Genomic DNA, 93162 nt, shown 5'->3' with positions numbered 1-93162 from the left:
TAACGCTGAATACAGACGGAACAGTTTCAGTAGCTCCAAATACACCGGCAGGCGATTATAACCTGACATACAGAATCTGCGAAGTAACCAATCCAAGTAATTGTGATGAAGTAACATCAATCATTGTAGTAGGTCAGCCAACAATCGATGCCGTAACAGAGAAAACAGCCGAGATCAATGGTAACACAGGTGGAAAAACTCCAGCATTAACATTGAACGATAAATTGAATGGAGTTGATGTAGTAATTGGAACAAACCCTGGAGACGTAAAATTAACTCCGGTAACTGTGCCAACAGGCTTAACGCTGAATACAGACGGAACAGTTTCAGTAGCTCCAAATACACCGGCAGGCGATTATAACCTGACATACAGAATCTGCGAAGTAACCAATCCAAGTAATTGTGATGAAGTAACATCAATCATTGTGGTAGGTCAGCCAACAATCGATGCCGTAACAGAGAAAACAGCTGAGATCAATGGTAACACAGGCGGAAAAACTCCAGCATTAACATTGAACGATAAATTGAATGGAGTTGATGTAGTAATTGGAACAAACCCTGGAGACGTAAAATTAACTCCGGTAACCGTGCCAGCAGGCTTAACGCTGAATACAGACGGAACAGTTTCAGTAGCTCCAAATACACCGGCAGGCGACTATAACCTGACATACAGAATCTGCGAAGTAACCAATCCAAGTAATTGTGATGAAGTAACTTCAGTTATTGTAGTAGGTAAATCAAATATCGATGCATTGACTGAAACTACAGATCCAATCAATGGAAGTATTGGAGGAACTACATTCTCATTAGTGAAAAATGATATATTGAACGGAATTCCGGTTGTTATCAAAAATAGTAATGGGGGAGTTATCTTGACAAATGTAAATGTTCCAATAGGCTTAACGTTAAATGCAGACGGAACTGTAAAAGTAAATGCAGGAACGCCAATAGGAATTTATGAGATTGAATATCGCATTTGCGAATTCTTAAACCCATCAAATTGTGTGACTGTAAAAAGTTATGTTCCTGTAACTGGTGCGGTTTTAATTGCAAATAATGACAATGCCGGAACAATAGATACTAGTAAAGGACATAGTTCAACAACAAGTATCTTTGATAATGATAGTTTGAATGGACAAAAAGTTAAACCTACAGATGTCGTTTTAACCACTACTGTTCCAAACCCTAATTTGATTTTAAAAGCTGATGGTACAATCGAAGTAAAACAAGGAACGCCATCTGGAAATTATCAGTTGACTTATAGAATTTGTGATGCTTTAAACGGATCTAATTGTAGTGAAGCTGTTGCAATGATTTCGGTAGTTAACGCTCCAGATCCTGATCCGCCAATAACACCATTAATAAAAATCGTTCTTAACAACGACGGTATAGTAAATGTTGATGGTATAAATGGTTCACTTGAATTTATAAATGTTTTAGATAATGATTTATTAAAAGGATTGCCAATTAATCCTCTTGATATTATCCTTACAAATACACCAAAAAATTCTTATTTCGAGTTTAACTCAGACGGAACTGTAAATGTGAAACCAAATACGCCTGGAGGTAGTTATACATTAACGTATCAAGTTTGCGAGAAAGCAAATCAAACGAATTGTAGCACTGCAACTTTAAGTGTTTTTGTTGAAGTTCCAGCTATTGCGGTAATCAAAACAGCTGTCTTTAATGATGAAAATGGTAGCGGAGTTGCAAATGCAGGCGAAACTATCACTTACAAATTTAAAGTGACAAACACAGGTAATGTTCCGTTAACAGGAGTTATGATTTCTGATCCTTTACCGGGTGTGGTAGTTTCTGGACAGCCAATTGATTTAGATGTAAATGAATCTGATGAACATAGTTTTACAGCTACTTATAAAATTACACAAACGGATATTAACAGAGGAAGTGTTAGTAACCAAGCAAGTGTAAGAGGAAACAGTAAAAAAGGAGTTGTTGTTGAAGATAAATCAGATGACGAGAACAACATGGAGGATAAACCTACAGTTCTGCCTTTAAATGGTTGTGTAATAAAAGTCTTTAATGCATTCTCACCAAATGGAGATGAGAAAAACAGTAGATTCTATATACAAGGTCTGGAATGTTATCCTGATAATACTGTAGAAATCTATAATCGATGGGGAGTTTTAGTGTACGATATTGATCACTATAATAATGAAGATCGTGCTTTCATAGGTTTCTCAGCAGGACGTACAACTATTAAACAATCCGAAGGATTGCCGGTAGGAACCTATTTTTATATTTTAAAATATAAAGACAGTGAGTCAAATCCACATGAACAATCTGGTTATTTATATATAAACAAGTAAAACTGACAGAGCGACTTGGTTTACGCCAAGTCGCTTTTTAAAAGCCTTTAAAATGAAAAAGATAATTTTAATATTCATGTTTTTTTCGGTTGTGTGTTCGGCGCAGCAAGATGCACAATACACGCAATACATGTATAATACCATTGCGATAAATCCCGCTTATGCAGGTTCTCGAGGTGCATTAAGTGTTTTTGGGTTATATCGTACGCAATGGGTCGGACTTGATGGAGCACCTAAAACAAGTACTTTTTCGATAAATACACCATTAAATAACAGCAATTTAGGATTAGGAGTTTCTTTGATAAATGATAAAATTGGACCAACAAATGAAAACACTTTATCTGCTGATTTATCATATACCATTCCAACTTCAGATACATACAAGCTTTCTTTTGGAATAAAAGCAACAGCAAATATGTTTAATTTAGATATAAATAAATTGAATCCGGAAGATCAGGGAGATCCGCAATTTCAAGATTTAAATAATAAAATAACACCAAATATTGGTGCAGGAGTTTACTGGCATTCTGATAAAGCATATTTAGGATTGTCAATTCCAAATTTTATCGAAACAAATAGATTCGATGATAATGATACCGCTATTTTTAAAGATAAAATAAATTACTATTTCATGGCGGGTTACGTCTTTAATTTAGACCATTTAGAGTACATAAAATTCAAGCCTGCTCTATTAACCAAAATGGTAGAAGGAGCACCCTTGCAAGTTGATGTTTCAGGAAACTTCATGTTCAACGATAAGTTTGTGGTAGGTTTAGCATATCGCTGGAGTGCCTCGTTAAGTGCAATGGCAGGATTTCAGGTAACAGACGGTTTATATATAGGGTATGGTTATGATCATGAAACAACAAACTTAAGAAGATACAATTCTGGTTCGCATGAAATTTTCTTGCGTTTTGAGTTTTTTAATAATTATAACAGAATTACATCACCAAGATTCTTCTAAAAGCCGCCCCATGACAATCAAAAAAATAAATTATACAGCCTTATTTCTATTATTCTTTTTAAATGCCATTGCACAAACTACAAGTATAAATTATGCAAATGATAAATACGATAAATATGCTTATGTAGACGCCATAAAAGTATACGAAAGTGTAGCAAACAAAGGGTACAAAGACGAAAAAATGTTTCAGCGCCTTGGTAATTCCTATTATTTTAATGGAGAATTAGTCAAAGCTTTAAAATGGTACGATGAATTGTTTGCGATGAACGAAAAGCAAGAACCGGAATATTTATACAGATATGCACAATGTCTAAAATCGGCTGGGAATTATGCTAAAGCAGATTCGATTCTGGAAAAATTCAATCAACAAGTAACTACAGATAAAAGAGGTGTTTTATTCGAAAGTAATAAAAATTACTTAGAAGAAATAAAGGCTAATTCAGGACGATTTGAAATTGCCGATGCCGGTATTAATTCTAATTACTCTGATTACGGAAGTGCCATTTTTGATAATAAATTGGTTTTTACATCAGCGCGCGATACAGGCGGAATTGCCAAGAAAAATTTTAAATGGACAAATCGTTCTTTTACAAATTTATATACTGCCGAATTAAAATCGGATGGAAGTGTGGGAAATCCGCAGCGCTTTCAGAAAAAAGTAAACACAAAATTCAATGAGTCAACGCCTGTTTTTACAAAAGATGGACGAACAATGTATTTTACCAGAAACAATTTTCTAAACGGAAAAAGAGGCCGAGACGAAAAGAAAGTCACTTTATTAAAATTGTACAAAGCAAACCTGGTCGATGGCGTATGGAAGAATATTGAAGAACTTCCGTTTAATAGCGATCAATATAGTGTTGCACATCCAACATTAAGTGTTGACGAAAAAACATTATATTTTGCATCAGATATGCCTGGAACTTTAGGACAATCTGATTTGTTTAAAGTAAGTATAAACGATAATGGAACTTTTGGAACTCCGCAAAACTTAGGCGCAAAAATTAATACCGAAGGGAGAGAAACGTTTCCTTTTATATCAAGTGACAACGAACTTTACTTCGCAACAGATGGTAGACCCGGATTAGGCGGGCTTGATGTTTTTGTTTCAAAAATAAATGATAATGGTACTTTTGATGATATTCAAAATGTTGGAGAACCAATAAATAGTAAACAAGACGATTTTGCTTTTATAATTAACAGTAAAAATCGAAATGGTTTTTTCTCTTCTAATAGGGACAACGGACATGGATTTGATGATATTTATCGATTTACAGAAAAGCGAAAACTTACTTGCGAACAAGAATTAATAGGTACAATTACAGATTTTGACACAAAGGCAATAATTGCAAATGCAACCGTTGCTTTGTTTGATGAAACTTTTCAACCCGTTGCAAACGTAGTTTCTGATGAAAAAGGAAATTACATTTTTACCAACGTAAAATGTGGCAAAAACTATTTCGTTCGAGCAGCAAAAGTTGATTACGAAAGCAAAGAAGTTCCGGTAGCAATACAAAAAACATCAGGAAAAACTACTCTGTTAATTCAGTTAGAAAAAAGAGTTAAAGAAATAACCGTAGGAACAGATTTGGCTAAAACGCTAGATATTCCTATTATTTATTTTGATTTAGATAAAGCTACTATTAAAAAAGAATCAGCTTATCAGTTAGAAAAAATTGTCGAAATATTAAGACAATATCCAACCTTAACACTCGATATTCGTTCACATACAGATAGCAGACAAACCGCTAAGTATAATCAAATATTATCAGACAAGAGAGCTAAATCGACAATGTCTTGGTTAATTCAAAAAGGAATCGACTCAAGCCGATTAACAGCAAAAGGATACGGAGAATCACAATTGGTAAACCAATGCTCAGATGGCGTAAAATGTACTGAAGAAGAACATCAGCTTAATAGAAGAAGTGAATTTGTAATCACACACTTGTAAAAAATATTTCAAATTTAAAGCCCTTTTCTAAATACTAGAAAAGGGCTTTTTGTTTTTTATAGAATACTTAAAAAGTTATGTGATTAATTTTAAAATCAAATTATTTATTCCCTGACAATTTGAGAATCTGCGACAAGCATCTCACTAATGTCACTTAAAAATTCGAGTTCATCCATAGGAATGAGCTGTACTACAGTTTCTAAAATTAGACTTACATTAATAGATTGATTTTTAATTGTTCCTGAAACTTTAGGACCTTCGTGATCCAGAGCCAAAATGCACAATTTTAGCATGTCGGTAATAATGCAACCCAACTCAAAATAATTGACAATCTTAAGTTGAGCCGTATAACTTTCTGTTTTGTTATCAGAAGGTTTTAAGGTTTGAAAATGTTGGGTAGTTAGTTTTTTTAAATATTCTAAATTTTTGATTTCATTTGTTTCCATAATAGGATATTTTTTTGTTTTTATTTTCAACATACTATAGTATAAATTATAGTGATTTTCTTGTGTTTATTTTTAATCAAATCTATTAAACAGTAGGGAATAATAACACGACATATATTTCGTGTTAATAAAATTATGACGGTAAAAGCAATCGAACCTAAACCCGACAGGTTTTTAAAACCTGTCGGGTTTGCCATTCGGTAGAGTTGTGTAGTATTTTTTACAAATGTAAGATTATATTTTGCAACGGGACATATATGTCTATTCTTTTTTTCTGATAGTTTGATAGATTTGATTTGTGGAAAATAATAGATATAAGTTAGAGATAGTCAGATTAGGTTTACTGATTAAGGAGCTCAGAATAAAGGAAAAAATAGCCCAACAACAATTGGCAATATTGTGCAATGTTGATAGAAAAACTATTTATCGGATTGAAAAAGGAGAACAAAACATTACCATTAGTTTACTATTTTCAATAGCTGATGCATTGAAAATAGAACCAAGTATTTTAATACATAAAATATTTTCTGAAAATTTATAAATCATCCCTAAACCCGACAGGTTTTAAAAATCTGTCGGGTTTTTTGTTATCCATCATTTTATCGAAATCATACCACAATCTTGTCATTTCGACGAAGGAGAAATCACACGCGTTGATTGACAAATATTGGTGATTTTCTTCGTAGATTTTCTAGTGTGATTTCTCCTTCGTCGAAATGACAAACTACACGAAAATACTGTTACGTAAAAGATTGAAACAAATAGCGGGATTAGCTCCTGATTAAAATTAATTTATAATAAATCTAAAACCATCAAAAACCCTGCGCTTTTCGCAAAAAAGTCTTAAAATTCGTTCGCCTTTTTAAACTAATATTTTTAAAATTTAGAATATTGGTTATTTTGTTTAAAATGAATATGTTACATTTTAAAAAATCGATTTCGTTGTTGTGTGTGTTCATTTTTTTTTAACTTTATAGTATTAAAATTTTTCAGATATGACTGTAGATCAAATATTAAACGCAAAAGGAAAAAATGTTTATTCAGTTCTTTCAACAACTACGGTTTATGAAGCCTTAAAAGTGATGGGAGAAAAAAACATAGGTGCTATCCTTGTTATTGATGACAATGATTTAAAAGGGATATTGTCTGAAAGGGATTATGCTCGAAAAATTGTTTTAAAAGATAAATCTTCAAAAGAAACTTTTGTTCATGAGATTATGGAAAACAACGTTTTTTCGGTAAAACTTTCAAACAATATCGAAGATTGTATGGAATTGATGAGTACTAAAAGAATTAGACATTTACCCGTTTTAGAAGGCGAAACTGTAGTAGGAATAATTTCTATAAGTGATGTAGTTAAAGCGATTATTGAAATTCAAAAAGACACAATACATCATCTAAACTCTTATATATCGCAGTAAAATAAACTTAAATAATATGGTTTACTAAATAGTCTAAATTTACTTAGACTATTTTTTTTGGACCGTCTGAATTTTATTTTTAAGAAAAGAAAACCATAAAAAGACTCCATTTTAAAACAAGACTTATATCTTTGTAAGCTAGAATAAAAGCTAAAATAAATGAACAAAGAGAGTAAAAGAAGAGAAGCGTTACTGTACCATTCAGAACCAACTCCAGGAAAAATTCAGGTAGTTCCAACAAAAAAATATGCAACCCAAAGAGACTTATCTTTGGCTTATTCGCCAGGTGTTGCAGAGCCATGTTTAGAAATTGCAGCAAACGTAGATGACGTTTATAAATATACAGCAAAAGGAAATTTAGTTGCCGTAATCTCAAACGGTACTGCTGTTTTAGGATTAGGAAATATTGGTCCGGAAGCTTCTAAACCAGTAATGGAAGGAAAAGGATTGTTGTTTAAAATATTCTCTGATATCGACGTTTTTGATATTGAAGTTAATACAGAAAATATTGAAGAATTTATTCAGACCGTAAAAAATATTGCTCCAACTTTTGGAGGAATCAATCTTGAAGATATTAAAGCGCCTGAGTCTTTTGAAATAGAAAGAAGATTGGTAGAAGAATTAGATATTCCTGTAATGCACGATGATCAGCATGGAACAGCAATTATCTCTTCGGCAGCTTTAATCAACGCACTGGAATTAGCAGGAAAAAAAGCAGAAGATGTAAAAGTAGTAGTTTCTGGTGCAGGATCTGCAGCAATCGCTTGTACAGATTTATATGTTTTGTTAGGAGTACAAGTCAAAAATATTTTAATGTTTAATAGTAAAGGACTTTTAACAAAAGACAATCCTTCATTATCAGAATTACAATTAAAATATGCTGTTGATGGTGCTAAAATTGAATTGGCAGAAGCTGTAAACGGAGCAGATGTTTTCATCGGATTATCTTCAGGAGATATTCTTTCGCCAGAAATGTTACTGACAATGAAAGAAAACCCGATTGTTTTTGCAATGGCAAATCCAAATCCGGAAATCGATTATAATTTAGCTGTAGAAACTCGTAAAGATGTTATTATGGCTACAGGACGTTCAGACTTTCCTAACCAGGTAAATAATGTTTTAGGTTTTCCATATATTTTTAGAGGAGCACTAGATGTAAGAGCTACCAAAATTAACGAAGCAATGAAAATGGCTGCTGTAAAAGCTTTAGCTATTTTGGCAAAAGAGCCAGTTCCAGAGCAAGTAAATGTAGCTTACGGTGCAATGAAGTTAGGTTTTGGTCAGGAGTATATTATTCCTAAGCCATTCGATCCTAGATTGATTACTGTTGTAGCGCCTGCAGTTGCAAGAGCAGCGATGGAATCTGGAGTTGCAAAAAATCCTATTACAGATTGGGCAGCTTACGAAGATGCACTGCGTGAACGTATGGGGAACGATAATAAAATGGTGCGTTTAATTACAAACCGTGCTAAAGTAGATCCTAAAAGAATTGTTTTTGCTGAAGCGGATCAATTAAACGTATTAAAAGCAGCACAAATTGTTCACGAGGACGGAATTGGTTTTCCAATTTTATTAGGAAATAAAGAGGTAATTTTAGAATTAAAAGCTGAATTAGGTTTTGATGCTGAACTTGAAATTATCGATCCTAAAACGGATGAGGAAGCGCCAAGACGTAATAAATTTGCAAATTCATACTGGGAAACAAGAGAAAGAAGAGGAGTTACATTACTTGATTCTCAAAAATTCATGCGCGAGAGAAATTATTTCGCAGCAATGATGGTGAATGAAGGCGAAGCAGATGCTTTGGTAACTGGACATACAAGAAGTTACCCAACAGTTGTAAAACCAATGTTGCAATTGATCGAAAAAGCACCGGGAGCTTCATTAATTGCTACAGCAAATATGATGTTGACTTCACGTGGGCCAATGTTCTTGTCAGATACAGCAATTAATATAAATCCTTCTGCTGAAGATTTAATTAATATTGCAATTATGACTGCTAAAACAGCAAAAATGTTTGGTGTTGAGCCAGTTATTGCAATGGTTTCATTCTCAAACTTTGGATCATCGACAAGCGCAAGTGCTTCAAAAGTAAGAGAAGCGGTTGCATATTTGCACAAAAATCATCCTGAAATGATTGTTGACGGAGAGATTCAGGCAGATTTTGCTTTGAATTCAGAACTTCTTAAAGAAAAATTTCCTTTCTCTAAATTAGCAGGTAAAAAGGTTAATACTTTAATTTTTCCTAACTTAGAGTCAGCAAATATTACTTATAAATTATTAAAAGAATTATATAAAGTAAATTCTATTGGTCCAATTATGATGGGAATGGGTAAACCGGTTCACATTTTTCAATTAGGAGCAAGTGTTGAAGAAATGGTTAATATGGCTGCAATTGCAGTTATTGATGCTCAGGAAAAAGCAAACAAAAAAAATAAATTAGCACAATAGTAGGTCTAAGAAGGATCGAATAATAATGTCTTATTTTTATTGCATTTTTATTATATTTGACCCTAATAAATTATACTATGATAGCACATTTGCAAGGGAAATTAGTTGAGAAAAACCCCACTGAAGTTGTAATTGATTGTGGAGGGGTTGGTTATCAGGTAAATATATCTTTACACACCTTCTCGTTAATTCCAAATGCTGAAAATATAAAACTGTATACGCATCTTCAAATCAAAGAAGATGCGCATACATTATTTGGTTTTGTAGAAAAATCAGAACGTGAAATATTCAGAATGTTATTGTCTGTGTCAGGAATTGGAGCAAATATTGCAAGAACAATGTTGTCTTCAATAGAGCCAAAACAAATTATTAACGCAATTGCATCAGGAGATGTAGGTGTTATACAGTCAATCAAAGGGATAGGAAACAAAACAGCACAAAGAGTTATACTTGATTTAAAAGAAAAAGTGTTAAAATTGTACGATTTGGATGAAGTTTCGGTAGTCCAAAACAATACAAATAGAGATGAAGCGTTATCTGCTTTGGAAGTTTTAGGTTTTATTCGTAAAACTTCTGAAAAAGTAGTAGAAAAGATCGTAAAAGAAGATCCGGAAGCTACTGTAGAGACCATTATCAAGAAGGCTTTAAAAAGCTTATAAACTCAATTTATATAAACGAATTGTATGCGTAAAATTTGTATTTTTTTGCTGTTCTTATTTTGCGGTAATGTTTTGCGTGCGCAAGTAAATCCAGCGGTTAAAGATACAACCAAGACTCAATTTTCAGTTGGGAAAGTAGAAATACAAAATCCGCCAAGCATAGTCTCAGCTTACAAGTATGATCCCATAACAGATCGATATATCTACACCAATTCGGTTGATGGTTTTTCAATCAATTACCCTATTATATTAACTCCTAAAGAATACGAAGATTTAGTTTTAAAAGAATCCAGAAGAGATTATTTCAGAAAAAAATCGGATGCTATTGATGGTAAAAAATTAGGTAGTGAAGCGGCTAAAAAAGATTTATTGCCTCGTTATTATATAAATTCAAGCCTTTTTGAAAGTATTTTTGGAAGCAATACAATCGATGTAAAGCCCACAGGATCAGTTGAAATGGATTTGGGTGTTCGATACACTAAACAAGATAATCCCTCTTTTTCGCCAAGAAACAGATCAAGTCTTACTTTTGACTTTGATCAGCGAATCAGTATGAGTTTAATGGGGAAAGTAGGAACTCGATTAGATGTAAATGCAAATTATGATACCCAATCTACATTTGCTTTTCAAAACCTTTTTAAGCTGGCTTACACTCCTTCCGAAGATGATATCGTTCAAAAGGTAGAAGTTGGTAATGTTAGTATGCCTCTTAATAGTACGCTTATTCGTGGTGCTCAGAGCTTGTTTGGAGTTAAAACAGTTTTGCAATTTGGTAAGACAACGGTAACGGGAGTTTTCTCTGAACAGAAGTCGCAAACGAAGAGTATAGTTGCAGAAGGTGGCGGAACGGTTCAAAACTTTGATTTGTACGCTTTAGATTATGATAATGACAGACACTTTTTCTTATCACAATATTTTAGAAACAAATATGACGCTTCTTTAAAAAAGTATCCACTTATTGATAGCCGTGTTCAGGTGACAAGAATTGAGGTTTGGGTTACTAATAAACAGAACAGGGTAACGACAAATAATAACAACCTTCGTAATATTATTGCACTTCAGGATTTAGGAGAAGGACAGGTTAGTGGTGTACCGGATAATCAAGTGGTAGTAATAAGCAACTCCGCCGGATTTTTTAATAATCCTATCGATTCGCCAACAAACAATAATAATAATAAATATGATCCGGCTACCATTGGGCAGGCGGGAGCTTATTTAAATTCGAATATTAGAGAAATCGTTACTGCAAAATCGGGATTCAATAATGCAAACACAAGCGAGGGAACTGATTATTCTGTTCTTGAGAATGCTAGAAAATTGACAGCTGCCGAATTTACCTTTAATGCACAATTAGGATATATCTCTTTGCAGCAACGTTTGGCAAATGACGAAATCTTGGCTGTAGCATTTGAATATACAGTTGGAGGTAAAGTGTATCAGGTTGGAGAATTTGGAAGTGATGGTGTTGATGGAACAGTGGTTACAGGAAATAACAATGCTAATCAGGCAATTATTACACAAAGTTTGGTTTTAAAAATGCTGAAAAGTAATTTGACCAATGTTCAAAATCCAGTTTGGAATTTGATGATGAAAAACGTGTATCAAATACCTCAGGCGTACCAAATTAAACAAGACGATTTTAGATTAAATATACTTTATACAGATCCGTCGCCAATAAATTATATTTCGCCGGTTGTAGGAACCACTTTTCCTACGAACCCGGCTCCGGAAGATAAAGTAGATCAAACTCCTTTATTGAATGTATTTAATTTAGATCGATTAAATTATAACAATGATCCACAAACAGGCGGAGATGGTTTCTTTGATTATATTCCGGGTGTAACAGTTGACGTTCAAAACGGTCGAATTATTTTTACTACAAAAGAGCCTTTTGGAGAACTTTTATTTAGAAAGTTACAGAATTCAGGTTCGGGAGAAAATTATGATGATCCAAACACATACAATGCAAATCAACAGAAATACGTATTTAGAAATATGTATCGAAATACACAATCCGGAGCTTTGCAGGACAGTGATAAAAACAAATTTTTATTAAGAGGAAAATATAAGTCATCAGGAAGTAATGGTATTCCAATTGGAGCATTTAATGTTCCGCAAGGATCTGTTGTTGTTATGGCTGCCGGAAGAAGATTAGTAGAAGGTATTGACTATAGTGTCGATTATCAGTTAGGCCGAGTTCAAATTTTAGATCCTTCACTTCAGGCGTCAAATACTCCAATTGAAGTTTCGTTAGAAAATAATTCTATTTTCGGACAACAAACCCGAAGATTTATAGGATTCAATGTAGAGCATAAAATTTCAGATAATTTTGTTGTTGGCGGAACCTATTTAAAAATGACGGAAAAGCCTTTTACTCAAAAGTCGAGTTATGGACAAGAATCTGTAAACAACGCCATTTTTGGGTTTAATGGAAATTACTCCACCGAAGTTCCTTTTCTTACCAGATTGGCGAATAAATTACCAAATATCGATACTGATGTTCCGTCAAATCTTTCGATACGCGGAGAAGTAGCTTTCTTAAAACCAGATGCTCCAAAAGCAAGTGATTTTGAAGGTGAAGCAACAATATATGTTGATGATTTTGAAGGTTCGCAATCAACAATCGATATGCGCTCTGCATACGCATGGAGTTTAGCTTCAACCCCATTTTTAAATTCTATAAATGACAATACTTTTAATGCGAATTCAAACACATTAGAGTATGGATATAAGCGTGCAAAATTATCATGGTACACCATTGATCCTATTTTTTACGCATCAAAACCGTCAGGTATTTCAAATGATGATTTATCGTTAAATACAACCAGACGTATTTACAGTAGAGAGTTATATCCAAATACAGATATTGCACAGGGACAAATACAGGTGATTAATACCTTAGATTTAAGTTATTATCCATCTGACAGAGGGCCATATAATAATAACCCAAATTTCAGTGCAAATCCAGCAAGTTCAAATTTTGGAGGAATTATGCGTGCTTTAAATTCGACCAATTTCGAACAAGGAAATGTTGAATATATCCAATTTTGGGTTCTGGATCCTTATGTTGGAACCGGAGAAGCACCAACGACTAACACAGGAAAAATATATTTTAACTTAGGTGAGATTTCTGAAGATGTTTTAAAAGATGGAAGAAAACAATACGAAAACGGATTAGGTCCTGATCAAATCGTAGTTAATCCACAGCCACTTTGGGGAGATGTTCCTGCATCGCAATCGTTAATTTATGCTTTTGATACAAATGCTAATAATCGTAAAAATCAAGATATTGGTTTAGATGGTTTACCAAACTCTAAAGAAGGTGCTATTTATAATAATTATGCTGGAGAAGCTGATCCTGCAGCAGACGATTACACTTATTATTTAAATACAGATGGAGGAGTTTTAGACCGCTATAAAAATTATAATGGTACAGAAGGAAACTCTGCAGTAAGTGTAGACGATCCTAATCGTGGTTCTACAACATTGCCGGATGTTGAAGATATTAATCGCGATAATACTATGAGTACAATCAATGCCTATTATGAATATAGCGTTGATGTTAAACCAGGAATGCAAGTTGGGCAAAACTATATTACTGATATTCGTGAAGTAAGTAATGTTGAATTGCCAAACGGATCAACAACAACTGCAAGATGGATTCAGTTTAAAATTCCGGTTTCTCAACCACAAAATACAATTGGTAATATCACAGATTTTAGATCTATTCGATTCATGCGTATGTTCATGACTGGATTTAGCAATCAAATGACAGTTCGTTTTGGAGCCTTAGATTTAGTAAGAGGAGAGTGGAGAAGATATACAGGTACACTTGATGCAAACGATACAAATCCGGATGACGATGGAACTGAATTTGATGTTTCGGCAGTAAATATTCAGGAAAACAGTACAAAATGTCCTGTAAATTATGTTGTTCCGCCAGGTGTACAAAGAGAACAATTGTATAATAACAATACAATTATCAATCAAAACGAGCAAGCATTAGCGGTAAGAATTGGAGGATCTGGATTGCAATATCAAGATTCAAGAGCTGTTTTTAAAAGTGTAAGCGTTGATATGCGTCAGTACAAAAAATTAAAAATGTTTTTGCACGCAGAATCGTTACCTAATGAAAATACTTTGTTAGATGATGAAATGGTTGGTTTTATTCGTTTTGGAAATGATTATACACAAAACTTTTATCAAGTCGAAGTTCCATTAAAAGTAACCAGAACAGGAGGATCTTGTACAATAAGTCCGGATCAGGTTTGGCTTGAAGAAAACAATATCGATTTGGCACTTGAATTATTGACCCGAATGAAAATAAAAGCCATGCCGCTTGATATTAATTCTAATAAAAGAGATATCAATGGAGTTTATTATCCGGATGATGATATAAGTATTGAAGGAAGTCCGGATTTGAGAGATGGTGACAGTAAATTAAGATTAGGTATAAAAGGAAATCCTAACTTTGGTTTAGTTCGTAATTTAATGGTTGGGGTAAAAAGTAAGGCTGACCATAAAGTTATAAAAGGAGAGGTTTGGTTTAATGAACTTCGTATGGCAGATTTGGAGAATAAAGGCGGAATGGCAGCAATATTAAATGTTGATACCAATATGGCTGATTTTGCTACACTATCTGCTACCGGTAAAAAAAGTACAATTGGTTTTGGGTCTTTAGAGCAAGGTGCTAACGAAAGAGATCGTGAAGATATTCAGCAATATAATATCGTTGCAAATCTTAATTTGGGTAAATTATTACCGCCAAAATGGGGAATCAATTTGCCATTTAACTATGCGATTGGAGAAGAAGTAATAACTCCGGAGTATGATCCTTTTAATCAGGATATAAAATTAAATCAGTTGATTAGTGAAACTACTGATCCGGCAGAAAAAGATAATATCAGAACACGTGCGGTTGATTATACAAAACGCCGAAGCATCAATTTTATTGGAGTAAGAAAAGATAGAGCGCCAGAACAAAAACCACATGTTTACGATATTGAAAACTTTACATTTTCGCAATCGTACAATCAGGTTGAGAGACATGATTATGAAGTAGAGTCTTATGTAGATGAGCAATCAAATTCTGCAGTAAATTATGCATATACTTTTCAGCCAAAAGAAGTAGTTCCGTTCAAGCAGACTAAATTCATGAAAAAGAGCGACTATTGGAAATTGCTAAGTGATTTTAATTTTAATTACCTGCCATCTAATATCTCGTTTAATTCAAATATTTTAAGACAAAGCAACCGTCAGCAATATAGAGAAGTTGAAGTTCAGGGAATCGGGCTTGATCCTTTATACAGAAGAAACTTTGCTTTTAATTATCAATATGGATTTGGTTTTAATCTGACAAAATCGTTAAAATTAAATTATACAGCAGCATCAAATAACATTGTAAGAAATTTTTTAAACGATGATAATTCGCCAAAAGAAGATTTCAATATTTGGGATGATTATTTTGATATTGGAACTCCAAATCAGCACTTACAGCAATTGGTGTTGAATTACGACATTCCAATCAACAAAATTCCGGTTTTTAGTTTTGTAAAAGCGACTTATTCTTATACAGCTGATTATAGCTGGCAACGTTCTTCGACGGCTTTTTCTGAATATGAAAAAGAAAATCCGGATGGATCAACAACATTGTATGATTTAGGAAATACAATTCAGAACGCAAATTCAAACACGCTTACAACAACTTTTAATATGAATATGTTGTATAAGTATTTAGGATTGACGCCAGGAGGAAAGAAAACAACATCAAAACCTAAGCCAACCGCGCCGCCAAAACCAGGAGAAAAGATTGTTAATACGGCTAAGCCTGTAACAACGAGCAGTCCTTTTTATGATGGTATGATTGGAATTTTGACAAGTGTAAAAAATATTCAGGTTAACTATACTAAAAATAGCGGAACTGTTTTACCTGGATTTACGCCTGGTGTTGGCTTCTTTGGAACATCAAGACCAACTTTAGGATTTGTTTTTGGAAGTCAGGACGATATACGTTACGAGGCAGCAAAAAATGGTTGGTTAACATCTTATCAGGATTTCAACCAGAATTTTACTCAAGTAACAAACAAGCTTTTAAAAATTACAGCGAACATAGATTTATTACCTGATTTAAAAATTGATTTGGCAATGGATCGTGCTTATTCTGAAAACAGATCAGAGCAATACAGCGTTGATTTTACAAAGGAAAACCCTTATGTGGCTTTGTCACCGTATACTTATGGAATGTTCTCGATTTCGACAATTTTAATCAAAACGGCATTCTCAACAAGTAATGAAACTCAGTCGGCAGCGTTTGATGATTTTAGAAATAATCGTTTAATAATAGCAGATCGTTTGGCGACAGAACATTATGGAGCCGGAGCCGTTATTCCAAGATATGGAGATGCGAACAATCCAATTCCGGCAGAAACAGATCCTAATTATAAAGTTTATGTTGCCAATCAAGGGTATCCTATTGGTTATACAAAAAGCAATCAGGCTGTTTTATTGCCAGCCTTTTTAGCAGCTTATTCAGGAGGAGATGCTTCAAGTAGTTCGACAGATATTTTTAGAAGCTTTCCTATTCCAAACTGGAGTATAAAATACAATGGTTTAATGCGCTATAAGTTTTTCAAAGACAAATTTAAACGTTTCTCATTGCAAAATAATTACAGAGCATCTTATACAATAAATCAGTTTAGATCAAATTTCGATTATACTGAAAAACCAGGTGGTCAAGATGTAAATACCAATTTCTTTAATAAAACTATCATGTCAAACATCAATTTAGTAGAGCAGTTTAGTCCGCTTATTAGAATGGATTTTGAATTAAAAAGCTCTTTACGTGTGCTTACAGAGATTAAGAAAGACAGAGCGTTATCGATGAGTTTTGATAATAATTTATTGACAGAGGTAAAAGGAATGGAATATGTAGTTGGTTTAGGATACCGATTTAAAGATGTTATTTTTTCATCAAGACTTGCTGATAGTCCTACCGGAATTATTAAAAGTGATATTAATTTAAAGGCTGATTTCTCTTACAGAAACAATCAGACATTAGTACGTTATTTAGATTACGATAACAATCAATTGGCAGCGGGACAAAATATATGGTCATTAAAACTTACTGCCGATTATGCGTTTAGTAAAAACCTGACAGCGATATTCTATTATGATCATTCATTCTCGAAAGCTGTAATTTCGACATCATTTCCTTTGACTAACATTAGGTCAGGATTCACGCTTCGATATAATTTCGGAAATTAATTTTTAGTTTCTAAACTAGATTTCATTAGAAGATTATTACATTTGTGGCTTAAAATTTAAATTATCAATTTTCAAACATAGTATTATGAGCATACCAGCAAATTTAAAGTACACAAAAGATCACGAATGGGTTAGCATCGAAGGAGATGTTGCAACTGTAGGAATTACTCATTTTGCACAAAAAGAGTTAGGGGATATCGTGTATGTTGAAGTAGAAACTTTAGATCAAACACTTGATAAAGATGAAGTTTTTGGAACAGTTGAAGCCGTAAAAACAGTATCTGATTTATTCTTGCCATTGACAGGAGAAATTATTGCTTTTAATGACAGCTTGGAGAGTGCGCCTGAAACTGTAAATTCTGATCCTTATGGAGCTGGTTGGATGATTAAAATAAAAATTGCAGATGCATCAGAAGTAGATTCGTTATTATCTGACGAAGCTTATAAAGAACTTATCGGTGCCTAAACAACTGCTCTTAATCTGGGCAATACTTTGTTCAGGAGTTATTACTTATTTTTGTTTGACAGATTCCAGTAATATTCCTGCAGTGAATTTTCCGAGTATAGACAAAATTGTTCATTTTTGTTTTCATTTCGGATTCACGATTTCCTGGATTTTGTTTTTCAAAAAAGAGCTTAAAGGAAAAGCACCGGATGATTATAAAGCATATTTTATTTCATTTTTATTTTCAGTTTTTTTTGGTATTACAATCGAAATTTTACAAAGCGTTTTAACTACTACGCGAGCAGCAGATGTAACTGACGTTTTAGCAAATGCAATTGGAGCTCTGGTTGGAGTTTTTACTGCAATAGCTTTCAAAAAACAAATCGATAGAATATAAGAATTTAATTACCCACTTCGGTGGGTTTTTTATTGCCTAAAAATCAAGGTTTAAAAAGAATATTTTATTCTCAATTTATAATGTATTTTTGTCGCAATTCTAGAACTTTCACAAATCATGAATGTTAAGCAATATTTAGATTCAACTTACTTAAAAACTGCTTCTCAAGCCGGACTTTCGGAAGCAGAAAATACTCTTGTGGTTAAAAAAGCTATTAAAGAAGCCATTCAAGAGGGATTTAAATTGATTATGATTAGGCCTGAATATGTTGTTTTGGCCAAAGAAATGATTCTGAAATCTAATTCGACTTTACTAGTAGGTACTGTTATTGATTTTCATGAAGGGAAGTCAGATTTAGAAAGTAAAATCAAAGAAGCAAATAAAGCGATTGAAGACGGAGCAGACGATTTAGATTTTGTTTGCAATTATGAGGCTTTTAAAAATGGTGATATTAATCTTGTGAAACAAGAAGTTTTAATAGGAACACAAATTGGTTTAGCAAATAATAAAACAGTAAAGTGGATTATTGAAGTTGCGGCTTTAAATGATAAGCAAATAATTCAACTTTCGGCTTTAATCAAGAATGTGGTGATTTCTAATTTTAAAGAAGAAAATTATTCTTCTGTTTTTGTGAAATCATCTACAGGGTTTTATAAAACGGAAAACGATTTGCCAAACGGAGCAACCATTCCAACTATAATAATGATGTTAGAAAATGCATCGCCTCTGCCGGTTAAAGCTGCCGGAGGAGTTAGGTCTTATGAAGATGCTATAGAAATGATTCGTTTAGGTGTTAAGCGTATCGGAACCTCGGCTGCAAAAGCAATCGCAAGTGGAGGAAATACTCCAAATCAATATTAAATGAAAACCAAAATTTACGTGAATAAGTTTTTTCTGTCTTTTACTTTTACAATATCTGTTTTATTTGCCTTTTCTCAAGAAAATAATAACTCATCAGTTAAAGCTGGTTTTACATCAGAACAATTTCCTGTTTTTCCAAATTGCGAAAATTTACAATCTAAGAAGTTAGAGAATTGTTTTTACAAAGAAGTACAAGATTTTGTTTTTCAAAATTTTTTGGTACCTGAAAATTTAAAACAAGCAAATTACAAAGGTGAAGTAAAAGTGCTTTTTGAAGTAGATGCAAATGGTGCGTTTAAAGTGATCTATGTAAATGCTGCGAATGATGTATTATCAGAAGAAGCAAAACGTGTTTTTGGAAAATTTCAGAAAATAAAGCCCTCTACTTATAACGGAAAACCAACGTATTCAAAATATACCATTTCGATTGATATTCCTTTAAAAAATGCCGATCAAATTGCTGCAGAAGCATTGGCAGCAGCGCAGATTTTAAAGCCGATTGAAAAACCAATGACAGAATTGGATAGCATTGTGTATAAAAAATACAATAATCCTGAGTTTGAAAGTCATCTGAATATTCCGTTTTCCCATAGTTATTATGCTCAATTTGATGGAGCAATGAATCAAGTGGGAAGTAATAATCATACTGCTTCTAAACCTTATACATATGCCGAGGTTTCTAAATATTATAATTTAAAAGCCGTAAATGAGTCGCTTCAGAAAAATGTAGCGACCTGGTTAGGAAGAAAACTTTGGAATGAAAATCTTGTTCAGATTCAAGGAGAAGATTATTGGTTGGCTTTAAATCCTATTCTTGATCTGCAAATGGGTAAAGCTTCTGATTTGGATGCTTCTTATTCGTATGTAAATACACGTGCATTGAATTTTAGAGGAGGTTTAGGGAAGCAAATAAACTTTACAACTACTATTTTTGAAAGTCAAGGCCGATTTGCAGGTTATTACAATGATTATGCTGAAACTTTAAAGCCATCTGGTGGAAATCCGGCAATTATTCCGGGAATGGGAATTGCAAAACGATTTAAAACAGATGCTTACGATTTTCCGCTGGCTGAAGCTAATATTACGTACGCGCCAAGTAAAATTTTTGATCTGCAATTAGGTTATGGAAGAAATTTTATTGGCGACGGATATCGATCTTTGCTTGAAAGTGATGGAGCGAGTCCTTATCCGTATTTTAAGATCAATACAACATTTTGGAAAATAAAGTATACTAACACGTATATGTGGTTAAAAGATGTTCGTCCGGAAGTTACTTTAGAGAAAACTTATGCAACAAAATTCATGGCAAACCATTATTTGAGTTGGAATGTTTCGAACAAATTGAATTTAGGCTTTTTTGAATCGGTAGTTTGGACAGATACAAATAATAGAGGGTTTGATATTAATTTTGTCAATCCAATTATTTTTTATCGTTCAGTAGAATTTTCATCGTCATCTAAAAGTGGAAATGCGCTTTTGGGAATAACATCTAAATACAAATGGAATAACAATGTTAATTTGTATGCTCAGTTTTTGTTAGATGAATTTTCTATGGGAGATATGAAAAGCGGCGATAACAGCTGGAAGAACAAATTTGGATACCAATTAGGAGCCAAATATTATAATGCTTTTGAGGTTAAAGACTTGTTAGTGCAATTAGAGTATAATCATGTACGTCCTTATGTTTACTCACATAGCGCTGTAATTACCAATTATGGTCACAATAATCAAAGCATTGGACATCAATGGGGAGGTAATTTTGAAGAGCTTGTCGCGATAGGCCGCTACCATAAAGGTCGTTTGTTTGCAGATGCTAAGTTTACAGTGGGAAAAAGGGGTTTAGACTTTAATACCGCAGAAGATAGTTTTAATTACGGAGGTAATATTTATAAAAGTTACGATGAAAAACGTCCTTATGATAAAGGAGTGAAAGTTGGACAAGGAAATAAAACAAGTATTTTTATTGCCGATATACAAGGTGGATATTTGATAAATCCGATGACCAATTTAAAATTGTTTGGTAGTTTTATTTATCGAAATTTTGACCCGACTAAAGAAACAGCGACAACTTTTAAGCAAAGTACAACCTGGTTTACCATCGGATTACGTTCTGATATTTTCAATTGGTATTTTGATTACTAGGATTTTTAATAAGATTTTTCGAAATAATTGTGTTAAAGATTTGCAAGTCCTTATTTTGTAAAGGTTTTATTGAAAAAAATCTAAATTTATAGGTCACTATTCTACAATCTAATTTGTACATTTGCACCACTCAAAAAAAACATACAAATAATTACCGTATTGAACGCTACTAAAAATACATTTTCATTAAAATCAATATTTACCGATTTCAAAGAGATAACTAAGGCTGGTTTGGCGATCAGTGTATTGTTTTCTTCAATTGCAGGATATTTATTAGGAGTTAATGACGAGCACCCTTTTAAGTGGAGTACATTGGCAATCTTGGCAATTGGTGGATATTGTATGGTTGGAGCTTCGAATGCTTTTAATCAGGTTATAGAAAAAGATATTGATTCTTTAATGGATCGAACTAAAAATCGTCCTGTTCCCTCTGGGCGTATGTCACCAAAAATGGCTTTGTTTATTGCAAGTTTGCTTGCTATTGTTGGTATTGCATTGTTGTATACTATAAACGCAAAGTCAGCAATGTTTGCAGCAATCTCGATATTTTTATACACAAGTGTTTATACACCTTTAAAAACAGTAACTTCGTTATCGGTTTTTGTGGGTGCATTTCCTGGTGCAATTCCATTTATGTTAGGATGGGTTGCGGCAAGTGGAGAGTTTGGTATTGAAGCCGGAACGTTATTCCTGATTCAGTTTTTCTGGCAATTTCCACATTTTTGGTCAATTGGCTGGTTCTTGTATGAAGATTATGAAAAAGCCGGGATATTTATGTTGCCAACCGGCAAAAAAGACAGAAAGACTGCTTTGCAGATTATTTTATATACAGTTTGGTTGATTATAGCGTCATTATTGCCTGCTTTAGGGTTTACAGGTCAATTGTTTATTACGCCGATAGCCGCAATTTTAGTGTTTTTATTAGGATTATGGATGTTGTTTTACGCAGTGCGTTTGTATCAGTTACGAACTGCAAAAGCGGCAAGAACATTGATGCTGGTTAGTGTTTCGTATATATCGTTACTGCAAATTGTATTTATAGTAGATAAATTTTTAAGATAGTTATGGAAATGACAATGACAATGACAACAGAGGAAGATCAATTAAGGAAAGCAAAATCGGCAAAACTGATTTTGTTGTTCGCAATGGTAAGTATGACCATGATGTTTGCTGGACTTACGAGCGCATTCGTGGTAAGTAAATCCAGAGCCGATTGGTTGAAGAACTTCGAATTACCAATTGCATTTTTTTACAGTACAGCTGTAATTATTGGATGTAGTGTTACCTTTTATTTGGCTAAAAAAGCAATTCAGAAAGACAATAGAGGAGCAACTACAGCTTTTCTTTTAGGAACACTAGTATTGGGTGTTTTGTTTGTTGTTTTGCAATTTGTAGGCTTCGGACAAATCATGGAAAGTGGTTATTATATGACGGGTCAGGGGAGTTCAATTACTGCGACTTTTCTTTATATAATTGCTTTTGTACACTTATTACACTTGGCTGGCGGGTTAATTTCGCTTTTAATTGTAATTTATAATCATTTTAAACAAAAATACAATTCGACTCAAACTCTTGGTATAGAACTAGGTGCAATGTATTGGCACTTTCTAGACTTATTGTGGGTTTTATTATTTTTATTTTTATATTTCTTTAAATAAGAAAAAAACGTAAATTTGGGAACTTTTTAACGAATATCTTTTATGGAAGCGACAGTTACTACTGCAAACAACGAAAAAACTTGGGGAGGCGGGCATGAGATCCAGCCATTAGGAGCAAGTTATGGTAAAATGATGATGTGGTTTTTTATCGTATCAGATGCCTTGACATTCTCTGGATTTCTAGCAGCTTATGGTTTTTCTAGATTTAAATTTATCGAAACTTGGCCTTTGGCTGATGAAGTGTTTACTCACTTCCCATTTATGCACGGTGTTTCGGCTCCAATGTATTATGTAGCCTTAATGACTTTTATTTTGATCTTTTCATCTGTAACAATGGTTTTGGCTGTTGATGCAGGTCATCAATTGAAAAAAACAAAAGTTGCAATCTATATGTTCCTAACTATTATTGGAGGTATTATTTTCGTTGGTTCTCAAGCTTGGGAATGGAAAAACTTCATTAAAGGTGAGTATGGTGCTGTTGAAACTGTAGGTGGAAGCTTATTGCAGTTCGTTGATAAAGATGGTAAAAGAGTAGCTCTTGAAGAGTTTGCTGTAAAATTACCAAATCAGCCAGAAGAACTTACAAGATCAAAAGGGAAATGGTTTATGGAAAGCGCTGAGACAGTGCCTACGTATTCAGTTGCTGAAATTCAGGCAGGTTTTAAAGCACATCCTGAATTGTTAGTAAGAACAGAGCATCTTACAGCAGAAAAGAAAAAAACAGTTTTGACGAGAGAAGAGTCTGAAGCTCGTTTAAGTCAAGCTAAATATGTAGTAGAAGGAGCAAACTTAACAAGAAACGAATACGGAAGTAAATTGTTTGCTGATTTCTTTTTCTTTATCACTGGTTTCCACGGATTCCACGTATTTTCTGGAATCATCATTAACATTATTATTTTCTTTAATGTTTTAGTTGGAACTTACGAAAAAAGAAGAAGCTACGAAATGGTAGAGAAAGTTGGTTTATACTGGCACTTTGTCGATTTAGTATGGGTATTTGTATTTACAGTTTTCTACTTAGTTTAATTTTAGATTTTAATTATTATGTCACACGAACACGTATCAAACGCAAAAAGAATCTGGTTTGTTTTTGGATTACTATCTTTGATAACAACAGTAGAAGTTATTTTGGGTATTATTAAGCCAGGAGTTTTAGAATTTAATCACTTTGTAGGTTTGAATTTATTGAACTGGATATTTTATATCCTTACAATTGTCAAAGCATATTATATAGTATGGGCATTTATGCACATGGAAGGTGAAAAAAGCAGCCTTAGATGGTCTGTTGTTTCACCAGTTATTTTCCTAGTTTTATATTTATTGTTTATTCTACTTACAGAAGGACATTATATTTATGGGGTTTTTAAAGATTCTACTATTAAATGGAATTTTTAACATGATATTAATTCGAAAAGAGGCTCCGTTTAACGGAGCTTTTTTTATTTTTGTACCTCAATAATTTCCATTCATAACAATGAAAAAAAATATAGTTCTTTTTGTACTTTTTGTTTTGCCAATTGTAGCGTATTTGTTTTTTGCTTCGGGCGTAAACAGTTTTACTAAACTTCCAACAATAACTCCCAAAATTGCCGACTTAGGTAATTGGAAATCTCTTAAAGGTGAGAAAGTAACTTTAAATGATAAAATTACAATTCTCGGTTTTTCAGGTTCTGAGATTTTAAAAAATAGAGGAAACTTTTTCAATCTAAACGAGAAAATTTACCAACGTTATAATGGTTTTAAAGATTTGCAATTTGTAGTTGTTTGTCCTCTAGGAACTGAACAGGATGCTGAAAAAATTGTGGAGTCTTTAGGGGCTTTTACAGATGTTTCAGGATGGCATTTTGTTTTTGCTTCGCCAGAAGAAATAAAAAAGTTTTATGATCAATTACACTTGAAAGGAAAACTGGATCAAAATCTTGGAACTTCTAATGTTTATATTGTAGATAAAGAACGAAACCTTAGAGGGCGAAAGGATAAAGAAGAGTATAAAGAAGGATATAATACTTTTCATCCTTCGGAGTTGAGCAATGAAATGTTAGATGATTTTAAGATCATTTTGTATGAATATCGTGCAGCCCTAAAAAAGAATCACAACGCAACAAAAGAACTTTAATCTTTATATTATGTTTAAAAATAAATCATATATCGGAATTTCGTTTATTATTTTAATTTTCGGAATTTATGCTGTGCCTAAAATTGTAGATAGAATTAAAAATGGTGAAGTTGTTAAAGGAAATCGTTTAGATAATGTTGGATTGAAAACTTCTAAGTCTGATGGAAAATTAATTACAATTGGTCCGGCTCCTAAATTTGAATTGACAAATCAGGATGGTAAAAAAGTTTCAAATGAAACTTATAAAGGAAAAGTGTATGTGTTAGAGTTCTTTTTTACAACTTGTCCTTCAATTTGTCCAAAAATGAACTTAAGTATGTTGGAGATCGAAAAGACTTTTTTTGGTAATCCTAACTTCGGAATTGTATCCATTACAATTGACCCGGCTCATGATACACCTCAAGTTTTAAAAGATCATGCTAAATTATTGGGAGTAAAATCTTCTACCTGGAATTTTTTAACTGGTGATAAAGCGACTATAATGGATCTATCAAACAAAGGATTCAATTTGTATGCCGGTGAAAATTCTAAAGTGAGCGGTGGTTTCGAACATTCTGGTTTGTTTGCATTAATTGATAAAGATGGGAATATTCGTTGCAGAAAAGATGAATTCGGAAATCCAAATATCTATTATGATGGATTGGATAAAAAAGGAGTTAGAGAGATTCAGGAAGATATTAAAATATTACTAGAAGAATAAAAATGGAAGATAATACTTTAGAAAAAAAATACAGCAAGTTTATTGTTGCAGTTTCAATTATAATCCCGCTTGTTGTTGCGATTTTGTTTGGAGTTAAATTAAAAGATTTCGGAATCAATGTTGAGCCACTTTCGTTTTTACCTCCAATTTATGCGACAACCAATGGTGTTACAGCTATTGTTTTGGTTTTGGCAGTAATTGCTATTAAGAACGGTAAACGAAAACTACATGAACGTTTAATGACTTTTGCGATTGCTTTGTCTGTGGCTTTCTTGGTGATGTATGTAGCGTATCATATGACATCTGATTCTACTAAGTTTGGTGGAGAAGGCGCTATTAGATATGCTTATTTCTTTATTTTAATAACTCATATTTTATTATCTATCGCAATTATTCCTTTGGTTCTAATTACTTACGTTAGAGCTTTGGCACAACGATTTGATAGACATAAAAAAATAGCTAAAATTACCTTTCCGCTTTGGTTATACGTTGCGGTTACCGGTGTTGTAGTTTACTTAATGATTGCTCCATATTATGCTTAAAATAGATAATAGAATAAAGAATAAAGAATATAGTTTGAGAAATGTAGAAAATAATAGAGAAAGAGCTTCTTCAGCTAAATATCTCTATATTCTTTTCTCTATATTCTTTTCACTTGCAGCTAACGCTCAATGTGCAATGTGTCGAGCGGCACTTGCGGGAGAGTCTAATATAAAGAAAGCCGAAGCAGTAAATGACGGAATCGTTTTTTTAATGATCGTACCATATTTGCTTGTTACTATAATTGGGTATCTTATTTATAGGATGTATCAATCTAAAAAGAAAAAGGCAGAATAATTATTCTGCCTTTTTCTTTTTTATTTCAACCCATCAACTGAAACATTTACCGTTCCGTTAATTTTGATAAAAGCGATTATCGCTTGATTAGTCAGTTGAATTTTATCAAATTGAATGTCTTCCATTTTTCCATTGACAAAAACACCAGGCATAGGGGAATAGTTTTTAAGATATGAAGCCATACTTTTTTTACCTTCTTCTAAATTGGGTTGAATCGAGTAACGACAACTTTGCTCCATTTTTCTTAAAATAAAACCTTGACCCAACCAACTGGCAGTTCTCATAAGTTTACTTTTAGTATCTAAAACATAATCTAGTTTCTCAAAATAAATTTCTTTAGTTTGTGCATTATATTGAGGAAAACCATTCAAGTAAATAGTTCCGTTTATAGAGCCTAAAACATCTAGTGCGATCACCATTTTGCCATCTTTGTGCCAAATAGAAACATTTTTAACGGTCACTTTTTTACTTCCGGAACCAAACTCTTGCCCAGCAAAATTCTTGGTCATAATTTTTGAAGCATCAATATAAGTTGAAATCGCTGCGATGTTTGCTGAAATTTGATTTGGAATTTTGGCTACAGGTTTTAAAACAATTTTATTGGCATTAAATTTTGATTCTGGTTGTTTACCAACAATAGTTTCCATGTTGCATTTCATTCCCATATCCAATAAAAACAAATCGTTTTTAAGTTTTGCATTCGTTGAGTAAATCTCCACAGGTACAATTCTTAACCAGCTTTCATAAGTATCACTCATTTGAAAAGGCGTGCATATTTTTTCTAAAGCAGTTAAAACATTAGGCTTGAAATCCATTGATTTTTCGATTGCTTCATCTATTTTCTTTTCAATTTTCGATTTAAAAATAGAAATTGCCGGATTTACTAAGTAAGTGATCGGCATACTTTTTCCAAAAACTAGCATAGTAGGACTTTCATTCCAGTCTAAAGATTTGAATTCAGTTTTAGTGTTTAATTTCCAATTGGTCAAAGCAACTTCGCTTGATAAAGTAATCACGCCGTTTAGGTTAAACTCGCGAGTATCGTAAAGTTCAACTCCTAATTTTTTTGTACCAATTCTGTATTTAATAGTTGCTTTTAATGGCAGAATTGTTTTTATTTTTTTATTTGGATTTGCAGGATCGTTTTGAATTTTTATCGGAGCCTGTTTCCAGATTTTTATTTCAATATCATCATCTTCAATATTGTTGTCCTCATAGATCAATCCTGTTAGAAGAGTGTTTGTCTGGTTTTCAATATCAGTAAGTTTTACTGTAATGGGTAAGTTGATAAAAGAAGGATTTGCGTCATAAACTAACGGACTTGCATCATCTGGTTCAGGTTTTAACGTTTCTAGTTTTTGAGTTGTAGAACAACTAATGAATGTCGCAAGTACTATAAACAAAGAGATAGAGCAAAAAAATTTCATCATTAAGATTTTTTAAGTGAGACAAAATTAAGAAAACAATTATATTATCTTAAAAAAGTGTAACATTTGATAAGGAATTGAGTCTTATTCAAAGAACAAAACGTAATTATTAACGTTTTCTTATCATAAATTACTTAATAAAAATGTTATTATTGTTTTAAAATTTAACAATACCATGATCGAAATCAAAGATTTACACAAGTCCTATAAAATGGGAAGTTCACAGTTACATGTGTTAAAAGGAATTAATTTTAATATTGAAGAAGGTGAATTAGTTGCGATTATGGGATCGTCTGGTTCTGGAAAATCGACGCTTCTAAATATTTTAGGAATTCTAGATGAAGCAGATTCCGGTAGTTATATTTTAGACAAAACTCCAATTAAAAACTTAAACGAAACCATAGCTTCGAAGTATAGAAATAAGTTCTTAGGATTCGTATTTCAATCTTTTAATCTTATTAATTATAAGTCTGCTCTAGATAATGTTGCAATGCCGTTATATTATCAAGGAGTTAAGAGAAAAGAACGTTATGAGATTGCTATGAGATATTTAGAGAAAGTTGGTTTAGGCTCGCATTCTCACCATTTACCCAATGAACTTTCGGGAGGTCAAAAACAACGTGTTGCAATTGCCAGAGCATTAGCCTCAAATCCAAAAGTTTTGTTGGCAGATGAGCCAACAGGAGCATTAGATACTAAAACTTCATATGAAGTAATGGAGCTTATTCAAGGAATTAACGACGAAGGAAAAACTATTTTGATCGTTACACACGAACCTGATATTGCCGCTATGTGCAAAAGAAACGTAGTCCTGAAAGACGGATTAATTATCGATGATAAAAAGGTAGAACAAGTTAGAGCTTCATCTTATGTTTAATATTGAACGTTGGCAGGAAATTTTTGAAGCCATCTCTAAAAACCGACTAAGAACATTTCTTACGGGAGTTTCTGTGGCGTCTGGGATTTTTATTTTGGTGATTCTGTTAGGAGCTGGTAAAGGGCTTCAGAACGGAATTGAAAAACAATTTGAACGAGATGCTGCCGGTATTATTGAGGTTTGGTCCGGAACAACAGCAAAAGAGTATAAGGGATTAAATCCTGGTAGACAGATTCAGTTTCGAAATAGTGATTATTCGCAATCAGTTCAGAAATTTGAAGATAAATTAGATCTGCGATCTGCCTCATATAACTTTTGGGGTGGTACAATTACTTATGGTAAAGAATCTGGAAGTTATCAATTCAGGGGAATAGATCCTGATTATGGTGCAGTAGAAAATGTTACAATTATTCAAGGCCGATTTATCAACAGTAATGATTTGGCTAACAATGAAAAAGTGGCTGCGATTGGGGTGAAAATTAAAACAGATTTGTTTAAAGATAAAGAGGCTTTAGGTAAGGAGATTGCAATCAATAATGTTAATTTTAAAGTAGTAGGTGTTTTTACAGATCCGGGAGGAGAAAGAGAAGAAGCCCGAGCGTATCTACCTAGAACGACCGTACAAAGAGCTTTTGGTGGTGGAGATAAAATTAGTTATATGTCTTTTACCGTAAAGAAAACAAAGGATTATGATGAAGCTTTGGCGCTATCTGAAAAATTTACAACTGATTTAAAGGCTTTACTGAGAAGTAAAAATGTTGTTGCTCCTGACGATGACAGCGGTATAAATGCTTATAATTCTGTTAAGGATGCAAAACAATTTTATGATTTAAATCTTTATATAAGATTGTTTTTCTGGTGGGTTGGAATCTGTACCATTATTGCCGGAGTTGTTGGGGTAAGTAATATCATGCTTATTATTGTAAAAGAAAGAACAAAAGAAATAGGGATTAGAAAAGCGCTTGGTGCGTCGCCATTTTCAATTATTTCGATGATACTTCACGAATCTATTTTTATTACCACCATTGCTGGTTTTGTTGGCTTATTGGCTAGTTTGTTATTACTGGAATTAGTTGGGCCAATGGTGCAGAGCGAATATTTTAGAAATCCTCAGGTTGATTTTAGTGTGGCATTAACTACACTTGTATTACTTGTTTTTGCTGGAGCTTTGGCAGGTTTTTTTCCAGCATACAGAGCCGCCAAAATTAGACCTATTGTAGCACTTAGAGACGAATAATTATGTTTAAGAAAGATAATTGGGATGAAATTTTACAGGCTTTAACAGCCAACGTTTTTAGAACGGTGCTAACTGCATTTGGAGTATTCTGGGGTATATTTATTCTTGTAATATTACTAGCGGCTGGAAAAGGGCTGGAAAATGGTGTAAAAAAAGGTTTTGACGGAATTGCCACTAATACAATGTTTATGTGGAGTCAAACTACATCAAAAGCATACAAAGGATTACCCAAAACACGTCGTTACGATTTTAGAAATAGTGATGTTGCGGCTTTAAAAGCTGCCTTGCCAGATTTGTTATATGTTTCACCAAGAAATCAATTGGGAGATTTTAACGGATCAAATAACGTGGTTCGTGGTACAAAAACTGCTGCATTTACTATTTATGGTGATTATCCTGAGTTGATCAAACAACAGCCAATGGACATTATTAAAGGGCGTTTTGTTAATCAACAAGATATTCTGGAGAGACGAAAAGTCGCTGTGATTGGTAAAGGTGTTATCAGTGAGTTGTATGGTAAAGAAGAGGACGCAGTTGGTACGTATATAAAAATTAACGGAGTTAACTTTATGGTCATTGGACTTTATAAATCCAAGCAACAAGGAGGGAATGCAGAGCAAGAACAAAAAAATATATTTGTGCCTTTTACTACTTTTCAGCAAGCATTTAATTATGGAGATAAAGTAGGTTGGATGGCGCTTACTGCCAGAGACGAAGTTTCTATTACAGATTTGAAACCCAAAATTTTAGAGTTAATTAAAACGCTACATTCCATAAATCCGGCGGATGACAGAGCAGTGGGGAATTTTGATTTGTACGAACAATTTAATAAAGTGCAAAGTTTGTTTAATATCTTACAAGTTATTGCTTATTTTGTGGGAAGTTTAGTTTTAATTTCGGGTGTAATTGGTATTTCAAATATCATGCTTATTGTAGTTAAAGAACGTACAAAAGAAATTGGAATTCGCAGGGCATTAGGCGCAACTCCGGCAGCAATTCGAGGTCAGATTTTAGCAGAATCTATATTCTTGACTATTATCTCTGGAATGTTGGGTATTGCGGTCGCAACCGGAATTATTGCCATTTTAAATATGGTGCTGGCTTCGATGCCGGCAGATAGTAACACTATGTTTGCAAATCCAAGCGTAGATTTAGGAGTTGTATTTGTTGCATTATTAATATTAGTAGGATCTGGTTTATTAGCAGGATTTATTCCGGCACAAACCGCAATTAATGTAAAGCCAGTAGATGCTTTACGAGCAGAATAAATTATCAATCAAAATATAATCGATTAAACCAAAAACACAATGAAAAAAGGAGTAACCGTAACCATTTTAATCTTTATCGCTATAGTTTTCTTTGGCGCACTTTACTATTTGTACGCTAAGAATCAAGAGTCTCCGATTGTATTTAAAACGGAAAAGGCAGAGATTAAAACGATCGTAAAAAACACTATTGCTACTGGTAACATTCAGCCTGACGAAGAGGTGCTAATCAAACCAAATATTTCGGGTATTATTGAAGAAGTGTATATCAAAGCAGGACAAAAAATTAAAGCTGGAGATATGATTGCTAAAATTAGAGTTGTAGCAAACGTATCAAATGTAAGCAGCACTCAAAATCAAGTGCAGACCGCTAAAATTGCTTTAGACAATCAGGAAAAAATCTACAAAAGACAAAAAACTTTGTTTGAAAAAGATGTAATTTCTGCTAATGATTTTGACGCAGCACAATTGGCTTACAAACAAGCGAAACAAAATTATGTAGCTGCTAAACAAAGTTTAGATATCGTAAAAACCGGAACAACAACATCATTAGGTAATTATGCTAACACCTTAATTCGTTCTACGGTAAACGGAATGGTTTTGGCAGTTCCTGTAAAAGTTGGAAATCAGGTTATCGAAAGTAATAACTTCAATGAAGGAACTACAATTGCCAGTGTTGCTGATGTTGGAAGAATGATTTTTATTGGAAAAATCGACGAATCTGAGGTAGGGAAAATTAAAGTTCAAATGCCAATCGAAATCACAATTGGAGCTATTGAAAACAAAAAATTCGAAGCAGTTCTAACAGATATTGCGCCAAAAGGTGTGGTAGAGAATGGTGCAATTCAATTTGAAATTAAAGCTGCTTTGCAAAATAGAGACGAAACTTTTATTAGAGCCGGTTTAAGTGCAAATGCTTCTATTATTCTAGAAAAAGCAGATAAAGTTTTAGCGATCAAAGAATCATTAGTGCAGTTTGATAAAAAAACGCAAAAACCATATGTTGAGATTGAAACTACTCCTCAAAAATTCGAAAGAAGAGATTTAGTTTTAGGTGTTAGCGACGGGATTTATGTTCAAATTAAAAGCGGAATTAAATCTACTGATAAAATTAAAATCTGGAATCAAGGTTTGATAAACGAAGGTGAAAAGAAATAATTTGAAAGTATAAAAGAGTTTTTGGGTTTTAAAAAAAGTTAAATTTGCGTGGTGTTTTTTGCTGCGCTTTCATTCAAAATATATGAAAATAAATAGATATAATAGTCTTTTTTTTGCGATGTTATTTGGGTTTGCCTTTTCAGGACAGGCTCAGTCTAAAAAATGGACTTTAGAGGAGTGTGTGAGATATGCAATGGATAATAATATCACAATCAAATTATCAGAATTAGATATTAAGAACGCTGCAATTGATAAAAAATCTGCAATTGGTAATTATTTACCTTCCGTAAATGCGAATGCTTCACATTCATGGAACGTTGGTTTGAATCAAAATATTACAACAGGTTTGTTAGAAAATCAAACCACACAATATTCATCAGTAGGAGCAAGTGTTGGAGTTGATATTTATAAGGGTTTACAAAATCAAAATACACTTAGAAAATCAAATCTTGCTATAGTAGCATCAAAGTATCAATTACTAAAAATGCAGGAAGACATTGGTTTGAATGTGGCAAATGCTTTTTTGCAAATTCTTTTCAATAAAGAAAATTTAAAAGTAAAAACGGAGCAGCTTTCTATTGATGAAAAACGTTTGGCTCGCTCTGAAGAAATGGTTAACGCAGGAACAATTCCGCGAGGAGATTTATTTGATTTGAAAGCAACAGTTGCTACTGATAAACAAGGTATCATTGTTGCCGAAAATAATTTGTTGATCTCTAAATTAAGTTTGGCTCAGCTGCTACAATTAAAAGAATTTGCTGATTTTGATGTAATTGATGATACAAGCGCTAAAGATGAAAATAATATCATGGCACAAAGTCCGGTTGATATTTATAATAAAGCGAAAGAAACAAGAACAGAATTAAAATTAGCACAAACAAATCTTGAAATTGCGGAGAAAAATGTTGCTATTGCAAAAGGCGCTTATCAGCCAACTTTGAGTGCTTTTTATAACTTTAATACAAGAGCAAGTTATTCTGATATTGTTACTGGACAGATGTTAAATACGGCTAATCCGACCTCACAGATAGGTTATGTTCAAGGGACAAATCAACCGGTATTACGCGATAACTACTCATCAGTTTTAGGTAACGCTGCACCAATTTTAGATCAGTTTAGTGATAATAAAGGACAATCGTTTGGGCTTCAGCTTTCTGTTCCTATTTTTAATGGTTTCTCAGCTAGAAATAATGTAGAAAGAAGTAAAGTAAGTTTAGAGAAATCTAAAATAGATTTAGAGCAAAAAAGTTTAGATTTGCAACGTAACGTTTTTACAGCTTTTACAGATGCAAAAGGCGCTTTAAATACATACGAATCGTCAACAGTAACATTAGAAGCAAGACAACAAGCTTATAATTATGCCAAAGAAAAGTATGATGTAGGTTTAATGAATTCATTCGATTTTACTCAGGCGCAAACATTGTTGACTAATGCACAATCTGACGTTATCAGAACGAAATACGATTATATTTTTAAAATTAAAATACTTGAATTCTACTTTGGAATTCCAATTATTCCAATGATCACAAAATAATTTATTATGTCAAAAAAAACAATTTATTTCTTAGTAGGCGGTGCTATTGTTATTATTGTAGGCTTAATTGGTCTTTCAAAAGCGGGAGTAATAGGAAATAAGGATGAAGGAAAAGAAGTAGAGATTTCAAAAGTAATGGCATCAACAATTGTCGAAACAGTTTCGGCAACCGGAAAAATTCAACCGGAAATTGAAGTTAAGCTTTCGTCAATGGTTTCAGGTGAAATTATTGCACTAAATGTAAAAGAAGGTCAGGTTGTTAAAAAAGGAGACTTATTAGTAAAGATAAATCCCGATTTATATACGTCAGGATTAGATAGATCAGTTGCTAATTTATCTGGAACTAAAGCAGGTTTGACACAGTCTGAAGCTAGTTATAAAGAAGCGAAAGCAAATTATGAGCGCAACAAAACACTTTACGATAAAGGAGTAATTTCGAAATCGGATTGGGATAAAGCAGTTTCGTCTTATGAAGTAGCAAAAGCAACAAAACAAAATGCTTATTACAATGTTCAGAGTGCATCTGCATCTGTTACAGAAGCCAGAGATAATTTAGGGCGCACTTTAATTTATGCACCTGCAGATGGAACAATTTCAGTTCTAAATGTTGAGTTAGGTGAGCGTGTTTTAGGAACGCAGCAAATGGCAGGAACAGAGCTTTTGAGAGTTGCCAATCTTAACAATATGGAAGTTGAAGTTGATGTAAATGAAAATGATATTGTTAAAGTTAAAATAGGTGACGAAGCAAATGTTGAAGTTGATGCTTATTTAAAAAAGAAATTCAAAGGTGTTGTAACTAGTATTTCTAATTCGGCGAGCTCAACATTAACTTCAGATCAGGTAACTAATTTTAAAGTTAAAGTTCGTATTCTAAAAGAATCTTATCAAGATTTGTTAGAAGGTCAGCCAAGTACATATTCGCCTTTTAGACCAGGAATGACTGCAACAGTTGATATCATTACAAAAACTAAAAACAATGTTTTGGCAGTGCCAATTAGTTCGGTTGTTGTAAAATCAGATACAACTGCAGTAAAAGATTTTAAAATAGAAGATCCGAGTGAAGACAAAAAAGTAGCACCAAAAAGCGATAAGAAATTCGAATGTGTTTTTGTTAAAGTTGGTGATAAAGCTAAAATCAGAATCATTAAAACCGGAATTCAGGATGATACTAATATTGAAGTATTGACGGGTTTAAAACCTGGCGATGTTGTAATTACAGGTCCTTATACAACGGTTTCTAAAGAATTAAACTCAGGAGATAAAGTAAAGCTTAAAAAAGCAGATGCTCCAAAGAAATAAGTTACGTTAATATCAATTTTTAAAATTATAAACTTTGTCTTTTATTCTCAATATAGAAACAGCTACAAAAAATTGTTCAGTGTCCATTGCTAAAAATGGTGAAACAGTTATATGTAAAGAAATTGCCGAAGAAGGTTATTCGCATGCAGAGAAACTACATGTCTTTATTGAAGAAGTAATTGCAGAAGCCGGAGTTACGGTTCAGGATTTAGCGGCTGTTGCTGTTAGTCAGGGACCAGGTTCTTACACTGGTTTACGAATTGGAGTTTCATCTGCAAAAGGATTGTGTTTTGCATTAAATATACCGTTAATTGCCGTTGATACTTTGCAGACTTTAGCTTCACAAGCCCAAGTAGCTGACGGTAAAATTATTCCGATGTTAGATGCGAGAAGAATGGAAGTTTATAGTGAAGTGTTTAATGCTAATTTAGAAGTAGAAAGAGTTATTCAGGCCGAAATTATAACTGAAGATTCTTTTGCGGCTTATACAGATACTGTTTACTTCGTTGGTGATTGTGCTGATAAATGCAAAACAGTTTTGACAAAATCAAATTTTGTATTTTTAGAAGAAATTAAATATCCTTCGGCAGCAGCAATGAGTAAAATTAGTTATGATAAATATCAAAAAAGCGACATTGTAGATGTCGCTTATTTTGAACCTTATTATTTAAAAGATTTTATGATGGCACCTCCATCAAAAAAACAATAAAACCTTTTTTATTTTTGCAGTGTATACGGCTGGACTGAAATTCCGGCCTCATCTAAAGCTGTTTTACAGTTTTCTAAAGTATCAGAAAAAACAGCTCCGTAGTTGGCATTTTTTGCCCACGGGCGCACTGCAAATTCTACAGAACTTGCTGTTAAGTTTTTTACAAAAACCTCTGGAGCAGGTTTTTTAAGCACTTTAGGGTTTGTGTTTAAAACATTCAAAAGTATATCTTTTGTTTTTTTAATATCAGAATCGTAAGAGATAGCAAAAGTCAAATCAGCTCTTCTTTCTCCCTGCATAGAGTAATTAATAATCGTTCCGTTTGATAAAGCTCCATTTGGAACAAACACTGTTTGATTATTGCCGGTAAGCATTTTGGTAACAAAAATTTGAATTTCTAATACAGTTGCAATTACACCTTGTGCTTCAATTGTATCGCCCACTTTAAAAGGCTTAAACACAATAATTAGCATTCCTCCGGCAAAGTTAGAGAGAGAACCTTGTAATGACAAACCTACCGCAAGTCCCATTGCTCCCAAAATGGCAACAAATGATGAAGTTTCGATTCCTAATTTTGAAATAAAGGTTACAAATAATAAAATTCGCAATGCCCATATTAAGATGTCTGATAAGAATTTTGTTAATGTAGGATCTAAATTTCTTTGGACCATTACTTTGGTTATAATTCTATTTATTAATCTGATGGCATATATACCAACAAATAAAATTATAAATGCAGAGATTAATTTTGGAGAGTAATCAACTAAGACGTCAATAAACTTTGTGACGTAACCGCTAACTTGATCTGGATTGAGATTCATATTTTTTAGAATAAAAAAACCTTCTCAAAAGAGAAGGTGTATTAATTGTGCAAATATAAAGATATTTCTTTTTATAAGAAAAACGAGTTTACGATTCCTTATCAGAAACTTCGTCAATAATTTCATCCGTTTTAGTTTCTGTTTTTTCAGTAACATCTGCTACTGTTTCAGAAACAACTGTTTTGGTTTCGCTTACAACTTCAGTAGTTTTTTCTTTTACAGAATCGATTACATCACTTATTGAATCTGAAGCTTTTTCAACGTACTCGCTAACAATATCTTTTGCCTGATGTGCATATTGAGTTGCGCTGTCAATTATTGGTTCTGAAGCTTCTTTAGCTTTAGCAAAAGTTTCTTCTGCAAAAGTTTCTGCTTTATCTATATAAGGAGCAGCAGCTTCTTTAGCTTGTTCAAAAGTACTTTCGGCTTGATTGGCCAAATCAGTAGCAGAATCTTTGGCAGTGCCAAATAAATTCTTAAAAAACGAAGATAATCCCATAGTTTTAATATTGATTAGTTTATAATACAATATTAACCATTTTTACAGAATTATAGTGTTATTGCTTGAATAATTTATTGATTATTAACGAGATATGTGTTTATGAAAAAAGCGTCCCATTTCTGAGACGCTTTCTTTCTTATTTGGTAATTTTTTTATGCATTTATTGCTTCTACCTTAATTGCTTCATCATTCAGCATGCTTTTTAGCATATTTTCGATTCCGCTTTTTAAAGTAAAAGTAGATGACGGACATCCGCTGCAAGCACCTTGTAAAATTACTTTTACTGTTTTGTCCTCTTCATTATAAGAATCAAAAGCAATATTTCCACCGTCAGCCGCAACCGCTGGTTTTACATATTCTTCTAAAATGTTAATGATTTGTTGTGATGTCACATCTAATTTATCAAATGCTTCATCTTTAGTGATGTCATTTTTAGTCGCAACCTCAATTAAAGTTTCATCTAAAACTGTTCCACCATTTTCAATAAATTGTTTGATGAATGTTCTAACTTCTAAAGTGATTTCATTCCAATCGTTGATATCATATTTGGTTACTGAAATATAATTTTCATCAATAAAAACCTCTTTTACATAAGGAAATTTAAACAACTCTTTTGCCAATGGCGAAGAAGCAGTTTGATCTATGTTTTTGTATTCAACAGCATTTCTAGTCAGCATTCTGCTTACAACAAACTTCAAAGCTGCAGGATTTGGAGTTGTTTCTCCATAAACTGTAATTGGTTGTTTTTTGGTCTGATTTTCGTCAATTTTTATAATAACGCCACCTTTGTCAACAAATGAAGTAATTTGTTCAGCAACGGCATCTTTTACATCATCCCATTCTACAATACTATATCTTTCGATAGCAATGAAATTCCCTGAAATGTAAACTGTTTTTACAAACGGAAGATAGAATAATTGTTGTGCCAAAGGCGATGATTGTGCTTCATCGATATTTTTGAACTCAAAATTTTGGTTTTGAGTAATGAAATCTTCAAATTCGAACTTTAGGATAGTAGGATTTTGAGTTTCTTTTATGGTGATTTTTGTCATGATTTGTAATTTTTCACAAATTTAGTAAAGTTATTTTCTACTAATACCTATATTTGGTTTTTTAATAAAATAATTAAGACTCTTTTCAAATTAATCGTATTAAATTATGAGAGTCTAAAATATATTTAAATAAAATTGCCTTTATGAGATTTAAAATCAAGGTTTTATTTGTTTTTCTAATCGTGTCGATGTATTCTTATTCGCAAGAGGGAATCCCTGTTTATTCAGATTATTTATCAGATAATTATTACTTGATTCATCCATCAATGGCGGGTGCGGCGAATTGTGCCAAAATAAGACTGACTGCAAGAAAACAATGGTTTGGTCAGGAAGATGCACCTTCACTTCAAACTTTGACTTTTAATGGAAGAGTAGGAGAGCGCTCCGGTGCCGGAATTATTATTTTTAATGATAAAAACGGGTATCATTCTCAAAAAGGTGTAAAGCTTACTTATGCACATCATATCATGTTTTCAAGAGATGAAATAGATTTAAATCAACTTTCATTTGGTATAAGTGGTGGAGTGATTCAGAGTCAATTAGACGAAACTAAGTTTGGAACTACTTTTGATCCTATCGTTTTTGGTTCAATACAAAAAGATTCTTATTTTAATATGGATGTTGGAGCGTCGTACAATTACCTTGATTTTTATGCGCACGCAACCGTTCAGGGATTATTAGAGACCAGAAGAGAGTTATATACAGAGTATGAAAGTGATAATGTTAGAAAGTTTCTTTTAAGTGCCGGATATGTTTTTGGTAAAAGAGAAAATATTACTTGGGAGCCTTCAGTTTTGTTTCAATTGTTTGATAAAACGAAAGAGAAATCAATCGATTTAAACTTAAAAGCTTACAAAAACATGGACTTTGGAAGTATATGGGCTGCATTGTCTTACAGAAGAAGTTTTGATGGAACACAATACGGCACTACAAGTGGAGTTGCAACACAAAAACTACAATATATTACGCCTATAATTGGAATTAATTATAAGAATTTTATGTTTGCCTATACATATTCGCAAGTTACAGGTGATGTTAAATTTGATACCGGTGGATACCATCAAATTACTTTAGGAATTAATTTATTTTGTAAAAAGGAACGTTACGACTGTAATTGTCCGGCGATTAATTAAATTTTTATTATGCTTATTAAATCTGTAAACGGAAAAACACCTTTGATTCCAGAGGATTGTTATGTTGCCGAAAATGCTACAATTGTTGGCGATGTGTCTTTTGGAGATTCGTGCAGCGTTTGGTTTAATGCCGTTATTCGTGGCGATGTCAACTTCATTTCAATAGGTAATAAAGTTAATATTCAGGACGGAGCTATAATTCATTGTACGTATCAAAAACATCCTACTATTATCGGAAATAATGTTTCTATAGGACATAATGCAATTGTACACGGATGTACCGTTCGAGATAATGTCCTGATTGGAATGGGAGCTATTGTAATGGATAATTGTGTAATCGAAAGCAACTCAATTATTGCTGCGGGAGCTGTTGTAACTCAAAATACAATAGTAACTTCAGGGAGTATTTACGCGGGTGTTCCAGCGAAGAAAGTAAAAGATATTGACCAATCTGACTTTGCGGGAGAAATTGAGCGTATTTCAAATAATTATGTGATGTATTCAGGCTGGTTTAAGGACGAAGAATAAATTTTAAAAAATAAACTACAAATTGATTCTTTCGAAGAAAGCATTTTTATAACTTTCACTAATCGGAATTCGTTTATCGCTAATCAAAACTTTATTTTTTTGTATTGATTTTACATGTTTTATATTGATGATATAAGATCTGTGAATTCGTGAAAAACCTTTACTCGAAAGTAAATTTTCGAGCTTAATTAAGCTAATTAAAGTCAGAGTGAATTTATTATCTGTCGTGTAAATTTTTACATAATCTTTTAAGCCTTCAATAAATAAAATATCCGAAAAGTTCATTTTTACGTTTTCATATTCTGCCCTTACAAACATAAAATCCTGTTCTAATTCAGGTGCAGTAGTATTTTCAGAGATAGCCTGAATAGCCGTTGTAGGATTTAAAACTTGTTGTGCTCTTACAACCGATTTTAAAAAACGATGAAACGGAATTGGTTTTACCAAGTAATCGACAGCTCCAAGGTTGAATCCTTCTACAGCATAATCAGAAAAAGCGGTTGTAAAAATAACTAAAGGTTTTTTTTCGATTGTATTTAAAAAATCAATTCCAGAGAAATGTGGCATCTGAATGTCCAGAAAAATCAAATCAATATTATTTTGATTGATGAAAGAAACGGCATCAATTGCGTTGTTAAACGTATGCACTAATTCAAGTGAATCTACTTTTCGAACAAAATCTTCTAATAACTCAACCGCTAATGGTTCATCGTCTATAATTACACATTTCATCTGCTGAAGTTTAAAATTTAAATTTTGTTTTGGATCAAAAGTAGTTTTAAACCAGTGAATTAAGTTTTAAAATTATCATAAAATACTGGTTGGGTGCAAAATTATCCGTTTACTGTAATGGTTTTGCTTAATGTATAACCATCAGTTAAATTACCGGTTAACGTGGCTAATTCGTCTGATAAACTGTCTGAAAAAACATTGTCTTTTGTATTTGATGTATCGGCTTGACCGTGGGCACTATAATTTGTGCTTGAATAAACTGTACTTGAAACATTTTCCGGAAAAGCAATTTGGGTCACCAATAACGATGATCCGCTAGTGGTTAAAACTTCGACATGAACATGTGGTGCCCGGCCTTGGTACCAACCAGGAAAAATCGAAATAAATGATACTTCTCCTTTTGAATTGGTAGTTTGTCTTCCTCTTAAAAAATGGACTGAAGTATAATCAGTTTGTTGCATTGAAGTTCCACCATATTCAGAATAATTTCCGTCTTTATCACAGTGCCAAACATCGACCAGTACATTAGATAAAGGCTCGCAGTTATTATTTTTATTTTCAATCACCAAATTGATAAGTAAAGCGACGCCAATTCTATCTGATTTTATATTTTCTAAAACCAATTGACTTGGAGTTTTAATAGGGAATGGCCCTTTTGTTTCAGATGGTGAAACAGTGCAACTTCCGTCTCCAGAAGCGTTTGTTCCAGTGTCATCATTGTCATTTTTAGAACAAGATTCTAAAATTTTGGTAGCAGTTGCTAACGAAGCAATGCCTAAAATACCATTTCGGATGAATTTTTTTCTGTCCATAATCAGTTGTATTTATTTAATTGCAGTCTGAATTTTATCTAATTCTAAATTCAAATGAACACGAAAATATTGATTGTCTTGCGTTATGGTAAGTTTATGTGCATTTGGGTAGAGTAAATCCAAACGATTTTGAATATTTACTAATCCAATTCCAGAGTTATCTGGATCCTTTACATAATTTTCAATCGTATTTTCAATCCAAAAATCAAGACTATTGTCAAGAATGAAAATCTTAATTTTTACGTGAGCAGCACCTTTATAATCTGTTCCGTATTTAAAAGCATTTTCAACAAATGAGATCAATAATAATGGTTCTATAAATTTGTTTTTTGTATCGCCATGAACATTGATAACAATGTCTTCAATATTGTTTAAACGGAGTTTTTGTAACTCAATGTAATTCTGAATGTAATTGACTTCTTTTTCTAAAGCCACCGTTTTATTATCTGTTTCATACAGCATATACCGCATTAGTTCTGATAATGTTACGATGGCGTCAGGGACCAAATCAGATTTCTTGTGTGCCAGAGAATAAATACTGTTTAATGAATTGAATAAAAAATGCGGATTGGTTTGTTTTCGCAAATAAATTAATTCGGTATTTGTTCGATGTGATTCGGCAATTAATTTGTTTTGTTGGTTGTTATAAAATTCTGTTAGTGTTCTAATAATGGCACTAATGGTAATAATTAAAATATAGAAAAATGATGGTCCAATTTTAAAAAACAAAGGCTGTGCCGTTAACATCGAGGTTTTTCTAAATTTAGCGCCTTTATACATTAACTTAATATGTTCAGGAGGAGGCATCATTCGTCCTCTCGCGAGTTTAAAATCAGGAATGAAATAGTTAATCCTGATGATCATAAAAAGTAGGATAACAGCAAATACAAATACAAAATAAAGCCAGTATTTTTTTTCTAAAAGTAAGACAGGTACCAAATAAAAATAGTTCAGATAAAACAAAATAATTCCTGTAGTCCATTGTACATAAAAGTCAGCGTTGATTTTAAACGGACTTTCATAAAACTGAATTAATGAAGTCAGAATAAAGAAAATCCATATGATGCAATGGAATAAAATTTTATTTGAACTTGTATTTTTAATGGCGTCTAGTTTCATTTATAATTTTATTTTTAATAAAATTATATCATTTTTCGTTACCGTTGGTGATATGTTTTGATTGAGTTTTTTTACAACTAAATCAGCGACTTTTAATGCATCACTTTCTGACGAAAAGCTTTTGTTGTCGTTTATAACTGGAATAATAGCCTGCTTGATGATGATTTTGTTCTTTAAAGCAATCGAATAACCCCAACCTGACGTAGTTTTGAAGGCTTCGATTTTAAGAGGTTCATTTTTCGCACAGGCTAAAAATTGTAAAATAAGTATTGTAAGCAATACAGTCTTCTGGATTTTACACCAGAAGAATTGTCTTTTTGTATTAATTATCATCGTCACTTTGTTCGTCTAACGGTTTAAATTCCCAAGCATCATCAAAGTAAGTAGAGCCTACTCTTCCCAACATGTAGAAACCACGATTATTGATTGCAAATCCAACAGCATCAGTTCTGCTTGCACCTTCCATAGGAGTTCTCTCTACCCATAAATCAGTACTTGGATTGTATTCCCAGATAGTTTTGATGCTTTCACCTCCAACAACATATCCTAATCCATTCATCGTAAAACTAGAGGCATTCGAACGCACCACTGCGTATTCGTCATTATAAGTGTAATCGTCGTCAGTGTCTTTGTCAATATCACGTTTTCTAGTCCAGACATCAGTAGAAGGATTAAATTCCCAAAAATCTTCCTGATAAACACCATTGTTAATTCCAGTTCCAAAGTACGCTTTGTCGCCAATTACAAAAACAGTTGCATTACGTCTTTTGTTTCCGCTAAATCCGTTTACAAGTGTCCATGTATTTGCCTGATCATCATATTGATAAAAGTCTTTCAAATAATTTCCGTCATAACCTGTTCCAAAATATGCTTTTCCACCCACCTGAAAACCTACAGCGGCATAACGGCCAGTTCCTGCAAAGTCAGTTTTTTGCGTCCAACTATTACTAGATGGGTCATACTGGTAAAAATCTTTTAGTTTATTAGTTCCGTCGTAACCAAGTCCAATATATCCTTTTTCGTTAAGAGTAAAGCTTGATGCAGAGCTTCTTCCAACACCTGTAAAATCAGCTTTTTGTTCCCAATAATCTCCGTTTGAATTGTATGCCCATAAATCTTTCAAATAAACATCTCCGGTATAACCCGTTGCGACATACGCATAATCGCCAATAACAAAGCTGGTTGCACTAGATCTTGCTGGCCCATCAAATGCTGATTTTTTAACCCAGTTTCCTACCAAATCATCATCATCGTCATCGTTGCTGCAGCCTATAAAAACAAGAGCCGAAAACAGTGTCGCGAATAATATTCCTTTTTTTAAATTATTCATAGTGTATTAAATTTATTTATTGTTTGTATTTGATGCCAATTCCTAAAACATATCCATTGCCGATATTAAAATCATGTACTTTATGATCGTCACTGTCTATCAGGTTATATTTTTTGTCAAAATCATATCCGGCTTTAAAATTTAGAAACCAGTTTTTGTCGACATTCCGTTCATATTCAAATGCTGAGGTCATTTGTGATAAAGTGACTTTTGTAGCATTATTAGACAGATCGTTTTGTGTGTCTAAATGATAATAATTTCCATTAAAGCTATTTGTTAGACTAAACTTGTTTCGAATATTATTTGAGTACGAAATTTTTGAATCCGGAAAACCAATAAGTGCATTACTTTCATTGTTTATTTTATAGTTTAATGATAGAGTAGGAATGAACTTAGGGTAGCCAAAAACAGTCGCTCTCGCAGCTCCTATATTAATTGTTGTTTTTGTATTTATTTTTTTATTAATCTCAAAACTTCCCAAAAGGGAGAAATCATTGACATCCAGATTTCTTTGAAAATTTACAGTAGGCGTGATCGAAAAATTCAGATTGGTTGAGTTTGAAAGTTCGTGCGAAATTTCAAATTTGTTTTGAATCTGATTTAATCTATCCGGATTTCCAATAGCGCTATTAATTCCCAGATCATAATCTATTTTTAAGTTCGAATATTCTAACGTGTTTGTTATCTTGTTTTTATCGCTTAGTTTTTTAGTATACGATATGCCGATACTACTTTCAGTAAAATCAATTTTATCAGTAGGCTCTGTTTTTAAATTCATGTTTACCGAAAAATTTTCTTGAGCATTCATAGCAAAAAATGGAATCAAAAAAAGTGTACTAATTAAAAACCTTATTTTCATTACTTATTTATTGGTTCAAAAGTAGGCGCCTAATGGTTTTAAAAAAAAGAAGATATATGTATGGCAGTTTTTGATAGACTAATTAGCCTTTTTTAATGTCGAATGATGTATTGACTTGTATTAATCTATTGTAGATGATTATTTGCTGTTTATAGTATAAAAACGCGAGACTGTATATGTTATAGTGCGGTGCAGGTGAGTGCATTTTATATTTGTTCAAAAAATTGATTATGCACAAGTTTATATTGATATTGCTTTTTGCCATGACCGTGTTTTCATGCGGAACAGATTCTGACGCTGGTGAGTTTGTTGTTGGATCAGATTATTTAGCCGTAAGTAATAAAGTTGTTTTGATTGATACTGTTTCTGTAGAGATGTCAACCATAAATTTTGACTCTTTAGTAACCTCTAATCAAAGCCGAATTTTAATTGGAAACTATGACGATCCAATTTATGGAAAAGTAAAATCGAATAGTTATTTTCAAGTAACTCCTGGTACTTATGCTTTAATTAATAGCGGCTCAGATACTGAAACGACTAATTATGTTTTTGACTCGATTTCTATGATTTTAAAATATGATAAATATTATTATGGAGATACTACAAAGGTGCAAACGTTCGATATTCATCGATTGATTCAAAAAGTAAAGCCAAACACAGACGACAATAATTTTTATAATAATTCAGCTTTAAGTTATAGTGATGAAAGTCTGGGTACTATTTCGTATAAACCCAGGCCGCTTGAAAAAGATTCTATTAATATTAAAATGAGCGCTGCTTTTGGAGCTGCCCTTTTTCAAAAATTAAAGAAGAGAGAAGTTACAGATTTTGATAGTTTTAATGAATACTTAAAAGGATTGGTTCTTGTTCCTTCAACTTCTAATTCAGCAAGTGTTGTGGGCTTTCATGTTGCAACAAGCAAAGTGCGTTTGTATTATTCCAAATATCAGGCAGAAACAGAAGAGACGCCTTATTTTATTGATCTTAATATTTCAGACGAGACAAAACAATTTAATTCAATCTCATTAGATAAAACAGGAACTGTAATACAAAATCTGCCTATTTCAACGAGTAAGTTATCAAGTTCGTTAACGAATCATGAGGGATTTATACAATCTGGAACAGGAGTGGCCTGTAGAATTGATTTTCCTAATATCAAACAGTTAAAATATCTCTCAGATAAAGGCGCTATTGTCGACGCTCAGTTAGTTTTACGACCAGTTAATAATTCCTACTCAGAACAATATCCTTTGGCAGATTCATTAAAAATTTATGTTGGTGATAATCTCAATAGAATTAGCGCTTCGCTAGTGAATTCTGCCGGAACATCAGTTTATGGTATTCTCAATAAAAAAAGTGATGAATTCAATGAAAATATAGGTTACTTAATTCCGATAGGTAATTTTTTGCAAAAAGAAATGCTAAAACAGTCTGATTCGAGATCATCACTTATTCTCACATTACCCGGTATTTCTAAAACTGTAAATAGAATTGTTTTGGGAGACCAAAAACACATGAACAATAAAATTCTGCTTAAAATTTATTACATCTCTTACTAAATGAAAAGTAAAATAGTCTATTTAAGTTGCTTCATTTTGATGTCGCTAACTTCATTCTCTCAAAGTATTTCAAGCTCACCATATTCATTATATGGAGTAGGGAGTTTGTATGATTCTGATTTTGGAGAAATTCCTTCAATTGGTTCTTCAGGAATGGCTTTGCCGTCGAGTACTTTTATTAATAATTTGAATCCGGCATCGTTAGGCTTTATGTCTCAAAATCACTTTATGTTTGATATTGGTGGAAAAGCCATAATGACAACTTATCAAAGTGGTTCGAAAAGCGAAAGTCGGAACAATTTTCAATTCTCACACATTGCTTTTGCATTTCCGGTTACTAAGAATTCTGGTTTTAGTGCTTCATTACGGCCATACTCCAGCACGACCTTTAAAATTTCTAATTTAAAATTGCCTATTGAAAATAGTTTAGATTACTATTATCTAACGGCTACAGGTTCTGGTGGTTTGAATAATTTTGATTTAGCATACGGATATCGATTCGGAAAAAAATTGTCTCTAGGAGCAACAGCTTCAGTGTTGTTTGGCAGCACCAATGATAATAGAAGTTTTTTAATTTTGAATTCTATTACAAGTATTCAGAAAAAAACAAATTATAGTGGTTTGCGTGCTACATTAGGAGCGCAATATAAAATCGATTCGACTCTTACTATTGCAACAACTTTTAAATTACCAACTCAAATTAAAGCGTCTAAAGTTCAGACGGTTCAAACAGTTGCCGATGAAGTTGTCACAACTGTCGAGTCTAATGTAGCATCAGATACAGATGATTATTATATGCCATTAGAAATGGGCATAGGTATCAGTAAACGTTTCAAGAATAACTTAAACATGACGTTGGATTACGAGAAAAGTTTATGGAGTAATACCAGTCAGTCTGAATTGTATGGTGATTTTGTAAATCAGGACCGATTTGCCCTTGGATTTACGTATAGCGCCAAGAAAAATATCCGTAAATATTGGGATAGAGTTCAATATGCCACCGGTGTAAATTTTGATACTGGTTATCTTGAAGTCGACGGAAAAAGAGTAAATAATGCTGCTATTTCTTTTGGACTTTCTTTGCCAATTGAAAACACGTATTCTTCTTTAAATATTTCTTATTCGTACGGACAAAAGGGAAGGATTTCAGATAATCTAATCAAAGAAAATTATCATAAAATTTCACTCAATTTATCTTTGGATGGTATTTGGTTCGTCAAGCGAAAAATAGAATAAGATTTTAAAAATCCTTTTCGATAACAGGGTATTTGTATTCTAAAATTGACTTTAAAACTTCTGGATTTGAATTGACATAAAATACTGGGTCGCTTTTAGAGTTGTCTGTGAAACCCACATTTTCACGCAAAATATTTTGAGTTTGCCTCGCAACCGCCTCGCCGGAATCAATGATCTGAATGTGTTCTGGAAGGATTTTTTTAATCTGTGGAATTAGATACGGGTAGTGGCTACAACCCAAAACCAGATAGTCAATATTTGCATCAATCATAGGTTGCAAATAAGATTCGAGTAATTGTGTCATCTCTGGCGAATTTAAATTGCCATCTTCAATTAGTTGAACAAGTCCATAACCTACTTGTTCAATTATTTTGGTGTTTTGAAACATTTCTGCTGTCTTATTAAACAGCTCGCTATTTAGGGTTCCTTTTGTTGCTAAGATACCAATGACTTGTGTCTTCGAATTGTTTGCTGCCGGTTTTATAGCAGGCTCAATTCCGATAAAAGGAATGTCATAATCTTCACGAAGTTCTCGAATGGCATTTGTTGTTGCTGTATTACAGGCTACAACGATAAGTTTGCAATTTTGTTCGAGTAAAAAGTCAACATTTTTTTTACTTAAAGCAACAATCTCTTCCTTGGTTCTTTGGCCATATGGAGCATTTTTACTATCGGCTAAATAAATAGTCTGTTCGTTTGGAAGTAGGTCATGAATGGCGCTCCAGATGGAAGTTCCTCCAATACCAGAATCAAAAACGCCTATAGGATTGTTGTTCGTCATAATACAAATTTAGTGTTTTTTGAAATAAATTGATATTCCAATTTAAAGGAAATCTGCGAATTTTTTAGATTTTTAATCTTATTTTATTGTAAAAAAAAACTGTCCAAACTTTTAAAAAGCTTGAACAGTTTTAATTGAAAGAAATTCGTTTTTTAGAATCCTAAATCTTTTTTTACATCAGCAGTAATGTTTGGACCATCAGCTAATAAAAGAGTAGAACCATCTAATACATATTGGAAACCTTTAGCTTTTCCAACTTTTTGGATAGAAGCTCTTACTTTTTCCATTAATGGTTTTACGATGTCAGTTTCTTTTTGTTGCAATTCTTTTTGAGCATTGTCTCTGTAGTCAACAATTCTCTTTTGCATGTCTTGTACTTCTTTAGAACGGTCTGTATTAACCGCCTCAGTTACAGTTGTAGCTTCAGCTTCGTACTTTTTGATTTTTACTTGATATTCGTCAACCATTTTTTTGTATTCTGCATCATATGTACCACTTAATTTTTGTAGTTGATTTTGTGCATCTAGCATTGCAGGCATTTTCGACATAATCTCGCTAACATCAACATGAGCTACCTTAGCTTGTGCGTTCATTGTGTTACTTGCTCCTAAAATTAGTATTGCAGCAATTAGTAAAGTTTTGATTTGTTTCATCATTTTTAAAAATATTAATTAATTATTGGTCGTATTTGTTTTTTGTGTTTCGGCTTCTTTTGCTTTTTTAGCCGCTTCTCTTTCTTCTAAAATTTTCTTCCTTCTTTCTTCTAATTCTTTTTTACGCTGTTCGTAAAGTTTTTGTCTTTCTGCAGCTTTATCAACAGCAGGTTCAGTTGTTGTCGGTGTTCCTGCATCAGCTGGTTTTGCTGTGGCATCAGTTTTTGTTGCTTCTGTTTTAGCAGGTTCAGAAACCGTGCCATTTTTTTTAGCTTCTCTTTCTGCGGCAATTGCTTTTCTTCTGTCGTCGTATTCTTTTTTCTTAGCTTCTTGTTCTAATCGCCTATCTTCAATTAATTTTTCTCTGGCAGCTCTTTTCTCATCTAATACTTTTTGACGATCTTGTAATGCCGGATTTTCATCAATCGCGTTTTCTTTACTTTCTTTTATTTCCTGATCTTTTAACTGTTTTTTAGTTAATTGCTCACGCTTGTCAGTTCTGTTTAGAATACGAATAACCTGATCGCTAATGTCAAATTTTTTATTGCTAAAAAGCATTGTTAAATCTGAAGATTTGTCAAAAACAAAATCATAACTTTTTGCTTCAGCGATATCTTGAACCGCAGTAAAAACCTGGTCTTGAATAGGCTTGGCTAATGCTGCTTTTTGATGAATTAGATTTCCATCAGCTCCAAATTGCTTTTGCTGATAATCTAGCATTTCATCTTCTAGAAATTTTATCTCAGTTTCTCTTTCATCAATAAGTTCTTTAGTAAGTAAAGCTCTTTCAGCTTTAAGACTTTCTTTAAGTTTATTAATGTCAAGTTTCTTTGCTTCTATTTCTTGTTTCCACTTTTGAGCTTTTAACTCTAATTGTGCTTTAGCTTCTTTATAATCAGAAACATTTTCCAAAATATATTCCATGTCGATGTAGCCAATCCTTGTTGTTCTCGTTTGAGCATCAATTGTATTTGCTGCAATCAGGGCTAAAAATATAAATAAAAATTGTTTTCTCATAACATTAGTTTATTTCAAAATTTCAAACAAATGTACTAAAATTTCTACTAAAACTGTTGTCCAATAATAAAGTGAATTTCTTTACCATGTGCTTTAGTTTCTCCAGGTTGAGGATCAAAACCATAACCCCAATCAATACCTAATAATCCAAATGCTGGCATGAATACACGTAAACCAACACCAGCTGAGCGGTTCAAATCAAATGGGTTATAATCCTTAAACGTTGGATAAGATGATCCAGCCTCTAAAAAGGCCAATGCATAAATCGACGCAGAAGATTTTAATGTAATTGGATAACGTAACTCCATAGAGAATTTATTATAGATCGTTGCTCCAATTGGATCTCCATTTGCATTTACAGGAGTTAAAGCATTGTTTTCATAACCTCTTAACTGAATAGTTTCTCTACCATCCATAGAATAATTGGCCATACCGTCTCCTCCTAAGTAGAAACGTTCAAATGGTACAACTCCTCTTGATTGATCGTAAGCTCCTAAGAAACCAAACTCTGTTAACGTTCTTAGAACTAATTTACCATAAATTTTAGTATACCAGTCTGCTTTAAATTTAACTTTATAGTACTCTAACCAGTTGTATTTCTTTTGATCTACTTTTCCTTGATCAGTATCTGCATTTGCATAATCAGATCCAACACTTACTGTTCCTGTTTGACCGTTTACTGTTTCAGTTTTTACATAATCACCAGGATTAAGCGGTTGTCCATCTACACCAGAAGTCGGTACTCCTGTATATTGTGACTTGTACTCTTTTTGATTTTGTAAATCACCATAATCAATACCATTAAACAATGAGTAAGGAGGAGTTACTTTTGCCGAAATACTAAACTCTGAACCATAAGTTGGGAATATTGGGTTAACCCCTTTATTACTTCTTGACAATCCGATAGTATATGCTAAGTTTCTTGATGCTCCGTTACCAAAAGTAAATAAACCGGTGTTGTAGTTATTTAAATCATAATGTTGGTAACTAAGAGATTGTGACAATACGAAATAATCATCCGGCACAGTAAGTCTTTTTGCTAAACCAACTTGTAATGTTAAGATGTTAAAGCTTTTGCTTTTGTCTACTGTGTTAGTGGCGTAATTGTTTAAGAATTGTTTACTATATGAGATAGATGAACTAAACTGTACTGGCTTCTTTCCTCCAAACCATGGTTCAGAGAAAGATAAACTATAAGTTTGGAAGTAAGTACTTCCTTGTAAACGAAGTGCTACTTTTTGACCATCTCCCATTGGTAAAGGCTTGTATGCTTCTTTGTCAAATAATTTTCGGGCTGAGAAATTATTAAAAGATAATCCTAACGTTCCAATGAAACCACCACCACCGTAACCTCCTTGAAGCTCGACTTGGCTAGATCCTTTTTCTACAACATGATATTCGATATCTACAGTTCCTGCAGCAGCATCAACATTTTTGAATTTTGGATCAATTGCCTCAGGATCAAAAAATCCTAATTGTCCAATTTCACGAATAGTTCTAACTAATTGTTCTTTGCTATATTTTTCACCTGGCTTAGTTCTAAGCTCACGATAAATAACGTGGTCGTTTGTTTTGTCATTTCCTACAACAGATATTTTGTTGAAATAAGCAATTGGACCTTCAGTAACTCTAATTTCGAAATCGATAGTATCGTTAACCGTTTTTACCTCTACGGCATTAATATTGGAAAACAAATAACCATTGTTTTGGTATAAGTTTGTAATATCTTCTGCATCAGGTTTTGATTTGTCTGAGATTCGTTTTTCAAGTAAAACGCCGTTATAAGTTTCACCTTTCTTAATTCCTAAATAACGATTTAAAGATTGATCAGAATAAACAGTATTTCCTAAGAACTTAATATTACCAAAGTAGTATTTGTTTCCTTCTTCCATTTTAATTTTGATCCCAAGCATATTTTTCTCCTTGTTATAAGTAACAGAATCATAAATAATACGTGCATCACGATATCCTTTTTCTTTATAAGCTGCAACAACTTTTTCTAAGTCAGTCTTATATTTTTCAGGTATGAATTTAGATGATTTTAGAACACGAAGAATATTTTTTTGTTTCGTGTCTTTCATCGCAGCTCTAAGTTGATTTCCGGTAAGTTGTTTATTACCAATGAAATCAATATTGCTGATTTTTACTTTATCACCTTTGTCTACCCGAACAAGCATATTTACCTGATGACCATTAATGGTGTCGGGAGTGTTTGTAATGGTAACCTTGGTGTTGTAAAAACCGTCTTTTTTATATTTGTTTTCAATATAGTTTTTAGTTGTCGTAATTAAGTTTTCGTTGACAATTTTATTTTTAGTCAAATTGTTGTCCTTAATTAAACCTTCTACTTTACTTTTCTTAATACCAACAAATTTGACTTCGTTTAGCTTTGGCAGCTCAACAATGTCTAAGTCTAGATAGATACTATCGTTTTCAATTTTATTTACGTAAAACGAAATCTCATCAAAAAGACCAAGTTTTCCTAATTTTTTAATTGCACTACTAATTTCTTCACCTGGAACAGTTATTTCCTGCCCTTTTTGAAGACCAGAGAAAGTAACCACAGTTTGTTCATTGAAGCTTATTTTACCAACAACAGAAACTTTAGCAAGAATATATTTTTTTCCTTGATCAAAAGGAACTCTTTCTTGTGCTTTTATTTGTGAAAAACTACCCAAAAGAATCAGGGTACAGACTATTTGTATTCTTTTTTGTAACACTAAAAAATTATTTAATTTGTTCACTGGTTTTTCCAAATCTACGTTCTCTTTTTTGATAACTAATAATAGCCTCATATAAATCTTGATCTTTAAAGTCTGGCCATAAGACATTAGTAAAATATAATTCTGCATAAGCTATCTGCCACAGCAAAAAATTACTTATTCTATGTTCTCCACTTGTTCTTATTAATAAATCTACGTCAGGTAAATTTTGCGTGTAAAGATGCTCATTTATAATTGAATCGTCAATAGCGTCTATTGAAATTATATTATTTTTAACTTTATCACTGATGATTCTCACGGCATTTACCAATTCTTCTCTTGATCCGTAACTTAAAGCCAGGGTTAGAGTGAGACGAGTGTTATTTTTTGTCTTGTCAATTACATCTAAAAGCTCTTTTTGAGCTGATTTTGGTAGTTTTTCAAGGTTACCAATTGCATTAAGTTTGATATTGTTTTCTTGTAAAGTACCAAGTTCTTTTTTCAAGGAATTGATTAGAATCTTCATCAATGCTTCAACTTCTAGTTTTGGACGATTCCAATTTTCAGTAGAAAAAGCATATAGCGTTAAATATTCAATGCCAAGTTTAGCACAGGTTGTAATTGTTTTTTTTACAGACTTTGTTCCGTTTTCATGGCCAAATGCCCTTAAAAAACCTTGTTGTTTTGCCCAACGACCATTCCCGTCCATAATAATGGCCAAGTGTTTGGGTAAGTTTGTGTGATCTATAGAGTCTATTAAATTCATTGTTGTTAATATGCGCAATAGCAAGGTTTTTGTCCAAAGGTATAAGTTAAAGTTACACCTGAAAAGACATACCAATCATTATTATTTAAATTTCCAAACTGGAATATGTTTGTGTTTTTTGTATTTGGATTGCTTGAATCAATGTCATCTGTAAAAGTATAACGTGCTCCAACTTCAACTCCAAGAACCAAATGCGGTGCTATGTTTGATTTTATTCCTAATATAATAGGTATAGCAAACGAATTTGAATTTTGCGAATGTACGGTGTTTGGTGTTGTTTTAAAGCGATACAACTGATCATAAATGAAAAAATTTACTCCTGAAAATACATAAGGAGTTACTTTTGGATGATAATCATGTAAATTGAAATCAAAAAAATTGAATTCTAATCCTGCAGAGAACTCTTTTATGTTGTTTTCAAAACGATAGCCTCTTTTGTTTCTTCCTGTTTCATCTGAATCAAGGTCGTTTCCAACAACAGTTGATTGTGTGTATGAAAAGCGATAGGCGTGACGCGGACTTTTGTTCCACTTGTATAAAACGCCAAAAGCTAATTTTTCCGGAGCAATATAAGTGGTACTTCCAACATCACCAACAAAGTTGCTTCCACCAAGAAAAACACCAAGCTCGTTGATTTGAGCATTTAGTGTAATAAAGGGGAAAAAACATAACAATAAATTAAAAATTTTCTTCATTTAATTCAAAATTGCGTGCAAATATAATAATTATCGATACGAATCAACGTTCCTTTAGTTAAATGTGCTTTTTTTTCAATTTACAATATGATTTCGAGACATTTAATGATGATTCGCTACATGCAGAACGGGAAAATGTGGTATTATCGTATAGTGATGAGTTAGAAAAGAGCTTAATTTCTCTTGTCTTCTCCCCAAAGCAATTTATTTCTTAGTGTTTTTAAGAAAGTCTCGCCTGGTATCTCGACCATTTTTATTTTAAAATCGGTTTTTTTAATCTTTAAAATTGATTCGTTTTTTATAGAAGTAATTCTAGAGTCTAAAGAAACTAAATACTGATCTTCTCTACCTGTAACACGAAGTTTGATTTCAGTGTCATCTGGTATAACAAGTGGTCTGGCATTTAAATTGTGTGGTGCAATTGGTGTAATGACTAAACTTTCAACATTTGGTGTTAGAATTGGTCCGCCACAACTTAATGAATATCCTGTTGAGCCTGTTGGTGTTGAAATTATTAATCCGTCTGCCCAATATGAATTTAGGTATTCATTGTTTAAATAAGTTTCAACAGTGATCATCGAAGTAGTATCTTTTCTGCTCACTGTAACTTCATTCATTGCGAAGTTTAAGCTGTCTTCAATTGCATCATTTTTTGGTTCGCAGGTTAAACTCAGCAAAGTTCTCTCAGAAATGGTGTAGTTTTTATCAATAGTAAATTGTAAAAAATTGTCAATACTTTCTTTAGGGACAGTTGCTAAAAATCCAAGTCTTCCGGCATTTATACCTAATATAGGTACACCGGAATTTCGAACTAAAGTAGCGGCTCTTAAAATTGTTCCGTCACCACCAATACTAATTAGCATTTCAAAGCTATCATCCAAAGAGGTATTTGAAGAAAAGGTTTTGTATTCCTTTTTAACAAGCTCTTTTTCGTAAAGCATTTTTAGAAAGTTCTCTTCAATTACCATTTCGACATTATTCTTGTTGAAGAACATAAAAATATCTTTGATAATGGGCTCTGTACTGTTTTGATAATACTGTCCGTAAATGGCTACTTTCATTCTGTTTAATTAGATAATGAGGAAATTTGTTAATTTGATAATTTATTAGTTGAGATCATTTTCTAATTTTCTCATTGACCAATTTTCTAATTTAAATATTAAGGTATTTGTCTAAATAATCAGAACGTTCTTTTAAGCTATTGATATAAGCGTCTTCCTGATGTTCTGAGATGATTTCGTAATTGTAACGTCTAAAAGTCTGGATGATTTCATTCATTGGACCAACACCAATTTTTATTGTAATTTGAACGTTTTCCAGATCGGCTTCAGATATAAAACAGCCTAGAATTTTTCCATTATTACTTTCTACAATTTGCGTTACCTGCCCCATAGAATAATCTAAAAGACCTTTTTGTACAATAATAATTCCGCCTTGTTCTTTTAGAAATGGAGTTTCCTGAAAAAACTTCATGATGTCCTCGATTTCATAATATCCAATATAAATATTATTTTCATCAAGAACCGGAATTACATTAGTATGACTTTTAGCAAAAACTTCCAAAACATCTAGCCACAACATAGATTTTCTAGCAAAAAAACGTTCTAAGGTATATTTGTAGTCAATCGCTTTTTTGTCTGCGTCAAAAGTTTCAACATCATCAGAAGCGATACTTCCAATGAAAATCCCGTTTTCCAAAACTGGAAAATGTGAAAAATTCAAATCAGCAAAAAAGTCCTGAACCGAGGATATCGTTTCCTGACTATCAATCGCTCTGAAATCATTGGTGATATAGTTTGTAATTTCTGTCATAAATCAATTGAAGATATTTCATGCAAAATAATCAAAAAATAGCAAAAACTGCTACGTTTTACTTTGTATTTTTGTCGTAACAAATATAGTGTTACTAGAATTAATTATCTATTTATATGACAAAGTTAAGTGTAAATATCAATAAAATTGCAACCCTGCGAAATGCACGTGGCGGAAATGTTCCTGATTTACTAAAAGTGGCTGCCGACATTCAGAATTTTGGAGGCCAGGGAATCACAATTCATCCGCGTCCGGACGAGCGTCACATTCGCTATCAGGATGCACGCGATTTAAAAGCAATTGTTCACACCGAATATAATATTGAAGGAAATCCGCAACATAATTTTATCGATTTGGTTTTAGAATGTAAACCGACTCAGGTAACATTGGTTCCGGATGCCATTGGAGCTATCACATCGTCAGCAGGTTGGGATACAATTGCAAATCAATCGTATTTGACTGAGGTTATTCAGGAATTTCAGCGCAACGGAATCAGAACTTCGATTTTTGTTGATCCGGTTTTAGAAATCATCGAAGGAGCTAAAAAAACAGGAACAGATAGAATTGAATTGTATACAGAAGCTTTTGCGCATCAATATGGTTTAGGAAATAAAAACGGAATCGATCCTTATATTGAAGCTGCAAAATTGGCAAACGAATTAGATTTAGGTATCAATGCAGGTCACGATTTGAGTCTGGATAATATTCAGTTTTTTAAACAAAATATTCCGGGTTTACTAGAAGTTTCTATTGGCCACGCTTTGATAGCAGAAGCGCTTTATCTTGGTTTGGAAAATGTAGTGAATATGTATTTAAATAAGTTGAAGTAATATTAAAGAAATTAAACAATTATAACCTGATACAATTGGGTTATAATTGTGTATTTTCGCACTTTTCTTATTAAAAGCCAAGTGTCAAAATTAATAACCCTATCTCTATTTCTTTGTTTTTTCAATGTATTTGCGCAATCTAAAGCCAACATACTCGGAAATATAAAATCTTCTGAAAATGAAAATCTGGTTGGTGCCAGTGTTTCTTTAGAAAATAATAATCAGCATTATTACACCGTATCGGACACTATTGGTGGTTTCTCTCAAAATATTTCTTTAGGGCAAGTTAGAATAACCATTAATCAATTGGGTTTTCTTAAAAAATCTATCAATTTTAATTTGGTGACGGATACCATAATTTCTATTGTACTAGAAAAAGATATTTCACTTTTAAAAGAAGTTGTTGTATCTAATGATAAAAAAAGAGGCATTACAACTTTATCCGGAGGTAAGTTATCTTTCAATTTAAAAGAGTTGTCAGCAGTTCCAACTGTGTTGGGAACTACAGATATTATAAAACTTTTACAATTGACTCCAGGTGTTCAGAATTCCGGAGATGCAAACGGCTATTTATATGTGCGAGGTGGAGATCCCGGGCATAATGCTATTTTATACGACGGAACTCCTGTATATGGAATGTCGCATTTATTGGGTATTTTTCCTTTTTATAATGCGGATCATATTAAGGAGGTCGAATTTGATAAATCAAGCTCAAATGCAAAATATGGCGGACGATTAAGTTCTACAACACTTTTGATTCCAAATAAAAAACTACCTTCTGAATTTGCTGTTCAGGGAAATGTAGGGATTTTAGCTTCGCAATTGAATTTGGCAATTCCTATATCTGAGAAAAATGGAATTTATATTTCAGGAAGAAAAACGTATATTGATGAAATTGTTGCGCCATTGTTAAAATCCGGTTCAAAAAACAATGATGTTCAGGATATGAAATATGGTTTTTCAGATGTAAATTTTACCTTTCTGTCCCAAATCTCAAAGAATAATTTATTTTCTATCGATGCTTTTATTAGCGGAGATAAATTGAAGATTATAGATGATAATCTTGCTTTACGGACCAGTTTAAATTGGAGTAATTTTACCGTTTCACCAAGTTTGATTACGACACTTTCGCCTACGGTAAGTATGTCAAATTCGATTTATTTTAGTCAGTATTCTAATGAGCTAAATATGGAACAGGCAACAATTCAGTTTGGAGTTTCGTCTTATGTAAAGGATTTTGGCTTTACAAATTCGTTTCGTTATTCGATCAGGAATATTCCTTTTGAATCTGGATTGCAATATGTGTATCACGATTTACAGCCGCAAAAAGTAAATGTTGAGAATCTGACTTCTAATAATACTTCGCAAAACAGCATAATTTATTCAAATGAAGCGGCAGTTTTTACTACAGCAAAACCAAAAATATTTGATAATTTAATTGCCGAATTAGGCCTTAGGATTAATTATTATACTTCAGGATCTAATAATTCTTATTTGCATTTTCAGCCTCGCGTGATGTTGAATTATTATCCAAATGACAAATATTCATTTTATGCTTCCTATAATAAGCAATATCAATATTTAAGTTTAATTACGACTTCGAGTGTTGGAATTCCGACTGATTTTTGGATTGCCAGTTCAGATGGCGTAAAACCACAATCTTCAAACGAATTTTCAATTGGTTCAAATCAGAATATCTCAAGGAATTTTAGTTCGTCTATTGGAGGGTTTTACCGTTCGATGAAAGATTTGCTTGAATATCCGTATGGGATTACGCAGTTTAATGAAACAACAACACTGAAAAACGATTTGTTGGTTGGGAACGGAAAAGCGTATGGATTTGAAATGATGCTGAGAAAAAATAACGGAAAATTTACCGGTTGGCTAAGTTATACTTTGAGTTGGTCTGATCGAAATTTTGACGAACTGAATAACGGGAAAACTTATTTTGCAAAATACGACCGTCGCCATAATCTTTCGCTGGTTGGTATGTACGATTTGAATCCGAAGTGGAATTTTGGTATTACGCAGATATTCAGTTCGGGAAATCGTTTTACAATGCCAACTTCATGGTATTTTATCAATAATAATCCCGTCAAAGAATATTCAGAATATAATAATGCGCAAATGCCAAATTATATCAGAACAGATCTTTCGGTAAATTACTTTTTTATAAAAACAAATAAAAAAGAAAGCGCTTTGAACTTTTCCATTTACAATACTTTCAATTTAGAGAATCCAATTTATGTGGTGCTAAATGTAGAGGTAAATAAAGATAAAAGCAGCGTGGTGGTAAAACAGGAAGAGAAGGTTTTGTACCGGATTTTACCTTCGATAAGTTGGCGATTTAAATTTTAAAAGATGAAAAAACATATACTATTTCTTTTTGCTGTAATAATATGGGGTTGTTCTAAAGATGATTTTGCTGAAAAAAGCATAGAATCTAAAATTGTAGTTGAAGGCTGGATTGAGGAAGGTGATTATGCTCAGGTTTTATTGTCGAGTAGTATTCCGGTTACAGATGTTATTGATTCGACAAATGTTTTGAATCACGTTATCAGATCTGCAAAAATCACGATTTCTGACGGACAAAATTCAGAAGTTTTAAAGGTCAAAAATGATAAAAACCGAGTGCCACCATTTGTCTATTTTGGAACTAATTTAAAAGGAGAAGCGGGAAAAGAATATTCGCTTAAAATTGAATATTTGAATCGTGTAGTACAAGCTGTAACAAGAATTCCTAAATCGGTCCAATTAAAAAGTGCGGAGTATATAAAAAAGGTAGAAACAGATACAACTGGTTATGTTTTTGTAAAATTTGATGATCCTTTAAACGAAAAAAACTACTATCAGATCGCAACAAAAATTGATGGAGAGGAGCCTATTTTTGTTCTGTCATTTTATGGAAATTTAGATGATAAAAATTTTGAGACAACTTCAATATCGTTGCAAATAAACAGAGGTGTTTTGTTGTTTCCTAAAACTAAATTTACGCCTTATTTTGCTGACGGAGATTTGATTCATGTAAAATTAAGAACCCAGAATAAAGATGCATTGGATTTCTGGAACAGCTGGCAAAACGAAATTGTAAACAGTAAAAATCCTATATATCCATCAAATACAAGTTTAAAATCGAATATAAATGGCGGAATTGGTATTTGGGCAGGATACGGACAAAGTACTCTGATTGTAAAAACGCCTGCAAAAAAATAAAGCCGATTTGAATTATTTCAAATCGGCTTTAGCTGTAATTTTAAAAGCTATTATTTGTTGAATGCTTTTACGAAATCATCAAATTTAGTTTCTAACTTGTCAAAACCTTCAGAGAAATAAGCGCTCATTTCTACCTCAGTTTTATCGCTGAATTTTAAATAATTTACTGAATTGTAATACTGAACTGAAGATCCTGAATTTCCTTCTTTTTCTGCATACTGAACAATATCTGCGATTTTAGTTCCGTCTTTTTTAGAAACTAAAATTAACTTCATGTTTTTATTGAAACTAGCAACTTCGCCTTCTGTTGTTTTTTTGTAATAATTACTTAAGTCAGCAGCATAAGTTGGAGAGTTATAGTTAGTAGGGCGAACTACAGATTTTTCTAATGCAGCTTCATCAGCGGCAGCAGTAGCTAAATCCATATCAGCAACAATAACAAAATTGTCCATTAATTGGATTAATCCATTTGCTTTTCCTCTGTATTGAACAAGTGCATCATTATCAATCAAAGCATCGATGTTTGCATTGCTTCCAGCATTAAAATCAACTAAAGATTTTCCGTTGTAAGTAAAAATAGCTTTTGAAGTATTTTCAACGCCTTTTTTACCACTCATTTCCCAAGTATAACCATCGTTAAGTACCATTTTGTATGCAAACTCATCCGGCGATACATTTTTGTTAGAATACTTAGCTGTTTGTGTAAACGTTGCTGATTGTTTGTCGTCTATTGTTAAAACAGCATCTGATGACGTAGGAAGAAAAATTGAGTCATATATGTCTTTCCCTCCATTAGGCGAATAAACGTAGCTGTCATAATATTTAACTTTAACATCAGAAGAAACTCCTTTTGCAGAAAGTATTGCATTATTTGCAGTTTGCGTTGATTTAGCAGGGAAAACAAATTTCAATTCTGTAGTTGAAGCTGTTTTAACCCAAATTTTTGAAGTGTTATTCCAAGTATATATACCATAAACTCCAGAAATGTTTAAGATGTCCTCAACTTTATTGTCATTTTTTCCGCTAAAAATGTCGACTTGGTTTAGATCTAATAATCTGTTTAAGTTTTCTATAGCTTCAATCGCACTTGAACTTTTCGATTTGTCTAATTGAGTTAACATTTCATTAGCTTCAGCTTCTAATTTGATTTTTTGGTCTGCCGGAGATAATTTAGAGTAAGGTTGTTTAACGATGTTTGCAATTTGCTCCGATAAAGTTTCCTTTGTAGTTTCAGAGCTGTCGTCGCTTGAACATGAGATTGTAAGTTGCGATACAACTAAAGATAATAATACAAATTTTTTAATCATGGTTATAGATTTAATTAAATGAATAAAATAAGGTTTTTTCTTACTTAATTTTGAGTTGCAAGATACATTTTACGATTGAAACGCCATTACGTAAAACCGTAAAGCCGTAATTTTTTATGTGTTAAAATTTACTTTTAAAAATGATTTTATAGAAGTTGTTCTGTTAGAGATTGATAGATTAGTTTTTTACCTTTGTATTATATTTCAAAAATTAAAGTTTAGATGTTATACTCAAAAATAGAAGGTGAAGGAAAACCATTTATCATCATGCACGGGTTTCTTGGCATGTCTGATAACTGGAAAACACTTGCAGGACAATATGTAGAAGCCGGATTTCAAGTTCATATTTTAGATTTACGTAATCATGGACGCAGTTTTCATTCAGATGAGTGGTCTTATGAAGCAATGGTACAAGATGTATTTGAATATTGTCAGGAAAATCAATTGTCAAAGATTGATATTTTAGGACATTCAATGGGCGGAAAAGTGGCAATGCTTTTTGCAACCACACATCCTGAAATTGTAGACAAATTAATTGTGGCTGATATTGGTCCTAAATTTTACAAACAACATCATCAGGATATTTTGGCAGGTTTAAATGCAGTCGATTTTTCGGTTAAACCAAGTCGAAATGATGTTGAAGCAATAGTGGCGCAATATGTTTCGGATTTTGGAACAAGACAGTTTTTACTAAAAAATCTTTATTGGAAAGAGCCGGGACAATTAGCATTCCGATTTAATCTGGCTGTTTTTAATAATAATCTGGAGGCTATTGGAAAAGCTTTGGCTGATGATTTGGTTTTTGATAAACCAACCTTGTTTATTAGGGGCGGAGCATCAGGTTATATTTTAGATTCGGATTTTGATGCAATTCGCCAACATTTTCCAAAAGCTAAATTTGAAACAATTCCAAACGCAGGACATTGGCTTCATGCCGAAAATCCTAAGATGTTTTTTGAATTGACTACTGAGTTTTTAAAGCAGTAATTAGTTTGCTGAAATTTTATTACTTTTATTAAAACTTTAATTCAAAAAATATGAAACTATTACTTAGACTTCTTGTTACTGCAGCGCTGGTATTACTAATTGCTAATTTTCTGTCAGGTGTACATGTGGCTAGTTTTACCACAGCAATAATTGTTGCAGTTGTTTTAGGATTGCTGAATCTTTTTATAAAACCAATATTAGTAATCTTAACATTACCGGTAACAGTTGTTACTTTAGGTTTGTTTTTACTGGTTATTAATGCCATCATTATTTTGTTGTGTACTAATATTGTTGGAGGTTTTGCAGTCGATTCATTTTGGACAGCACTATTATTCAGTATTATATTGTCTATACTACAGTCTATTACTTATAAAATTGTGGGAGACGATAAATAAATCGTTATAAAAAAGATGTTTTAAATGTCTTCAAATACAATAGATTAAAAACTTGGTTGGGTTGCAAAAATTTTATAATTTTGCAACCCAATTTTATTATGTAAATTAAAGAAGAAGATGGATATTAAAAGAGTAGCAATAGACGCTGTGAACGAAACGATAGTTTTGAACGTTGTTCACATGGATTATAAAGGTCAAGTAGCAAAAAGAATAAACGAAAAAATGCCATTGGCAACCGTTAAAGGTTTTAGAAAAGGACAAGTTCCTAAGGACCTTGTTGAAAAACAATACGGAAAATCAATTAAGCAAGAAGAAGTTAAGAAAGTAGTTGATTTGGCTTTAGAGCGTTTTGTTCAATCTGAAAGATTAAATCTTTTAGGAACTCCTCTTGCTAAAGAAAACGAAAACTTTGATTGGGATGCTGAAGAACTAACTTTCGAATACGAAATTGGTTTAGTTCCAAACTTTGAAATTGATTTAGAAGCAAAAAATAATATCGTAAAATATATCGTAACGGCTGATGATAAATTAATCGATGGTCAAGTAGAGCGTATCCAAAAACAATTTGGAAAAGCAATTCCACAAGAAGTGGTTTCTGCTGATTCAGATTTAACTGGAACTTTCTCAAACGAAGAAAAAGGAATCAACAATACAACTACAATTTCTGTATCTACATTCAACAAAGCTGCTGCTGATAAATTCATCGGTAAAAAAGTTGGAGATGTTGTTACAGTAAGTACAAAAGGTTTATTCGAAGACGATCACCAATTAATGGATTACTTAAAAGTATCTCATGATGATGTTCACGGTTTAGATGTAGAGGTTAACTTTACTATCGAAGCTATCAACGGAGCTGAATTGGCAGAATTAAACCAAGAGTTATTTGATAAACTTTTTGGAGAAGGAAAAGTAGCTTCATTAGAAGATTTGAAAGCTAAAATTAAAGAAGATGCTGAAGCTCAATTCGCACAGCAAGCGGACCAAAAATTATTGTTGGACGTTCAGGATTTCTTGATCGAAAACACAAAATTTGATTTACCGTCTGAATTCCTTAAAAAATGGTTGCAAACTGTTGGAGAGAAAAAACTTTCTGCAGAAGAAGCTGAAGTTGAATACGCAAGATCTGAAAAAGGATTACGTTTTCAATTAATCGAAGGAAAAGCAATGGCACAAAGTAATATCCAAATTACATTTGAAGATTTGAAAGCTTTTACAACAAACGCTATCAAACAACAAATGGCTCAATTTGGACAAACAAATCCAACTGACGAAGAAGTTCAAGGAATTGTGGCTAGAGTTTTATCTAACCAAGAAGAAGTAAAAAGACTTTCTGAGCAAGTAGTTGCTGAAAAATTGTTAGAAGTGTTTAAAGAAAAAGCAAATCCAACAACTAAAGAAGTAACTTATGAAGAATTTATTGCTGCTTCTTACGGAGAATAATTTCTAAAAAAATAAGTATATTTGAGCGTCAGGAAAGAAATTTCTGGACGCTCATTTTTTTTGTTTCAAGTTTCAGGATTCAAGTTCTGTGCGCAACGTAGAGTAACCTGAAACTTGAAACCTGAAACAATTTCAAAAAATAAGACAAAGTGACATCCTTTATAAAGAGGTATAACCTTTGATAGAAGAATATACAATAGAACGTAAAACTTAGAACACTTAAAATATGAACTACGGTAAAGAATTTAAAAAATTTGCTACAAAGCACCAAGGAGTAAACGCAATGTACTATGACAAAATCGTAGCTGCAATGAATCCAACCAATATGACTCCATATATTATTGAAGAACGTCAGTTGAATATTTCTCAATTAGATGTGTTTTCAAGATTAATGATGGATAGAATTATCTTTTTAGGAACAGGTATTGACGATCAAATCGCTAATATCGTTCAGGCTCAGTTACTGTTTTTAGAAAGTGCTGATGCATCAAAAGATATTCAAATTTATTTAAATTCTCCTGGCGGAAGCGTTTACGCAGGATTAGGAATTTACGATACAATGCAATATATCAAACCTGACGTAGCGACAATTTGTACAGGTATGGCAGCTTCAATGGGAGCGGTATTATTATGTGCAGGTGCAGCAGGAAAACGTTCGGCTTTACCACATTCAAGAGTAATGATTCACCAGCCATCAGGAGGAGCGCAAGGAGTTGCAACTGATATGGAGATCAACTTACGTGAAATGTTGAAATTGAAAGATGAATTATATAATATCATTTCTCAACATTCAGGACAAACTTTTGATAAAGTACATAAAGATAGTGAGCGCGATTATTGGATGATTGCTGACGAAGCTAAAGAATACGGAATGATTGATGAGGTTTTGAGAAGAAGCTAAAAAAAGTTTATCTGTTTCAAGTTTCAGGTTTCAAGTTGCGATTGTTAACTTGAAACCTGAAACTTGAAACCATTTTTTTAAACTTGAAACAAAAAAATAAAAAGTTAATAAGTTACTAAGTTTTTGAGGTTTTAGTAATAAATCTCAAAAACTTAGTAGCTTTGCAGCTTAGTAACTAAAAAAGAATGGCTAAAGTAGTATTAGAATGTTCGTTTTGTGGAAGAAAAAAGCCAGAAACTAATTTATTGATTGCGGGTATTAATGCACATATCTGTGATAAGTGTATTGAACAGGCACACGGAATTGTATTAGAAGAATTAAAATCTAGCGGAAGCGCTAAACTTGTTGGGGATTTAATTTTAAAGAAACCAAAAGAAATTAGAGCTTTCTTAGATCAATATGTTATTGGGCAGGATCAGACAAAGAAAGTAATGTCGGTTGCGGTTTACAATCACTACAAACGTTTAATGCAACAGCAATTAGACGACGAAGTTGAGATTGAAAAAAGTAACATCATCATGGTGGGACAAACCGGAACAGGAAAAACATTGGTAGCAAAAACTATCGCAAAAATGTTAGATGTTCCCTTGGCTATCGTTGATGCAACAGTACTTACAGAAGCAGGTTATGTGGGTGAAGATGTCGAAAGTATTTTGACACGTTTGCTACAAGCTGCTGATTATGATGTAACCAAAGCTGAAAGAGGAATTGTTTTTATTGATGAAATAGATAAAATTGCCCGTAAGAGCGATAATCCATCAATAACACGTGATGTTTCTGGTGAAGGTGTGCAACAAGCATTATTGAAATTATTAGAAGGAACAGTTGTAAACGTGCCGCCTAAAGGAGGTCGTAAACACCCGGACCAGAAATTTGTTGAGGTAAATACTCAAAACATCTTGTTTATTGCAGGTGGAGCTTTTGATGGAGTTGAACGTATTATTTCGAAACGTTTAAACCGTCAGGCAGTTGGATATTCGACTTCAAAAAATGTGGACAATATCGACAAAGACAATCTATTGCAATATATCATTCCAAAAGATATTAAAGATTTTGGATTGATTCCGGAGATTATTGGTCGTTTACCAGTTTTAACACACATGGATCCTCTAGATAGAGAAACATTGCGTGCGATTTTGACACAACCTAAAAATGCGTTAATCAAACAATATCAAAAATTATTCTTAATGGATGATGTTGAATTTAATATTACAGATGAAGCATTAGATTTTATAGTTGATAAAGCTTTAGAATACAAATTAGGCGCCCGTGGATTACGTTCATTATGTGAGGCTATCCTAACAGACGCAATGTATGAATTACCAAGCTCAGATGATAAAGTTCTGACAATCGATAGAGATTATGCGGAACATACTTTAAGTAAAAATTTATTGAAGCGTATGGAAATTGCTTCGTAAATCTTGAAATAGCTTTGTTGAGGTTTTAAACCTTGACAATGATTAAATACTAAACCTGCTCATTTATTTGAGCAGGTTTTTTTATGTTTAATATTTTGAGTAATACTTTTCTTTCTTTGTTTAAAAGAATATATTTGATTTTTAATTATTTACGACAACAAATGATAACTGAAGTTTTAAAAAATTTAGCATATTTATATTATCCTAAAAATATATGTCCCTGGAATCAAAAGGAGCTATATTTAGAAACTTTGGAGTATAAAAGATTAAAGAAAGTAATAGATCTTTTTAATTCTGATGAAAAACAGAAATTACGAAATAGTATAAAGGCAGAGTTTGATAAAGATTTAGTCTTAAAGGATTTTCAAGATTTTTCAAGATTAGATTGGGAAGATCGTTGTTATACATTTCTTTTGAGTGTTGTTGAAGGAGGAGAATTGTGTTCGATCACTTTACATTTGAGTTTTTTAATTCCATATTATGTAATTGTGCCTAGAGTTCATACACAACAGATTATAATTTCGAAATCTAGACTCGAAGAATTGGAAAAGGAAAATTTAGATTCGAGAAAAATGAAAGATTTGATTTTCGAAGTAGAAAACATTGTTGAAAAGAAGTTGTTATATTCAAAATTTCCTAAAGAAATATTGAATTATAAAATGGAGGATATTAGTTTTCAAGATTCATATTTAGATGAATTTAAGATGTTTAATGCTTTTTTTAATAATCAAGTTTATTCAGAAATATAAAAATGATGATGAAAAAATATTTAATTTTTTTGATAACTTGTATTTCATTTCTTATTTTCTCTTGCAACAGTACTCGTAATCTTAAAAGTTATGAATCAATAAATACTTTTTTACAATTAGAAAATGTTTCCAGCCAGAAAAACTATATGCTAAGAATGAAAGAAAATAATAATCAGGCTTTAAGGATTTTTAATAGAGGAGAAGGAGCTAAACACAATGTGTATCCAAATGTCAAAGATTATACTAGTGATTTGTTTAATGAAAAGGATTGGAGAAAATTATACTCAAAATATTCTACTGATACTATTAATAAATATTGGAAAAACGAGGATTTTCCAACTTATAAATTTGTGGAAGGAAACAGAAGGCAGCTTTTTACAAATGTTTTTTATGAAAAATACCCACTGCTAAAAGATGTCGAAAATGTTATTGTTTTATCTGAACCTATGTATTATAAAAACAAAAAATATATTATGTTTTTATTTGCAATAGATAATTATGTATATAGCAGTAAACCTCAAATTGTTGTCATAATGAAAAGAGAGGGTAATAAATGGGTTCTAGTTGAAAAAATTGGAGATTATAGTTGTAGCGGTTGTTTATAGGTTTGAATTTTGACAAAGATTAATTTACAAAACCGATTCATTTATTTGAGTAGGTTTTTTGTACATAAAATATTTAAATGCTATTTTTTTTTAAAAGGATATATTTGATGTCTAATCTTTTTCGTAAAATATGATAACTGAAGTTTCAAAAAATTTAGATTCGAGAAAAATGATGATGAAAAAAAAATTAATTTTTTTGATAACTTGTATTTCACTTCTATTTTCTTGTTCTAAAGGAAATAAAGAAACTGGTGTTTTTAAACATGAAGTTAAAAGAGAAATTACTTCAAAAGAAACATCTCGTGTTGAGAGTAATTACAGCAATTATTATAAAGAAGCCAAGCAATACTGCCAAAGAAATAATCTCAATCAAGATCAATTTATTCTAATTGATTTAGGGGTTCATTCGGGTTTGAAAAGGTTTTTTGTTTATGACTTTAAACAGAATGAAATTTCCAAATCATATATAGTAAGTCATGGCTGCGGAGATAATAGATGGGGTGCAACAATGTCAAAAGAGAAAGCGCCAATAAGCAACGAATTTGATTCGCATTGCTCTTCTATTGGCAAATTTGTTGTTCTAGATCGAGGTGTAAGCCAATGGGGAATTAAAGTCAATTATATTTTACAGGGAAAAGATAAATCGAACTCAAATGCCAGAAGTCGTGCTATAGTTTTGCATTCCTGGGACGCAATTTCAGATAATGAAGTTTATCCAAATGGAACACCAGAAGGTTGGGGTTGTCCAGCTGTCTCAAATGAAAGCATGAAAGAAATTGACGAACTTTTAAAACAGAATAAAAAAGTTTTAATGTGGATTATAAAAACATAATTACTGCTCCTTAAAACTACTGCACTCTAAACTTTTCTCTGTACTCTATAGGTTTCATTCCAACCATTTTATAAAATACTTTTCTAAAAGCTTTTGGATCGTTGTATCCGGTTTTTTCGATAATTTCAGAAATCGAAAGTTGCGTTTGCTCCAGATATTTCTTAGAACTTTCGACTCTAACATTTTGTAAATATTCAATTGGCGGAATTCCTGTGACTTGCTTAAATCGGCGTGTCATATTTCTTGCACTTGTGGGAATATCTTTTGTGATTTCTTCTAATTTTTCGATAGTGCTGTATTGATTTTCAATTTTTTGCTGTAACATGGCAACCAAAGTGTCGTTGTGCAAGTGATTGGGTCTAAAAGTGCTGAAATAACTCTGCTTGTATCGGTTTAAATCAATGGAGAAAATCTTGGCAATTTGAACAGCAATCTCGTTTCCACAATATTTCTGCACCAAAAGAATCAACAAATGAAAAGTTGAAGTGGAGCCTCCGCTGGTGTATAAACTGCCATCGGCGGTTAAAGTTTCTTCGGGTTTTAATTTGACCATCGGAAAAGCTTTTGTAAAAGCACTGCAAGCGTCAACGTGCGTTGTGGCCAATTTTTCGTTTAACAATCCTGAAGCCGCAAACAAAAAAGCACCAGTACAGAAACTTGCCAATTCGGCACCAGATTGATGCTGCTTTTTCAGCCACGGAATAAAGTTTTTGTTCTTCACAATCATTTCGCTCATATTATCAGTCGTAAATGCGGGAATCAAAATGAGTTCAAGAATTTCATTAGAATTTTCAATTGGGTTTACTTCATATCCAAATAAACGTTTCTCATTGATTTGTTCAGCAGATTGGAAAAGCATAATTTGAAAAGGTTTTCCATCTTCTTTAGTGATTTTATTAGCCGTTTCAAAAACTTCTAAAATAGCGGCTATACTTAATAACTTATAGTCATGGGGTACAATTAAACCTACTTTCTTACTCATGATATTTTTGGTTTTTTGGAAAATGATTCAATACAAAAATAAGTATTTTGTCTTAAATGCCCCTAAAAATGACTTTTAATGTATCTCAAAGCTTATTGTAATATTTTAAATTTGCTTTAAATAATTTGTAATTTTATAAAGAACTAAGTGCAATTTTAATAGAAACATAATGATAACAGTACAAAATAAGATTAACGCATCAATAGATAAAGTTTGGGATTTTTGGACATTGCCTGAACATATTACTAAGTGGAGTTTTGCTTCTCCGGAATGGCATACGCCTCATGCTGAAAATGATTTGAGAGAAGGCGGGAAATTTTCGTCTACTATGGCTGCAAAAGATGGCAGCATGAGTTTTGATTTTGGAGGTGAATATACCTTGGTAGAGAAAAACAAAGCAATTGAATATGTTTTGGAAGATGGAAGAAAGGTTGAAATCAGTTTTGCAGAAACTCCAAACGGAATTGAATTGATTCAGAAATTCGATCCTGAGACACAAAATCCGGAAAATTTCCAGCAACAAGGTTGGCAAGCAATTTTGGATAATTTTAAAAATTACGCAGAAGCGAATTAGTTTTTTTTAGGTTCATAGAGGCAAAGTGACAAAAGTTCAAAGTGTTTTTATGTGACTTATATGGTGAAATAACTTAAAATATCAAAAAATGACAAAACAAATTTGGCTGAATTTGCCGGTGAAAGAGGTGGCAAAATCAAAAGCTTTTTTTTCGAAAATAGGTTTCTCTTTTAATGAAGAACATGACACGCCAAGTTCTACTTGTATGGTGGTGGGTGAAGGAAAATTTGTAGTAATGCTTTTTGAAGAATCTTTATTTGCCAGTTTCTCTCAAAACAAACTGACAGATACACAATCAAGTTCAGAAGTTCTGATTTCGATTGATGCGGAAAGTATTGCGGAAGTTGACGAGTTGGCTAGAAAAATCAAAGAAGCCGGTGGAAATGTTTTTGCTCCTCCAGCCGAAAGTCAAGGTTGGATGTATGGTTGTGGTTTTGCAGATTTAGATGGTCATCGCTGGAATGTTTTATTTATGGATTTTAGTAAATTATCTTAATTATGGAAACGTTGGAATTTAAAGTAAGAATAAAATCTCCTGCTCAACGAGTTTGGGATGTTTTATGGAACGACGAAACATATAGAGAATGGTCAGGAACATTCTGCGAAGGTTCATATGCGATAAGTGATTGGAATGAAGGTGATAAAATACATTTTCTTTCTCCAAATGGAGACGGAATGAATAGTATTATTGAAACGAAAACGCCAAAGGAGTATATGGCTTTTAAGCACTTAGGAGAAATAAAAGATTTTAAAGAATTACCCCTTGACGACGAAACCAAAAAATGGACCGGCGCAATGGAAACCTATCGACTCACTCAAGACGACGAGTTTACAGATTTGACAGCTCAGGTTGATGTGGTCGAAAAATACATCGATTATTTTAAAGAAGCTTTCCCGAAAGGATTAGAAAAGGTAAAAGAATTATCAGAAAAATAAAAAAAAACATCAATAATAAAAATAAAAACAAACAACAAAAATAAAATATCATGACAACAGTAAATCCTTATTTAATTTTTAACGGAAATTGCGAAGAAGCATTTTTGTTTTACAAATCAGTTTTTGGAGGTGAGTTCCCTTACATCGGAAAATTTAAAGATATGCCTGCAGAAGAAGGCTGCGCTCAAGTATCAGAGAAAGATGCTAATAGAGTAATGCACGTTTCATTACCAATTGGAAATACTATTTTAATGGGAAGTGATAGTAACGAGCAATCAGGAGATGTAGCTTTTGGAGGAAACTTTTCAATTTCGATAAATGTAGAGAGTGCGGCAGAAGCAGATAGAATTTTTAACGGACTTTCAGTAAACGGAACTGTTTTTATGGCAATGAATAAAACGTTTTGGGGAGCTTATTTCGGAATGTTCAAAGACAAATTTGGCGTAAGCTGGATGGTTAATTTTGATGAAAATCAGCCGGGGTAAGAATCAAAAAGTTATGTTATTGCAATAGTGAAACATAATTGTTAAATTATTTGAAAAAGCACATTTTTATGTGCTTTTTCTTTTCAAAAAAACGAACAATATTCTTTTTTATCAACGATAGATTGCCGATTTTTGTCGCTTCTTAAAAACAATAAAGATAAAATGGCAGCAGAAGATAAAGAGATTATTTTATTAAAAGTTTCAGGTCATGATAAACCAGGAGTTACAGCTGGTTTAACAGCAGTATTAGCTACTTACGATGCTATAATTTTGGATATAGGACAAGCCGATATTCATGATACACTTTCTTTAGGAATTTTATTCGAAATTCAAGCAGGTTCAACTTCGGGACCGGTTCTAAAAGATTTATTGTTTAAAGCGTACGAATTAGAAGTTAAGGTTAAGTTTATTCCAATTTCTATCGATGATTACGAAAAGTGGGTAAAAACACAATCGAAACAACGCTATATCGTAAATATTTTAGGCGAAAAGTTAGCCGCTTCTCAATTGGCAGCAGTAGCTAAATTATTGTCAGATCAAAACTTAAATATCGTTTCTATTATAAGATTAACAGGTAGAACATCTGTTGTCGAAGAAGAAGAATATCCTCGTTCTTGTATACAATTATCCCTAACAGGAGATGTTGTAGATAAAATTGCTATGACAGCAAGTTTCATGGAAATTTCAAGAACCTTAAATGTTGATATATCGTTTCAGGAAGATAATATTTATAGAAGAAACAGACGTTTGGTTTGCTTCGATATGGATTCAACGTTAATTCAAACTGAAGTTATCGATGAACTGGCAGAACTAAATGGAGTAGGAGAACAAGTTCGCGCCATCACAGAATCTGCAATGAACGGCGAAATAGATTTCAACGAAAGTTTCAAACAGCGCATGGCGCTGCTTGAAGGTTTGAGCGAAGATGTTTTGCAAAATGTTGCCATCAATTTACCAATTACAAAAGGTGCACATCGTTTGATGAAAGCCTTAAAATATTACGGATATAAAACCGCTATTCTTTCTGGAGGATTCACTTATTTTGGAGAATATCTGCAAAAAGAATTGGGTATCGATTATGTTCACGCCAATCAATTAGAAATAAAAGACGGTAAATTAACCGGTAAATATTTGGGTGATATTGTAGACGGACAAAAGAAAGCCGAATACCTAACAGCAATTGCCGAAAAAGAAGGAATTCACATCAACCAAACTATTGCGGTTGGTGACGGGGCCAACGATTTACCAATGTTAAATTTAGCAGGTTTAGGAATCGCTTTCCACGCAAAACCAAAAGTAAAAGAAAGTGCCTCAACCTCAATTTCGAGTTTAGGACTTGATGGAGTTTTATATCTTTTAGGATACCACGATCGATATATTGATATGATGTAATAAGATTATATTTAAGACATTTTTGTCATCCCGAGGAACGAGGGATCTTTGCAAGAAGCTCGAAATCAAAATAAATAAAATTAAAGATTTGACACAGTTTTGTCATTTCGACGAAGGAGAAATCGCACTAGTAATTCCGCACAGAATGTTGTCAATCTTTGTCGAATCCCGGGTGTGATTTCTCCTTACGTCGAAATGACATACAGAACTTAATAAAAATACAAAACCTAAGCTTTTAATAAAAGCTTAGGTTTTTTTATGGGCATGTCCCTCCAGGTCGGGCTATTCATTTCAATCTTTTGTGCCGAACCCCGGCACAAAAGGATTTTCACTTCTATCCCTCATGCACTCTAGTGGAATTAGCATTTTAAGAGAAAAGGCAATTCAAAAGTGTAGATTTATCTTTTGTAAATATAGTTTTGAATTTGGTTATGTTTACGAGCGGGACACTTACTTGTGTTAGCTAGGGTTATAATTCTTCGTCTAAATATTTTTGAATCTCTGAATCATCTTTCAAATTAATAATTGTGGTTAAATCCCAATCGTTTAATATTAAATCCATTTCATTGCCGATTTTCGATAATATATGTTTTAATTTAGTTTTGGTTTCTGAATTTTCGTGAAATCTAAAGTTATTAATCCAGAAATCATTAACAAAACCATTTTTTAGCGAAATAAATATTTCGGCTTTATCATAAGTGTAAGCAAAGGTGTTTTCGCATTTCCATTTTGTTGGACCATAGCCTTCATAAACTTCGGAAGATTTGTTTAATTCAATGCCCATTAGTATTTTATCGATTTTTTCAAAAGCTATTTTTTTGTCGGCAATTGTTATTGGATTCTCTTTTCGAATATAAACATCTTTAAATCCAAGCCCAATAGAATGTTCTTCTGCAAAATTTTCAATTTGTTTGTTTTCTGTTTTGAGATAAGATAAGTTCTCTCGCGGAAGAAATTCAACTTGATTAAAAAGATCTTCATGAAAATAAACACAATTTTCATGTTGTGTTTCATTGATTTTTTTTCGTCGAAAGAGATTAAATAGGGTCATTATTTTATAATTATTTATTGCAAGATATTTATACTTTAATACCTACATCTCCTTCAACTGTTCCAAATAATCCCTCTGATTCGAAAGTCTCGGGATCTTATGTTGTCCGCCAAGTTTATCACGTTCTTTCAACCAGTCATAAAATAAGTTTTCACGCGCGACATTAATCACTAGAGGATTTAAGGTCATATTATTATGACGTTTGGCTTCGTAATCAGAATTTAAAGTTTGTAAAGTTTCATCCAGAACTTTTTGGAAAAGCCCAACATCAGCAGGTTTTTTCTTGAATTCAATCATCCATTCGTGAGCACCTTTTTCTTTGTCTTGCATAAAAATAGGAGCAACCGTATAATCGATAACTTCAGTATGTGTAATTTGACAAGCTTTAGCGATTGCCTGGTCTGTGTTTTCGACCATTAATTCTTCTCCAAAAACATTAATATGATGTTTAGTTCTTCCGGTAACTCTTATTCTATAAGGGTTTAATGAAGTAAAACGAATGGTGTCGCCAATTAAGTAGCGCCATAAACCAGAATTGGTTGTAATAACAATCGCATAGTTTTTATTTAATTCAACATCAGCCAAACGAATCACTTTTTGGTCTGGAGTTCCAAAAGTATCCATTGGGATAAATTCGTAGAAAATGCCGTAATCCAACATCAATAATAAATCGCTGGAATTGTTCAAATCCTGAATGGCGAAAAAGCCTTCAGAAGCATTGTATATTTCGTAATATTTGAAATCTTTGCTAGGTAATATTTTCTTGTATTGTTCTTTGTATGGAGAAAAACTTACACCTCCGTGAAAGTAAACTTCCAGATTTGGCCAGATTTCAAGTAGACTCTCTTTTCCTGTATTTTCTAAAACTTTATTCATTAAAACCAACATCCACGACGGAACTCCGGCAAAGCTGGTTACATTTTCGTTTTTGGTTTCATTAATGATGGCAGCAATTTTTGCTTCCCATTCGCTCATTAACGAGGTTTTGTTGCTTGGCGTACTGCTAAATTCAGCCCAAATAGGCATGTTCTCAATTAAAATAGCCGATAAATCGCCAAAGAAAGTATTGTTGTTTTCGTAAATCTGAGAGCTTCCGCCTAAGCGGAGACTTTTTCCTAAAAACAATTCCGAATCTTCATTGTTGTTCAAATACAAACAAAGCAAATCCTTACTTCCTTTATAATGGCAATCTTCAAGAGCTTCATTACTTACAGGAATAAATTTACTTTTGGCATTTGTCGTTCCGCTTGATTTGGCAAACCATTTTATTGGAGTTTCCCAAAATACGCCTTGTTCGCCCTGACGAGTTCGTTCGATTAAAGGCTGGAGTTCTTCATAAGTAGAAATCGGAACTCTTTCAGTAAAAGTCTGATATGAGTTTATCGATTCAAAATCATACTGTTTACCAATAACTGTATTCTCAGAGGCCGTCAATAAATTATGCAATAGTTCTTCTTGAACTTCATTAGGGTATTTTAGAAAAAGTTCTATCTGATGTATCCTTTGTTTCAGGACCCAAGAAGCAAAAGAGTTGATTATTGATAAGGGCATGGAAAGAATTTAAATTTTTGATTGCTGATTTTAGATTTTAAATCTTAGATCATACAGTTGTTGTAAAATCAGAAAATTTAAAATTTGAATATCGATAGACAAATATTAACTTTGTCGTTGTATCAAAAATAGTGTTTTTTTGTAAAGAAAACCATTCTATTTACACGAAAAATTCTATTTCAAGTGAATTTTAAGAATTAAAAATTCGCTATCGGCATAAATCTAAAATTTAAAATCAGCAATCTAAAATCATATGCAATATCAAGGAGTACTTACAAAAATGCAAACTGAAATAGGAAACCCAATTCAATATTATTTGGTTTTTGAAGACAGTTTCTTAAACATGAATCAGTTACTAAACAAAGAGATTGAGATTAACTTTGTAGGTTTTGAATGTTTGAATTGTCATAAAAAGAAAAAGATATACCGTCAGGGTTTTTGCTATGAATGTTTTTATTCAAGTCCGGCAGTTGGTGACTGGATTATGCGTCCGGAGTTAAGTACGGCGCATTTAGGAATTGCAGATCGTGATTTAGAATATGAGCAAAAAGTTCAATTACAGCCACACGTTGTTTATTTGGCTGTAGCCAGCGAAATAAAAGTTGGGGTTACACGCAAAACTCAGGTTCCAACTCGTTGGATAGATCAGGGCGCTACACAAGCCATTGCAATTGTTGAGGTTCCGAATAGATATTTGGCCGGAATTACGGAGGTTGCATTAAAGGATCATTACACCGATAAAACGAATTGGAGAAAAATGCTTCAGAATGCCGGTGAAAATTTTGATCTAATTGCAGAAAAAGCAAAAGTAGAAAGTTTGATCCCGTCAGAAGTCAAAGAATACTTTTATGCTCAAAAAGATGATTTATACGAATTGCAATATCCGGTTTTAAATTATCCAATTAAAGTAGCAAGTTTGAACTTAGATAAATCACCTTCGTTTCAGGGAAAACTTGTTGGAATTAAAGGACAATATTTAATTTTTGAAAACGGAACTGTATTTAATATTCGTGGTTCAGAAGGATATGTTGTCACAATTAACGTCTAGATATTTTGGGTGTTGGTAGAGTGATAATGGTTAACTGTCTAATATATAATCGTTTGTGATATATTTTTTGTAATTTTAAGTCTCTTTTAATAAGCTGTAAATGTGAATGTTGATACATTTGGTTACAATTTTGTAATAATTGCTTATTGGAAGAATTTAATTTTGAAATAAAAGAAAACCTAGTTTTGAGCTAGATAAATCTTTTGATTTTTTTTAAAATTAAGCTAAGACTTTATAATTCTTAAATTATTTAATAGATGAGTATTTTAAACAAAGTAAATCATTATAGGAGGGGCGTAATGCGCAGTCTGACTAAAAACATTGGGAAACCAAAGACGGAGCTCGATATTATCTTGGTGGATAAAACCGAAATTAAAAGAGTTTTAATTTGCAGACCAAATGGAAGATTAGGAAACCTGCTGCTCATTACACCTCTTGTTCAGGAAGTAACAGAAATATTTCCAAATTGTAAAATAGATTTGTTTGTTAAGGGAACGTTAGCTCCAATAATCTTTGAGAATTATAATAGCGTCAATAATATAATTCATTTACCCAAGAAACCTTTCAAAAGCTTAATTAAATATCTTAATGTCTGGGTTTCTATAAAAAGACAAAATTATGATATTGCGATCAACGTTGATCAAAACTCCTCTTCAGGGCGATTGGCAGTCCAGTTTTCTAATGCCAAATATAAATTTTTCGGAGATCTGATAGAAGAATCTCAACTTGTGAAAAATGATTACGAGCATATTGCAAAATACCCCGTTTACAACTTTCGATATTACTTAACAAAACTTGGATTACCACAAAGTAATAAAATAATTGCTCCTGTCGATCTTAAATTATCATCTTCTGAAATTGCTGAAGGAAAGAATATTTTGAATAATTTAGTACACAATTCAAAAAGAACAATTTGCATTTTTACCTATGCAACAGGTGCAAAATGTTTAGCAGAGGATTGGTGGACTAATTTTTATTCACAACTTAAAGAGGAATATAAAGATTTTAATATTGTTGAAATTCTGCCTGTAGAAAATGTTTCGCAAATTGGGTTTATTGCTCCAACATTTTATAGTAAAGATATTCGAGAAATAGGATCTGTTATTGCAAATGCCGATTTGTTTATTGGTGCAGATAGCGGTATAATGCATTTAGCAAGTGCCGTTCAGACGCCAACAATAGGATTGTTTTCTGTTTCAAACATTAAAAAATATGAACCTTATGATAATTGCAGCGTTGGAATAGATGTGAACTTATATGCTAAGAAAGATTACATAAAAACGATCAACTCAATTTTAAATAATGGAAAATTAAATATCTATTCAAAAGCTATCTAAAAATATAGAACAGAAATAAAAAAGAGGCATTCGTTTATTAAAACGAATGCCTCTTTTTAGATTGTAACAGTTTGTTTATTTCTTCTTAAATAAACCATTTATTAAATCACTTGCTTTTTTAGTAACTTCTTGAGTTTTCTGTTCTTTTTCTGTTTTTGCAGCTTGTGTAGTATCTTTAGCTTTTGTGTTTTTATTGATTAAATCATTAAGAGCAGAAGTCCCTTTTTGAGTTAGTTTTTCTTTTTGCTGATTAGCAACTTGAGAAGCTAAACTGCTCACAGCGCTTTTCATATCTGTTGATATTTTGGGATTAGAAAAATTACCTGTAATCATTGCATTTATCGGAATGTTTTGCAGTTTTGCTGCATCAGCAGGAGACATTTTTGCAAGAAAAGCATTGGCTTCATTTCCTAAATATTTTGCTGGAACATCAAGTTTTAGGTTGTAGTTCATTGTTTGGTCAAAACCATGCGTACCACCCACAGTAATTTTAATGTCTTGATATTTAATATCAAATGGTTTTACATTTACTTTACCATTTTCAAAAGTCACGGCTGCTTTAATGTCGTTCAAGTTCACTTTATTCATATCGATAAATTTAATGTTTGAACCTAAAGCATTCAATAAAGTTGAATTTTTAGAATTTATAGTAGTCGAAAGTAATTGACCTAACAAGTCTCCCGAAATTGAATTTAGATCCGGAGTTAATTCCTTATCATTCAAATTTCCATTCAGTTTTATTGTAGAATTCAATTTTCCATTGATGATTCCTGCTATAGGAGCGATTTTTTTCATCATGTCCAATTGCGTAAAAGTTTGCGCAATGTCAACTTGATTAAAACCTAAATTCATATCAAAAGTAGGTACTTTTGTTTTGGTCGAAACCGTTCCTGTTAAACCAATTGTTCCTCCAAAAATAGAGGTTTTAAAATTCTCTAAAGTTGCTTTTTCATCTTTTACAATTAATTTTCCGGAAACATCTTTCAGTTTTAAATTATCATATAAAACAGTTGTTGCTTTAGCGTTTAAAGTACAATTTAAGAAAGCCGGAATTTTCATTGCTTCAGATGGTTTTGCCGCAGTTTCTTTTGTTGCAGGTGCTCCGGCAGTCATAAAATCATCAACAGCCAATTGATTAGAACTCATATTGAAGTTTCCTCTTAGCTCTTGTTTTTTAAACATAAAACCGTAGAAATTTTCTAAAACGCCATTAATACTCAAATCACTTTTTCCGGTCGTAGCATCAAATTTTTTCAAGTTGATTGTACTCGGATTAAACTCTACCAAAGCCGTACTAATGTTCATCGATTTGTTGTTTTCATCAGTATATTTAAATCCTGATAAACTCATAGTTCCGGCATTTTTGATGTTTTGATATTGACTTTTTTCTACAGACGCCATATCAAATTGTGTCGTTACATCAGCTTTTAAAATCCCTGCCAAAGGTTTGTCCATTTTAATTGGATATGCTTTTGAAAGATTGGCTAAATTGATAGTTCCTTTTAAAGCCGCATTCACAAACGGATTTACAGTTATGTTTTTAATATTCGCTTTAGCATTAAAAACGTCCTGATCGATTCTAAAAGAAAGCTTATCGAGATTAACGTAAGTATCATTTAGAATCCCGGTTTCATTAATGATTTTAGTATCGATTACAATATTCTGAACTGATTTTGGTAAGTTAGGATATTGAAAAGAAGCATTGTTTGATGCAATTTTAATATTAAATTTAGGAACAGTTGTATCTGTTAATTGACCTTTCGCAAAACCCGCTACAGTAAAATCTCCTGTTGTTTTTACGCCATTTAAACCTGAAGAATAGGCAGAAGGAATCAATCCTAAGAAATTGGTAAATGCTGAGGTTGGGGTTTTAAATTTTAAATCATAATTCTGACCCGCATCAACCATCTGAATAAATCCGTCAAACTCTAAAGGCAATTGATTGATCAAAGCTTTGTTTTCTTTAAAAGTATATTTGCTTTGTTCTAAATCAATTCCTAAAACAGCGTCTAAAGTCAGTTTTACATTTTTCATGTAATTGATTTTATCCATATCCAAAGAAACCTTAGCGGTAGATTTTGTAGTTAAATCCAATTTAGAATTGGTAAAATCTCCGGTTCCTTCGTGGTCTAAACTATCAATAACCATTTTTATTTTAGAACCCTGATCAATATATCTGAAAGTAAAATTCTCAATTTTATAATTCTGAATTTTTAAAGAAAGTGGCTTGCTTTTATCGTCTTTCTCTGTTTTATTCTTGTCTTTTAAGGCAATATCAAAGTTGCCAATACCGTCTTTATTAAAAATAATATTGATTAAACCGTTTGTAGAACTAATTCCCTGAATACTTAATGGTTCATCTTTTCCTTTAAAAAGTTCCTTAATGCTCATTTTTAAGTTCAATTCGCCCAGCGAGACTAAAGTGTCTCCTTCAAAAGGTGCTTTGTTGATGATAACCAATTTTTCGATTCCAACAGTCGCATTTGGAAAATTCTTAAAAAGACTCAAATCAGCTTCAGTAAAACTAACTTTTGCATCAACACTTTCGTTGATTGCTTCAGCAATTTTAGCTTTAATTTGATCTTTAAAGAAATAAGGAATGGCAAATAATGCAGCTACAATAACCACAAGAACAATGGCAGATATTTTTAAAATTTTCTTTAGCATATAAATAAAATTGAGAGTTTAAATTGATAATTGAACCGTGCAAAAATAGTTTTTTTTGATTGAGTTAATTGATAAAGTTTTTATAAAAAGTAAGAATTATACTTAAATTTGTTAAAACTAAAAATCCGCTTGAATATACTTCAAACGGATTTTTAATGGTTTTATGATTTTAATTATTTTTTAATGAAAGAAATAATCTTGTTTGTCATAGTTTCTGAAATCGGTAAGGTTTCATTACTATAACTTTCAAAATTTGCTTTTTGATCGCCATCAACGATTTTCATAATGTGATTCATTTTATCGACAATTAAAAGTTCTGCATTTTTATTGGCTTGTGATAAAAGTTCCGCGTCTTTTACAGTTACCTGCAAATCATTGTTTCCTTGAATAATTAAAACAGGAACGGTTAATTTTTTAATTTCCGTTTGCGGATTGTATTTAAACCATGAAATTAAATACGGCTGAATACTTGGTCTAAAAAGAGAATTAAGCATTGGGTCAACTTTTTTTACATTGTTACCGCTTTTTAGGCTATCAATAATAGGAAAAGTCATATCCTCCAATTGTTTGCTCGATTTTGAAGCAATTTGTGTTTTTATCAACTTGTCTGCAGATTCGCCCGGACCGGCAATCGAAATAAATTTGTCTGCTTTTGCACCGGCAATCATTCCTATTAACGAACCTTCACTATGCCCGATAACAATTACTTCAGAGAAACGTCTGTCTTGTTTTAATAAATTGATCCAGCTTTTTACATCTTCAGTATAATTTTCAAAAACCAAATTTGCTTCAGCTACAGCTGCGGCTTTACTTTCTCCAATTCCTCTTTTATCATATCGCAACGATGCAATTCCGTTTTTTGCTAAAGCTTCAGCCAGCATTTTTAATGAATTATTTTTCATCATCGGATTATTGCCATCTCGGTCTGTTGGCCCAGAGCCGGAAATAATTAATGCAACTGGATATTTCTTTGTTAAACCAGGAGTCGTTAATGTACCGTATATCTCAACTACATTAATCTTTAAAACTAAAGGAGATTCCTTAAAAGTATTTTCACTCTTCTCTTGTGCATTAACAAAGCTTAAGAATAAAACAGTCAGAAAGACAAATATTTTTTTCATTTTCGAACAGAATTATTTGATATTTAACCCAAAAGGCAGAATTGCCTGAACTCCTTTTTGTTGTTGAAGTCTTTTAACTTGCTCAATAAGCATATAGTTTTCTTCGCCAATTTCTTCTTTAATAAAAGCTTCTTTTGATTGCGCAAAAGGAAGATTAGAAAGAAGATCGTTGAATGTTTTTTCGTACTCAGGATAATTTTGCGTGCTATAGTCTTTGATTTTAGCAATTTTAGCAGCTTCGGCAATAGCATCATTTAATCCTCCAATTTTATCAACCAAACCAATTTTAAGAGCTTCAGTTCCTGACCAAACTCTTCCTTGTGCAATCGCGTCAACTTGTGCAAAAGTCATTTTTCGGCCTTCGGCAACATGAGTTACAAAAGTGTTGTAGATATGTTCAACTCCTTCTAGAGTAAAAGCTTTAAACTTTTCATCAACTGGTACAAACGGACTATAATTAGCTGCGTTTTCGTGTGTTTTTACTTGTTCTGTATTAATTCCTAATTTATTGGCTAAAGGGCTAAAATTCGGTAAAATTCCAAATACTCCAATAGAACCCGTAATGGTATTGCTTTCAGCGAAAATTTTGTTAGCATTACATGCAATATAATAACCACCTGAAGCAGCATAATTACCCATAGAAACCACAACAGGTTTGACTTTCTTAGTAATTTCAATTTCTCTCCAGATTAAGTCCGAAGTTAAAGCACTTCCGCCAGGACTGTCAATTCTAAGAACGATTGCTTTTACATCTTCGTTTTTACGAGCTTCTTGCAAAGAACGACGCATAGAGCCTTCGCCAATTACAGTAACATCTCCTTCACCGCTTTGTATTTCGCCTTGAGCGTAAATAATCGCAATTTGATCTGTAGCTGTATTGGTTAATGCAGTTGTAATATTATTTTGAGTATAATCTAAAATCGAAATTTTGTTGTAATCATCATCACCGGTAACTTTCAGTGCTTTTTTTATTGCATTATGATAAACATCTTCATAGGCGATGATATCTATTAAATGTTCTGCTTTTGCCATTTCTGGAGTTCTGGCCAATAAACCATTTGCGATTTCATTTAATTTAGGCAAAGGAATATTTCTACTTTTTGAAATATCAGTCGAAACCGTTGTCCAAAGTGAATTTAAAAGTGCAGTTACTTGCTCTCTATTGGCATCACTCATTTTATTTTCTAAAAAGGGTTCAACAGCACTTTTGTATTTTCCGTGGCGAATCACTTCCATATGAACACCAGATTTATCCTGGAAATCCTTAAAGAACATCACTTCAGACGAAAGTCCTTTAAAATCTAAATCTCCCGCAGGATTTAAATAAATAGTGTTGGCGACAGAGTTTAGGTAATATTCTTTTTGAGAATAAGTATTTGCATATGCCCAAACGAATTTACCGGATTTCTTGAAGCTTTCAAGTGCGTTTCTTAAATCTTTATATTGAGCTAATCCCAATGAAGATTCATCGTTTAAGATCGAAATCCCTTTAATGTTTTCATCAGTTTTTGCGGCCTCGATCGCATTGATAACGTCTGTTAGTCCAATTCCTTTTTTATCAGAAAAAACAGTTACCCAAGGGTCTTTGTATTTTCCGGCATAATCATTTTGAATTTGTTTTAAATTTAATTCTATAACAGAATCATTTTTGACTGAAACAGAATCGTCCCCGCCAAAGATTGCTCCAATCAGAATTACTCCAAAAAAGAAGAGCATAATAAATACAAAAATACCAATAACAGTGGCAATTACATTTCCTAAAAACTTCATAATAATATTTTTTTAATAAGTAGTAAAAAAGGTTGGTTTGTTACAAATGTAATCTAAAAACGAATTAATTCCTTTATATGAATTGATGAAATATTTGTGGTATTTGCATTTTTATGTTTAATATTAAGGCATGGTGTTTGTAAGATATGTATTGTTTAAAACAGGCTTTTTTATATTTAAAAACATAACCTCCTGCATTATGAAAGAAAAAAATACGCTATTATATCTTTTGTTCCTTATGAGTTTTTGCGCCAGCGCTCAAAAAATACAAACTAAAAAAGTAGTCGCCGATAAACAGACAAAGCTGCCACTGGACAAAGTAAATATCTACAATCAAAAAGACAATTCGCTGACGAATGAAGAAGGTGCTTTTTCTTTTGTTTCGGATGTCGATGAACTGAATTTTAGTTTGATTGGTTATGAAAATCTAAAAGTGAGTTTTGAGGAGATAAAAAAGGCGGACACTATTTTTTTGCAAAGTAAAATGATCGAACTTGATGAAGTAGTGGTGGGAAATGAGCAGGCTATAATGAAAAAGGTTTATGCTAAAATGAAAGATAACTACATTTTAGAACCCTATAATGAAAACTTCTTTTTAAGATGTATTTTGAAAAGAAATGATGAAATAGCAAGGTTGCAGGATATTTATGGTAAAGTGTCACGGAAAAGTATTTTTAAAACAAAAACGCAACCTGATAATAAATGCGAAGTTGAGATTTTGAATATGAGAAAAGTTGGGATTTCTGATAAAGAAGATTTTATATATTTTAAATTTCAAAGTTTTGAAAAATTATTCGATTTGAATGCTTTAATATCTCTGGCACTTGATGATTTTGAGCTTACTCAGGAAAAAAATATAGCAGCTGATTATTTGAAAATTAGTTTTGTTAAAAAAGAGACTAATCAGATGGGGCAAAAAACAAGCGGTTATTTTATCATTAATAAGTCAGATTATGCAATAGTTGAGACTTATTTTGATTTTTATGATGATCCGGATAAAGTTCCGTTTCAAAAAGACGGAAAGGTAGAATACCGAACAATCCGTTTTAAACGAACTTCGAATTATAAAAAAATGGTAGTGTCAATAAGTATTATTTAAGCAATGCTAATTCAGATGTTAGGGTAGAATTACTTGAAAATGATAAAGTAAAGAAGGCGTACTACGATTATTCAACCCGCTTTTTTGTGACCAATAGTTTTATTGCAGACAAAGCAAAATCAAATCTTTCGATGGATAAAGATATTTTTAAAGTAAAATATCCCTATTCAGAGCAATTTTGGAAAAATCAAAATCAATTGCCGCTAACAAATGATTTAAACAATTTTTTAAAAAAGGTTTCAGAAAACAAAGACAACAAGAAAGAGTTTGATATAGTTGGAAACTTCTGATTCTTGAACTAAATAATGTACTTAATTCTAAAATAGTTTTAGTTAATTTGCATTAATTATGAAGTCACAGCATCAAGTCGTTTTATCTATAGGCAGTAATCAGGGAAACAGGTTAGCAAACATCGAAAGTTGTATCGATTTGATACATCAGGAAGTGGGAACCGTAATAAAAGTTTCGCGATTATATGAAACTCCGGCTTGGGGTTTTGAAAGTGACGCTTTTTATAATTGCGCATTGGTTCTGCACACCAATTCATCGGCCCAAAAAATATTGAATCAGGTTCTGAAAGTTGAAAAACAATTAGGCAGAATCCGATCAAATCAGGAAGGTTATCAATCACGTCTTATTGATGTTGATTTGATTTTTTTTGATGATGAGATTATTGAGTCTGAAAAATTGCAGGTTCCGCATCCGTTAATGCAAAACAGAAAATTCGTTTTATTGCCGATGCAAGATTTGAATATAGATTGGAAACATCCTGTTTTTCAGAAATCTATTTCAGAGTTAATTGCAATTTCTCCGGATGATAGTATTTGTAAAGTGGTTCAGACTTTAAAGAATCCGCTCCAGGAAATTACACTTGAGAACTTTAATTATATTGCTTTTGAAGGGAATATTGGGGCAGGGAAAACTACTTTGGTACAAAAGATTGCAGAAGATTTTAATGCTAAAACAGTTTTAGAGCGTTTTGCAGACAATCCTTTTTTACCTAAATTTTATAAAGATCAAAATCGATACGCTTTTCCGCTTGAAATGTCTTTTTTGGCAGATCGTTATCAGCAATTATCAGATGATTTAGCCCAGTTTGATTTATTCAAGGATTTTATCGTCGCCGATTACCATATTTTCAAATCATTGATTTTTGCTAAAATTACTCTTGCAGAAGATGAATACCGTTTGTACCGAAACTTATTTGATATTATATATAAAGAAATGCCAAAGCCTGATTTGTATGTTTATTTATATCAAAATACAGCACGTTTACTTCAAAATATCAAGAAGCGAGGAAGGAATTACGAGCAAAATATAGAAGCCGATTATTTAGATAAAATTAATAATGGGTACTTAGAGTATATAAAGACACAAACAGATTTGAACGTTTTGATAATCGATGTTTCAGATCGTGATTTTGTAAAAAAACACGAAGATTACCTGTTTATCTTAAACGAAGTTCAGAAGAAGTTGAACTAATGTGTCAATTAGAAAATGTGTTAATTAGATAATTGTTTACAATGTTTTAAGCAATTTTCTAATTTTCAAATTGACTCATTTTCTAATTAAATTTATCTTTTTAACGAAAAATGACCTCTTAAAATGGGGTGGTTATTATCGATCTTCATTGCATACCAATAATCAGACGCAGGCAGTGGAGTTTTATTAAAAGTTCCGTCCCAACTCATTTTAGAACTGTTTAATTGCGCTACAAGTTTTCCGTATCGATCAAAAATAGTGATTTGTGCTTGAGGGTAATTTTCCATTCCCGTAACTTCCCATAAGTCATTAAATGAATCGTTATTTGGAGTAAAAAAATCAGGAAAAACAATTACAACAAAGTTTAAAGTAGTACCTCCACAGCCATTTTTTTCTTGAACAAATGCAGTTCTTAGTCCGGCAGGAACATTGTAGAAAACATTAGAGTCCTGAAAAGTTAATCCATCAACAGAATATTCATAATAATCAGCATCTTTGGTAAGGTAAATAGTAGCCTGAGTTCCGTTAACATCCACCCGTGCAATTTTTGGGCTTAAGTGTTCGTCAACAATAATTGTTTTTCGGCTTGTACAATTTTCTGGCGCTGGGCTTGTAACATCAACAGTATATATTCCTCCGGCTGTAACTGTAATTATTTGAGCAGTTTCGCCAGTATTCCATTTATAAGTCATTCCTGTAATTCCTGCGTCGAGATTAACCTTTTCAGATTGACATAATATTACAGTTTCATCAGTAACTACTGGCGGTGTATAAATGGTGATATTTACCGGAGTACGATTTGTATTGATACAGCCATTGTTTGAAGCTTCGGCGTAATAGGTTGTGTTTGCTGAAATTACAGGTGTCGAAAAACTATTTCCTGTGTAAAGACTTGTGCCTCCCGTCGAAGTTGTAAACCAATTAATAAGACCAATATTTGTACTGGCCTGAATGATTATAGATCCAGGTCCGCAATTTGTATACGTTGAGTTAGTTGCAACGGGTGCATCAGGTGTCTTGTTTATAGTAACAATAACTGATTTTCGATTTAACTCGCAACTGGCATCAACATAATATGTTGTTGTGGTTGTTATTGTTGGAGTAGTGTACGTGTTTCCTGTGCCTAATAGAGTTCCGCCAGTTGCAGCATCGTACCAGCTAATTGTTGCACCGGGAGTTACAGTGGCAGTCAATGTAAAGGTGCCGGAATCGCAAACTGGACTTGGATTTGGTCCAGGGGTTATAGCTGGAATTGTGATTTTAGTACTTGCGGCAATTTCTAAAGGAGTTTCGCCCGGCATTCCGCCATATTCTACAACGTAACCTTTTGGTTGATAATTCCCGGAAATATCTCCAGTGTTCGATAAATCGTTCCAAGATCCTTTAATTCCAACTCCTGGCTGAGTGATGTGAGCATAATCTTCATTTCCCTGATTGTTTGGTTCGCCAGTATTCCAGAAAGCAAAATTGGGTGTTGATCCATTAGCTGTTCCGTTCCAAAAAATGGTTCCGGCTTCAGGTCCCGTAACCCATTTCCAGACTCCTTCAGTTTCAGCATCGCTTCCGCCAATCCATCCGGTTCCAGAGGCTTGTTCACCAATTAATTTGGCTTCATCAGCAGATAATATAGTAGCTAGATATCCTTTAAGTCCATAGTAAGTACCTGCTTCAGCTGCTGCTTTTGCTGCAGTCCATGTTATGCCAATGCTGGGAACAAATAAGTAAAAGTGTTGCGTAGAAGGTAAAAAATTAGCTTGTCCAATTGTTATAGAAAAAGTTCTTGTGCCAGAAGCTGTGGCTGAAGAATTAGAAAATACAACATCTTTGATAGCTGCTTCTAAATCAGAGTATAGAATATCTCCTCCGGTTGAATTTGTTAATGTCAATTTTCCGGCAACAGGATCCCAGCTCGTTACGATTGTCGAATGTGCACCGATATTAGTAAGTTCCAATTTATCCAAGCCACTAGAATATCCTGATGAAATTTGAATATATCCAGCTTTAGTTCCCAGTTCTAAAGGGTCATGTTTGATTTCAATAGAGGTGACAATATTGATAGTGCTTTGTGGGCAATAAAATTGATCTCCCGAAGCTTTGATTATAGGAGGAGTTATCGCAAAATTTGTCTTTGCGGTATTTTTTTTGCTTGATTTTAGGGTGTCATTATTTATAACAACCGCATTTTTATTTAGAGTTTTAATCTTCTCATTTGCATAAGACTGATTAAAACAAAAAACGAAAAACAAAAATGATATTATTAAGAAATTAATATTTTTCATTTCATAAAAGTATCAATTTTATAATAACAAAAAAATATATTTCATATTCTAACATATAAAGTTAGAATTTAATATAAAATAACATTTTGGAAAATTTAAGTATTGCTTGGCCAATTTAACTTTTGAAACAAATCCCAGACTACAATTCCGGCACTTACCGCGATATTTAAAGAATGCTTGGTTCCTAATTGTGGAATCTCAATACAACCGTCACAAATTGCAACGGCTTCCTGTGCTACACCATAAACTTCATTACCAAAAACCAAAGCATATTTTTGATTATTTGCTACTTTAAAATCCTGAAGAAAAACTGAACTTTCAACTTGTTCAATGGCAAGAGTAAGTACATTTTCTTTTTTAAGATTTTCAATAACTTCCAGTACATTCTCATGGTGTTCCCATGCTACAGTTTCTGTGGCACCAAGAGCAGTTTTATGAATTTCTTTATTAGGAGGCGTTGCTGTAATACCACATAGAATTATTTTTTCAATCAAAAATGCGTCAGCAGTTCTAAATACAGATCCAATATTGTGTAAACTACGAATGTCATCCAAAACTAAAATTAAAGGTGTTTTGTCTGATTTTTTAAAATCTTCAATTGATTTTCTGTCTAGTTCACTATTTTCAAGTTTTCTCATTTGTGTTGTATTCAGGTCATAAAAAAAGCTTCCAAAGATAAGGAAGCTTTTTCGATTTATTTTATTTTGTTTTTCAGATTAGCTTTTAACAGGATCTGGTAAAACTGTACCTTTAATAGTAAGTACTTTTGTTGGTTGTCCTTCAGCATTAGAAGTAACAGTTACGGTTTTTGTAAAAGCACCAACTCTGTCAGTAGCATATTTTACACCAATAATACCTTTAGCACCCGGAGCGATTGGCTCTTTTGGAGTTGTTGGTACAGTACAACCACAAGATCCTTGAGTGTTAGTAATGATTAATGGTTTAGTTCCGTTGTTTACAAAAACGAACTCACGTTTTCCATCAGCATTGTGAGCGATAGTTCCGTAATCAATAGTTTCTGTTTCGAAAGCCATTCCAGCTCCTTCAACTTTAGCAGTTTTAGCAGCTTTTTTAGTGCTTTGAGCGTTAGAAGTAGCGATTCCAACTACTGCTAACATAGCAATTAAGATTATTTTTTTCATCTTTTAGAGTCTTTGTTTTTAATTATGAACAAATCTATATAAAATTCTAATATCTCAACTTAAAAATTACTTAAAATATTTTAATTTTTGAAGCCCTTCGATATGCCGCTAAAATATTATAAATTCGCTGTCATAAATTTTCATTTAAAATACAATAATTTGGCAGCGAAAGAGAAAGTGGTGAAAGAAACACCCTTAATGAAGCAGTACAACGAAATCAAGAGAAAATATCCTGATGCATGTTTACTTTTTAGAGTAGGTGATTTTTACGAAACCTTTGGAGAAGACGCTATTAGAGCTTCAAAAATTCTTGGAATAACTTTAACTAAAAGAGGTGCAGGTTCTGAAACTGAGACAGCTTTGGCAGGTTTTCCACATCATTCAATCAATACTTATTTGCCAAAATTAGTTAAAGCAGGTCTTCGCGTTGCAATTTGCGATCAGCTTGAAGATCCAAAAATGACTAAAACTATTGTAAAACGTGGCGTTACTGAACTTGTAACTCCGGGAGTCTCTTTAAACGATGAGGTTTTACAATCAAAAACAAATAACTTTTTAGCATCTGTTTATTTTGCTAATAAAAATATAGGAATTTCTTTTTTAGATGTTTCAACAGGAGAGTTTTTAACAGCTCAGGGAAATGCTGAATACATCGATAAATTGCTGCAGAATTTTAACCCAAGTGAAGTTCTGGTTCCAAAGAATAATAAAGGAGATTTTAAAGCGGCTTTTGGGGATGATTTTCATAGTTTTTACCTGGAAGACTGGATTTATAAAGAAGATTATGCGCTGGAAATTTTAACGAAGCATTTTCAGACCGTTTCATTAAAAGGTTTTGGTGTTGAAGAGCTGAAAGAAGGTATCATTGCTTCAGGTGCAATTTTGTATTATTTGTCCGAAACACAACATAACAGAGTTCAGCATATAACCGCAATTCAGCGTATTGCAGAAGATGCGTATGTTTGGATGGATCGTTTTACAATTCGGAACTTAGAGTTATACCACAGTTATAATCCAAATGCGGTTACACTTTTAGATGTAATAGATCGAACGCTTTCGCCAATGGGAGGACGTTTGTTAAAACGCTGGTTGGCTTTGCCTCTTAAAGATAGTAATAAAATAAAAGGGCGTCACGATGTGGTTTCTTATCTGAAATCAAATCCTGAAGTTTTGCATAATATTCAATATCAAATTAAACAAATTTCAGATTTAGAACGTTTAATTTCTAAAATTGCTGCAGGAAAAGTTTCGCCTCGTGAAATTGTTTATTTGAAAGAATCATTGGATGCTATTATTCCGATCAAAACATTAGCGTTGCAAAGTCCTCAGGAAGCTGTAAAAGTTATTGGAGATAGTTTGCATGCCTGTGATTTGTTGAGAGAAAAAATCAAAGTAACCTTAAATCAAGATGCGCCAGTTGCGATTGCAAAAGGAAATGCAATTGCAAAAGGAATCAGCGAAGAGTTAGACGATTTGCGTGCTATTTCAACCTCTGGAAAAGAATATTTAGAAGGGATTGAAAAAAGAGAATCAGAAAGAACTGGAATTTCTTCTTTGAAAATATCTTTCAATAATGTTTTTGGATATTATATCGAAGTTAGAAATACGCATAAAGATAAAGTTCCAACGGAATGGATTCGTAAACAGACCTTAGTAAATGCAGAACGTTACATTACGGAGGAATTAAAAGAATATGAAACCAAAATTTTAGGTGCCGAAGAAAAAATTCATAAAATTGAATCGGAGCTTTTTGAGCAATTAATTGCCTGGATTGCGACTTATATTAAGCCGGTTCAAATGAACGCTAATTTAGTGGCGCAATTAGATTGTTTGTGTTCATTTACACAATTGGCTGTAGAAAATCAATACGTGTGCCCTGAAATTGATGAAACATTTGAATTAGAAATCAAAAATGGTAGACACCCTGTAATTGAAAAACAATTGCCGGTTGGAACGCCTTATATTGCAAATGATGTTTATTTAGACAGAGAAACGCAGCAGCTTATTATGATCACCGGTCCCAATATGTCCGGTAAGTCGGCTATTTTGAGGCAAACAGCATTGATTGTGTTGTTGGCGCAAATGGGAAGTTTTGTTCCGGCAGATAGCGTGCGAATGGGAATTGTAGATAAAATCTTTACCAGAGTAGGAGCTTCAGATAATATTTCGATGGGAGAATCTACTTTTATGGTCGAGATGAATGAGACGGCATCTATTTTGAATAATATTTCAGATCGTAGTTTGGTTTTGTTAGATGAAATTGGAAGAGGAACCAGTACATATGACGGAATCTCTATTGCGTGGGCTATTGCTGAGTTTTTGCATGAACATCCTTCAAGACCAAAAACCTTATTCGCGACGCATTATCATGAGTTAAACGAAATGACAGAATCGTTGCCAAGAATCCAGAATTATAATGTTGCTGTAAAAGAATTAAAAGATACGGTTCTATTTATTCGTAAACTGGTTAAGGGAGGAAGTGCACATAGTTTTGGAATTCATGTGGCAAAAATGGCGGGAATGCCTCAAATTGTAATTTTGAAGGCGCAAAAGCTTTTAAAGAAATTAGAGAAGAATCATTCAAGCGATGCTTTAAACGGTGTTAAATCTGAGAATGACGAAATGCAAATGAGTTTCTTTAATTTAGACGATCCTTTGTTGGAAGAGATAAAAGAAGAGATCATGAGTCTTGATATAAACGCGATAACACCAGTTGAAGCGTTAATGAAGCTGAATGAAATAAAGAGAATGCTGGTTAAGAAATAAAATCAAAAAAAGTTTTCAAGTTTAAAGTTTAGGTTATCAGAAAGTTATAAAATAAGTGTGATTTTTTTTCGAAAAACGCTTGTGTAATTGAATAAATGTCCTAAATTTGCACTCGCAATACAGAACAAATCAAGTATTGTAGTTCTTACAAGAATTTGAAACGCGAAAATAGCTCAGTTGGTAGAGCGCGACCTTGCCAAGGTCGAGGTCGCGGGTTCGAGCCCCGTTTTTCGCTCAATTACCATATAATGCTCGGATGGTGAAATTGGTAGACACGCTGGACTTAAAATCCAGTGAACAGCAATGTTCGTGCGGGTTCAAGTCCCGCTCTGAGTACTAAAGCCTCTTCTTTTGAAGAGGCTTTTTTTATTGTGTAAACTCGCACAGTGTAAATAAATTTGCGAAGCAAATTTATTTTACAAGAATCTAAGAATCTAAGAATCTAAGAATCTAAGAATCTAAGAATCTAAGAATCTAAGAATCTAAGAATCTAAGAATCTAAGAATCTAAGAATCTAAGAATCTAAGAATCTAAGAATCTAAGAATC

82 protein-coding genes and 2 tRNA genes are annotated in these 93162 nt (G+C 32.7%); 55 read left to right on the top strand and 29 right to left on the bottom strand.

Features of this window, described 5'->3' with window-relative positions; translation table 11 throughout:
- The 3 genes from ACHRVZ_RS21310 to ACHRVZ_RS21300 form a co-directional block, all read left to right on the top strand.
- Nucleotides 1-2330: gliding motility-associated C-terminal domain-containing protein (locus ACHRVZ_RS21310; protein ID WP_395425042.1), on the top strand; the 2330-nt coding region annotated here is incomplete at its 5' end.
- A 52-nt stretch (nt 2331-2382) separates the two neighbouring features.
- Nucleotides 2383-3294 (top strand): type IX secretion system membrane protein PorP/SprF, encoded by a 912-nt coding sequence (locus ACHRVZ_RS21305; RefSeq protein WP_395425041.1) that lies wholly within the window; start codon nt 2383-2385, stop codon nt 3292-3294.
- Nucleotides 3295-3304: 10 nt separating this feature from the next.
- Nucleotides 3305-5245, top strand: a complete 1941-nt coding sequence (locus ACHRVZ_RS21300; RefSeq protein WP_395425040.1) for an OmpA family protein — start codon at nt 3305-3307, stop codon at nt 5243-5245.
- 104 nt (nt 5246-5349) lie between these two features.
- On the opposite strand, the gene ACHRVZ_RS21295 is transcribed toward ACHRVZ_RS21300, so the two are convergent.
- Entirely contained in the window at nt 5350-5691 is a 342-nt protein-coding gene (locus tag ACHRVZ_RS21295; RefSeq protein WP_395425039.1) for a hypothetical protein, read from the bottom strand.
- Between the two features lie 298 nt (nt 5692-5989).
- Here ACHRVZ_RS21295 and ACHRVZ_RS21290 point away from each other — a divergent pair, with 298 nt between their 5' ends.
- The 17 genes from ACHRVZ_RS21290 to ACHRVZ_RS21210 all read left to right on the top strand — a co-directional run bounded on the left by ACHRVZ_RS21290 (nt 5990) and on the right by ACHRVZ_RS21210 (nt 26641).
- Nucleotides 5990-6232, top strand: coding sequence for a helix-turn-helix domain-containing protein (locus tag ACHRVZ_RS21290; protein ID WP_395425038.1), 243 nt, complete (start codon nt 5990-5992; stop codon nt 6230-6232).
- A gap of 454 nt (nt 6233-6686) precedes the next feature.
- Nucleotides 6687-7112, top strand: coding sequence for a CBS domain-containing protein (locus ACHRVZ_RS21285; protein ID WP_395425037.1), 426 nt, complete (start codon nt 6687-6689; stop codon nt 7110-7112).
- Between the two features lie 159 nt (nt 7113-7271).
- The gene (locus ACHRVZ_RS21280) at nt 7272-9563 is read left to right on the top strand and encodes an NADP-dependent malic enzyme (RefSeq protein WP_395425036.1); all 2292 of its coding nucleotides are present in this window, start codon (nt 7272-7274) and stop codon (nt 9561-9563) included.
- A 77-nt stretch (nt 9564-9640) separates the two neighbouring features.
- Complete coding sequence (gene ruvA / locus ACHRVZ_RS21275) at nt 9641-10222, top strand: Holliday junction branch migration protein RuvA (RefSeq protein ID WP_395425035.1); 582 nt, start codon at nt 9641-9643, stop codon at nt 10220-10222.
- A gap of 24 nt (nt 10223-10246) precedes the next feature.
- Nucleotides 10247-17485, top strand: a complete 7239-nt coding sequence (gene sprA, locus ACHRVZ_RS21270) for a cell surface protein SprA (RefSeq protein WP_395425034.1) — start codon at nt 10247-10249, stop codon at nt 17483-17485.
- Nucleotides 17486-17570: 85 nt separating this feature from the next.
- Nucleotides 17571-17951, top strand: a complete 381-nt coding sequence (gene gcvH / locus ACHRVZ_RS21265; protein ID WP_395425033.1) for a glycine cleavage system protein GcvH — start codon at nt 17571-17573, stop codon at nt 17949-17951.
- Nucleotides 17944-18327, top strand: a complete 384-nt coding sequence (locus tag ACHRVZ_RS21260; RefSeq protein ID WP_395425032.1) for a VanZ family protein — start codon at nt 17944-17946, stop codon at nt 18325-18327. Before gcvH ends, ACHRVZ_RS21260 begins: the two co-directional genes overlap by 8 nt.
- Before the next feature lie 117 nt (nt 18328-18444).
- On the top strand, nt 18445-19188 hold the full coding sequence (gene deoC / locus ACHRVZ_RS21255; RefSeq protein WP_395425031.1) for a deoxyribose-phosphate aldolase: 744 nt from the start codon (nt 18445-18447) through the stop codon (nt 19186-19188).
- Complete coding sequence (locus ACHRVZ_RS21250; RefSeq protein ID WP_395425030.1) at nt 19189-21330, top strand: energy transducer TonB; 2142 nt, start codon at nt 19189-19191, stop codon at nt 21328-21330.
- Between the two features lie 159 nt (nt 21331-21489).
- Nucleotides 21490-22392 (top strand): heme o synthase, encoded by a 903-nt coding sequence (gene cyoE / locus ACHRVZ_RS21245; RefSeq protein ID WP_395425029.1) that lies wholly within the window; start codon nt 21490-21492, stop codon nt 22390-22392.
- A gap of 8 nt (nt 22393-22400) precedes the next feature.
- Nucleotides 22401-22988 (top strand): heme-copper oxidase subunit III, encoded by a 588-nt coding sequence (locus ACHRVZ_RS21240; protein WP_395425044.1) that lies wholly within the window; start codon nt 22401-22403, stop codon nt 22986-22988.
- A gap of 42 nt (nt 22989-23030) precedes the next feature.
- On the top strand, nt 23031-24014 hold the full coding sequence (locus ACHRVZ_RS21235; RefSeq protein ID WP_395425028.1) for a cytochrome c oxidase subunit 3: 984 nt from the start codon (nt 23031-23033) through the stop codon (nt 24012-24014).
- Nucleotides 24015-24032: 18 nt separating this feature from the next.
- Entirely contained in the window at nt 24033-24383 is a 351-nt protein-coding gene (locus ACHRVZ_RS21230; RefSeq protein ID WP_041517684.1) for a cytochrome C oxidase subunit IV family protein, read from the top strand.
- A 79-nt stretch (nt 24384-24462) separates the two neighbouring features.
- A complete protein-coding gene (locus ACHRVZ_RS21225; RefSeq protein WP_395425027.1) occupies nt 24463-25104 on the top strand; it encodes a hypothetical protein in 642 nt (213 codons plus the stop codon).
- Between the two features lie 10 nt (nt 25105-25114).
- On the top strand, nt 25115-25804 hold the full coding sequence (locus ACHRVZ_RS21220; RefSeq protein WP_395425026.1) for an SCO family protein: 690 nt from the start codon (nt 25115-25117) through the stop codon (nt 25802-25804).
- A gap of 2 nt (nt 25805-25806) precedes the next feature.
- A complete protein-coding gene (locus tag ACHRVZ_RS21215; protein ID WP_395425025.1) occupies nt 25807-26346 on the top strand; it encodes a DUF420 domain-containing protein in 540 nt (179 codons plus the stop codon).
- Nucleotides 26339-26641, top strand: a complete 303-nt coding sequence (locus tag ACHRVZ_RS21210; RefSeq protein WP_395425024.1) for a hypothetical protein — start codon at nt 26339-26341, stop codon at nt 26639-26641. Before ACHRVZ_RS21215 ends, ACHRVZ_RS21210 begins: the two co-directional genes overlap by 8 nt.
- A gap of 20 nt (nt 26642-26661) precedes the next feature.
- Here the strand turns inward: ACHRVZ_RS21210 and ACHRVZ_RS21205 are convergent, their stop codons facing one another.
- Nucleotides 26662-28068: a DUF4403 family protein gene (locus ACHRVZ_RS21205; protein ID WP_395425043.1), complete on the bottom strand. Its 1407-nt coding sequence runs from the start codon at nt 28066-28068 to the stop codon at nt 26662-26664.
- 175 nt (nt 28069-28243) lie between these two features.
- Here ACHRVZ_RS21205 and ACHRVZ_RS21200 point away from each other — a divergent pair, with 175 nt between their 5' ends.
- The 7 genes from ACHRVZ_RS21200 to tsaB all read left to right on the top strand — a co-directional run bounded on the left by ACHRVZ_RS21200 (nt 28244) and on the right by tsaB (nt 36147).
- Entirely contained in the window at nt 28244-28945 is a 702-nt protein-coding gene (locus ACHRVZ_RS21200; RefSeq protein WP_395425023.1) for an ABC transporter ATP-binding protein, read from the top strand.
- Complete coding sequence (locus tag ACHRVZ_RS21195; protein ID WP_395425022.1) at nt 28938-30182, top strand: ABC transporter permease; 1245 nt, start codon at nt 28938-28940, stop codon at nt 30180-30182. The genes ACHRVZ_RS21200 and ACHRVZ_RS21195 overlap by 8 nt, the downstream gene beginning before the upstream one ends.
- A gap of 2 nt (nt 30183-30184) precedes the next feature.
- On the top strand, nt 30185-31450 hold the full coding sequence (locus ACHRVZ_RS21190) for an ABC transporter permease (protein ID WP_395425021.1): 1266 nt from the start codon (nt 30185-30187) through the stop codon (nt 31448-31450).
- A gap of 39 nt (nt 31451-31489) precedes the next feature.
- Nucleotides 31490-32605, top strand: a complete 1116-nt coding sequence (locus ACHRVZ_RS21185) for an efflux RND transporter periplasmic adaptor subunit (protein ID WP_395425020.1) — start codon at nt 31490-31492, stop codon at nt 32603-32605.
- An 82-nt stretch (nt 32606-32687) separates the two neighbouring features.
- Nucleotides 32688-34139, top strand: coding sequence for a TolC family protein (locus tag ACHRVZ_RS21180; protein ID WP_395425019.1), 1452 nt, complete (start codon nt 32688-32690; stop codon nt 34137-34139).
- A 6-nt stretch (nt 34140-34145) separates the two neighbouring features.
- Nucleotides 34146-35438 carry an efflux RND transporter periplasmic adaptor subunit gene (locus ACHRVZ_RS21175; protein WP_395425018.1) on the top strand — a complete coding sequence of 431 codons (1293 nt, stop codon included), beginning with the start codon at nt 34146-34148 and terminating at the stop codon, nt 35436-35438.
- 34 nt (nt 35439-35472) lie between these two features.
- Entirely contained in the window at nt 35473-36147 is a 675-nt protein-coding gene (gene tsaB, locus ACHRVZ_RS21170) for a tRNA (adenosine(37)-N6)-threonylcarbamoyltransferase complex dimerization subunit type 1 TsaB (RefSeq protein WP_395425017.1), read from the top strand.
- Nucleotides 36148-36155: 8 nt separating this feature from the next.
- Here the strand turns inward: tsaB and ACHRVZ_RS21165 are convergent, their stop codons facing one another.
- From ACHRVZ_RS21165 to ACHRVZ_RS21155, 3 genes are all read right to left on the bottom strand, one after another.
- Nucleotides 36156-36968: a mechanosensitive ion channel family protein gene (locus ACHRVZ_RS21165; RefSeq protein ID WP_395425016.1), complete on the bottom strand. Its 813-nt coding sequence runs from the start codon at nt 36966-36968 to the stop codon at nt 36156-36158.
- An 88-nt stretch (nt 36969-37056) separates the two neighbouring features.
- Nucleotides 37057-37467: a YtxH domain-containing protein gene (locus ACHRVZ_RS21160; RefSeq protein WP_395425015.1), complete on the bottom strand. Its 411-nt coding sequence runs from the start codon at nt 37465-37467 to the stop codon at nt 37057-37059.
- Nucleotides 37468-37622: 155 nt separating this feature from the next.
- Entirely contained in the window at nt 37623-38522 is a 900-nt protein-coding gene (locus ACHRVZ_RS21155) for a NifU family protein (protein WP_395425014.1), read from the bottom strand.
- Between the two features lie 143 nt (nt 38523-38665).
- Between ACHRVZ_RS21155 and ACHRVZ_RS21150 the strand changes: the two genes are divergently transcribed.
- Entirely contained in the window at nt 38666-39655 is a 990-nt protein-coding gene (locus tag ACHRVZ_RS21150; RefSeq protein WP_395425013.1) for a type IX secretion system membrane protein PorP/SprF, read from the top strand.
- 9 nt (nt 39656-39664) lie between these two features.
- A complete protein-coding gene (locus ACHRVZ_RS21145) occupies nt 39665-40183 on the top strand; it encodes a gamma carbonic anhydrase family protein (protein WP_395425012.1) in 519 nt (172 codons plus the stop codon).
- 15 nt (nt 40184-40198) lie between these two features.
- Here the strand turns inward: ACHRVZ_RS21145 and ACHRVZ_RS21140 are convergent, their stop codons facing one another.
- The 6 genes from ACHRVZ_RS21140 to ACHRVZ_RS21115 all read right to left on the bottom strand — a co-directional run bounded on the left by ACHRVZ_RS21140 (nt 40199) and on the right by ACHRVZ_RS21115 (nt 44984).
- Entirely contained in the window at nt 40199-40915 is a 717-nt protein-coding gene (locus tag ACHRVZ_RS21140; RefSeq protein ID WP_395425011.1) for a LytR/AlgR family response regulator transcription factor, read from the bottom strand.
- Between the two features lie 101 nt (nt 40916-41016).
- Entirely contained in the window at nt 41017-41727 is a 711-nt protein-coding gene (locus tag ACHRVZ_RS21135) for an intradiol ring-cleavage dioxygenase (RefSeq protein ID WP_395425010.1), read from the bottom strand.
- A 12-nt stretch (nt 41728-41739) separates the two neighbouring features.
- Nucleotides 41740-42846, bottom strand: coding sequence for a sensor histidine kinase (locus ACHRVZ_RS21130; RefSeq protein WP_395425009.1), 1107 nt, complete (start codon nt 42844-42846; stop codon nt 41740-41742).
- Nucleotides 42847-43179 (bottom strand): DUF4907 domain-containing protein, encoded by a 333-nt coding sequence (locus ACHRVZ_RS21125; RefSeq protein ID WP_395425008.1) that lies wholly within the window; start codon nt 43177-43179, stop codon nt 42847-42849.
- Complete coding sequence (locus ACHRVZ_RS21120; RefSeq protein WP_395425007.1) at nt 43169-44176, bottom strand: Kelch repeat-containing protein; 1008 nt, start codon at nt 44174-44176, stop codon at nt 43169-43171. The genes ACHRVZ_RS21125 and ACHRVZ_RS21120 overlap by 11 nt, the downstream gene beginning before the upstream one ends.
- Nucleotides 44177-44192: 16 nt before the next feature.
- Nucleotides 44193-44984, bottom strand: coding sequence for a DUF6268 family outer membrane beta-barrel protein (locus ACHRVZ_RS21115; protein WP_395425006.1), 792 nt, complete (start codon nt 44982-44984; stop codon nt 44193-44195).
- Between the two features lie 281 nt (nt 44985-45265).
- Here ACHRVZ_RS21115 and ACHRVZ_RS21110 point away from each other — a divergent pair, with 281 nt between their 5' ends.
- Nucleotides 45266-46594: a DUF4270 family protein gene (locus ACHRVZ_RS21110; protein ID WP_395425005.1), complete on the top strand. Its 1329-nt coding sequence runs from the start codon at nt 45266-45268 to the stop codon at nt 46592-46594.
- Complete coding sequence (locus ACHRVZ_RS21105; RefSeq protein WP_395425004.1) at nt 46595-47830, top strand: aromatic hydrocarbon degradation protein; 1236 nt, start codon at nt 46595-46597, stop codon at nt 47828-47830.
- 4 nt (nt 47831-47834) lie between these two features.
- Here the strand turns inward: ACHRVZ_RS21105 and murI are convergent, their stop codons facing one another.
- The 8 genes from murI to ACHRVZ_RS21065 form a co-directional block, all read right to left on the bottom strand.
- Nucleotides 47835-48611, bottom strand: a complete 777-nt coding sequence (murI, locus tag ACHRVZ_RS21100; protein ID WP_395425003.1) for a glutamate racemase — start codon at nt 48609-48611, stop codon at nt 47835-47837.
- A 152-nt stretch (nt 48612-48763) separates the two neighbouring features.
- On the bottom strand, nt 48764-49267 hold the full coding sequence (locus ACHRVZ_RS21095) for an OmpH family outer membrane protein (protein WP_395425002.1): 504 nt from the start codon (nt 49265-49267) through the stop codon (nt 48764-48766).
- A gap of 15 nt (nt 49268-49282) precedes the next feature.
- Nucleotides 49283-50281: an OmpH family outer membrane protein gene (locus tag ACHRVZ_RS21090; protein WP_395425001.1), complete on the bottom strand. Its 999-nt coding sequence runs from the start codon at nt 50279-50281 to the stop codon at nt 49283-49285.
- A gap of 47 nt (nt 50282-50328) precedes the next feature.
- Nucleotides 50329-53076 (bottom strand): outer membrane protein assembly factor, encoded by a 2748-nt coding sequence (locus ACHRVZ_RS21085; protein ID WP_395425000.1) that lies wholly within the window; start codon nt 53074-53076, stop codon nt 50329-50331.
- Nucleotides 53009-53749, bottom strand: a complete 741-nt coding sequence (locus ACHRVZ_RS21080) for an isoprenyl transferase (protein WP_395424999.1) — start codon at nt 53747-53749, stop codon at nt 53009-53011. The genes ACHRVZ_RS21085 and ACHRVZ_RS21080 overlap by 68 nt, the downstream gene beginning before the upstream one ends.
- Nucleotides 53750-53754: 5 nt before the next feature.
- The gene (locus ACHRVZ_RS21075; protein WP_395424998.1) at nt 53755-54444 is read right to left on the bottom strand and encodes a DUF6089 family protein; all 690 of its coding nucleotides are present in this window, start codon (nt 54442-54444) and stop codon (nt 53755-53757) included.
- A 173-nt stretch (nt 54445-54617) separates the two neighbouring features.
- Nucleotides 54618-55505 (bottom strand): NAD kinase, encoded by an 888-nt coding sequence (locus tag ACHRVZ_RS21070; RefSeq protein ID WP_395424997.1) that lies wholly within the window; start codon nt 55503-55505, stop codon nt 54618-54620.
- A 91-nt stretch (nt 55506-55596) separates the two neighbouring features.
- Nucleotides 55597-56256, bottom strand: a complete 660-nt coding sequence (locus ACHRVZ_RS21065) for a CBS domain-containing protein (RefSeq protein ID WP_395424996.1) — start codon at nt 56254-56256, stop codon at nt 55597-55599.
- 116 nt (nt 56257-56372) lie between these two features.
- On the opposite strand from ACHRVZ_RS21065, the gene ACHRVZ_RS21060 reads away from it, so the two are divergent.
- The 3 genes from ACHRVZ_RS21060 (at nt 56373) to ACHRVZ_RS21050 (ending at nt 60299) form a co-directional block, all read left to right on the top strand.
- Nucleotides 56373-57086, top strand: a complete 714-nt coding sequence (locus ACHRVZ_RS21060; RefSeq protein WP_395424995.1) for a pyridoxine 5'-phosphate synthase — start codon at nt 56373-56375, stop codon at nt 57084-57086.
- Nucleotides 57087-57167: 81 nt separating this feature from the next.
- Nucleotides 57168-59444, top strand: coding sequence for a TonB-dependent receptor plug domain-containing protein (locus ACHRVZ_RS21055; RefSeq protein ID WP_395424994.1), 2277 nt, complete (start codon nt 57168-57170; stop codon nt 59442-59444).
- Between the two features lie 3 nt (nt 59445-59447).
- The gene (locus tag ACHRVZ_RS21050) at nt 59448-60299 is read left to right on the top strand and encodes a DUF4249 domain-containing protein (RefSeq protein ID WP_395424993.1); all 852 of its coding nucleotides are present in this window, start codon (nt 59448-59450) and stop codon (nt 60297-60299) included.
- A 50-nt stretch (nt 60300-60349) separates the two neighbouring features.
- On the opposite strand, the gene ACHRVZ_RS21045 is transcribed toward ACHRVZ_RS21050, so the two are convergent.
- Nucleotides 60350-61606 (bottom strand): hypothetical protein, encoded by a 1257-nt coding sequence (locus ACHRVZ_RS21045; RefSeq protein ID WP_395424992.1) that lies wholly within the window; start codon nt 61604-61606, stop codon nt 60350-60352.
- A 222-nt stretch (nt 61607-61828) separates the two neighbouring features.
- Between ACHRVZ_RS21045 and ACHRVZ_RS21040 the strand changes: the two genes are divergently transcribed.
- The 8 genes from ACHRVZ_RS21040 to ACHRVZ_RS21005 all read left to right on the top strand — a co-directional run bounded on the left by ACHRVZ_RS21040 (nt 61829) and on the right by ACHRVZ_RS21005 (nt 68933).
- The gene (locus tag ACHRVZ_RS21040) at nt 61829-62593 is read left to right on the top strand and encodes an alpha/beta fold hydrolase (RefSeq protein WP_395424991.1); all 765 of its coding nucleotides are present in this window, start codon (nt 61829-61831) and stop codon (nt 62591-62593) included.
- Between the two features lie 50 nt (nt 62594-62643).
- Nucleotides 62644-62988 carry a phage holin family protein gene (locus ACHRVZ_RS21035; protein WP_395424990.1) on the top strand — a complete coding sequence of 115 codons (345 nt, stop codon included), beginning with the start codon at nt 62644-62646 and terminating at the stop codon, nt 62986-62988.
- A gap of 117 nt (nt 62989-63105) precedes the next feature.
- Nucleotides 63106-64428, top strand: coding sequence for a trigger factor (locus ACHRVZ_RS21030; RefSeq protein ID WP_395424989.1), 1323 nt, complete (start codon nt 63106-63108; stop codon nt 64426-64428).
- A gap of 226 nt (nt 64429-64654) precedes the next feature.
- A complete protein-coding gene (gene clpP / locus ACHRVZ_RS21025) occupies nt 64655-65329 on the top strand; it encodes an ATP-dependent Clp endopeptidase proteolytic subunit ClpP (protein WP_041517620.1) in 675 nt (224 codons plus the stop codon).
- Nucleotides 65330-65514: 185 nt separating this feature from the next.
- Nucleotides 65515-66747, top strand: coding sequence for an ATP-dependent Clp protease ATP-binding subunit ClpX (gene clpX / locus ACHRVZ_RS21020; protein ID WP_395424988.1), 1233 nt, complete (start codon nt 65515-65517; stop codon nt 66745-66747).
- 161 nt (nt 66748-66908) lie between these two features.
- A complete protein-coding gene (locus ACHRVZ_RS21015; RefSeq protein ID WP_395424987.1) occupies nt 66909-67496 on the top strand; it encodes a hypothetical protein in 588 nt (195 codons plus the stop codon).
- A gap of 155 nt (nt 67497-67651) precedes the next feature.
- Nucleotides 67652-68101: a hypothetical protein gene (locus ACHRVZ_RS21010; RefSeq protein WP_395424986.1), complete on the top strand. Its 450-nt coding sequence runs from the start codon at nt 67652-67654 to the stop codon at nt 68099-68101.
- A gap of 196 nt (nt 68102-68297) precedes the next feature.
- Nucleotides 68298-68933 (top strand): murein L,D-transpeptidase catalytic domain-containing protein, encoded by a 636-nt coding sequence (locus tag ACHRVZ_RS21005; RefSeq protein ID WP_395424985.1) that lies wholly within the window; start codon nt 68298-68300, stop codon nt 68931-68933.
- Nucleotides 68934-68949: 16 nt separating this feature from the next.
- On the opposite strand, the gene ACHRVZ_RS21000 is transcribed toward ACHRVZ_RS21005, so the two are convergent.
- Nucleotides 68950-69915: a GlxA family transcriptional regulator gene (locus ACHRVZ_RS21000; protein WP_395424984.1), complete on the bottom strand. Its 966-nt coding sequence runs from the start codon at nt 69913-69915 to the stop codon at nt 68950-68952.
- Nucleotides 69916-70084: 169 nt separating this feature from the next.
- Here ACHRVZ_RS21000 and ACHRVZ_RS20995 point away from each other — a divergent pair, with 169 nt between their 5' ends.
- The 5 genes from ACHRVZ_RS20995 (at nt 70085) to serB (ending at nt 73302) form a co-directional block, all read left to right on the top strand.
- Nucleotides 70085-70489 carry an SRPBCC family protein gene (locus ACHRVZ_RS20995; RefSeq protein WP_395424983.1) on the top strand — a complete coding sequence of 135 codons (405 nt, stop codon included), beginning with the start codon at nt 70085-70087 and terminating at the stop codon, nt 70487-70489.
- An 88-nt stretch (nt 70490-70577) separates the two neighbouring features.
- On the top strand, nt 70578-70985 hold the full coding sequence (locus tag ACHRVZ_RS20990) for a VOC family protein (protein ID WP_395424982.1): 408 nt from the start codon (nt 70578-70580) through the stop codon (nt 70983-70985).
- Between the two features lie 2 nt (nt 70986-70987).
- Nucleotides 70988-71425, top strand: coding sequence for an SRPBCC domain-containing protein (locus tag ACHRVZ_RS20985; protein ID WP_395424981.1), 438 nt, complete (start codon nt 70988-70990; stop codon nt 71423-71425).
- Nucleotides 71426-71475: 50 nt separating this feature from the next.
- A complete protein-coding gene (locus ACHRVZ_RS20980; RefSeq protein ID WP_395424980.1) occupies nt 71476-71910 on the top strand; it encodes a VOC family protein in 435 nt (144 codons plus the stop codon).
- Nucleotides 71911-72072: 162 nt separating this feature from the next.
- Entirely contained in the window at nt 72073-73302 is a 1230-nt protein-coding gene (gene serB, locus ACHRVZ_RS20975) for a phosphoserine phosphatase SerB (RefSeq protein ID WP_395424979.1), read from the top strand.
- A 469-nt stretch (nt 73303-73771) separates the two neighbouring features.
- Here serB and ACHRVZ_RS20970 read toward each other — a convergent pair whose 3' ends face one another.
- Both ACHRVZ_RS20970 and ACHRVZ_RS20965 read right to left on the bottom strand, forming a co-directional pair.
- On the bottom strand, nt 73772-74353 hold the full coding sequence (locus tag ACHRVZ_RS20970; RefSeq protein WP_395424978.1) for a hypothetical protein: 582 nt from the start codon (nt 74351-74353) through the stop codon (nt 73772-73774).
- A 42-nt stretch (nt 74354-74395) separates the two neighbouring features.
- Nucleotides 74396-75904 carry a GH3 auxin-responsive promoter family protein gene (locus ACHRVZ_RS20965; RefSeq protein WP_395424977.1) on the bottom strand — a complete coding sequence of 503 codons (1509 nt, stop codon included), beginning with the start codon at nt 75902-75904 and terminating at the stop codon, nt 74396-74398.
- Between the two features lie 253 nt (nt 75905-76157).
- On the opposite strand from ACHRVZ_RS20965, the gene ACHRVZ_RS20960 reads away from it, so the two are divergent.
- Together ACHRVZ_RS20960 and ACHRVZ_RS20955 are read left to right on the top strand one after the other, a co-directional pair.
- On the top strand, nt 76158-76952 hold the full coding sequence (locus ACHRVZ_RS20960) for a DUF2797 domain-containing protein (RefSeq protein WP_395424976.1): 795 nt from the start codon (nt 76158-76160) through the stop codon (nt 76950-76952).
- Between the two features lie 257 nt (nt 76953-77209).
- Complete coding sequence (locus ACHRVZ_RS20955; protein WP_395424975.1) at nt 77210-78289, top strand: glycosyltransferase family 9 protein; 1080 nt, start codon at nt 77210-77212, stop codon at nt 78287-78289.
- 75 nt (nt 78290-78364) lie between these two features.
- Here the strand turns inward: ACHRVZ_RS20955 and ACHRVZ_RS20950 are convergent, their stop codons facing one another.
- From ACHRVZ_RS20950 to sppA, 3 genes are all read right to left on the bottom strand, one after another.
- Nucleotides 78365-80956: an AsmA-like C-terminal region-containing protein gene (locus ACHRVZ_RS20950; protein ID WP_395424974.1), complete on the bottom strand. Its 2592-nt coding sequence runs from the start codon at nt 80954-80956 to the stop codon at nt 78365-78367.
- A 173-nt stretch (nt 80957-81129) separates the two neighbouring features.
- On the bottom strand, nt 81130-82077 hold the full coding sequence (locus tag ACHRVZ_RS20945; protein WP_395424973.1) for an alpha/beta hydrolase: 948 nt from the start codon (nt 82075-82077) through the stop codon (nt 81130-81132).
- 12 nt (nt 82078-82089) lie between these two features.
- The gene (sppA, locus tag ACHRVZ_RS20940) at nt 82090-83847 is read right to left on the bottom strand and encodes a signal peptide peptidase SppA (RefSeq protein ID WP_395424972.1); all 1758 of its coding nucleotides are present in this window, start codon (nt 83845-83847) and stop codon (nt 82090-82092) included.
- A 199-nt stretch (nt 83848-84046) separates the two neighbouring features.
- On the opposite strand from sppA, the gene ACHRVZ_RS20935 reads away from it, so the two are divergent.
- The 3 genes from ACHRVZ_RS20935 (at nt 84047) to folK (ending at nt 86428) form a co-directional block, all read left to right on the top strand.
- Nucleotides 84047-84946, top strand: a complete 900-nt coding sequence (locus ACHRVZ_RS20935; protein ID WP_395424971.1) for a carboxypeptidase-like regulatory domain-containing protein — start codon at nt 84047-84049, stop codon at nt 84944-84946.
- 86 nt (nt 84947-85032) lie between these two features.
- Nucleotides 85033-85236 (top strand): hypothetical protein, encoded by a 204-nt coding sequence (locus ACHRVZ_RS20930; protein WP_395424970.1) that lies wholly within the window; start codon nt 85033-85035, stop codon nt 85234-85236.
- A gap of 58 nt (nt 85237-85294) precedes the next feature.
- Complete coding sequence (gene folK, locus ACHRVZ_RS20925; RefSeq protein ID WP_395424969.1) at nt 85295-86428, top strand: 2-amino-4-hydroxy-6-hydroxymethyldihydropteridine diphosphokinase; 1134 nt, start codon at nt 85295-85297, stop codon at nt 86426-86428.
- Nucleotides 86429-86520: 92 nt separating this feature from the next.
- On the opposite strand, the gene ACHRVZ_RS20920 is transcribed toward folK, so the two are convergent.
- The 3 genes from ACHRVZ_RS20920 to ACHRVZ_RS20910 form a co-directional block, all read right to left on the bottom strand.
- Nucleotides 86521-88707, bottom strand: a complete 2187-nt coding sequence (locus tag ACHRVZ_RS20920; RefSeq protein ID WP_395424968.1) for a T9SS type B sorting domain-containing protein — start codon at nt 88705-88707, stop codon at nt 86521-86523.
- Nucleotides 88708-88802: 95 nt separating this feature from the next.
- Entirely contained in the window at nt 88803-89345 is a 543-nt protein-coding gene (locus ACHRVZ_RS20915) for an RNA methyltransferase (RefSeq protein WP_395424967.1), read from the bottom strand.
- A 78-nt stretch (nt 89346-89423) separates the two neighbouring features.
- Entirely contained in the window at nt 89424-89849 is a 426-nt protein-coding gene (locus ACHRVZ_RS20910) for a DUF1573 domain-containing protein (RefSeq protein ID WP_395424966.1), read from the bottom strand.
- A gap of 159 nt (nt 89850-90008) precedes the next feature.
- Between ACHRVZ_RS20910 and mutS the strand changes: the two genes are divergently transcribed.
- The 3 genes from mutS to ACHRVZ_RS20895 all read left to right on the top strand — a co-directional run bounded on the left by mutS (nt 90009) and on the right by ACHRVZ_RS20895 (nt 92951).
- A complete protein-coding gene (gene mutS, locus ACHRVZ_RS20905) occupies nt 90009-92615 on the top strand; it encodes a DNA mismatch repair protein MutS (protein WP_395424965.1) in 2607 nt (868 codons plus the stop codon).
- Between the two features lie 162 nt (nt 92616-92777).
- A tRNA-Gly gene (locus ACHRVZ_RS20900) sits at nt 92778-92850 on the top strand.
- A 15-nt stretch (nt 92851-92865) separates the two neighbouring features.
- A tRNA-Leu gene (locus tag ACHRVZ_RS20895) sits at nt 92866-92951 on the top strand.
- Nucleotides 92952-93162: the final 211 nt, after the last annotated feature.

Source organism: Flavobacterium sp. FlaQc-57 (assembly GCF_044007395.1).
Taxonomy (GTDB): domain Bacteria; phylum Bacteroidota; class Bacteroidia; order Flavobacteriales; family Flavobacteriaceae; genus Flavobacterium.
This window is presented reverse-complemented; position numbering and strand designations above follow the sequence as displayed.

Excerpts from the sequence above, each read along its gene's own strand:
- ACHRVZ_RS21305 (WP_395425041.1), top strand. The coding sequence starts at position 2,383 with ATGAAAAAGATAATTTTAATATTCATGTTTTTTTCGGTTGTGTGTTCG.
- ACHRVZ_RS21300 (WP_395425040.1), top strand. The coding sequence starts at position 3,305 with ATGACAATCAAAAAAATAAATTATACAGCCTTATTTCTATTATTCTTT.
- ACHRVZ_RS21295 (WP_395425039.1), bottom strand. The coding sequence starts at position 5,691 with ATGGAAACAAATGAAATCAAAAATTTAGAATATTTAAAAAAACTAACT.
- ACHRVZ_RS21285 (WP_395425037.1), top strand. The coding sequence starts at position 6,687 with ATGACTGTAGATCAAATATTAAACGCAAAAGGAAAAAATGTTTATTCA.
- ACHRVZ_RS21280 (WP_395425036.1), top strand. The coding sequence starts at position 7,272 with ATGAACAAAGAGAGTAAAAGAAGAGAAGCGTTACTGTACCATTCAGAA.
- ruvA (WP_395425035.1), top strand. The coding sequence starts at position 9,641 with ATGATAGCACATTTGCAAGGGAAATTAGTTGAGAAAAACCCCACTGAA.
- sprA (WP_395425034.1), top strand. The coding sequence starts at position 10,247 with ATGCGTAAAATTTGTATTTTTTTGCTGTTCTTATTTTGCGGTAATGTT.
- gcvH (WP_395425033.1), top strand. The coding sequence starts at position 17,571 with ATGAGCATACCAGCAAATTTAAAGTACACAAAAGATCACGAATGGGTT.
- deoC (WP_395425031.1), top strand. The coding sequence starts at position 18,445 with ATGAATGTTAAGCAATATTTAGATTCAACTTACTTAAAAACTGCTTCT.
- ACHRVZ_RS21250 (WP_395425030.1), top strand. The coding sequence starts at position 19,189 with ATGAAAACCAAAATTTACGTGAATAAGTTTTTTCTGTCTTTTACTTTT.
- ACHRVZ_RS21240 (WP_395425044.1), top strand. The coding sequence starts at position 22,401 with ATGACAATGACAATGACAACAGAGGAAGATCAATTAAGGAAAGCAAAA.
- ACHRVZ_RS21235 (WP_395425028.1), top strand. The coding sequence starts at position 23,031 with ATGGAAGCGACAGTTACTACTGCAAACAACGAAAAAACTTGGGGAGGC.
- ACHRVZ_RS21230 (WP_041517684.1), top strand. The coding sequence starts at position 24,033 with ATGTCACACGAACACGTATCAAACGCAAAAAGAATCTGGTTTGTTTTT.
- ACHRVZ_RS21225 (WP_395425027.1), top strand. The coding sequence starts at position 24,463 with ATGAAAAAAAATATAGTTCTTTTTGTACTTTTTGTTTTGCCAATTGTA.
- ACHRVZ_RS21220 (WP_395425026.1), top strand. The coding sequence starts at position 25,115 with ATGTTTAAAAATAAATCATATATCGGAATTTCGTTTATTATTTTAATT.
- ACHRVZ_RS21215 (WP_395425025.1), top strand. The coding sequence starts at position 25,807 with ATGGAAGATAATACTTTAGAAAAAAAATACAGCAAGTTTATTGTTGCA.
- ACHRVZ_RS21210 (WP_395425024.1), top strand. The coding sequence starts at position 26,339 with ATGCTTAAAATAGATAATAGAATAAAGAATAAAGAATATAGTTTGAGA.
- ACHRVZ_RS21205 (WP_395425043.1), bottom strand. The coding sequence starts at position 28,068 with ATGAAATTTTTTTGCTCTATCTCTTTGTTTATAGTACTTGCGACATTC.
- ACHRVZ_RS21200 (WP_395425023.1), top strand. The coding sequence starts at position 28,244 with ATGATCGAAATCAAAGATTTACACAAGTCCTATAAAATGGGAAGTTCA.
- ACHRVZ_RS21195 (WP_395425022.1), top strand. The coding sequence starts at position 28,938 with ATGTTTAATATTGAACGTTGGCAGGAAATTTTTGAAGCCATCTCTAAA.
- ACHRVZ_RS21190 (WP_395425021.1), top strand. The coding sequence starts at position 30,185 with ATGTTTAAGAAAGATAATTGGGATGAAATTTTACAGGCTTTAACAGCC.
- ACHRVZ_RS21185 (WP_395425020.1), top strand. The coding sequence starts at position 31,490 with ATGAAAAAAGGAGTAACCGTAACCATTTTAATCTTTATCGCTATAGTT.
- ACHRVZ_RS21180 (WP_395425019.1), top strand. The coding sequence starts at position 32,688 with ATGAAAATAAATAGATATAATAGTCTTTTTTTTGCGATGTTATTTGGG.
- ACHRVZ_RS21175 (WP_395425018.1), top strand. The coding sequence starts at position 34,146 with ATGTCAAAAAAAACAATTTATTTCTTAGTAGGCGGTGCTATTGTTATT.
- ACHRVZ_RS21165 (WP_395425016.1), bottom strand. The coding sequence starts at position 36,968 with ATGAATCTCAATCCAGATCAAGTTAGCGGTTACGTCACAAAGTTTATT.
- ACHRVZ_RS21160 (WP_395425015.1), bottom strand. The coding sequence starts at position 37,467 with ATGGGATTATCTTCGTTTTTTAAGAATTTATTTGGCACTGCCAAAGAT.
- ACHRVZ_RS21155 (WP_395425014.1), bottom strand. The coding sequence starts at position 38,522 with ATGACAAAAATCACCATAAAAGAAACTCAAAATCCTACTATCCTAAAG.
- ACHRVZ_RS21150 (WP_395425013.1), top strand. The coding sequence starts at position 38,666 with ATGAGATTTAAAATCAAGGTTTTATTTGTTTTTCTAATCGTGTCGATG.
- ACHRVZ_RS21145 (WP_395425012.1), top strand. The coding sequence starts at position 39,665 with ATGCTTATTAAATCTGTAAACGGAAAAACACCTTTGATTCCAGAGGAT.
- ACHRVZ_RS21140 (WP_395425011.1), bottom strand. The coding sequence starts at position 40,915 with ATGAAATGTGTAATTATAGACGATGAACCATTAGCGGTTGAGTTATTA.
- ACHRVZ_RS21135 (WP_395425010.1), bottom strand. The coding sequence starts at position 41,727 with ATGGACAGAAAAAAATTCATCCGAAATGGTATTTTAGGCATTGCTTCG.
- ACHRVZ_RS21130 (WP_395425009.1), bottom strand. The coding sequence starts at position 42,846 with ATGAAACTAGACGCCATTAAAAATACAAGTTCAAATAAAATTTTATTC.
- ACHRVZ_RS21125 (WP_395425008.1), bottom strand. The coding sequence starts at position 43,179 with ATGATAATTAATACAAAAAGACAATTCTTCTGGTGTAAAATCCAGAAG.
- ACHRVZ_RS21120 (WP_395425007.1), bottom strand. The coding sequence starts at position 44,176 with ATGAATAATTTAAAAAAAGGAATATTATTCGCGACACTGTTTTCGGCT.
- ACHRVZ_RS21115 (WP_395425006.1), bottom strand. The coding sequence starts at position 44,984 with ATGAATGCTCAAGAAAATTTTTCGGTAAACATGAATTTAAAAACAGAG.
- ACHRVZ_RS21110 (WP_395425005.1), top strand. The coding sequence starts at position 45,266 with ATGCACAAGTTTATATTGATATTGCTTTTTGCCATGACCGTGTTTTCA.
- ACHRVZ_RS21105 (WP_395425004.1), top strand. The coding sequence starts at position 46,595 with ATGAAAAGTAAAATAGTCTATTTAAGTTGCTTCATTTTGATGTCGCTA.
- murI (WP_395425003.1), bottom strand. The coding sequence starts at position 48,611 with ATGACGAACAACAATCCTATAGGCGTTTTTGATTCTGGTATTGGAGGA.
- ACHRVZ_RS21095 (WP_395425002.1), bottom strand. The coding sequence starts at position 49,267 with ATGATGAAACAAATCAAAACTTTACTAATTGCTGCAATACTAATTTTA.
- ACHRVZ_RS21090 (WP_395425001.1), bottom strand. The coding sequence starts at position 50,281 with ATGAGAAAACAATTTTTATTTATATTTTTAGCCCTGATTGCAGCAAAT.
- ACHRVZ_RS21085 (WP_395425000.1), bottom strand. The coding sequence starts at position 53,076 with ATGAGGCTATTATTAGTTATCAAAAAAGAGAACGTAGATTTGGAAAAA.
- ACHRVZ_RS21080 (WP_395424999.1), bottom strand. The coding sequence starts at position 53,749 with ATGAATTTAATAGACTCTATAGATCACACAAACTTACCCAAACACTTG.
- ACHRVZ_RS21075 (WP_395424998.1), bottom strand. The coding sequence starts at position 54,444 with ATGAAGAAAATTTTTAATTTATTGTTATGTTTTTTCCCCTTTATTACA.
- ACHRVZ_RS21070 (WP_395424997.1), bottom strand. The coding sequence starts at position 55,505 with ATGAAAGTAGCCATTTACGGACAGTATTATCAAAACAGTACAGAGCCC.
- ACHRVZ_RS21065 (WP_395424996.1), bottom strand. The coding sequence starts at position 56,256 with ATGACAGAAATTACAAACTATATCACCAATGATTTCAGAGCGATTGAT.
- ACHRVZ_RS21060 (WP_395424995.1), top strand. The coding sequence starts at position 56,373 with ATGACAAAGTTAAGTGTAAATATCAATAAAATTGCAACCCTGCGAAAT.
- ACHRVZ_RS21050 (WP_395424993.1), top strand. The coding sequence starts at position 59,448 with ATGAAAAAACATATACTATTTCTTTTTGCTGTAATAATATGGGGTTGT.
- ACHRVZ_RS21045 (WP_395424992.1), bottom strand. The coding sequence starts at position 61,606 with ATGATTAAAAAATTTGTATTATTATCTTTAGTTGTATCGCAACTTACA.
- ACHRVZ_RS21040 (WP_395424991.1), top strand. The coding sequence starts at position 61,829 with ATGTTATACTCAAAAATAGAAGGTGAAGGAAAACCATTTATCATCATG.
- ACHRVZ_RS21035 (WP_395424990.1), top strand. The coding sequence starts at position 62,644 with ATGAAACTATTACTTAGACTTCTTGTTACTGCAGCGCTGGTATTACTA.
- ACHRVZ_RS21030 (WP_395424989.1), top strand. The coding sequence starts at position 63,106 with ATGGATATTAAAAGAGTAGCAATAGACGCTGTGAACGAAACGATAGTT.
- clpP (WP_041517620.1), top strand. The coding sequence starts at position 64,655 with ATGAACTACGGTAAAGAATTTAAAAAATTTGCTACAAAGCACCAAGGA.
- clpX (WP_395424988.1), top strand. The coding sequence starts at position 65,515 with ATGGCTAAAGTAGTATTAGAATGTTCGTTTTGTGGAAGAAAAAAGCCA.
- ACHRVZ_RS21015 (WP_395424987.1), top strand. The coding sequence starts at position 66,909 with ATGATAACTGAAGTTTTAAAAAATTTAGCATATTTATATTATCCTAAA.
- ACHRVZ_RS21010 (WP_395424986.1), top strand. The coding sequence starts at position 67,652 with ATGAAAGAAAATAATAATCAGGCTTTAAGGATTTTTAATAGAGGAGAA.
- ACHRVZ_RS21000 (WP_395424984.1), bottom strand. The coding sequence starts at position 69,915 with ATGAGTAAGAAAGTAGGTTTAATTGTACCCCATGACTATAAGTTATTA.
- ACHRVZ_RS20995 (WP_395424983.1), top strand. The coding sequence starts at position 70,085 with ATGATAACAGTACAAAATAAGATTAACGCATCAATAGATAAAGTTTGG.
- ACHRVZ_RS20990 (WP_395424982.1), top strand. The coding sequence starts at position 70,578 with ATGACAAAACAAATTTGGCTGAATTTGCCGGTGAAAGAGGTGGCAAAA.
- ACHRVZ_RS20985 (WP_395424981.1), top strand. The coding sequence starts at position 70,988 with ATGGAAACGTTGGAATTTAAAGTAAGAATAAAATCTCCTGCTCAACGA.
- ACHRVZ_RS20980 (WP_395424980.1), top strand. The coding sequence starts at position 71,476 with ATGACAACAGTAAATCCTTATTTAATTTTTAACGGAAATTGCGAAGAA.
- serB (WP_395424979.1), top strand. The coding sequence starts at position 72,073 with ATGGCAGCAGAAGATAAAGAGATTATTTTATTAAAAGTTTCAGGTCAT.
- ACHRVZ_RS20970 (WP_395424978.1), bottom strand. The coding sequence starts at position 74,353 with ATGACCCTATTTAATCTCTTTCGACGAAAAAAAATCAATGAAACACAA.
- ACHRVZ_RS20965 (WP_395424977.1), bottom strand. The coding sequence starts at position 75,904 with ATGCCCTTATCAATAATCAACTCTTTTGCTTCTTGGGTCCTGAAACAA.
- ACHRVZ_RS20960 (WP_395424976.1), top strand. The coding sequence starts at position 76,158 with ATGCAATATCAAGGAGTACTTACAAAAATGCAAACTGAAATAGGAAAC.
- ACHRVZ_RS20955 (WP_395424975.1), top strand. The coding sequence starts at position 77,210 with ATGAGTATTTTAAACAAAGTAAATCATTATAGGAGGGGCGTAATGCGC.
- ACHRVZ_RS20950 (WP_395424974.1), bottom strand. The coding sequence starts at position 80,956 with ATGCTAAAGAAAATTTTAAAAATATCTGCCATTGTTCTTGTGGTTATT.
- ACHRVZ_RS20945 (WP_395424973.1), bottom strand. The coding sequence starts at position 82,077 with ATGAAAAAAATATTTGTCTTTCTGACTGTTTTATTCTTAAGCTTTGTT.
- sppA (WP_395424972.1), bottom strand. The coding sequence starts at position 83,847 with ATGAAGTTTTTAGGAAATGTAATTGCCACTGTTATTGGTATTTTTGTA.
- ACHRVZ_RS20935 (WP_395424971.1), top strand. The coding sequence starts at position 84,047 with ATGAAAGAAAAAAATACGCTATTATATCTTTTGTTCCTTATGAGTTTT.
- folK (WP_395424969.1), top strand. The coding sequence starts at position 85,295 with ATGAAGTCACAGCATCAAGTCGTTTTATCTATAGGCAGTAATCAGGGA.
- ACHRVZ_RS20920 (WP_395424968.1), bottom strand. The coding sequence starts at position 88,707 with ATGAAAAATATTAATTTCTTAATAATATCATTTTTGTTTTTCGTTTTT.
- ACHRVZ_RS20915 (WP_395424967.1), bottom strand. The coding sequence starts at position 89,345 with ATGAGAAAACTTGAAAATAGTGAACTAGACAGAAAATCAATTGAAGAT.
- ACHRVZ_RS20910 (WP_395424966.1), bottom strand. The coding sequence starts at position 89,849 with ATGAAAAAAATAATCTTAATTGCTATGTTAGCAGTAGTTGGAATCGCT.